The sequence below is a fragment of the Halorubrum tebenquichense DSM 14210 genome, from assembly GCF_000337415.1.
Classification (GTDB): Archaea; Halobacteriota; Halobacteria; order Halobacteriales; family Haloferacaceae; genus Halorubrum; species Halorubrum tebenquichense.
On sequence record NZ_AOJD01000047.1, the window covers coordinates 1 to 104,624 of the forward strand.

Annotated in this window: 98 protein-coding genes, 1 tRNA gene and 4 pseudogenes; 42 read left to right on the forward strand and 61 right to left on the reverse strand. The window is 65.8% G+C overall.

The window, feature by feature from the left end:
• Window positions 1–341: pseudogene (locus tag C472_RS17790) on the reverse strand (transposase); the annotation flags it as partial.
• A gap of 1,630 nt (window positions 342–1,971) precedes the next feature.
• On the opposite strand from C472_RS17790, the gene C472_RS16975 reads away from it, so the two are divergent.
• The 5 genes and pseudogenes from C472_RS16975 to C472_RS16325 all read left to right on the forward strand — a co-directional run.
• Entirely contained in the window at window positions 1,972–2,589 is a 618-nt protein-coding gene (locus C472_RS16975; RefSeq protein ID WP_152420621.1) for a hypothetical protein, read from the forward strand.
• Between the two features lie 123 nt (window positions 2,590–2,712).
• Entirely contained in the window at window positions 2,713–3,045 is a 333-nt protein-coding gene (locus C472_RS16320) for a hypothetical protein (protein ID WP_082238246.1), read from the forward strand.
• Window positions 3,046–3,362: 317 nt separating this feature from the next.
• On the forward strand, window positions 3,363–3,779 hold the full coding sequence (locus C472_RS16980; protein ID WP_152420622.1) for a hypothetical protein: 417 nt from the start codon (window positions 3,363–3,365) through the stop codon (window positions 3,777–3,779).
• Complete coding sequence (locus tag C472_RS16985; RefSeq protein WP_152420623.1) at window positions 3,748–4,365, forward strand: hypothetical protein; 618 nt, start codon at window positions 3,748–3,750, stop codon at window positions 4,363–4,365. Before C472_RS16980 ends, C472_RS16985 begins: the two co-directional genes overlap by 32 nt.
• Window positions 4,366–4,484: 119 nt before the next feature.
• Window positions 4,485–4,692: pseudogene (locus tag C472_RS16325) on the forward strand (IS6 family transposase); the annotation flags it as partial.
• A 224-nt stretch (window positions 4,693–4,916) separates the two neighbouring features.
• On the opposite strand, the pseudogene C472_RS18130 reads toward C472_RS16325, so the two are convergent.
• The 3 genes and pseudogenes from C472_RS18130 to C472_RS08070 all read right to left on the reverse strand — a co-directional run.
• Window positions 4,917–5,033, reverse strand: a pseudogene (locus tag C472_RS18130) (transcriptional regulator TrmB); the annotation flags it as partial.
• Window positions 5,034–5,142: 109 nt separating this feature from the next.
• Entirely contained in the window at window positions 5,143–5,754 is a 612-nt protein-coding gene (locus tag C472_RS16335) for a hypothetical protein (protein WP_082238247.1), read from the reverse strand.
• On the reverse strand, window positions 5,755–6,066 hold the full coding sequence (locus C472_RS08070; protein ID WP_006629326.1) for a hypothetical protein: 312 nt from the start codon (window positions 6,064–6,066) through the stop codon (window positions 5,755–5,757).
• A 384-nt stretch (window positions 6,067–6,450) separates the two neighbouring features.
• Here C472_RS08070 and C472_RS08075 point away from each other — a divergent pair, with 384 nt between their 5' ends.
• The gene (locus C472_RS08075; protein WP_006629327.1) at window positions 6,451–6,870 is read left to right on the forward strand and encodes a PPC domain-containing DNA-binding protein; all 420 of its coding nucleotides are present in this window, start codon (window positions 6,451–6,453) and stop codon (window positions 6,868–6,870) included.
• Window positions 6,871–6,910: 40 nt separating this feature from the next.
• Window positions 6,911–10,468, forward strand: coding sequence for a DNA polymerase II large subunit (locus C472_RS08080; RefSeq protein ID WP_006629328.1), 3,558 nt, complete (start codon window positions 6,911–6,913; stop codon window positions 10,466–10,468).
• Window positions 10,469–10,571: 103 nt separating this feature from the next.
• On the opposite strand, the gene C472_RS08085 is transcribed toward C472_RS08080, so the two are convergent.
• Window positions 10,572–10,877, reverse strand: a complete 306-nt coding sequence (locus C472_RS08085) for a putative quinol monooxygenase (RefSeq protein ID WP_006629329.1) — start codon at window positions 10,875–10,877, stop codon at window positions 10,572–10,574.
• A gap of 45 nt (window positions 10,878–10,922) precedes the next feature.
• A complete protein-coding gene (locus C472_RS08090) occupies window positions 10,923–11,567 on the reverse strand; it encodes a bifunctional 4-hydroxy-2-oxoglutarate aldolase/2-dehydro-3-deoxy-phosphogluconate aldolase (RefSeq protein WP_006629330.1) in 645 nt (214 codons plus the stop codon).
• A 217-nt stretch (window positions 11,568–11,784) separates the two neighbouring features.
• Between C472_RS08090 and C472_RS08095 the strand changes: the two genes are divergently transcribed.
• Window positions 11,785–13,974, forward strand: a complete 2,190-nt coding sequence (locus C472_RS08095) for an elongation factor EF-2 (RefSeq protein ID WP_006629331.1) — start codon at window positions 11,785–11,787, stop codon at window positions 13,972–13,974.
• Window positions 13,975–14,086: 112 nt separating this feature from the next.
• On the opposite strand, the gene C472_RS08100 is transcribed toward C472_RS08095, so the two are convergent.
• Entirely contained in the window at window positions 14,087–14,581 is a 495-nt protein-coding gene (locus tag C472_RS08100; protein WP_006629332.1) for a DUF3592 domain-containing protein, read from the reverse strand.
• A gap of 262 nt (window positions 14,582–14,843) precedes the next feature.
• Here C472_RS08100 and C472_RS17280 point away from each other — a divergent pair, with 262 nt between their 5' ends.
• The 5 genes from C472_RS17280 (at window position 14,844) to rpsJ (ending at window position 18,328) form a co-directional block, all read left to right on the forward strand.
• The gene (locus tag C472_RS17280) at window positions 14,844–14,984 is read left to right on the forward strand and encodes a hypothetical protein (RefSeq protein WP_161612625.1); all 141 of its coding nucleotides are present in this window, start codon (window positions 14,844–14,846) and stop codon (window positions 14,982–14,984) included.
• On the forward strand, window positions 14,981–15,589 hold the full coding sequence (locus tag C472_RS08105) for a hypothetical protein (protein ID WP_006629333.1): 609 nt from the start codon (window positions 14,981–14,983) through the stop codon (window positions 15,587–15,589). Before C472_RS17280 ends, C472_RS08105 begins: the two co-directional genes overlap by 4 nt.
• Entirely contained in the window at window positions 15,586–16,572 is a 987-nt protein-coding gene (locus C472_RS08110) for a homoserine dehydrogenase (RefSeq protein ID WP_006629334.1), read from the forward strand. The genes C472_RS08105 and C472_RS08110 overlap by 4 nt, the downstream gene beginning before the upstream one ends.
• Window positions 16,573–16,750: 178 nt before the next feature.
• Window positions 16,751–18,016, forward strand: a complete 1,266-nt coding sequence (tuf, locus tag C472_RS08115) for a translation elongation factor EF-1 subunit alpha (RefSeq protein ID WP_006629335.1) — start codon at window positions 16,751–16,753, stop codon at window positions 18,014–18,016.
• A gap of 3 nt (window positions 18,017–18,019) precedes the next feature.
• Complete coding sequence (rpsJ, locus tag C472_RS08120) at window positions 18,020–18,328, forward strand: 30S ribosomal protein S10 (RefSeq protein ID WP_004048854.1); 309 nt, start codon at window positions 18,020–18,022, stop codon at window positions 18,326–18,328.
• 83 nt (window positions 18,329–18,411) lie between these two features.
• On the opposite strand, the gene C472_RS08125 is transcribed toward rpsJ, so the two are convergent.
• The gene (locus C472_RS08125; RefSeq protein WP_006629336.1) at window positions 18,412–18,972 is read right to left on the reverse strand and encodes a rhomboid family intramembrane serine protease; all 561 of its coding nucleotides are present in this window, start codon (window positions 18,970–18,972) and stop codon (window positions 18,412–18,414) included.
• A 69-nt stretch (window positions 18,973–19,041) separates the two neighbouring features.
• Window positions 19,042–19,335: a hypothetical protein gene (locus tag C472_RS08130; protein WP_006629337.1), complete on the reverse strand. Its 294-nt coding sequence runs from the start codon at window positions 19,333–19,335 to the stop codon at window positions 19,042–19,044.
• A gap of 118 nt (window positions 19,336–19,453) precedes the next feature.
• Here C472_RS08130 and C472_RS08135 point away from each other — a divergent pair, with 118 nt between their 5' ends.
• Genes C472_RS08135 through C472_RS08150 form a run of 4 tightly spaced genes read left to right on the forward strand, consistent with a single transcriptional unit; the run spans window position 19,454 to window position 25,202 of the window.
• Window positions 19,454–20,587, forward strand: a complete 1,134-nt coding sequence (locus C472_RS08135) for a lysylphosphatidylglycerol synthase transmembrane domain-containing protein (RefSeq protein ID WP_049906462.1) — start codon at window positions 19,454–19,456, stop codon at window positions 20,585–20,587.
• Between the two features lie 30 nt (window positions 20,588–20,617).
• Window positions 20,618–21,799 (forward strand): hypothetical protein, encoded by a 1,182-nt coding sequence (locus C472_RS08140; protein ID WP_006629339.1) that lies wholly within the window; start codon window positions 20,618–20,620, stop codon window positions 21,797–21,799.
• 39 nt (window positions 21,800–21,838) lie between these two features.
• A complete protein-coding gene (locus C472_RS08145; protein WP_006629340.1) occupies window positions 21,839–22,963 on the forward strand; it encodes an extracellular solute-binding protein in 1,125 nt (374 codons plus the stop codon).
• Between the two features lie 13 nt (window positions 22,964–22,976).
• Window positions 22,977–25,202, forward strand: coding sequence for a DUF7846 domain-containing protein (locus C472_RS08150; protein ID WP_006629341.1), 2,226 nt, complete (start codon window positions 22,977–22,979; stop codon window positions 25,200–25,202).
• A 359-nt stretch (window positions 25,203–25,561) separates the two neighbouring features.
• On the opposite strand, the gene C472_RS08155 is transcribed toward C472_RS08150, so the two are convergent.
• The 3 genes from C472_RS08155 to C472_RS08165 form a co-directional block, all read right to left on the reverse strand.
• Window positions 25,562–26,215, reverse strand: a complete 654-nt coding sequence (locus C472_RS08155; RefSeq protein WP_241432960.1) for a dolichyl-phosphate hexose transferase — start codon at window positions 26,213–26,215, stop codon at window positions 25,562–25,564.
• Window positions 26,216–26,412: 197 nt separating this feature from the next.
• Window positions 26,413–28,062, reverse strand: a complete 1,650-nt coding sequence (locus C472_RS08160) for a GMC family oxidoreductase (protein ID WP_006629343.1) — start codon at window positions 28,060–28,062, stop codon at window positions 26,413–26,415.
• Window positions 28,059–28,625 (reverse strand): gluconate 2-dehydrogenase subunit 3 family protein, encoded by a 567-nt coding sequence (locus tag C472_RS08165; protein WP_006629344.1) that lies wholly within the window; start codon window positions 28,623–28,625, stop codon window positions 28,059–28,061. The genes C472_RS08160 and C472_RS08165 overlap by 4 nt, the downstream gene beginning before the upstream one ends.
• Before the next feature lie 100 nt (window positions 28,626–28,725).
• Between C472_RS08165 and C472_RS08170 the strand changes: the two genes are divergently transcribed.
• The 4 genes from C472_RS08170 to prf1 all read left to right on the forward strand — a co-directional run bounded on the left by C472_RS08170 (window position 28,726) and on the right by prf1 (window position 34,998).
• Window positions 28,726–30,336 (forward strand): ABC transporter permease, encoded by a 1,611-nt coding sequence (locus C472_RS08170; protein WP_006629345.1) that lies wholly within the window; start codon window positions 28,726–28,728, stop codon window positions 30,334–30,336.
• A gap of 101 nt (window positions 30,337–30,437) precedes the next feature.
• On the forward strand, window positions 30,438–31,373 hold the full coding sequence (locus C472_RS08175) for an NAD-dependent epimerase/dehydratase family protein (RefSeq protein WP_006629346.1): 936 nt from the start codon (window positions 30,438–30,440) through the stop codon (window positions 31,371–31,373).
• A gap of 454 nt (window positions 31,374–31,827) precedes the next feature.
• Window positions 31,828–33,636 (forward strand): arginine--tRNA ligase, encoded by a 1,809-nt coding sequence (gene argS, locus C472_RS08180; RefSeq protein WP_006629347.1) that lies wholly within the window; start codon window positions 31,828–31,830, stop codon window positions 33,634–33,636.
• Window positions 33,637–33,747: 111 nt separating this feature from the next.
• Window positions 33,748–34,998, forward strand: coding sequence for a peptide chain release factor aRF-1 (prf1, locus tag C472_RS08185; protein ID WP_006629348.1), 1,251 nt, complete (start codon window positions 33,748–33,750; stop codon window positions 34,996–34,998).
• A gap of 25 nt (window positions 34,999–35,023) precedes the next feature.
• On the opposite strand, the gene C472_RS08190 is transcribed toward prf1, so the two are convergent.
• The 6 genes from C472_RS08190 to C472_RS08215 form a co-directional block, all read right to left on the reverse strand.
• On the reverse strand, window positions 35,024–35,467 hold the full coding sequence (locus C472_RS08190) for a metal-dependent transcriptional regulator (RefSeq protein WP_006629349.1): 444 nt from the start codon (window positions 35,465–35,467) through the stop codon (window positions 35,024–35,026).
• A gap of 43 nt (window positions 35,468–35,510) precedes the next feature.
• The gene (locus tag C472_RS08195) at window positions 35,511–35,996 is read right to left on the reverse strand and encodes a hypothetical protein (RefSeq protein ID WP_006629350.1); all 486 of its coding nucleotides are present in this window, start codon (window positions 35,994–35,996) and stop codon (window positions 35,511–35,513) included.
• A gap of 158 nt (window positions 35,997–36,154) precedes the next feature.
• Complete coding sequence (sufD, locus tag C472_RS08200; RefSeq protein ID WP_006629351.1) at window positions 36,155–37,369, reverse strand: Fe-S cluster assembly protein SufD; 1,215 nt, start codon at window positions 37,367–37,369, stop codon at window positions 36,155–36,157.
• A gap of 1 nt (window position 37,370) precedes the next feature.
• Window positions 37,371–38,801, reverse strand: coding sequence for a Fe-S cluster assembly protein SufB (gene sufB / locus C472_RS08205; RefSeq protein WP_006629352.1), 1,431 nt, complete (start codon window positions 38,799–38,801; stop codon window positions 37,371–37,373).
• A 52-nt stretch (window positions 38,802–38,853) separates the two neighbouring features.
• On the reverse strand, window positions 38,854–39,771 hold the full coding sequence (locus tag C472_RS08210; RefSeq protein WP_006629353.1) for an ABC transporter ATP-binding protein: 918 nt from the start codon (window positions 39,769–39,771) through the stop codon (window positions 38,854–38,856).
• A 146-nt stretch (window positions 39,772–39,917) separates the two neighbouring features.
• Complete coding sequence (locus C472_RS08215; protein ID WP_006629354.1) at window positions 39,918–42,728, reverse strand: DNA-directed DNA polymerase; 2,811 nt, start codon at window positions 42,726–42,728, stop codon at window positions 39,918–39,920.
• A gap of 102 nt (window positions 42,729–42,830) precedes the next feature.
• Here C472_RS08215 and C472_RS17515 point away from each other — a divergent pair, with 102 nt between their 5' ends.
• The 4 genes from C472_RS17515 to C472_RS08230 all read left to right on the forward strand — a co-directional run bounded on the left by C472_RS17515 (window position 42,831) and on the right by C472_RS08230 (window position 44,324).
• Window positions 42,831–43,004: a DUF7331 family protein gene (locus C472_RS17515; RefSeq protein WP_006629355.1), complete on the forward strand. Its 174-nt coding sequence runs from the start codon at window positions 42,831–42,833 to the stop codon at window positions 43,002–43,004.
• 136 nt (window positions 43,005–43,140) lie between these two features.
• Window positions 43,141–43,569 carry a DUF7322 domain-containing protein gene (locus C472_RS08220; RefSeq protein WP_006629356.1) on the forward strand — a complete coding sequence of 143 codons (429 nt, stop codon included), beginning with the start codon at window positions 43,141–43,143 and terminating at the stop codon, window positions 43,567–43,569.
• Between the two features lie 26 nt (window positions 43,570–43,595).
• A complete protein-coding gene (locus C472_RS08225; protein ID WP_006629357.1) occupies window positions 43,596–44,045 on the forward strand; it encodes a DUF7346 family protein in 450 nt (149 codons plus the stop codon).
• Window positions 44,046–44,111: 66 nt separating this feature from the next.
• A complete protein-coding gene (locus C472_RS08230; RefSeq protein WP_006629358.1) occupies window positions 44,112–44,324 on the forward strand; it encodes a hypothetical protein in 213 nt (70 codons plus the stop codon).
• 144 nt (window positions 44,325–44,468) lie between these two features.
• On the opposite strand, the gene rad50 is transcribed toward C472_RS08230, so the two are convergent.
• The 4 genes from rad50 to C472_RS08250 form a co-directional block, all read right to left on the reverse strand.
• Window positions 44,469–47,162: a DNA double-strand break repair ATPase Rad50 gene (gene rad50, locus C472_RS08235; protein ID WP_006629359.1), complete on the reverse strand. Its 2,694-nt coding sequence runs from the start codon at window positions 47,160–47,162 to the stop codon at window positions 44,469–44,471.
• Entirely contained in the window at window positions 47,159–48,514 is a 1,356-nt protein-coding gene (mre11, locus tag C472_RS08240) for a DNA double-strand break repair protein Mre11 (protein WP_006629360.1), read from the reverse strand. The genes rad50 and mre11 overlap by 4 nt, the downstream gene beginning before the upstream one ends.
• Entirely contained in the window at window positions 48,511–48,882 is a 372-nt protein-coding gene (locus C472_RS08245; protein WP_006629361.1) for a hypothetical protein, read from the reverse strand. Before C472_RS08245 ends, mre11 begins: the two co-directional genes overlap by 4 nt.
• Window positions 48,883–48,978: 96 nt before the next feature.
• A complete protein-coding gene (locus tag C472_RS08250) occupies window positions 48,979–49,242 on the reverse strand; it encodes a helix-turn-helix domain-containing protein (protein ID WP_006629362.1) in 264 nt (87 codons plus the stop codon).
• A gap of 195 nt (window positions 49,243–49,437) precedes the next feature.
• Here C472_RS08250 and pan1 point away from each other — a divergent pair, with 195 nt between their 5' ends.
• Complete coding sequence (pan1, locus tag C472_RS08255) at window positions 49,438–50,655, forward strand: proteasome-activating nucleotidase Pan1 (RefSeq protein ID WP_006629363.1); 1,218 nt, start codon at window positions 49,438–49,440, stop codon at window positions 50,653–50,655.
• A gap of 66 nt (window positions 50,656–50,721) precedes the next feature.
• On the opposite strand, the gene C472_RS17995 is transcribed toward pan1, so the two are convergent.
• The 12 genes from C472_RS17995 to C472_RS08310 all read right to left on the reverse strand — a co-directional run bounded on the left by C472_RS17995 (window position 50,722) and on the right by C472_RS08310 (window position 63,390).
• A complete protein-coding gene (locus C472_RS17995; RefSeq protein WP_006629364.1) occupies window positions 50,722–50,853 on the reverse strand; it encodes a hypothetical protein in 132 nt (43 codons plus the stop codon).
• 37 nt (window positions 50,854–50,890) lie between these two features.
• Window positions 50,891–52,066 carry a DHH family phosphoesterase gene (locus tag C472_RS08260; protein ID WP_049906447.1) on the reverse strand — a complete coding sequence of 392 codons (1,176 nt, stop codon included), beginning with the start codon at window positions 52,064–52,066 and terminating at the stop codon, window positions 50,891–50,893.
• A gap of 123 nt (window positions 52,067–52,189) precedes the next feature.
• Window positions 52,190–53,092 carry an NAD-dependent epimerase/dehydratase family protein gene (locus tag C472_RS08265; RefSeq protein ID WP_006629366.1) on the reverse strand — a complete coding sequence of 301 codons (903 nt, stop codon included), beginning with the start codon at window positions 53,090–53,092 and terminating at the stop codon, window positions 52,190–52,192.
• Window positions 53,089–53,541, reverse strand: a complete 453-nt coding sequence (locus C472_RS08270; RefSeq protein WP_006629367.1) for a DUF5791 family protein — start codon at window positions 53,539–53,541, stop codon at window positions 53,089–53,091. The genes C472_RS08265 and C472_RS08270 overlap by 4 nt, the downstream gene beginning before the upstream one ends.
• 90 nt (window positions 53,542–53,631) lie before the next feature.
• Window positions 53,632–56,847, reverse strand: a complete 3,216-nt coding sequence (locus tag C472_RS08275; RefSeq protein ID WP_006629368.1) for a DUF7286 family protein — start codon at window positions 56,845–56,847, stop codon at window positions 53,632–53,634.
• Window positions 56,841–57,482: a DUF7284 family protein gene (locus C472_RS08280; protein ID WP_006629369.1), complete on the reverse strand. Its 642-nt coding sequence runs from the start codon at window positions 57,480–57,482 to the stop codon at window positions 56,841–56,843. Before C472_RS08280 ends, C472_RS08275 begins: the two co-directional genes overlap by 7 nt.
• Entirely contained in the window at window positions 57,473–57,934 is a 462-nt protein-coding gene (locus C472_RS08285; RefSeq protein ID WP_006629370.1) for a DUF7285 family protein, read from the reverse strand. The genes C472_RS08280 and C472_RS08285 overlap by 10 nt, the downstream gene beginning before the upstream one ends.
• Window positions 57,935–57,940: 6 nt before the next feature.
• On the reverse strand, window positions 57,941–58,435 hold the full coding sequence (locus C472_RS08290; RefSeq protein WP_006629371.1) for a DUF7283 family protein: 495 nt from the start codon (window positions 58,433–58,435) through the stop codon (window positions 57,941–57,943).
• An 84-nt stretch (window positions 58,436–58,519) separates the two neighbouring features.
• The gene (locus C472_RS08295; RefSeq protein WP_006629372.1) at window positions 58,520–60,313 is read right to left on the reverse strand and encodes a type II secretion system F family protein; all 1,794 of its coding nucleotides are present in this window, start codon (window positions 60,311–60,313) and stop codon (window positions 58,520–58,522) included.
• A complete protein-coding gene (locus C472_RS08300) occupies window positions 60,310–62,289 on the reverse strand; it encodes an ATPase, T2SS/T4P/T4SS family (RefSeq protein ID WP_006629373.1) in 1,980 nt (659 codons plus the stop codon). Before C472_RS08300 ends, C472_RS08295 begins: the two co-directional genes overlap by 4 nt.
• A gap of 74 nt (window positions 62,290–62,363) precedes the next feature.
• Window positions 62,364–62,828, reverse strand: a complete 465-nt coding sequence (locus tag C472_RS08305; protein WP_006629374.1) for a DUF7311 family protein — start codon at window positions 62,826–62,828, stop codon at window positions 62,364–62,366.
• A gap of 7 nt (window positions 62,829–62,835) precedes the next feature.
• A complete protein-coding gene (locus C472_RS08310) occupies window positions 62,836–63,390 on the reverse strand; it encodes a DUF7310 family coiled-coil domain-containing protein (protein WP_006629375.1) in 555 nt (184 codons plus the stop codon).
• A gap of 74 nt (window positions 63,391–63,464) precedes the next feature.
• On the opposite strand from C472_RS08310, the gene C472_RS08315 reads away from it, so the two are divergent.
• Window positions 63,465–64,544 carry a tubulin/FtsZ family protein gene (locus C472_RS08315; RefSeq protein ID WP_006629376.1) on the forward strand — a complete coding sequence of 360 codons (1,080 nt, stop codon included), beginning with the start codon at window positions 63,465–63,467 and terminating at the stop codon, window positions 64,542–64,544.
• A gap of 98 nt (window positions 64,545–64,642) precedes the next feature.
• Window positions 64,643–65,341, forward strand: a complete 699-nt coding sequence (locus tag C472_RS08320) for a phosphoglycerol geranylgeranyltransferase (RefSeq protein ID WP_006629377.1) — start codon at window positions 64,643–64,645, stop codon at window positions 65,339–65,341.
• A 25-nt stretch (window positions 65,342–65,366) separates the two neighbouring features.
• On the opposite strand, the gene C472_RS08325 is transcribed toward C472_RS08320, so the two are convergent.
• Complete coding sequence (locus tag C472_RS08325) at window positions 65,367–65,795, reverse strand: hypothetical protein (protein ID WP_006629378.1); 429 nt, start codon at window positions 65,793–65,795, stop codon at window positions 65,367–65,369.
• A gap of 103 nt (window positions 65,796–65,898) precedes the next feature.
• Complete coding sequence (locus tag C472_RS08330) at window positions 65,899–66,519, reverse strand: riboflavin synthase (RefSeq protein ID WP_006629379.1); 621 nt, start codon at window positions 66,517–66,519, stop codon at window positions 65,899–65,901.
• A gap of 129 nt (window positions 66,520–66,648) precedes the next feature.
• Here C472_RS08330 and C472_RS08335 point away from each other — a divergent pair, with 129 nt between their 5' ends.
• Complete coding sequence (locus C472_RS08335; protein ID WP_006629380.1) at window positions 66,649–66,948, forward strand: DUF7533 family protein; 300 nt, start codon at window positions 66,649–66,651, stop codon at window positions 66,946–66,948.
• 78 nt (window positions 66,949–67,026) lie between these two features.
• On the opposite strand, the gene C472_RS08340 is transcribed toward C472_RS08335, so the two are convergent.
• The 6 genes from C472_RS08340 to C472_RS08360 all read right to left on the reverse strand — a co-directional run bounded on the left by C472_RS08340 (window position 67,027) and on the right by C472_RS08360 (window position 72,503).
• Window positions 67,027–67,926, reverse strand: coding sequence for a BGTF surface domain-containing protein (locus C472_RS08340; RefSeq protein ID WP_006629381.1), 900 nt, complete (start codon window positions 67,924–67,926; stop codon window positions 67,027–67,029).
• Between the two features lie 161 nt (window positions 67,927–68,087).
• On the reverse strand, window positions 68,088–69,461 hold the full coding sequence (locus C472_RS08345; RefSeq protein WP_006629382.1) for a M24 family metallopeptidase: 1,374 nt from the start codon (window positions 69,459–69,461) through the stop codon (window positions 68,088–68,090).
• A complete protein-coding gene (locus tag C472_RS08350; RefSeq protein WP_006629383.1) occupies window positions 69,458–71,302 on the reverse strand; it encodes a UvrD-helicase domain-containing protein in 1,845 nt (614 codons plus the stop codon). Before C472_RS08350 ends, C472_RS08345 begins: the two co-directional genes overlap by 4 nt.
• Window positions 71,303–71,376: 74 nt before the next feature.
• The gene (locus tag C472_RS17520; protein WP_006629384.1) at window positions 71,377–71,535 is read right to left on the reverse strand and encodes a DUF7563 family protein; all 159 of its coding nucleotides are present in this window, start codon (window positions 71,533–71,535) and stop codon (window positions 71,377–71,379) included.
• 82 nt (window positions 71,536–71,617) lie between these two features.
• Window positions 71,618–71,797: an HVO_0416 family zinc finger protein gene (locus tag C472_RS08355; RefSeq protein ID WP_049906449.1), complete on the reverse strand. Its 180-nt coding sequence runs from the start codon at window positions 71,795–71,797 to the stop codon at window positions 71,618–71,620.
• Window positions 71,798–71,960: 163 nt separating this feature from the next.
• On the reverse strand, window positions 71,961–72,503 hold the full coding sequence (locus C472_RS08360; protein WP_006629386.1) for a CDP-2,3-bis-(O-geranylgeranyl)-sn-glycerol synthase: 543 nt from the start codon (window positions 72,501–72,503) through the stop codon (window positions 71,961–71,963).
• A gap of 136 nt (window positions 72,504–72,639) precedes the next feature.
• Here C472_RS08360 and C472_RS08365 point away from each other — a divergent pair, with 136 nt between their 5' ends.
• Together C472_RS08365 and C472_RS08370 are read left to right on the forward strand one after the other, a co-directional pair.
• Window positions 72,640–73,479 (forward strand): proline dehydrogenase family protein, encoded by an 840-nt coding sequence (locus tag C472_RS08365; protein WP_006629387.1) that lies wholly within the window; start codon window positions 72,640–72,642, stop codon window positions 73,477–73,479.
• Between the two features lie 127 nt (window positions 73,480–73,606).
• Complete coding sequence (locus tag C472_RS08370; protein ID WP_006629388.1) at window positions 73,607–74,317, forward strand: DUF502 domain-containing protein; 711 nt, start codon at window positions 73,607–73,609, stop codon at window positions 74,315–74,317.
• Window positions 74,318–74,379: 62 nt separating this feature from the next.
• On the opposite strand, the gene C472_RS08375 is transcribed toward C472_RS08370, so the two are convergent.
• The 3 genes from C472_RS08375 to C472_RS08385 all read right to left on the reverse strand — a co-directional run bounded on the left by C472_RS08375 (window position 74,380) and on the right by C472_RS08385 (window position 77,090).
• Window positions 74,380–75,309, reverse strand: a complete 930-nt coding sequence (locus tag C472_RS08375; RefSeq protein ID WP_006629389.1) for a branched-chain amino acid transaminase — start codon at window positions 75,307–75,309, stop codon at window positions 74,380–74,382.
• Window positions 75,310–75,600: 291 nt separating this feature from the next.
• A complete protein-coding gene (gene ribB / locus C472_RS08380; protein WP_006629390.1) occupies window positions 75,601–76,332 on the reverse strand; it encodes a 3,4-dihydroxy-2-butanone-4-phosphate synthase in 732 nt (243 codons plus the stop codon).
• Complete coding sequence (locus C472_RS08385) at window positions 76,332–77,090, reverse strand: DUF120 domain-containing protein (protein WP_006629391.1); 759 nt, start codon at window positions 77,088–77,090, stop codon at window positions 76,332–76,334. Before C472_RS08385 ends, ribB begins: the two co-directional genes overlap by 1 nt.
• 257 nt (window positions 77,091–77,347) lie before the next feature.
• On the opposite strand from C472_RS08385, the gene C472_RS08390 reads away from it, so the two are divergent.
• Window positions 77,348–77,419: transfer RNA gene (locus C472_RS08390), tRNA-Ala, on the forward strand.
• 521 nt (window positions 77,420–77,940) lie between these two features.
• On the opposite strand, the gene C472_RS08395 is transcribed toward C472_RS08390, so the two are convergent.
• Window positions 77,941–78,909 (reverse strand): hypothetical protein, encoded by a 969-nt coding sequence (locus tag C472_RS08395; RefSeq protein WP_006629392.1) that lies wholly within the window; start codon window positions 78,907–78,909, stop codon window positions 77,941–77,943.
• Window positions 78,910–79,024: 115 nt separating this feature from the next.
• On the opposite strand from C472_RS08395, the gene C472_RS16340 reads away from it, so the two are divergent.
• Window positions 79,025–80,197, forward strand: coding sequence for an AlbA family DNA-binding domain-containing protein (locus C472_RS16340; protein WP_006629393.1), 1,173 nt, complete (start codon window positions 79,025–79,027; stop codon window positions 80,195–80,197).
• A gap of 592 nt (window positions 80,198–80,789) precedes the next feature.
• Window positions 80,790–81,371: a hypothetical protein gene (locus tag C472_RS16345; RefSeq protein WP_082238248.1), complete on the forward strand. Its 582-nt coding sequence runs from the start codon at window positions 80,790–80,792 to the stop codon at window positions 81,369–81,371.
• A gap of 38 nt (window positions 81,372–81,409) precedes the next feature.
• On the opposite strand, the gene C472_RS16350 is transcribed toward C472_RS16345, so the two are convergent.
• The gene (locus C472_RS16350; RefSeq protein ID WP_082238249.1) at window positions 81,410–84,775 is read right to left on the reverse strand and encodes an Eco57I restriction-modification methylase domain-containing protein; all 3,366 of its coding nucleotides are present in this window, start codon (window positions 84,773–84,775) and stop codon (window positions 81,410–81,412) included.
• 108 nt (window positions 84,776–84,883) lie between these two features.
• Between C472_RS16350 and C472_RS08405 the strand changes: the two genes are divergently transcribed.
• Window positions 84,884–85,954, forward strand: a complete 1,071-nt coding sequence (locus tag C472_RS08405) for an endonuclease NucS domain-containing protein (RefSeq protein ID WP_006629395.1) — start codon at window positions 84,884–84,886, stop codon at window positions 85,952–85,954.
• A gap of 885 nt (window positions 85,955–86,839) precedes the next feature.
• On the opposite strand, the gene C472_RS08410 is transcribed toward C472_RS08405, so the two are convergent.
• From C472_RS08410 to C472_RS08420, 3 genes are all read right to left on the reverse strand, one after another.
• Window positions 86,840–88,504 (reverse strand): DNA primase family protein, encoded by a 1,665-nt coding sequence (locus tag C472_RS08410; RefSeq protein ID WP_006629396.1) that lies wholly within the window; start codon window positions 88,502–88,504, stop codon window positions 86,840–86,842.
• 50 nt (window positions 88,505–88,554) lie between these two features.
• Window positions 88,555–88,806: a hypothetical protein gene (locus tag C472_RS16990; protein WP_152420626.1), complete on the reverse strand. Its 252-nt coding sequence runs from the start codon at window positions 88,804–88,806 to the stop codon at window positions 88,555–88,557.
• 401 nt (window positions 88,807–89,207) lie between these two features.
• On the reverse strand, window positions 89,208–89,459 hold the full coding sequence (locus C472_RS08420) for a PhiH1 repressor-like protein (protein WP_006629397.1): 252 nt from the start codon (window positions 89,457–89,459) through the stop codon (window positions 89,208–89,210).
• Between the two features lie 127 nt (window positions 89,460–89,586).
• Here C472_RS08420 and C472_RS08425 point away from each other — a divergent pair, with 127 nt between their 5' ends.
• A complete protein-coding gene (locus C472_RS08425) occupies window positions 89,587–90,717 on the forward strand; it encodes a hypothetical protein (RefSeq protein WP_049906457.1) in 1,131 nt (376 codons plus the stop codon).
• Between the two features lie 506 nt (window positions 90,718–91,223).
• Here C472_RS08425 and C472_RS08430 read toward each other — a convergent pair.
• Window positions 91,224–91,733 (reverse strand): LAGLIDADG family homing endonuclease, encoded by a 510-nt coding sequence (locus C472_RS08430; RefSeq protein ID WP_006629399.1) that lies wholly within the window; start codon window positions 91,731–91,733, stop codon window positions 91,224–91,226.
• A gap of 317 nt (window positions 91,734–92,050) precedes the next feature.
• Between C472_RS08430 and C472_RS08435 the strand changes: the two genes are divergently transcribed.
• The gene (locus tag C472_RS08435) at window positions 92,051–92,695 is read left to right on the forward strand and encodes a 3'-5' exonuclease (RefSeq protein ID WP_152420627.1); all 645 of its coding nucleotides are present in this window, start codon (window positions 92,051–92,053) and stop codon (window positions 92,693–92,695) included.
• Between the two features lie 74 nt (window positions 92,696–92,769).
• Here the strand turns inward: C472_RS08435 and C472_RS08440 are convergent, their stop codons facing one another.
• Window positions 92,770–93,759 carry a tyrosine-type recombinase/integrase gene (locus tag C472_RS08440; protein ID WP_006629401.1) on the reverse strand — a complete coding sequence of 330 codons (990 nt, stop codon included), beginning with the start codon at window positions 93,757–93,759 and terminating at the stop codon, window positions 92,770–92,772.
• 714 nt (window positions 93,760–94,473) lie between these two features.
• Between C472_RS08440 and C472_RS18000 the strand changes: the two genes are divergently transcribed.
• Window positions 94,474–94,602 carry a hypothetical protein gene (locus C472_RS18000; RefSeq protein WP_006629402.1) on the forward strand — a complete coding sequence of 43 codons (129 nt, stop codon included), beginning with the start codon at window positions 94,474–94,476 and terminating at the stop codon, window positions 94,600–94,602.
• 73 nt (window positions 94,603–94,675) lie between these two features.
• Here the strand turns inward: C472_RS18000 and C472_RS08445 are convergent, their stop codons facing one another.
• The 4 genes from C472_RS08445 to C472_RS08460 form a co-directional block, all read right to left on the reverse strand.
• The gene (locus C472_RS08445; RefSeq protein ID WP_152420629.1) at window positions 94,676–95,761 is read right to left on the reverse strand and encodes a sensor histidine kinase; all 1,086 of its coding nucleotides are present in this window, start codon (window positions 95,759–95,761) and stop codon (window positions 94,676–94,678) included.
• Window positions 95,762–95,914: 153 nt separating this feature from the next.
• On the reverse strand, window positions 95,915–97,216 hold the full coding sequence (locus tag C472_RS08450) for a ribonuclease catalytic domain-containing protein (RefSeq protein ID WP_006629404.1): 1,302 nt from the start codon (window positions 97,214–97,216) through the stop codon (window positions 95,915–95,917).
• Between the two features lie 68 nt (window positions 97,217–97,284).
• Window positions 97,285–98,157, reverse strand: a complete 873-nt coding sequence (locus C472_RS08455; RefSeq protein ID WP_006629405.1) for a GIDE domain-containing protein — start codon at window positions 98,155–98,157, stop codon at window positions 97,285–97,287.
• 36 nt (window positions 98,158–98,193) lie between these two features.
• Window positions 98,194–98,550, reverse strand: coding sequence for a DUF7562 family protein (locus C472_RS08460; RefSeq protein WP_049906459.1), 357 nt, complete (start codon window positions 98,548–98,550; stop codon window positions 98,194–98,196).
• A gap of 84 nt (window positions 98,551–98,634) precedes the next feature.
• On the opposite strand from C472_RS08460, the gene C472_RS08465 reads away from it, so the two are divergent.
• Together C472_RS08465 and C472_RS08470 are read left to right on the forward strand one after the other, a co-directional pair.
• A complete protein-coding gene (locus tag C472_RS08465; RefSeq protein WP_006629407.1) occupies window positions 98,635–99,114 on the forward strand; it encodes a cation:proton antiporter regulatory subunit in 480 nt (159 codons plus the stop codon).
• Window positions 99,115–99,175: 61 nt separating this feature from the next.
• Window positions 99,176–100,411, forward strand: a complete 1,236-nt coding sequence (locus tag C472_RS08470) for a cation:proton antiporter (protein ID WP_006629408.1) — start codon at window positions 99,176–99,178, stop codon at window positions 100,409–100,411.
• Between the two features lie 471 nt (window positions 100,412–100,882).
• On the opposite strand, the gene C472_RS08475 is transcribed toward C472_RS08470, so the two are convergent.
• The 3 genes from C472_RS08475 to C472_RS08485 form a co-directional block, all read right to left on the reverse strand.
• Window positions 100,883–101,335, reverse strand: a complete 453-nt coding sequence (locus C472_RS08475) for a DUF302 domain-containing protein (protein ID WP_006629409.1) — start codon at window positions 101,333–101,335, stop codon at window positions 100,883–100,885.
• A 55-nt stretch (window positions 101,336–101,390) separates the two neighbouring features.
• Complete coding sequence (locus C472_RS08480; protein ID WP_006629410.1) at window positions 101,391–101,693, reverse strand: DUF5789 family protein; 303 nt, start codon at window positions 101,691–101,693, stop codon at window positions 101,391–101,393.
• A gap of 264 nt (window positions 101,694–101,957) precedes the next feature.
• Window positions 101,958–103,166, reverse strand: a complete 1,209-nt coding sequence (locus tag C472_RS08485) for an aminopeptidase P family protein (RefSeq protein ID WP_006629411.1) — start codon at window positions 103,164–103,166, stop codon at window positions 101,958–101,960.
• Window positions 103,167–103,259: 93 nt separating this feature from the next.
• On the opposite strand from C472_RS08485, the gene C472_RS17525 reads away from it, so the two are divergent.
• Both C472_RS17525 and C472_RS08490 read left to right on the forward strand, forming a co-directional pair.
• Window positions 103,260–103,436 (forward strand): hypothetical protein, encoded by a 177-nt coding sequence (locus C472_RS17525; RefSeq protein WP_006629412.1) that lies wholly within the window; start codon window positions 103,260–103,262, stop codon window positions 103,434–103,436.
• Between the two features lie 75 nt (window positions 103,437–103,511).
• The gene (locus C472_RS08490; protein ID WP_006629413.1) at window positions 103,512–103,742 is read left to right on the forward strand and encodes a DUF7543 family protein; all 231 of its coding nucleotides are present in this window, start codon (window positions 103,512–103,514) and stop codon (window positions 103,740–103,742) included.
• A 33-nt stretch (window positions 103,743–103,775) separates the two neighbouring features.
• On the opposite strand, the gene C472_RS08495 is transcribed toward C472_RS08490, so the two are convergent.
• Both C472_RS08495 and C472_RS08500 read right to left on the reverse strand, forming a co-directional pair.
• Window positions 103,776–104,129, reverse strand: coding sequence for a hypothetical protein (locus tag C472_RS08495; RefSeq protein WP_006629414.1), 354 nt, complete (start codon window positions 104,127–104,129; stop codon window positions 103,776–103,778).
• 61 nt (window positions 104,130–104,190) lie between these two features.
• Window positions 104,191–104,624: pseudogene (locus tag C472_RS08500) on the reverse strand (tRNA(Ile2) 2-agmatinylcytidine synthetase); the annotation flags it as partial.

The window sequence follows — 104,624 nt, forward strand, 5'->3', positions numbered from 1 at the left end:
AACTCCTTCGAGGTAGTCCACGCTGCTGCGTTCTTGATCGACGAGTATGAGTTCTCGATCGCTCCGCGGTCACTGTACTGTTCGATCTGCTGTTTCGTCCAGCGCCGGTCTAATGCGACCTCGTCACTCGCGTCAAGACTCGTAATGAAGGGCTGTGGCGATCCCTCTTCATGGACATCATCATCTTCTGCGGGGGGTAACACGACGACGTTCGTATGTACTGCGTGGTTTGAGACGCCGTTCTTCACTGTACCGTGCATGACGAAATCCTCCTCGACATACAGCGGGGTGTCGTTCGGTTCGTGATACCCCTGCTTCAGTTGGTCAAACTGGTCACACATCGGTCCAATCCGATGTTGATCTTTCTTGGCAGGGATTACGTAATCCAACCGCTTGTTAATAANATCGGTCCAATCCGATGTTGATCTTTCTTGGCAGGGATTACGTAATCCAACCGCTTGTTAATAAGCGTCTGAAGGACGTCTACAGCGTGAAATTCACGATCGGCATACACCATCCTGATGTCGACATAATCTTCGGCGATCGAGAGAAGTCGCCGTGCAACATCCCCGACGTAGTAGGAACTATCCTTACCCGGATAGGCGTCTGTCGCAGCGTAATCCGTACTCCCGAGCGGACACACCCCAACGACGTAGTGGGTGTTCTCGCCGACGACCACGACCGTCGCAAACTTGTGACACCAACTGTACTCTTTTCCCTCCGGTGCGCCCTGTACCCATTCCATCTCGTCACGATCACCATAGTAGGCAACGTACGTCATATCCAGTGCGACTTTCGCCCGAGTCCCAAACCGTGAGCCGTTCCCGTGTTCGAGCTCCCTAATTCGGGGCTTCGCGCGTGTGTATGTTTTTCGGAGAGCAAAATTCAGCACAGTCGCGATCTCCTCGACAGACATCTGCTTGAGCGCTTCCAATAGCGTCTCACCAGATGGCCCATCCTCGTAGAACGGGTCATCAACAGCGGGATCTGGATTTTTCATGTCGCCCAACTTCTGGCCCGAATTGTGTGCCGCCTGCTGTTTGATCGACGCGATTGCTTCTAAGACGAGTAACTCATCGTCGTCGTAGATCGCGTCATCCGGCCGAGGGAGTGAGATTGAGGGGATGGCTACAGATTTCAACTCATCAAGCACCTCGTGGCCCTTCTTCCGTAACAGGCGTTGGACGGTTCGATTAGACAGCGACTGTTCGTCCTCGCCGTCCGCTGTTTTGAGAAGATCATTCCCGATCGGTGCGCCCCGTTCAGCTGCAAGTGCTCGAATCTCTTTCACTCCCCGTTCAACGGGTNGTTTTGAGAAGATCATTCCCGATCGGTGCGCCCCGTTCAGCTGCAAGTGCTCGAATCTCTTTCACTCCCCGTTCAACGGGTGACTGAAGTTCCTCGAATCGTCCTTCATCTAATCGCGTTGGCTTGAACGTGCTTTCTGAGGGAAGATTGTCGAGGTCAAAACCCATAGCAGTGGCCAACTCTGGATTTGCTTCAAGTTGGTCCGGGATCGTCGTCAAGGAGATATCCTCGGCTTTCGCCCACACGTATGCGAGAAACATCCGTGGAAACGGTGTGGCAGTGTGCCAATCTGGATACCTGTCTCGTCGTTCAAATCGGTCGGTGTCACACTTATCAATGAGATCTATCCATTCTGTCTCTTCGTCGATGATCTCATCTGCTTGCTTTCCAAGGCCTGTGACCGGGGAGGAGGAGGTATCTGAGAGATTCATAACAAAATATTATTTTGTTGAATAGTAGCTCAGAATCTGAGTAAAGTGTATGGGTGTCGTTTCCGGAAACGAATTCATGTATGACGCGAGGTCTGGCTGCCAAATAAGTAGAATTCGCTGAGTAGACTCCATCTCTGATACCCCTCAGCTGGTGAGCCAATTCCAAACCAGATATAACTCAGATTCTGAGTAGACTCAAAATCTTAGTTGATGTCCCTCTACGACCTACCTGATGACCAATCAAATCGCGGAATTTTTTAAGAGAGATGGCGCAATTGGGTTGATTCTCGCAATTGGTCCTGAGAATGCCCGATTCAAAAAAATAGTATCTCAAGTAGCAGTAAGCCATGATACAGTGTCGAACCGGGTCGAAGAGGCTCGCAATCTGGGATTGATCAAGGCAGAAGCTGTTTCAGATATTGGAACGAGCTTCACCAACAAACTCACACCAGTTGGAGAGATCTGTTACTGGGGGATGGTAGAATTAGGATTAGATGACGCATATACAGAATATGTTAACGCGATTGATAACTACAACAATTTATCAGACAGATACGCTCAACAGGTTGGTGACGAAGCTGAGTGGTTAGATTGGGTACTTGAGAGTGACGTTCGCGTGGATAACTTACTGACGAAGTTCGAGGCGCGAGGAGAAGATATGATACTACCTTTTTCAAGCTATCCAGAACCGGTTAAAGAGGCCCTCCGACAGCAGTCAGTTGAGCCACTCGAACAGATCGATCATAAGGACTTCTGGTTATGGCGTATCATACAATATCCCCCAGAACCCGACCAAGACAATAGCCCGATACCACCGTATAACAACGATCACGACCCTGATAGTAAATAGTTAATTCTGTTGAACTCTATCATAGACTGTAGGTTTTAACAGAATTAAAAGTTAGTAATATTTGCTTGAAGCCTAGTAGAATAAGACCAAAATATTTTTGTATATAGACATTATATTCCGGCTATGATTAGCCCGGAATTGCGGATGAACCTCTCAAGACTCGGACTCGTTATTTTTGGTTTTATTGGATCAGTTCTTGTCTTCGTCGGACTCAACGAATATGTATTGGGAACTCTTTTTTCATTAATTGCTGGGGCTGGTGTGTTCTTACTATTAGAAATGAGGAAAATATATTCTATCATTATGATAATAGTCGGAATAATTGCTCTTCTATTCACTATTCTCCACTATCTAGATCATGGTATAGTAGCTCTCACGATTCTCTATACTCTCATCACAATATTGGGTATTGTTCGTGGGAGTCAAGCATATCAGACAATAGGACCAGATAGTTAATCGATCGTTTAATTTTAGCTGAACTTCCTATTAGAACAGTATTCTGTGGAGCGTTTTACTAACTCTCTTTGAATGTGTGAGAATTTATCCACAATCCCAGTACTCTATTCCGGCGATTAGTATAATATGAACTAATATATCGTTTTTGAACGGGATATTTTAAAATACTTTATAAAACTAGATGATTTAGATATAATATTCTCTACTATATTAATACTAATCTATAGTTTAGACATAGATATAGTTCGAATTAGACCTGCGAGTATTATATTATCTTCGTGGCATAGAATTATATGTTAGTAGTATGTATGGTTAGTATGGAAATTAATAAGCGTGATTTCCTCAGGCGTGTCGGTGGTGGAGCAGGTGCTGTGGGCATGACAACACTTATAAGTACCACTGGAGCTGCGGAAGACGATAATGGCGGGACTCAGAAGCGTGCCATAGATTGTTACCCGAACGAATCTGATGAAGTTATAGCGTTTCTCTCAATTGAAGATGACCGACGGTGCCTATTCATCGCATTTGGAATTAGTAATATTGATGAAAAAGCAGATGAAATCAAACAAATAACTGAGCCATCACAGGGATCTGTTTGGGATGTTCAGTGGGATAGTGGCAACTTGGAATTCTGGGTTGATGGGGAAATAAACCAAACAGAATTCTCTATAAATAATAACAAAATAAAGGAAGAAAAAAAAGGTGGAGGAAGAATCTCTGCCTCCCACGCATGATCATAAAGATAATACAGAAGATGACAGCCAAATCTCTCCTGACGCAAATAACGAACCAATAGACGGTGGAGGAGGTGATACACCGGATTGGTGGGATGATCCTGAGTTTGAACAGCCGCCCGAGGAAACGTGTGATTCGATCAGTAATTTGAACGTCGAATGGGCGGAATTCTGTGTTGAAACAAGTGGTCTTTCACCAAAGTTCTATACAAAGTCCTGTACTGGTTCAGGAACTCCACTTGTTGGTGCTACTATTAATGGACTTAACGTAACGACACCACTAGGGTCAACCTTCTTTGGATATGACATCTGGTTTGGGTTCAATCCAGAGAATAACTGTATTTATCTCGGTTCCGAGATCGTTGATGTGTGTGTAAATAACTGTGAACTCCCGCCAAATCCGGTATACTCTGAATTTGAGGATGCCTTGATAGATCCGCTTACTGATATAGTTGATCAAAGAGAAGGCCTCATAGATGATGCCCCTGGGATAAATACCTCTGAAGAAAATACCGTTATAGCTATTGTAGCTGGGGTGATCGCGTTGGTTCTATGGATTCTGTCTGGAGGAGCAATAGGCTCATAGACTATTCTACATATTGACCAGCACCGAGTCAAAACCTATTATATACAACATATTTCAACAATGGGCACTGTCAAGTTAAGCCAGTTTGAGAAGTGAGCAATTCGTTGGTTTTGGTGTCTATGCTCAACCAAGAACTGCTCACTGAGACGCTTGAGACGGCGAATGTTGAATGTTGGGAGCGTGAGCGGACGGCGACGCCCGTCAGGGCGTTCGCCGTCCGACTCCACGCGACCGGTTGTTCTCTCAGAGAAACACAAGAGATTCTTCGTCTCTTCGGCGTAGAGCGCTCTCATCAGGCGATTTTTCAATCGGTTCATCGAGTGCTTGGAGGACTTCGGGCCCACGGTAGTACTGCCCCGTCAGTTCTTGAACTTGGTCCTCGATGGGCGTGGTCACCCCGTACCGCTCCTCGAGTTCGACCAGGGCTTCGTTCGCGAACGTTGCGAACTGATCGTCGCCGAGCCGGTCGATCTGGGCTTCGAGTTCCGCCTCGACGACATCGTAGTCGAGGCCAGCCTACACCAGCATGTTCATGTCTCGATATCGTCGTCGCGGCCGGCGTCCGTCCCGACAAGACCACGGTCGCGGAATCGCTTGAGGACACGGTTGACCGTATTCCGATAGTTATCGCTTCGGTCGGCGATCTCGGCGACGGTTCGCGGCTGGTCAAAGGAGTGAGTGCGGAGTAATCGTAGAGCGGGTCTTTGACCTACTCGAAGCGGTTCAGCAGGATCTCGGTGGGAGTTATAGAGACCGCAGCTCCAATCTCCATTATAATCATGAAGGTGGAAGGAGATCCGAGTCAATGACGTCTGAGCAGTCGACTGGAATCCCCTCCCACGCAGCATCGACGGCGTGATAGCCTGTCCACCCTTCACTTTTGAGAAGTTCAGCACACGTTTCACAAAACGCTGTTCGCGAGATAAGATCGTTATCGTAGAGAATGTAGAAGAGAAAAGTCGGTGGCACTACACGCGCCTCGAGGTCGCGGTTCTGAATCTCTCGACGGATCGAACGGCGGCCGTGAGCGTCCATCAACACTACGTAATCGACCGCCTTTGGATGCTGCACGAGATGCTGTTCCAGCGATTGCTCACCGGCATCAGCCCCATGCGGCCGAGGGACACTCGTGACACGTGTCAATGGTGTCTCTGTATCCTCAAGCGCATCAAGAACACGCGTACTACCGTGGTGAAGGCGATACGAGCGACTTCCTTCTGGAGCGTGAGAGCGGTTCTGCTCGTGATGGCGCTTTAGCTCCTGCTGGCAGACGTTCGTGGTCGTGAGTCCGATGTTCTCAGTAATACGATCCCACAGTGAGCTGTTCCCGACGGCGATCAGGGCGTCAGTATCGACGAGAATCGGATATTGCGGTTCATCAGTCGCCATTCAAACAAGATATTGGCTGGTATCATCCTCGGCTGCCGCGGCGAACTCCTCGATATCTTCCTGGAGGAGGTCGAACTCCTCGCCAAGCAGCAGGCGAGTAGCCTCCTCGGAGATCTCACCTGCCTTGTAGCGTTCATAGAGGGTGATTTTGTCCTCGTCAGTCATGGTCCGACGGAGCATATCTGCAAGCCCCGCTCGGGCGAGTTCGCTGATATTGATCCCACCGAGATGGATCGCATCGAGCTCGCCAGCCGCCTCTTTCAGCGCGCCCGCGCGGAATTTGATGGTATCGTCGTACGAGCCCTGACTCATATCTCTATGTACGGGCTGCTGCCAGTATAAATGTTCCCCCAGTTGGGAACGCGTGGGTACAAACAATTTGCTTGCGAGAGGATGTTTCTGGCCGCCTTAGTTGTTAGATAACTCATATTCTGAACAAGAATAATTATTTGTAGTCGATCCGGTATTGGATAGGCTACGACTTATTTCTCGCAATGGAACCGATATCGAATCGGGTACAAGAGCGGGTTTCTATGTAACCGACTGGAATTTGGCATATCTCCTCACGTTTTGTTAGACATCCGTTGTGAGAAAAAGAAGTCGTGAACGTTTCGTGTCGTTCGCAACTTAACAGGTCTCTGCCCGAAACGAGACCGATTGAAGCCTTTTTGCCCCCGGCACTCGTTGAGACGCCCTATGTACCATCGCGAGGTCGAACCCACGGCGGAGTACGTCGCGCGGTTCGAGACGGGGGCTGACTGGCGCGAGGAGATCGAGTCGCTGGCCCGCGAGGAGGACGTCGAGGCCGGCTGGTTCACGGCGCTCGGCGCGGTTCAGGACGCGGACGTCTGGTTCTACGACCAGGAGGACACCGAGTACCGGTCGGTCACCTTCGACGAGCCGCTGGAGGTGGCGGCCTGCGTGGGCAACGTCTCGCTGCTGGAGGGCGACGTGTTCGCGCACACCCACGCCGTGCTCTCGCGCCCGAGCGGGCAGGCGCTCGCGGGGCACCTCGACTCCGCGACCGTCTGGGCCGGCGAGTGCCACCTGCGCGCGTTCGCCGAGCCGCTGGAGCGCTCGCACGACGAGGCCACGGACCTGGACCTGTGGCTGTGACCCGGAGCGCGCACCGCGCGGCCCCCGCGACCGACGCTCGATGAGACCGGACGACGAGCGCTACTTCGCGCAGATCGAGGAGCGCCTCGACGAGGCGTGGGACGTGGCGGAGGCGGCCAAAGAGCAGGGTCGGGACCCGGAGCCGGAGATCGAGATCCCGGTCGCCCGCGACATGGCCGACCGCGTCGAGAACATCCTCGGGATCGACGGCGTCGCCGAGCGCGTCCGCGACCTCGAGGGCGAGATGTCCCGCGAGGAGGCGGCCCTGGAACTGGTCACCGACTTCGTCGACGGCAACGTCGGCGACTACGACTCCCGCGAGGGGAAGATCGAGGGGGCCGTCCGGACCGCGGTCGCCCTCCTGACCGAGGGGGTCGTCGCCGCGCCGATCGAGGGGATCGACCGCGTGGAGCTGTTGGAGAACGACGACGGCACCGAGTTCGTCAACGTCTACTACGCCGGCCCGATCCGCTCGGCGGGCGGGACCGCGCAGGCGCTCTCCGTGCTCGTCGCCGACTACGCACGGGCGCTGCTCGGCGTCGACGAGTACAAGCCCCGCGACATCGAGGTCGAGCGCTACGCCGAGGAGATCGCCCTCTACGACAAAGACACGGGGCTTCAGTACACGCCGAAGGACAAGGAGTCGAAGTTCATCGCCAAGCACATCCCGGTCATGCTCGACGGGGAGGCGACGAGCGACGAGGAGGTCTCCGGGTTCCGCGATCTGGAACGCGTCGATACCAACTCCGCGCGCGGCGGGATGTGCCTCGTCGCCGCCGAGGGGATCGCGCTGAAGGCTCCGAAGATCCAGCGGTACACCCGCAACCTCGACGAGGTCGACTGGCCGTGGCTCCAGGACCTGATCGACGGCACGATCGGGAAGGACGGGGCGGGCGACGGCGACGGGGCGGCGGACGACGACGCGGACGAAGGCGGCGAGGGCGAGGGCGACGCGGACGACGCCGGAAGTGACGGCGAGGGAGACAGCTCGAGCGCGGACGAGCCGGCCGGGTCGGTCCGGGCCGACCCCTCACAGAAGTTCCTCCGCGACCTCATCGCGGGCCGCCCCGTGTTCACCCATCCGAGCGAGGCGGGCGGGTTCCGGCTCCGGTACGGTCGCGCGCGAAACCACGGGTTCGCGACCGGCGGCGTCCACCCCGCGACGATGCACATCGTCGACGACTTCCTCGCCGCCGGCACGCAGATCAAGACCGAGCGCCCCGGGAAGGCCCACGGCGTCGTTCCGGTCGACTCCATCGAGGGCCCGACGGTCCGGCTCGCGAACGGCGAGGTCCGGCGGATCGACGACCCCGAGGAGGCCAAGGAGATCCGCAACGGGATCGAGAAGGTGCTCGACCTCGGCGAGTACCTCGTCAACTACGGCGAGTTCATCGAGAACAACCACCCGCTCGCGCCCGCGTCGTACGCCCCCGAGTGGTGGGTCCAGGAGTTCGAGGCGGCCGGCGCGGACGTGGCGGCGCTGCGCGACGACCCCCACGTCGACCTCGAACACCCCGGCGTCGACGAGGCGCTCTCGTGGGCGCGCGAACACGACTGCCCGCTCCACCCCGAGTACACCTACCTCTGGCACGACGTGTCGGTCGACGCGTTCGAGGCGCTCGCCGACGCGGTCGCCGCGGGCGACGTCGTCGAGGGCGTCCTCGCCGTCGAGCGCACCGACCCGGTTCAGGACGCGCTGGAGTCGCTGCTCGTCGAACACGCGGCGACCCCGGACGCGCTCCGGATCCCGACGTGGCGGCCGCTCGCGCGTTCGCTCGGGGTCGACGACGGACTGCGGAAGGAGTGGGACGAGGCGGACCTCTCGGACGCCGCCCGCGAGTACGCCGACGGCGAGAACGCGATCCGCGCCGTCAACGAGGTCGCCCCCTTCGAGGTGCGCGAGCGCGCGCCGACCCGGATCGGCAACCGGATGGGCCGCCCGGAGAAGTCGGAGAGCCGCGACCTCTCGCCCGCGGTCCACACCCTGTTCCCGATCAACGAGGCGGGCGGCCCCCAGCGCGACGTCGCCGAGGCCGCGAACGTGATGGACGACACCGGGCACCGCGGGCGACACGACCTGGAGGTTTCCGACCGGGTCTGCCCCAACTGCGGCGAGCACACCTACGCCGCCCTGTGTCCCGACTGCGAGACGCACACGGAGCCGCACTACGAGTGTAACGACTGCGGCACCGTCTGCGAGCCGGACGAGGCCGGCCGCGTCGAGTGCCCGAACTGCGAGTGGGAGGTGACCGCCGCGACCTACCAGGAGGTCGACGTCAACGACGCGTACCGCTCCGCGCTGGAGACCGTCGGCGAGCGCGAGTCGGCCTTCGAGATCCTGAAGGGCGTTCAGGGGCTGACCTCGCGGAACAAGACTCCCGAGCCGATCGAGAAGGGCGTCCTCCGCGCGAAGAACGGCGTCACCTCGTTCAAGGACGGCACGGTCCGGTACGACATGACCGACCTCCCGGTGACGGCGGTCAAGCCCGAGGAGCTCGACGTCACCGCGGACCACTTCCGCGAACTCGGCTACGAGACGGACGTCGACGGCGAGCCGCTGCGCCACGACGACCAAGTGGTCGAACTGCGCGTCCAGGACATCGTCCTCTCGGACGGCGCGGCCGAGCACATGCTGAAGACCGCGGACTTCGTCGACGACCTCTTGGAGCAGTTCTACGGGCTCGACCGCTTCTACGAGGTGAACGAGCGCGACGACCTCGTCGGCGAACTCGTCTTCGGGATGGCACCCCACACGAGCGCGGCGACTGTCGGCAGAGTCGTAGGTTTCACGTCGGCCGCCGTCGGATACGCTCATCCGTACTTTCACGCCGCGAAACGGCGGAACTGCGACGGCGACGAGGACTGCGTAATGCTCCTCATGGACGGACTTCTCAACTTCTCGAAAGAATTTCTCCCCGACCAGCGCGGCGGGCGGATGGACGCGCCGCTCGTGATGTCCTCTCGGATCGACCCCTCCGAGATCGACGACGAGGCGCACAACGTCGACATCGTCCGGGAGTACCCGGTGGAGCTGTACGAGGCCTCGCGGGAGCTGGCCGACCCGGAGGAGGTAGAAGACCTGATCCAGATCGGCGAGGACACGCTCGGGACCGACGACGAGTACCACGGGTTCGACCACACCCACGACACGACGGACATCGCGATGGGACCGGACCTGTCGGCGTACAAGACGCTCGGCGACATGATGGAGAAGATGGACGCGCAGCTGGAGCTGGCCCGGAAGCTCCGCGCGGTTGACGAGACGGACGTGGCCGAGCGGGTGATCGAGTACCACTTCCTGCCGGACATCATCGGGAACCTCCGGGCGTTCTCGCGGCAGGAGACGCGCTGTCTCGACTGCGGCGAGAAGTACCGCCGGATGCCCCTGACGGGCGAGTGCCGGGAGTGCGGCGGGCGGGTGAACCTCACCGTCCACGAGGGGTCGGTGAGCAAGTACGTCGACACCGCCATTGAGGTGGCCGAGCGGTTCGGCTGCCGGCCCTACACGAAACAGCGGCTGAAGGTGTTAGACCAGTCGCTGGAGTCGATCTTCGAGGACGACACGAACAAGCAGTCCGGCATCGCGGACTTCATGTGAGCGCCGGGTCGGTCCGCCGCGGGGGCCGTGCGGGTCCGGCAGCGCGCTCTCCGGCCACGCGCCCTCCACCCGCGACTCGCCCCGAGTTCGGGAGCGTCCCGGCTCAGAGGTCCAACTGCGCGGCCGACTCTACCTCGAACTGCCACACTTCCGGTTCCCCGGCGAGCAGGTCGGGGAGTGCCGCCTCGAACGCCTCGAAGTGGTCGGTCCCCGAGTGCGACTCGAACGCCTCGGCGTCCTCGTACCGCTCGAAGAACCGGAGCGTCGCCCCGTCTTCGACGTCTCTCGCGGCCCTGTAGTCGATAACGCCCTCCTCGCGGTTCGACTCCGCCACCAGGGTCTCGGCGTGGTCGAGCGCTTCGTCGATCCGGTCCGGGTCGATCGGGAACGCGGCGTGTACGACGAGCATTGTCGACGCTACGCCGCGCGCTCTGAAAACTGGACGGGAGCGGTCTCAGTCGCCTCCGCGCGCCTCCTCGACCACCCGCGTGAACTCCCGGGCGGTCTCGGTGATGACCTCGTAGTCGCCGCGCTCGGCGGCGTCGTAGTCGACGAGCGCGCCGCCCGCGCCGACCGCGAACGCGCCCGCGTCGATGTAGTCGGCGGCGTTGTCCGGGCTGACGCCCCCGGTCGGCATCATCGGGATCTGTCCGAGGGGCCCCTTCATCGCGCCGAGGTGGTCCGGGCCGACGGTTTTCGCGGGGAACACCTTCACGAAGTCGGCACCGGCCTCGTAGCCGCGGATCGCCTCGGTCGGCGTCATCACGCCCGGCGCGGTGACGGCACCGTACCGGTTGCACGTCTTGATCACGTCCTCGTGGAGGCTCGGCGAGACGACGAACTCCGCGCCCGCCATCAGCGTGGTCCGGGCCGTCTCGCTGTCGAGGACCGTCCCGGTCCCGACGACGACCTCGTCGTCGAACGAGCCGGCGACCTCGCCGAGCTTCTCCGCCACGTCCGGCGTGTCGGCGGTGATCTCGACGGCGGTGACTCCGCCCTCGCGCAGCGCCTCGGTGATCCCGATGAGCTGGTCGGCCGGGACCCCGCGCAACACCGCGACGACGCCGCTGTCGACGAGCCGTGAGAGCGTCTCGTTCATGCGTCCCCGTTTCCCCAGTCGGAACTTAAAACCGCCCCGATGCTTTCGGGCGGCTCCTCCGATCACCGTCGAGTCGGGGCCGCGGAACGGTCCGGCTCACCGATCGTGCCGTGACACCGACCGACACGAAATCGGCGGCGATCGGGGGTACTCCCCCGCGAAACGGCCGCGACGAAACACTACCCTTTTGACCCTGCTTTCGGTAACACTCGGTATAATGGGCCGACGCAAGAAGATCGTTCAGGAATGTGAGCGGCTGATGGACTCCCCGGAGAACATCCGGAACATCGCCATCGCCGCCCACGTCGACCACGGGAAGACGACGCTCTCCGACAACCTGCTGGCGGGCGCGGGCATGATCTCCGAGGACACCGCGGGCGAGCAGCTCGCGATGGACACGAAGGAGGACGAGCAGGAGCGCGGGATCACCATCGACGCGGCGAACGTCTCGATGACCCACGAGTACGAGGACACCAACCACCTCGTCAACCTCATCGACACCCCGGGCCACGTGGACTTCGGGGGCGACGTCACCCGCGCGATGCGCGCGGTCGACGGCGCGCTGGTGGTCGTCGACGCCGTCGAGGGCGCGATGCCGCAGACGGAGACGGTGCTCCGGCAGGCGCTCCGCGAGGGCGTGAAGCCGACCCTGTTCATCAACAAGGTCGACCGCCTCATCTCGGAGCTCCAGGAGGGGCCCCAGGAGATGCAGGAACGGCTGATGTCGGTCATCGCCGACGTCAACGAGCTCATCCGCGGGATGGCCGAGAACATGGACGACATCCCCGAGGACTGGACCGTCTCCGTCGAGGACGGCACGGTCGGGTTCGGGTCCGCGCTGTACAAGTGGGGCGTCTCGATGCCCTCGATGCAGCGGACCGGGATGGACTTCGGCGACATCATGGAGCTGGAGCAGAACGACAAGCGGCAGGAGCTCCACGAGCGCACGCCGCTGTCGGACGTCGTGCTCGACATGGTCTGCGAGCACTTCCCGAACCCGGTCGACGCCCAGCCCCGCCGCGTTCCGCGCATCTGGCGCGGTGACCCGGACACCGAGCTGGCCGAGGGGATGCAGCTCGTCGACGAGGACGGCGACGTCGTCTTCATGGTCACGGACATCTCGATGGACCCGCACGCGGGCGAGATCGCGACGGGCCGCGTCTTCTCCGGCACGCTGGAGAAGGGTCAGGAGCTGTACGTCTCGGGGACGGCGGGCAAGAACCGCATCCAGAGCGTCGGCCTCTTCATGGGATCCGAACGCGAGGAGGTGGACCGCGTCCCGGCCGGGAACATCGCCTCGGTCACGGGACTGCGTGACGCCATCGCCGGCTCCACCGTCTCGTCCGTCGAGATGACGCCGTTCGAGTCGATCGAGCACATCTCCGAGCCGGTCATCACGAAGTCCGTCGAGGCGCAGAACATGGACGACCTGCCGAAGCTCATCGAGACGCTCCAGCAGGTCGCCAAGGAGGACCCGACGATCCAGATCGAGATCAACGAGGACACCGGCGAGCACCTCATCAGCGGGCAGGGAGAGCTCCACCTCGAAGTGATCACCCAGCGGATCCGCGACAACCAGGGCATCCCGGTCATCACCGGCGAGCCGATCGTCGTGTTCCGCGAGCAGCCCCAGGAGTCCTCGCGCGAGGTCGAGGGGCAGTCGCCGAACCGCCACAACAAGTTCTACATCACCGTCGAGCCGCTTGACCAGGAGATCGTCGACGCCATCCAGCTCGGCGAGGTCTCCATGGACATGCCCGAACTGGAGCGCCGCGAAGCGCTACAGGACGCCGGCATGGACAAGGACACCTCCCAGAACGTCGAGGACATCCACCGGACGAACATCCTCATCGACGACACGAAGGGTATCCAGCACCTCAACGAGACGATGGAGCTGGTCCTGGAGGGGCTTCAGGAGGCGCTCGACGACGGCCCGCTGGCCGCCGAGCCGGTCCAGGGGTCGCTGTTCCGCCTCCACGACGCGAAGCTCCACGAGGACACCATCCACCGCGGTCCGGCGCAGGTCATCCCCGCGGTCCGCGACGCGGTCCACCGCGCGCTGATCGACGGCGAGGTCCGCCTGCTTGAGCCGATCCAAGACGTTCGGATCGACGTGCCCTCCGAGCACATGGGCGCGGCGTCCGGCGAGATCCAGGGCCGCCGCGGCCGCGTCGACGACATGTACCAGGAAGGCGACCTCATGGTCGTCGAGGGTATCGCGCCCGTCGAGGAGATGATCGGGTTCTCCTCCGACATCCGCTCGGCCACCGAGGGCCGCGCCTCGTGGAACACCGAGAACGCGGGCTTCCGCGTCCTCGTCGACAACCTCCAGCGCGAGAAGATCATGGAGATCCGCGAGCGCAAGGGCATGAAGCTCGAACTGCCGCAGTCGATCGACTACTTCTAAGTCGGCGACGCGGTCCGCGGGCTCTGCGGTTTCCTTCTGCGAGCTTCTCTCTCGACGCCTCCGTCCGAAGCGCCCCCGCCGTCAGGACGGGTCCGCCCTCTCGCCGGCCTCGTCAGCCGCGGACGCGCCGGAGCGCCACCCGCGCGCCGACGAACGCGAACAGCAGTCCGGTCACGACCGCGACGAGCGGGGCGTTCGACGTCTCGGACCGCAGGAACGCCCCGTCGGGGTCCGACGGGTCGACGTACGCGGTGGCGGGCTCGCCGACGGCGTAGCCGTCGAGGGCCTCGCGCGCCGCCGACTCGGTGTCGTAGTCGGACGTGATCGTCGACGGGAACAGGTTCGTCCCCGCGTACTCGGTGCCCTCGTACTCGTAGGTGAACCGGACCGTCGGTCGATAGTCAACGTCCCGGCTGCTACCGCTCGACGTCGACTCCACGTCGAGTTCGGTGATCGTCGCGTCGACCTCGACGGCGTCGTCCACGGCGTTTGACTGCTGGGTGTAGTCGTACGCGCCGTACCCGGTCACCGCGAGCCCGATGAGCAGCACGGCGGCCGCGCCCTTGAGCGTCTTCGGGCCGTTGACGGAGAGGCCGCCGTCGCTCATGTGGATCGACGACCCCCGTTCGGCGGACGGCGACCCGACTGACGGTAACTCTGTGCGGCGAATCGCGTCCCGACGCTCGACGGGACTCGTGGAGGGTAGCACACGCCCAGCCGTCGGTCCGGGTCTCGGATAACTGTGTGGGTGAGGGCGTCCCTTCGAGGCGGGCTCACCCGACTCCGTGAGGCACGTTGACAACCACGGCGGCGAGGCAACGCCTGCCCCCGCCGAAGGCTTATACCGGATCGTCCGACTCCGTTCGGGTATGCAGACGGGCACGACTCCCCTCTGGCGCGCCGCGGCGGAGCCACCGAGCGATCGCTCCACGTCGGGGACAGGAACGTGTCCGCGGACGCCGAACCGCGACCGAACCGCCCGCGATGGGGTCGCGGAGGTGGCGGCGTGAGCGACGGTCGCGACGGGGTCCCCGAGACCGCGTCCGACGAGCCGGAGTCGTCGGCCCCGGGCGCGTCTCCGGACGGGGGTCACGCGGCCGCGACGCCCTCGACGCACACGGTCCGGCTGGAGCTCGTCGACGAGCCGGGCCAGCTGCTCGCCGCGCTCCACCCGATCGCGGACAACGGCGGGAACCTCCTGTCGATCTACCACGAGCGCGGGAACAAGACCCCCCGCGGCCGGATCCCGGTCGAGGTCGACTTCGAGGCGACCGCGGAGCGGTTCGAGGGGATCGTCGACGCCCTCCGCAGTGAGGGCGTGAACGTGATGCAGGCGGGGACGGAGCGGTACGCCGAGGAGGTGACGATCCTCCTGTTCGGCCACCTCATCGACACGGACCTCTCGGACACGCTCTCGCGGATCGAGGCCTGCGAGTCGGCCTCGGTCGCCGACGTGTCGCTGGCGGCCCCGCAGGGGACCGAGGAGGTGTCGAGCGCGCGGCTCCGGCTCGAAGCCCGCGCGGGCGAGACGGACGCGGCGATCGCGGCCGTCCGAGACCTCGCGGCCGACAAGGAGCTCCGCGTCGTCGAGCCGCTCACGGGGGTGGACGCGTGAGACTCGCCGTTATCGGGGCGGGCGCGGTCGGGCGCTCCGTCGTCGAACTCGCGGGCGAATACGGCCACGAGGTCGTCGCCGTCGCCGACTCGTCGAGCGCGGTCGTCGCGGACGGAGGCGGGACCGCGAGTACCGGGGTCGACCCCGACGCCGTCGTCGCGCGGAAGGCGGAACGCGGGATCGTCGGCGACGACGACCCGGACGACGCGCTCGCGGCGGACTACGACGTCCTCGTCGAGGCGACGCCGACGACGCTCGACGACGCCGAGCCCGGCTTCTCGCACGTGACCCGCGCGCTGGAGCGCGACCGCCACGCCGTCCTCGCGAACAAGGGGCCGGTCGCGGAGCGGTTCGGCGACCTGCGTGCGGCCGTCGCGGACAGCGACGGCGAGATCCGGTTCGAGGCCACGGTCGGCGGCGCGATTCCGGCGGTGTCGACCGTCGAGGACATCGAGCCGGGCCACGTCACCGCGGTCCGCGGCGTGCTCAACGGGACGGCGAACTTCATCCTCACGCGGATGGCCGCGGAGGGGCTCGACTACGACCACGTGCTCGCGGAGGCGCAGGACCTCGGCGTCGCCGAGGCGGACCCCTCCTTCGACGTGGACGGGACCGACGCGGCGCTGAAGTGCGTCATCCTCGCGAACGTCCTCTCGTTCGGCGCGGCGGACGACCCGGCGGACGCGCGGGAGTTCACGCTCGCGGACGCGGACGTGGAAGGGATCCGCGACGTGCCCGGCTCGGCGCTCCGGCTCGCGGCCGAGGACGGGCGGACGGTGCGGCTCATCGGCGAGGCGACCGGCGACACGGTCCGCGTCGCGCCGCGGCTCGTCCCAGAGAACGGAACGCTCGCGGTCTCCGGGACCCAGAACATCGTCCAGATAGAGACCTCTCACGCCGGTCGGCTCAACATCTCCGGGCGCGGCGCGGGCGGCCCCGAGACCGCGAGCGCGGTCCTCGGTGACGTGGGGCGGCTGGAGTAATCGCGCCCACGATCGACCCCCCTATCGGTCGGTCGGCCTTCGCGTGCGGCGGCGTGGCGTGCCCCGCGTTGTCGAGAATCGCCGGACTGCGGCCCGATACTCTGTGGTACGTATCGAAACCGTTTTAGTGGAATCAACCGAAACTTACTCACAGAGCGCCTTAGCGCGTGATTACCCCATGAGTGACAAACCGCACCAGAATCTGGCCATCATCGGCCACGTCGACCACGGCAAGAGTACGCTCGTGGGTCGCCTCCTCTTCGAGACGGGGAGCGTCCCCGAGCACGTAATCGAGCAGCACCGCGAGGAAGCCGAAGAGAAGGGCAAGGGCGGCTTCGAGTTCGCCTACGTGATGGACAACCTCGCCGAGGAGCGCGAGCGCGGCGTCACGATCGACATCGCCCATCAGGAGTTCGACACCGACGAGTACTACTTCACCATCGTCGACTGTCCGGGCCACCGTGACTTCGTGAAGAACATGATCACGGGTGCCTCGCAGGCCGACAACGCGGTGCTCGTCGTCGCGGCCGACGACGGCGTCGCGCCCCAGACCCGAGAGCACGTGTTCCTGGCCCGCACGCTGGGCATCAACGAGCTCATCATCGGCGTCAACAAGATGGACCTGGTCGACTACCAGGAGTCCTCCTACAAGGAGGTCATCGGCGAGGTCGAGGACCTGCTCAACCAGGTCCGCTTCGCGACCGACGACACCACGTTCGTGCCGATCTCGGCGTTCGAGGGCGACAACGTCGCCGAGGAGTCCGAGAACACCGACTGGTTCGACGGGCCGACTCTGCTGGAGGCGCTGAACGACCTGCCGGAGGCCGAGCCGCCGACGGACGCGCCGCTCCGCCTCCCCATCCAGGACGTCTACACCATCTCCGGTATCGGGACCGTCCCCGTGGGACGCGTCGAGACCGGGATTCTCAACACCGGCGACAACGTCTCCTTCCAGCCGTCCGACGTGGGCGGCGAGGTGAAGACGGTCGAGATGCACCACGAAGAGGTGCCCAAGGCCGAGCCCGGTGACAACGTCGGGTTCAACGTCCGCGGCATCGGCAAGGACGACATCCGCCGCGGTGACGTCTGTGGCCCGGCCGACGACCCGCCGAGCGTCGCCGAGACGTTCCAGGCGCAGGTCGTCGTCATGCAGCACCCGTCGGTCATTACGGCCGGCTACACGCCGGTCTTCCACGCCCACACGGCGCAGGTCGCCTGTACGATCGAGTCCATCGATCAGAAGATCGACCCCTCGTCCGGTGAGGTCGCCGAGGAGAACCCGGACTTCATCAAGTCCGGCGACGCCGCGGTCGTCACCGTGCGCCCGCAGAAGCCGCTCAGCATCGAGCCGTCCGGCGAGATTCCGGAACTCGGCAGCTTCGCCATCCGCGACATGGGTCAGACCATCGCGGCCGGCAAGGTGCTGGAAGTCAACGAGCGATAATCGATGCAGCAGGCACGCGTCCGCCTCGCCGGCACGAGCCCCGAGGACCTCGACGACATCTGCGACGACGTCCGCGAGATCGCGGACTCGACGGGAGTCGCCCTGTCGGGCCCGATCCCGCTGCCGACGAAGACGCTCGAGATCCCGTCGCGAAAGTCCCCGGACGGTGAGGGGACGGCGACGTGGGAGCACTGGGAGATGCGCGTCCACAAGCGTCTGATCGACATCGACGCCGACGAACGCGCGCTCCGCCAGCTCATGCGCGTCCAAGTGCCGAACGACGTCAGCATCGAGATCGTTCTGGAAGACTGAGCGCTAGGGCGTTTCTCTACCCCCTCTTTGTTTTCACCCGCCGAGCGACTGCGCCGGCGACGCCGCGGGGGCGGGACTCGGCTTCACCGCGCGTCGAGGAGTCCGACCCGACCGGCCGCGAGCCCGCAGAACGCGCCGGTCGCGTGCGCTATCAGCGCGACGCCCGGCGCGGCCGTCGTGACGGTGAGGGCGACGGCGACGAGACCGAACAGCAGGAACTGGACGCGCGGCGAGAGCCGCAGGCGGTCGAACAGCGTCGCGCTCACGACGTTGCCCGCGAGCAGGTAGCCGCCGAGCGCGAAGACTGCGCCGCTGAGTCCGAGGACGGCGGCCCGGGGACCGAGCAGGCCGCCGACGGTCACCTGCGCGAGGCCCGCGAGCGCGCCGGTGGTCACGACGAACGCGTGGAAGCGGACGCGGGTCGTCCGCCGCTCGACGAGGGGACCGACGAGCAGCAGCGAGAGGGCGTTCGCCAGCAGGTGACTCACGGAGGCGTGCGCGTACACGCTGGTGACGAGCGTCCACGGGGCGACGGACACCGGAGTCGACAGCGCGAACAGCCCCGCGAGACCGACGACGCCGAGCGCGGCCTGAACAGCGCCGACGAGGAGGGCGATTCCGAGCGTTTCGAGGGTCGCACGCATCGAGCGGCTGTTGGACCCGAGCGGTGAAAAGGGTGTGCGGGGTCGCTCGCGGATCCGCGTCGACCGTCGTCAGATCACGTCGTCGGGGTCGTGCGCGTCCGCCATCCGCGTCGCCTCCGCGGCGTACCGCTTGCGGTCGTCGGGGTCATCGACGGTTCCGACGTTCGACGGCGGCGCGTCGACGGCGGCCGTGGTGTCGCGCACGTCCGCGAAGGAGGTGAGCGCCCGCTCCTTGCGGAAGTAGCGCTCGCCGTCCGGCGTCGCGTACGTGAGGATCACCATGTTCTGCTCGTCGTCGGAGTACGTGCGCTCGACGAGCCACATTCGAACCCCGTCGCCATCGGTCGCTTCGCTCGCGTTCATGACGTGTCGTTCGACACCAACGAGCAAACGCGTTACGCCGGGACGCCGTCGGTCTCGGCCCGAGACTCGCCTCCCCGAACCGCCAGCGTTATGTTCTTTAGGGCGACCTAAACAAATGATGAATCCGCGCGTCGCCGCCGCTCGGCTCCGCGAGCGACTTTCCGGAATCCGCGAGCGCCTCCCGCGGGGCTCTATCGCGGTCGCGGGGACGGTCCTCGTTCTCGCCGTCGGCGGCGCGGTGCTGGCGCGGACGCTGGACGTCGGGGCCGTCGTCGGGGCCGCGGCCGCCGCGGACCCGCGACTCCTCCTCGCGGCGCTCGTCGTCTACCTGCTGTCGTGGCCGGTCCGGGGCCGGCGGTACGGCGATATTCTCGCGCCCATGGGACACCGCTGTCGGACCGGCTTCCTCACGGCGGCCGTGTTCGCCAGCCAGACCGCGAACCTGATCGTCCCCGCGCGGGCGGGCGACGGGGTCCGCGCGTACCTCCTGAAGCGCCGGCGCGAGGTGCCGTACCCGACCGGCGTCGCGTCGCTGGCGGTCGAGCGCGCCTTCGACCTGGTCGCGCTCGGCGCGCTGGGCGGGGCCGCGCTCGCGGCCCTCCTCGCCGGCGGCCGGTCCGTGCCCCCGGACGGGTCGGGGCGGGCGGTCGCGGCCGCCGCCGGGACCGCGTTCGCGGCCGCGGCGTTCTCCGTCGTCGCCGTCGCGGTCGCTCGCACCGACCGTCGGTTCGGTCCGGCCCTCCGCGAGCGCACGGCCGGATCCCGGCTTTCGGGGGTCGTCGACGCCGCCGTCCGGTTCGGTGCCGCCGTCCGGGTCGTCGCCGCCGACGCCGGGGCGGTCGCTCGGGTGTCGCTCGCGAGCGGCGTCGTGTGGGCGGCCGACGCCCTGACCGCGGTGCTCGTGCTCGCCGCGCTCGTCGGCGGATTCGGCGGCGGGGTCGACCCCGCGACGCTCCTCGTCGTCGGCACGCTCGCGGTCTCGGCCGGGAACCTCGCGAAGGTGCTGCCGCTCTCGCAAGGCGGGATCGGACTGTACGAGGCGGCGTTCACCGGAATCGTCGTCGCGACCACCCCGATTCCGGCCGAGACCGCGCTCGCCGCGGCGGCGCTCGACCACGCGCTGAAAAACGCCGTCACGCTCGCTGGCGGGGGCGTCGTCGCGGCCGCGTTCGACCTCTCGGTCACCCGCTCCCCGGACGAACCGGAGCCGGAACCGGACGCGGCCGCGACGCGGTCGGCGTCGGACCGCTAAACTTTTAGGTAAGCCTAAAAACAAGCTCGTATGGATGCGACCGCCTCGGACCGCGACGGTCCGGACACCTGCGTGATCGTCCCGACGATCCGGGAGTACGAGTGCGTCCGCGCGTACGTCGAGAACGCCCGCGACCACGGGTTCGACGTCTCGCGGCTCCACTTCGTCCTGGTAACTGAGGACTTCTGTGAGACCGACGAGATGCGTGCGATGCTCGACGACCTGGGCGTCTCCGGCGAGGTGTTCGACGGGACCCGCCGCGAGGAGTGGTACGAGGCGAACGGCGCGGCGGCGTACGGTCACGTCGTTCCGGCCGCGAGCCACGCCGAGACGAGCTTCGGCCTCCTCTACATGTGGGCCGACGAGTCGTTCGACTACGGCGTGTTCATCGACGACGACACGCTGCCCCACGACGACGTCGACTACTTCGGCCGTCACATGGAGAACCTCGCGTTCGGCGGCGAGATCGAGCGCGTCAGCTCCGACGAGGACTGGGTCAACGTCCTCTATCAGAACGCCGACGAACACGGGCTCTACCCCCGCGGCTACCCCTACGCCGCGATGGACGAGACGGTCGAGACGGACTCGGTCGGAGTCGAGGCCGGCGAGGTCGTCGCCTCGCAGGGGTTGTGGACCAATGTCCCAGACCTCGACGCCGTTCGGATCCTGATGGACGGCGACCTCGAAGGGCAGGCGCAGACCCGCACGAGCGCCGACGACTTCGAGCGCGACTTCGTCGCCGCGCGCGGGAACTACCTCACCGTCTGCTCGATGAACCTCGCGTTCCGCCGGGAGGTGATCCCCGCGTTCTACCAGCTCCCGATGGACGACAACGAGTGGGACGTGGGCCGGTTCGACGACATCTGGTCGGGGCTGTTCCTGAAACGCGCCTGCGACGTGCTGGGCAAGCGGATCTACAACGGCGACCCGCTGTGTAAGCACAACAAGGCCCCGCGCTCGACGTTCGACGACCTCGCGAACGAGGTGGCCGGGCTGGAGCTGAACGAACACGTCTGGGAAGTGGTTGACGAGGCGGGCGACGACGCCGACTCGTACGCCGCCGTCTTCGCCGCGATGGCGGACGCGCTCGCCGAGGGCGAGTTCGACGAGTGGAACAACGGCGCGTTCCTCAACCACTGCGGCGAGTACATGCGCGACTGGCTCGACTGCCTCGACGCGGTCAGCCGGACGCCGGCGGTCGCGGACGACTGAACCGACACGACTAAAACCATTTAGGCAAGCCTAAAACACATGACGAACCACGACCTCACGAACCCGAACCGCAGGCGGTTCCTCGCGAGCGCCGCCGCGGTCGGCGCGGTCGGCCTCGCTGGCTGTAGCGGGACGACAGATGACTCCGACGGCGACGCGCAGTCGAACATCGGACAGATCGGTTCCGGCCGCGAGGGGCGGGGGCTCCCGGGCGGCACGCCGGTCTCGGAGATGCCCGACCTCTCGGGCGAACTGACGGTGTACTCCGGCCGCAACGAGTTCCTCGTCGGGCCGCTCGTCGGGTACATCGACGACCAGTACCCGGACCTCGACCTGACCGTCCGGTACGCCGACTCCACCGACCACGTCAACGCGATCCTCAACGAGGGCGAGGGGTCGCCGGCGGACGTGTTCTACTCCGTCAACGCCGGGTCGCTCGGCGCGCTCGCCGACGAGGGGCGCACGCAGGCGGTCCCGAGCGACGTCGCGGAACTGGTCCGCGAGGAGTTCCGGACCGACCAGTGGATCGGTACCTCCGGGCGCGCTCGGACGGTCCCGTACGACAGCGACGAGTACGACGCCGCCGACGTACCCAGCGACATCATGGCGTTCCCCGAAGAGTTCGACGGCGACCTCGCGTGGGCCCCCTCGTACGGGTCCTGTCAGGCGTTCGTCACCGCGATGCGGATCCTCGAAGGCGACGAGACCACCCGCGAGTGGCTCGAAGCCGTCGTCGAATCGGGCGCGACGGCCTACGACGACGAGTTCCGGGTCTGCGAGGAGATCGCGAACGGGACCGTCGACGCCGGGTTCACGAACCACTACTACATCCAGCGCGTCCTCGACGGCAGCTCGGACGCGGCGATAGACACCGCCTTCACCGAGGGCGACGCCGGCGCGGTGTTCAACGTCGCGGGCGCTGCGATCGTCGACAGCGCTTCGGACGTCGACCTCGCTGGGAACTTCGTCCGGCACCTGCTGTCCGCGGAGGCGCAGGACTACTTTGCGCGCTCGACGTTCGAGTACCCGCTCATCCCCGACGTGGAGCCGATCGGCGATCTCCCGACGATCGACGAACTCGACGTGCCGGACATCGACCTGACGGAGCTGTCCGACCTGGAGGCGACCGTCGACCTCATGCGCGAGGCCGGCGTCGACATCTGACGCGTCCCGCCCCGTGTCGTCCCGTCCCGTCCCGTCCCCTCTCGCGCGGTCCGCGTCTTGGTTCCGCCAGCGGCTCGCTCACGCGGACCGGACGACCGCCGCCGCGGTCTGCGTCTCGCTCGCCGCGGGGCTCCTCACGTTCGCGGTCGCCGCCACCCTGTTCTCGCACCACTCCGCGAACCACGACGAGGGCGTCTACCTCACGCAGGCCGCGCTCCTGCTCGGCGGCCAACTGGAGTTCCACGCCGGGCCGCTCGCCGACGCCGTCCACCCGTGGTTCTTCGTCGAGGACGGCGGACGGCTCTACCCGAAGTACAGCCCCGTCCCGGCGGCGACGTACGCGATCACCACGGCCCTGTTCGACGAGCCGCGGGTGACCCTCGCCGCGGTCGCCGCGGGCAACGCCGCGCTCGTCTACCTGCTCGGCGCGATGACCGCCGGTCGGCGGGCCGGCCTCGCGGCGGCCGTCCTGTTCGCGGCGTCGCCGATGGCGGTCCTCACCGGCGCGACGTTCCTCCCCTACGCGCCGACGACGCTTTTCAACCTCCTGTTCGCGGTCGCGTACCTCCGGAGCGTCCGCGACGGGTTGACCGCGGCCGCCGGGGTCGCCGGGGTCGCGATCGGGGTCGCCTTCTTCGCGCGCCCGTTCACCGCGGTGCTGTTCGCGGCCCCGTTCATCGCCCACGCGCTGTGGCGGGTGGGGTCGGCGGTCGCGGCCGAGGGCCTGAACCTCCCGACGCTCCCCGCCCCGGTCCGCAGGCACGGCCTGACGGCGCTGTTCGGGACGCTGTTCGTCGGCGTCACGCTCGCGTACAACCTGCGGGTGACCGGCTCCGCGCTCACCTTCCCGTACCAGGCGTTCGCGCCCATGGACGGGCCGGGCTTCGGCCAGCGCCGCATCCTCGGCCACTCGGTCGAGTACACGCCCGCGCTGGCGCTCGAATCGAACGGGTACGCGCTGTGGGAGCTCGCGACCCGGTGGGTCGCGGCGGGACCGGTCGGGACGCTGCTCGCGCTCGCCGGCGGCGCGGTCGCGGTCCGGCGGTGGCGCGCCGGTCTCGACCTCGCCCCGGCCGCCGCTCGCGGTGACGGCTCGTCCGGCTCGTCCGGCTCGCCCGGGTCGCGGGCGTTCCGGCGGACGGCGGCCCTGCTCGTCGCCGGCGTCGTCCCAACCGTCGTCGTCGGCAACCTGTTCTTCTGGGGGACGCACAACGCGCTCGCGACGCTGTCGGACCCGACCGACGGGCTGGCGTCGCTGTTCGGCCCGTTCTACCACTTCGACCTGCTCGTGCCGCTGTCGCTGTTCGGCGGGGTCGCCGTCGCCGCCGGAGCGCGGTCGCTGCCGCGGCTCCGCGCGCGGATCGCGGACCGGACCGGCTCCGACGGGGGCGCGCGCGTCGCGGCCGCGCTCGTCGTCGCGGTCGCGCTCGTCGCCGCCGGCGGAGCCGCGGTCGCGACCGCCTCGGAGCCGGTCGAGCGCAACGCGGCGGTCGACGCCAAACACGAGGCCGCCTACGCGCCGTTCGAGGAGGCCGAGTTCGAGGACGCGCTGGTGTTCGTCCCCACGCCGTACGGCGAGTGGCTCAACCACCCGTTCCAGGGGCTTCGGAACGAGCCCGGGCTCGACGGCGACGCGGTGTACGCGCTCGACCGCGACCCGGTCGAGGACTTCGCGGTCCTCGACGCCTACCCGAACCGCACCCACTACCGCTACGGCTACCGCGGGGCGTGGACCGCGGACCCGGACGACCGCGTCACGCCGAAACTGGAGCCGATCGCGGTGCGGTCCGGCTCGCGCGTGGACGCCGAGACGACGGTGGGGGTCCCCGAGCGCGTCGACACCGCCCGGGTCCGGGTCGAGACGCGCCGCGGCGAGGGCCGGGCGGCGTACACGGTGAGCGACCCCGTCGCCGGCGACCCGCTCGCCGTCGAGTGGTCGATCGAAGGGGACGGGATCCGGCTGGCGGGCGCGCCGAACGGCTCGGCGTCGATCGATCCGTCCGGCGACGTGGCTGTCCTCACCGTGACGCTGGTCGCGCCCGACGGCTCGACGTTCACATACCGGCAGGAGGCGACGGTCCGCACGGCCGACTCCGGTCGCGTCGAGGTCGTCTGGCCGCCCGAGCGATCGGTGTGCCGGCTCGTCACGGAGTGCGGGAACGAGGGGACGTACCTCCCCGACAGCCCGGACGAGCACTCGGAGTGGGTGGTCTTCGAGACGGTCGCCGAGACTGACTGAGACCCGGAGGACGGTCGCGCTCGCGGTACCGAATCGAGCAGGGAGGCCGTCGGATTCTCAGCCGCTCACTACGACGTGATTCGTTCCGGTGACACGGCCGCCGAAGCCCCAGCCGCGAGGACTCGCGCGGCTCGCCGCGCGCTTCAGTCGCTCACTCCGTTCGCTCCTTCCAGTGCTTGCTTCGCCGTGCTTCGTCCTCCCGACTGCCCCTTCGAGTCCCACCTGACCGCACAGCACCTCACGCCTCCCCAGCCTCGCGGCTCCCTCCGGTCGCCGCGTCCCTCGCGCGTGCGACTCGCGCCCTGTGGGCGCTCGTCGGCACGCGCCACCGCAGATGGTTTAAAAAGAGTCGTCGCCGCTCAGAACCGTCGGAGCTGCTCTTCGAGGCAGACGGTGACGATCGACTTCGCGATGGCGGCCCCGCCGCCGATCGGGTCGAGTTTCGTCTCGCCGAGGCGCTCGGCGTAGCGGATCGGGCGCTCACGCACGTCGTAGCCGCGCATCAGCGGCCGGATGAGGAGTTCGGCGGAGAGGCCGGTGTTCTCGGTCCAGCCGATGTCCTCGACGACCTCGCGGCGGTACGCGCGCATTCCGGTGGTGGTGTCGTGGACGCGCTCGCCCATCAGGAGGGAGGCGAGCGCCGCGAACGCGTGGTTGCCGAACCGGTTGAACGCGGGCATCGCTTCCGCGCCGTGGTAGAGCCGGTCGCCGCTCACCACGTCCGCGCCGTCGTTGATCTCGGCGAGGAACTCCGGGAGCGCCTCCATCGGATACGTGTCGTCGCAGTCGGTCGTGACGACCACGGGGCGGTCGGGCGTCAAGACCGCCTCCCGAACGGCGACGCCGTACCCCTGCGGCTCCTGCTCGATGACCGTCGCGCCGTGTCCCCGTGCGATTTCCGGCGTCCGGTCCGAGGAGCCGTCGACGCAGACGACCTCCGCCTCCCCGTCGGTGACCTCGTCGATGTCCTCAAGGACCGTCGCGATCGCCTCCTCCTCGTTGTACGTTCCCATCACGACGCTGAGGTCCGCGAAGGTGTACGGTTCGGCGGCCTCGTCGGTCGCCTCGTCCGCGTCGCTCGCCGCGTCGGCGTCGCCGTCGACGGCGGCCGCGGACCCGTTCGTCGCGTGCGCTGAGTCGCTCATTACCCGGAACTCCGCCCGCACGCACTTGACTTTTTAGGTTTACCTAAATTAGTGGCGGCGAGCCGTCACGTCCGGTCGCCGAGCCAGCCGGCCACGTCGTCGCCGACGCGGAGCGCGAGCGCGGCGATGGTGAGCGTGGGGTTCATCGCGCCGCTCGTCGGGAAGACGGAGCTGGAGGCGATCCAGCAGTTTTCGAGGTCGTGAGTCCGGCAGTCGGCGTCGACGACGCCCCGATCGGGGTCGTCGCTCATCCGCGTCGTCCCCATGTGGTGGTAGGCGGGTCCGGTGGCGTCCGGGCCGGCGACCCACTCGACGTCGGCCCCGAGTTCTTCGAGGACCTCCACTTGGATCTCGTTGGCCCGTTCGATCGTGTCGAGCGCGCGGTCGCCGACGGTCCAGTCGATCTCGGGGATGGGGTTGCCGCGGTCGTCGGTCCGGTCGTCGGCGAGCGTGATCCGGCTGTCGGCGTCGGGGAGCTGCTCGACGAGCGCGCCCATCGCGACGTGGTTCCCGTACTCGCCGCGCAGGCGCTCTAAGAGGGGGTCGCCCCAGTCGTCGCCCGTCAGCGCCGACTCCACCGGCGAGGGGCCGGCGTAGTTGAAGAACTCCAGTTTGAACGGAGCCTGCGTCTCGTCGGCCTCGTCGTAGAACTGGTCGCAGGCGCTGGTGTAGAAGCCGACGTGGTTCTGTCGCGTCGGCTCGTCGAGCGTCCCGCCCGCCCCCGCGAACAGGTGGTCCATGAAGAACCGCCCGACCGCCCCGCTGGCGTTCGCCAGCCCGTCGGGGTAGCGGTCGGACGCGGAGAGCAGGAGGAGCCGCGGCGTCTCCACCCCGCCGGCGGCGACGACGAACGCGTCCGCTTCCTGTCTGTGCGTCTCGCCGTCGGGCGTCGCGTAGACGGCCGCGGTCACCCGGTCGTCGCCGTCGTGGTCGAGCCGCTCGACCGGCGCGCGGTCGATCACGGTCGCGCCCGCGTCCTCGGCGCGCTCGACGTGGACCGTCGCGTCGTACTTCGCGCCCGAGGGACACACCGGCTGGCAGGTGCCGTAGCCGACGCAGGCCGACCGCCCGTCGTACGCCTCGGAGTTGCGCGCGTTCGGCACCGAGTGCATGTCGATCCCGACCGCCTCGCAGGCCTCGGCGAACAGCGAGTCGCTGTGGGACGGCTCGAACGCCGGCATCGGGTGCGGCTCCTCCCGGGGCGGCGCGTAGGGGTTGTCGGACGCGCCCGCGACGCCGAGTTCGCGCTCCGCCTCGGCGTAGTAGGGCCGCAGGTCCGCGTAGTCGATCGGCCAGTCGGGACCCGCGCCGCGCTCGGCTCCGGAGTTGAAGTCGTCCTCGTGGAGCCGCATCACCATCCCCTGCCAGTGGAGCGTCGACCCGCCGACGCCCTTCACGCGGGCGTGGTTCAGCGGGTAATCCCACTCCGTCGACCCGGCGTTCTCGTAGGCGTCGCGCGCGCCGCCCACGTCCCACACGTCGGGGCGGCCGTAGGACGGCCGGATCGCCCGCTCCTGTCGCGCGAGCCGGTCCGCGGGATCGAAGCGCGGCCCGGCGTCGAGTATCACCACCTCGCGGTCGCCCGCCAGCCGGTCGGCGACGAGCGCCCCCGCGGGCCCCGCGCCGACGACGCAGACGTCCGCGTCGGCGACGGGCGTCCGGTCCACCGCGGCCGCGTTCCCGGCGCTCCCCGCCGGCCCGTCTCCCGCGCTCATCGCGGCCCCCGCCGGTAGCTCTCTGCGCCGCCCGGATGCCCCTGCGGGTTCTCGATGCCCACCAGTTCGCCGCCGGTCGGGGAGGCGTAGAACGCGAGCAGCAGTTCGTTGACGACGTAGTAGCGGACCCGCTCGGCGGTCGTCCCGTCCGGGTCCTCGTCGGCGATATCAGCGCCGACCTCCCTGAGGTGTCGGTCGCGGACCGCGGGGTCGAGGTCGGCGACCGCGCCGCCGTGCCACGACCGGGCGAGCCGGTTCAGCTCCGCGACCGCCTCGCGGACGCCCGCCGCGTGCGCGGAGCCGTCGAGCCTGCCGTCGAGGAACCCGTCGACGAACTCCTCGACCCCAGTGGCGTCGTCGGGGTAGACGACCGCCGCGACGGCGGTCAGGGTCTCGCGGACCGTCTCGTCGTCGGCGGGCGCGTCGTCTCCGGTCCCGTCGCCTCCCGAGTCGCCGCCGGCGTCGCGGCCGCGGTCCGCGGCGACGCGCGCGCCGAGCGCGACCCCGCCGCTCGCGCCGAGGGCGGCCAGCGCCGCCGCCGCGTCGCGCCGCGTCAGTTCCATAGAGGTTTTAGGCATCCCTAAATTAATATATCCGTCGGAGCGCGATCGGAACCCCTAACGGCGGTTGCGTCCATCCTTCGACCGACAGGCGTCCCCGACCATGAGCCCGATAACCCGGATCCGCGACCGGCTGACCGACGGGGAGGACCGAGTACCGCTGGGGCTGACGCTGCTGTGTGCGGCGATCGCGGCCGTCCTCGTCTTCCCGCTGGCGTGGCTCGTGATCGAGGCGGTCACCGTCGATCCCGCGCGCGCCGTCGAACTCACCCTCAGCGTCCGCACCGCCGAGACCGTCGTCAACAGCCTCCTCCTGATGGTCGGCGTCACGGCGCTGTCGATCGCGATCGGCGTCCCGCTCGCGTACCTCACCGCCCGGACCGACCTCCCGTTCCGGCGGTTCTGGGCGGTGGCGGCCGCCCTCCCGCTCGTCGTGCCCAGCTACGTCGGCGCGTTCTCGTTCGTCTCCGCGTTCGGCCCCCGCGGGGAGTTCCACGAGATTCTCTCGCCGCTCGGGATCGAGCGGGTTCCGGAGATATACGGCCTCCCCGGGTCGATACTCGTCATCACGCTGTACACGTACCCCTACGTCTACCTGACGACGCGGGCCGCGCTGCTGTCGTTCGACACCACGCTGTTGGAGGCGGCGCGGACGCTGAACCACGGTCGCCTCGCGTCGTTCCGCCGGGTGACGCTGCCCGCGATCCGCCCGGCGATCGCCGCCGGGTCGCTGCTCGCGGCGCTGTACGCGGTCTCCGACTTCGGGACGCCGTCGATCATGCGGCTGTCGGTGTTCACCCGGCAGATATACGTCGAGTACAACTCCTTCGGGAGCGACTACGCCGCGCTGCTCTCCTTACAGCTGCTCGTCGTCGTGCTGTTCGTGCTCGCGCTGGAGTGGCTCGTGCGCTCCGACGCGTCCTCGCACGGCGACGACGCGGGCCGCACCGACGATCGGGTGTCGCTCGGCCGCCTCCGGTGGCCGGCGACGCTCCTACCCGCGGGGGTGTCCGCGCTCGCGCTCCTCGTCCCGCTGTGGATCCTCGGCCTGTGGCTGCTCCGGTCGGAGGCGGGCCGCCGCCCGTCGATGGCGTTCGAGCCGGTCTACGTGCTCAACTCGCTGTCGGTGTCGCTGGCGGCGGCGGTCGTCGCCGCGCTGGCGGCAATCCCCATCGCGTACTTCGCCGCGAACCACGACTCGCGGCTCGCCGTCCTCTTCGAGCGCGCGACGTACGTCGGCTTCGCGGTGCCCGGTATCGTCCTCGCGCTGGCGCTCGTCTACTTCGGCTCCGGCTACCTGCCGTGGATCTACCAGACGCTGCCGCTCCTCGTGTTCGCGTACGTCGTGCGTTTCCTCCCGCAGGCGGTCGGGTCGAGCCGCACGTCGATCCTCCAGGTCGACCCCCGGCTCGTGGAGGCGGGCCGGACGCTCGGCGAGTCCTCGATGGGGGCGTTCAAGCGGGTCACGCTCCCGCTCACCCGGTCGGGGATCGTCGCCGGGGCCGCCCTGGTGTTCCTCACCGCGATGAAGGAACTCCCCGTCACGCTGATCCTCCGCCCCTCCGGGTTCGAGACGATCGTCACCCAGATCTGGCGCGCGCAGGCGTCCGCGCTGTACCAGTACGCCGTGGTGCCGACGCTGATCCTGCTCGTCATCTCCGGCCTCTCGATGGTCGTCCTCCTCTCGCAAGAGGGCGGTCAAGAGGGACTGTAACCCCCACCCCGGCCGGTTGGAGGAACGACCGCGCTCGACGTACCCCACCGACCGCGCTCGCGATCCCACACGTACTTACCCGCCACCGCCGACAGACCGGTATGAAACTCGCCGATTCGCGCGTCCTCGTCACCGGCGGAGCCGGGCTGGTCGGAAGCCACCTCGCCGCGAGCCTGCTCGACCGCGGGGCGACCGTCCGCGTCGCCGACGACCTCTCGAAGGGGGCCCGCGACCGCGTGCCGGACGGGGCCGCGTTCGTCGAGGCGGACCTGACCGACCCCGACGAGGTCGCCCGCGCGGTGACCGGCGACCTCGACATCGTCTTCCACTTCGCGGCGTACACGGACACGAACTACGACGACGACCGCGTCCTCTTCGAGGAGAACACCGAGATGACGTACAACGTCTTAGACCGGATGCGCGAGATCGGTATCGACCGCTTCGCGTTCACCTCCTCGTCGACCGTGTACGGCGAAGCGCCGCGGCCGACCCCGGAGGACTACGCCCCCCTCGAACCCATCTCGATCTACGGCTCCTCGAAGCTCGCCGACGAGGGGTTGATCTCGACGCACGCCCACTCGTACGGGATTCAGTCGTGGGTGTTCCGGTTCGCGAACATCGTCGGGCCGCACCAGCGCGGGAACGTGATCCCCGACTTCATCGAGAAGCTGGACGCCGACCCGAGCGACCTCGAGATCCTCGGCGACGGCCGGCAGGAGAAGTCGTACATGCACGTCACCGAGTGTGTCGACGCCATCCGGCACGTCGTCGAGACCGCGGACGACGAGTACAACGTCTACAATCTCGGGACGCGGACGACCACGTCGGTGACACGAATCGCGGACATCGTCAGCGAGGAGCTGGGCGTCGCCCCCGAGTACTCCTACACCGGCGGCGACCGCGGGTGGACGGGCGACGTGCCGAAGATGCGGCTGTCGATCGAGAACCTGTCCGCGTTGGGGTGGGACCCCTCTATCGAGAGCGACGAGGCGGTCCGGCGCGCGGCGCGGCAGTTGATCGACGAAATCGTCGACTGAGACCCGGACGAGCGGCGGTACGTGGCTGTCTTCGTCGAGATTGACTCTATACCCGAGACCACCGAAGCCCCAGTCGCTCGGCTATACGTGACTCTCTCCGAGAACACGACTGCCGAAGCCCCAGTCGCGAGGCGGGCAGACGCTCGTTGCGCTCCTCGCTCGCGTTGCTCGCTGCGGTGCTTCCGTCGCCTCTGCCCGCCTCGCGACTGCCCCTTCGAGTCCCGCCCGCACCGCTCCGCACAGCACCGCACGCCTCCCCAGCCTCGTCGCTCGCTCCGGGCTCCCTTCGGTCGCCCGTCCGCTCGCGACTCCCTCGCGCGTGCCGTCTCGCGGTCGCCGGAGGCGACCGCTCTCGGGCACGCGCCACCGCGGATCGGTTGGTTCCGTAGCGTCCCCTCGTTCGCCGCCGAGCCGCTTCGGAAGGGCCTTTTAACCCGCCCGTCGAACGGACGGTATGTTCAGGCAGTTCCGGTCGGAGGTCGAGGCCGCGGTCGAAGCGGCGCTCGCCGACCTCGACCTCCCGACCGACGACCTCGGCATCGAACGCCCGCCGGAGGAGATGGACGCGACGCTCGCCTCCAGCGTCGCCTTCCGACTCGCCGGCGAGGTCGGCGACGCCCCGCCGAACGTCGCGGCGACGGTCGCCGAGGCCGTCGACGTCTCGGGGACCGACTACGTCGACTCGGTCGACACCGCCGGCCCGTACGTCAACTTCCACGCGAACGCGCGCTACCTCGCCGACACGCTCGACGCGGCGGCCGCCGACGCCGGCTACGGCGCGCTCCCGGACAGGGAGACCTCGGTCGTGGTCGAACACACCAGCGCGAACCCGACGGGGCCGGTCCACGTCGGCCGCGCGCGGAACCCCATCGTCGGCGACGCGGTCGCGAACCTGCTCGAGTACGCCGGCTACGACGTCGACCGCCACTACTACGTCAACGACGCCGGCCGGCAGATGGCGGTGTTCACGTGGGCCTACGAGCGGTTCGACGAGTCCGACCTGGAGAGCGAGCCGGCCCGCGACCGCGCCGAGTACGACCTCGTGCGCTACTACCGGAAGGGGAACGCCTACTTGGAGGAGGCCGACGAGGACGCCGTCGAGGCGGCCGAAGCAGAGATCCAGTCGATCCTCCAGGGGCTCGAGGCCGGCGACGAGGAGACCTACGAGCGCGTCGGCGAGGTCGTCGACGCCGTCCTCGGCGGGATGAAGGACTGTCTCGCCCGGCTGCCCGCCGAGTTCGACGAGTTCGTCAAGGAGACGCGGTTCATGCGCGACGGCTCGACGGACGACATCGCCGAGCGGCTCAAGGAGACCGATCAGGCCGTCTACGAGGAGGACGCCTGGCAGCTCGAACTCGACGAGTGGGGGATCGACAAGAACCTCGTCTTCCTGCGCTCGGACGACACGAGCCTCTACACCACCCGCGACCTGGCCCACCACGAGTGGAAGTTCGCGAACTACGACCGCGCGGTCACCGTCCTCGGCGAGGACCACAAGCTCCAGGCCGACCAGCTGGACGCGACGCTCGAACTGCTCGGCAACGACACCGACCGCCTCGGCAACGTCATCTACTCGTACGTCAACCTCCCCGACGGGAAGATGTCCACCCGTCGGGGGACCGGCGTGATGCTCGACGACCTGCTCGACGAGGCGATCGACCGCGCCCGCGACGCCGTCGAGTCCCGGATGGACGACCGCATCCGCGACGACGACCTCACCGAGGAAGACGTCGAGCGCATCGCCCATCAGGTCGGGATCGGTGCGGTCCGGTACGACATCGTCTCCAAACAGCCCGCGAAGGCGATCACCTTCGAGTGGGAGGACGCGCTCGACTTCGAGGCCCAGTCGGCCCCGTTCGTCCAGTACGTCCACGCGCGCTGCGCCGGCATCCTGAGCGAGGCCGCGGCCGCCGGTATCGACGTGCCGGGCGTGACGGCGGACGCCGACGGCGCGGTCGACGCCGAAGCGCTCGACGTGGACGCGAGCGACCTCGAGACCGACGCGGCCCGCGACCTCCTCCGCGAGGTCGCGCGGTTCCCCGCGGCGATCGAGGCCGCCGCGGAGGACTTGGAGCCCCACACGATCGCGACGTTCACCCGCGAGTTCGCCGACGCCTACAACGCGTTCTACCGCGAGTGCCCGGTCGTGACCGCCGAGACGGACGACCTGCGCGCCGCCCGCCTCGCGGTCGTCGCGGCCGCGAAGCACACGATGGCGAACGCGCTCGACGTGCTGGGCGTCGACGCGCCGGAGTCGATGTAACCCCCTCCGGACCGCCTCGCCCCCGAACTTCCGTCCCCTCCGCCCCGTTTCCCGGGCGACGCGTCTCGCAGGTCAAAGCTTACTTACCGGCACGCCGCCGTAGTTTCGACAATGAGTAGCGACGCACAGGAGGCGAACGAGGACCGCCGGAAGTACGAGTTCCGCAAGGTGATCGAGGAACTCAAAGACTTCGAGGGCTCCGGCACCCAGCTCGTCACCATCTACATCCCCGAGGACAAGCAGATATCCGACGTGGTGGCCCACGTCACCCAAGAGCACAGCGAGGCGTCGAACATCAAGTCCAAGCAGACCCGGACCGCCGTTCAGGACGCGCTCACCTCGATCAAGGACCGACTGCGCTACTACGACACCTTCCCGCCGGAGAACGGGATCGTGATCTTCTCCGGCGCGATCAACGCCGGCGGCGGACAGACCGACATGGTCACCCGCACGCTGGAGTCCCCCCCGCAGCCGGTGACGTCGTTCCGCTACCACTGCGACTCCGAGTTCCTCACCGAGCCGCTCGAACACATGCTCGAAGACACCGGGCTCTTCGGGCTCATCGTCCTCGACCGCCGCGAGGCGAACGTCGGCTGGCTGAAGGGGAAACGCGTCGAGCCGGTCAAGTCCGCCTCCTCGCTCGTCCCCGGCAAACAGCGGAAGGGGGGGCAGTCCGCACAGCGGTTCGCCCGCCTGCGCTTGGAAGCCATCGACAACTTCTATCAGGAGGTCGCGGGGATGGCCGACGACCTGTTCGTCGACAAGCGCCACGAGCTCGACGGCATCCTCGTCGGCGGCCCGTCGCCGACGAAAGACGAGTTCCTCGACGGCGACTACCTCCACCACGAGCTCCAGGACAAGGTCCTCGGCAAGTTCGACGTCGCCTACACCGACGAGTCCGGCCTGACGGACCTCGTCGACAACGCCAGCGAGGTGCTCGCCGATCAGGAGATCGTCGAGGACAAACGCGAGATGGAGACGTTCTTCGAGAACCTCAACACCGGCGAGGAGGCGACGTACGGGTTCGAACAGACCCGCCGGAACCTGATCATGGGGTCGGTCGACCGACTCCTCATCTCCGAGGACCTCCGCTCGGACGTCGTGGTCTACGAGTGTCCCAACGGCCACGAGGAGTACGAGGTGATCGACTCCCGGCACTCGACGCCCGACCACGAGTGTAGCGAGTGCGGCGAGCCGGCCGAGGTCGACGAGCGCGAGGACGTCATCGAGCACCTGATGGCCATCGCCGAACAGCGCGGCACGGACACGAAGTTCATCTCCACGGACTTCGAGAAGGGCGAACAGCTGCTCGACGCGTTCGGCGGCATCGCCGGCATCCTGCGGTACTCGACGGGCGTCTGACCGCTGGAAATCTCCGCGTTCGTCGCTACTGCTTTTCGGGTTCAACCGGCGTCGGCGCGATCTCCAGACACGCGCAGGCGTCCGACTCGGGGTCGAAGCAGTCCGGACACTCCGGCTGCCGGTCGATGATCGTGTCGAGCCGCTCGGCGACCGTGTCGTCGATGACGGCCTCCAGCTCACGGGCCTCGGCTTGGAAGTCCTCGACCGCGAGGACGTTCGCGAGGAACCGCTCGATGATACAGTAGGTCTGGAGGGCGTCTCGCGCCCGCACGATGCCGTCGTCGGTAAGCGTGACGCCCTTGTACTTCTCGTGTTCCGCGAGCCCGCGCTCCTCGAGCTTGCCGATCATCTCGTTGGCGCTGGCCGGGCTGACACCGAGCGCGTCGGCTATCGACCCGGTCGACGCGGGGCCGTCTTCGCTGTCCTGTACGACGTATATCGTCTTGAGGTACTGATCTGCGGTGTTCACGGCTGTCCTCCGTCTGCGCTCGTCGGCGACTCGTCTGCCCGGTTCATCGGCGCTCCATGACCTCCGTGACCTCGCGCACTCCCTCGGCCTCCTCGTCGCGGATCGTCGTCAGGGTCGTGAGCAGCTCCTCGCGGTCGATCGAGAACACCGCGTCCGACCCCTCGATCGCCTCGATGAGGTCGTCGTAGAACTTGTAGGCAGTCTCCTCGTTACACAGCTGGTCGTACAACACGTCGTCGAAGTCCTCCGGTCGCGTCCGGCCGTAGCGGGCGTCGACCAGCGACTCGATCTCGCCGAACGGGACGCTCTCCACGCCTAGCCCCTCGATGAGGGCCTCGAGGCGCTCGCGGTGGTCGGCCGACTCCTCGGCCGCGTCCGCGAGCAGCGTCTCCACCTCCGCGTCGAGTTCGGCGTCCAACTGCTGGTAGTGCCGATGTGTTCGCGCTTCGACGACCTCCTCCAGCACGATTCCGATCTGGAGCAGCCGCGCGAGTTGGTCGTCGGAGGCGACCCGCTGGCTCACGCTCACCGCGACCACCCGAGACGGTACGACACGCGGGTTCGCATACCTCCGTCTCGGGCGTGGGCGGTCTTAAGCGGTTCCCCTCGCGGGTCGGCCGCTCCGCTCTCGGAGCGGAACGCCGCGCCAGTCGAAAAACCGAATCCGGGCCGAGCGGTGCCGGCGGTCTACTGGAGCCGCTCGACGACGAGGTCCTCGACGTCGTCGCGGAACTCGTCGACCGCGATCTCCTCTAAGACGGGCACGAAGAAGCCCTCGACGAGCATGTTCCGCGCCGTCCGGGAGTCGATCGACCGGCTCTCTAGGTAGAACAGGTCCTCGGCGTCGACCTGTCCGACCGTGGCCGAGTGCGAGGCCTCGGTGTCGTGGTTGTGGATGATCAGCTTCGGCGACGCGTCCGCTTCCGCGTCGTCCGACAGCATCAGCGTGTTCTCGCGCTGGTAGCTGGAGGTGTTCCACGCGTCCTCGCCGACGTCCTGAACCCCCTCGTACACCGAGCGGGCCACGTCGTCGAGCACGCCGCGCGTGACGAGGTCGGCGGTCGTCTGCTCCGCCTGGTGCCAGACGCGGGCGTTGATGTCGAAGTGCTGGTCGTCGGTGCCGAAGAACGTCCCGACGATCTGGCTCTCCGAGCCGTCGCCGTCGAGTTCGGTCTCGATGTCCGACCGGGTGAGCTTCGAGCCGAAGTTGCTCTCGATCCAGTCGACCGTCGCGTACGTGTCCGTCACGGCGCGCTTCAGCGAGTAGGTGTACGAGTCGGTGTCGAGGTTCTGGAGCGAGCCGAACTGGACGTTCGCGTTCTCGCCCGCGACGACCTCGACGAGGTTCGAGAAGTACCGGTCGTCGGCGACCTCGCTATCCCCCGTCTCGATCGATTCGAGGATCGTCACCGACGAGGACTCCTCGGCGACGACGAGCGTCTGGCTGAAAAGCGAGCGGGAGTTCATCTCCGCGCGCACCGTCACGTCCTCGACGTCGACGCCCTCGGGGACGTAGACGAACGTACCCGTGGTGAACAGCGCGACCGAAAGCGCCGTGAGGTAGTTGTGTTCGGGGTCGAGGACGGAGCCGAAGTTCGCCTCGATCACGTCGCCGTACTCGGCGAGCGCCTCGGTGAACGGGAGGACGACGACCTCGTCGTCGCCCGCGGTCCGCTCGGTCTCGTCCGCCTGGTTCAGCGGGTCGACGAGCGCCTCGAAGTCCAGCGCCTCCAGATCGGTCCAGCGGCGGCCGGGCGTCTGGATGACGTCCGGTAGCTCCGCCGTCTCCAGCGCGGCGAGCGCGTCGAGACGCGTCTTCAGGAGCCACTCGGGCTCGTCGCGTTCGTCCGCGATGCGTCGTACCGTGTCCTCCGAGAGGCTCTCGATTGCTTGCGTGCTCATGTTATCCGAGCGAACCCTCCATTTCGAGCTCGACGAGCCGGTTGAGCTCGACGGCGTACTCGATCGGTAGCTCCTCCGTGATCGGCTCGATGAACCCCGAGACGATCATCTGTTTGGCGTCGTCGTCGTCCAGCCCGCGCGACTGGAGGTAGAAGATATCCTCGTCGCCGATTTTCCCGACGGTCGCCTCGTGGGCGACGTCGACCTTCGACTCGTTGATCTCCATGTACGGCATCGTGTCCGAGGTCGACTCGTTGTCGAACATCAGCGCGTCGCACTCCACGGCCGTCGAGGAGTTCTCCGCGCCGTCGGCGATGTGGACGAGCCCGCGGTAGTTCGTGCGGCCGCCGTCCTTCGCGATCGACTTCGACTCGACGGTGGACTTCGTCTCCGGCGCGTTGTGGTACACCTTCGCGCCGGTGTCGATGTCCTGCCCCTCGCCCGCGAAGGCGATGGTGATGTGGTTGTCGGACGCGCCGCGGCCCTTCAGGATCGTCGACGGGTACAGCATCGTCGCCTTCGACCCCATCGAGCCGGAGATCCACTCCATGCGCCCGCCCTTCTCGGCGATGGCGCGCTTGGTGTTCAGGTTGTACGTGTTCTTCGACCAGTTCTGGACGGTCGAGTACTGAACGTGCGCGTCCTCGCCGACGAACACTTCGACGCCGCCCGAGTGGAGGTTGAACGCCGAGTACTTCGGCGCGGAACAGCCCTCGATGTAGTGGACTTCCGAGCCCTCCTCGGCGATGATGAGCGTGTGCTCGAACTGGCCCATCCCCTCGGAGTTCATCCGGAAGTACGCCTGGATCGGCATCTCCACGGTGGTGTTCTCCGGGACGTAGACGAACGAGCCGCCAGACCAGATCGCGCCGTGGAGCGCGGCGAACTTGTTGTCGCTCGGCGGGACGCACTTCGTCATGAAGTGCTCGCGGACGATCTCCTCGTGGTCACGGACGGCCTTGTCCATGTCACAGAAGATGACGCCCTTCTCCTCCCACCGCTCTTGCATGTTCTGGTAGACGATCTCGGACTCGTACTGCGCGCCGACGCCCGAGAGCGCGTTCTTCTCGGCCTCCGGGATGCCGAGCTTGTCGAACGTGTCTTGGATCTCTTCCGGGAGGTCCTCCCAGCTCTCCGCGCCGCCGCGGACGTCGATGTCCGGACGGATGTACGGTACGATCTCGTCGATGTCGATCTCCGAGAGGTCCGGCTGGCCGGGCCAGTCGGTCGGCATCGGCATCTCCTGGAACTGCTCGAGCGCGCGCAGGCGGCGCTCCAGCATCCACTCCGGTTCGTCCTTGTCCTCCGAGATGACGCGGACCGTCTCCTCGGTGAGGCCCTTCTCGCTTTTGAAGGCGGACTTCTCCTCCTTCTTGAATTCGAAGCGGGCCTCGGTGTCTGTCTCCTTGAGGTCGTCCTGTTGTGAACTCATAGTGTCTTGTTACGGTTTTGCGTGTTTACGTGTGTCGCGTTACCACATTCGGTTACGCCGCCTCGAAGGCGTCCTCGCGGACCCAGTCGTACCCCTCGTCTTCGAGCTTCTCGGCGAGCTCCGCGCCGCCGCTTTTCACGACCTCGCCGTCGAGCATGACGTGGACGTGGTCCGGTTCGACGTAGTCGAGGATGCGCTGGTAGTGAGTGATCTGGAGGATGCCCGTGCCCTGCTCGTCACGGAGCGCGTTGATCCCCTTCGAGACGTCCTTCAGGCGGTCGATGTCGAGCCCGGAGTCGATCTCGTCGAGCACGGCGACGCTCGGCTCAAGCATTGCGGCCTGGAGGACCTCGTTCTGCTTCTTCTCGCCGCCGGAGAAGCCGGCGTTGAGGTAGCGCTGCATGAACTTCTCGTCCATGTCGAGCAGCTCCATCTTCTCCGAGAGGATCTCCTGGAACTCGGCGACGCCGATCTCGCCGTCGTCCGCGGGGCCCTCCATCGGGGAGGTCTCGTAGCCCTCGTCGTCCTCGTCGGCCTCGGCCTCCTCCTCTTCCTCGCCGAACAGCTCCTCGCGCTCGTCCGCCTTCGCGTTGAGCGCCTGCCGGAGGAAGTTCGTCATGGTGACGCCCTCGATCTCCGCGGGGTACTGGAAGCCGAGGAAGATGCCGAGCGCGGCGCGCTCGTTCGGTTCTAGATCCAGCAGTTCCCAGTGGTAGTCCTCGTCGTCGAGGTCAAGGTCGACGTCGGCGACGTCCTCCTCGCTGAGGTGGAGGAGGATCTCGCCGTCGGTCACCTCGTAGGCGGGATGGCCGGCAATGACCTTCGCGAGCGTCGATTTCCCGGACCCGTTCGGTCCCATCAGCGCGTGGATGTCGCCGGACTCGACGGTCAGGTCGACCCCGAGAAGGATGCGTTCGCCGCCCTCTTCCGCCACTCGTGCGTGGAGATTGTTGATTTCGAGAGTAGCCATATGTATTCTCGTGCCTCGTACGTTAACGGTAGGAGTTGAGGGGGTTAATGGTTACGCATCTCCCCGTCAAAACTCGCAGATTGACCAAGAAATTTTCTACCGATCGAAAACTGCTTTCGATAGGCGTGGTTTTCGCTCGCCAACGGTCACATGAACGAGCCGAGTCCGGTCTGTTCTTGCCCCGTCTTGACCTCCTCCCACGACATCCCGAGCGCCTCGATCACGCGCTCTATCGGCCCTTTCAGCGTCTTGTCGAGCATCTTCTCCCAGTCGACCTCGAACTCCTCGGGCACCTGGTCCGCGTACTCGAAGCAGATCACGTCCGGGTCGCGCTTGAACTCCCCATAGAGGCGGTCGCGCTGCGGGTCGAGATCCTCCTCGTCCTCCATCCGCGCCCAGAAGTCGGGATGGACCTTCTCGATGTACAGCCGCTTCGGCTTTGACCCGCTCCCGAAGTTGGTCCCGAGCATCATGTTGGCGTACTTCGCCCCGCGGACCTGTGCGGTCGGCGTCTCGTAGGCGTCGAGCTTCTTCCCGATCCCGCCCGGGATCCCGATCTCCTCGACGCTTATCTCGCCGTCGAGCACCTCGGCGATCACGTCCACGAGGTACGACTTCACCTCCTGCATGTCCTCGTCGATGTTATCGCCCGTCACGATCGTCTCGATGACGTTCTGCTGGACCTCCTTGGTGATTCCCGCGATGTCCGAGCGCTTGTACTCGAAGCCGGTGATGTCGATGTCGTCGACGTCTTTCCCCTCCTTCCAGACGATGTGGCCCGCGTACCGCTTCTTCTTGCCCGCCTGGAAGAACCGCCGGTAGAGCTTCTCGAACTCGATCTCGAAGCGGTGCGAGTCGGCGTTCAGCTCCTCGCGCGCGAAGTCGTCGTATCGGCTGTTGATGTGGTCCGCTATCTCGAAGGAGGTGTCGATCGCCGCCTCCTTCGACAGGTCCCCGAGCGAGAGCATGACGCTGTCCGTATCTCCATATGTAACTTTCCTGTCGAGTTCGTCGGTCACGTCCGCGGTGAAGGCGATCACCTCACGGTTGGTGGAGGTGACGCCGGCGCTCATCTCGCGGTCGTACAGGCGGAACCGATCCCACCCGAAAACGCCGTACAGCGAGTTCATCAGAACCTTGACAGCTCCCTGCTGGCGGTCGTACTGCTCGTACGCCTCGGTCCCCGGGTCGTGTTCGTTCCGGAGCGCCTTTTTTTCCTCGCGCTCGTCGAGCAGTTCGGTCACCATCTCCCGGATGATCCCGTCCGGCTCCTTCCGGAAGTGGACGCCCGTCGGCGTGCGGTACGTCTCGCCGTCGTACTCCTCGGGGTCGACCTTCGTCTCCGGCGAGGCGTTGATCGTCACCATCGACATGGGGTAGAGGCTCTTCAGGTCGAGCACGCTCACCATCTCGCGGACGCCGGAGATCGGCTCGAACACCGCGCCGCCCTCGAACTCCTCGGCCTCCTGTTGGCCCTTCGACGGGAGCGCGAAGTTCCCGTACGCCATGTGGAGTACGTACATGTCGACCGCGTCGCCGGGCGTCGTCGCGTCCTCCAGCTTACAGCCGACGATCTTCCGGGCGTCGTCCCAGAAGGCGATCACGTCCTGCGCCCGGTCGATCTCGACGCACAGCTCCACGTCGCGGATGCTGTACTCAAGGAGGCGCTCGGGGTCCTGCTCCCAGAGGTCGCCGATGTCGCCCGTGTACCGCTCCTTGCCGACGCCGAGTTCGCGTTCCCCGACCGCGTCGAGCCGGTACGATTCGAGTTCCGTGAACATCGTGCGCTTGTAGGCGTACAGCAGGTCGAAGACGACCCGGCCCTTGATGTCCGGGCCGCCCCAGCCGGAGCGCCACACCTCGCCGATGCGGGAGAGCCGGTCGACGGAGAGGTCGTACTGGCTCCCGTCGTCGAGCACCTCCAGCCGGTCGAGGACGTACGGCGCGTCGAAGTCCTCGAAGTTCCACCCGGTCAGCACGTCCGGGTCCGTCTCGTCGATGTACGCGACGAACGCGTCGAGCATCGCGGCCTCCTCCTCGAAGGTGCGGACCTCGAAGTCGAGCGATCCCCCGCCGTCCCCGTCGTCGACAATCCCCTCGTAGTCGGGGAGGTCCTGCGGGGACGGCACCTCCGCCTCCGGGGCGTCGTACAGCCAGACGACGTACTCGTCGTCGTAGGAGTCGTGGCTGGTGAGACAGATGATCGGTTCCTCGCCGTCCTCGGGGAACCCCCGGCGGTCGTCGACCTCGATGTCGAAGGTGTTCACCCGGAGGTCGGCGTCGACGTCGGCGGGTTCGAGGTGGCCCTGATGGACCTGGATCGTCCCGTCCTCGTCGTCGAGCCGCCGCTCCTCGACGCGGATCCCGCCGTTGATCCCGTTGTCGATCAGGAATCGGTTCGGGAAGAGGATGTCCGCCTCGAACGTCGTCCGGAAGTCGTCGCGGATGTTCCCCACGTCGCGGGGCGTCCGCGTGACGATCCGGGTGAGCGGCTCGCCGCGGATGCTCTCGTACTGCTCGCCGTCGGGGTCCTGCTCGCGGGTCCCGATCACCACGTCGTACTCCTCGACGGGGTCGCGGTCGAGGTCGGCCGTGGGGACGTAGAAGTACGGCTCCACGCCGAGCACCCGGACGTGTTCGACGGTGTCGTGCTCGGCGTCCCCGTCGACGTCTTCGGCCGGCCGCCGCCCGAACACGTGGACGACGGGGTACTCGTCGCTGCCGTACCCCTCGACGGCGTAGTCGATCTGGGTGATCATCAGCTCGACGGTCCCCGTCGACTCCGGGAACTTCGCCTCGTCGACGTCGACCACGTCGCTGACGCGCCCGCGCCCGCCGCCGGCGACGACGGCCGCCTCCTGTGCGGCCAGTTCCTCCCGTTCGGTGTCCGTGTCGCCGTCGGCCCCGCCGCCCGCGTCCCCGGTCGACGAGAAGTCCGACAGCCCCGACTGAGTCATACCCGTGCTTCGGCGTCACCCGGCTAAAAAACTCGGCTTTCGGGTCCGGCGAGGTCTCCCGCCACGGAAAGGCATTTAATGTGTGACGGCTTACCAAGGGGTATGTCTTCGGACCCACGTTCCGAATCTCAGGCGGCTCGCCCGGCCGATCCCGACGCGGTCGACGACGAGGTGGAGGTGTACGAGGACGACGGGAACGTGGTGATTTTCGACGCCACGAACCCCCTCGCGTGGGTCGAGGCGAGCCGAACGGTGCGGCTCGCCGACGCGGTCTGACTGCGAGCGCCGCGCGCCGCCCCTCGACGCTTCCGCGGTCCCGCTCGCCCGCCCGACGTTTCTGCGGCCCCGCCGGTTCCCGTCAGCGCCGCGTCCGGACGGAACCCCTTTGCCCCGGCGCGGCGTAGTCTCGGACGTGTTCAGCCTCGACGAGGACGACGAGGGCGAGATCTCCGTCGGCGAGAGCTCCGACGCCGAGCGCGAGATGACGCCTGACATCCCCGAGGCACCCTCGGTGAAGACGTTCGACGACGGCGGGGACTTCGAGGGCGCGAGCGACGTCGACTCCGGCACGCTCCGCGCCTTCGTCGTCGCGGTGATCTACGCCAACGCCGCCGTCCTCCTCGTCGCGCTCGGCCCGATGGTGTGGTTCTTCGAGGGCTGGTCGCGGATCGGTGCCGGCCTGTTCGTCGGCGGCCTCCTCGCGGGCGTCCGGACCTACCAGACGTACCGGGCGTGGGAGCGGTCCCGGGACGACGCCGACAAGTCGGACTCCGAAGGCGGTCCCGACGGCGGCCACTCGGACGCCGACACGGACGCGGACGCGACTCCCCCGCAACCGTAATGCCCACGCGACCGCTTCCCCCGACCATGCAGACGGTCCGCGACGACGACGGCGAGACGTACCTCCTCGTGAAACGCTCCGCCGAGTCGAGCCGGGTGCGCGACCCAAAAACCGGTGAGGAGCGGTACGTCGACAACGACGACCTCCGCGTCGTCGACGGCGAGTCGCCGCTCGCGACCGCCGCCTCGGGCGTCCCCGAGCCGGTCCGGCGGACGCTCGGTGCGGTCCGCGACGACCGGTCGCTCGGCCTGCTCGCGGTGGTCGTCGACGAGGGGCCGATCGCCGCGATCGACCTCCTCGACGCGGCCGACATGTGCGAGTCCGACCTCCACGGCGCGCTCTCCGAGTTCCGCGCCGCCGGACTGGTCGCGGAGGCCGAGGTCGCGCGCCGGCGCGGCTACGAGGCGACCCCGGTCGCGGTCGAGGCGATAGCGTCGCTCCGGGGCGACCGCGGTGGCGAGCGTGACGACGATTGAATCCGGCGGATCTGCGCGTTCGACGCCGACAGAAAGCACTTACCGCCCTTCCGGCTATCTCCGTTCATGACGCTTCGGCCGGATCGTCGCGTCACCGCCGGACTCCTCGCGGTCTGTTGCGGGCTCCTCTCTCCGCTCGTCTCGGAACGGGTCCTGGCCCATCGACTCGGACTGGCGGGACCGCCCGTGCTGTACGCGTCCGTCGGCCTCGCGGGAGTCGCCGCGGCGGGCGCGTTCCGGTACTCCTCGACCGGTTCGTGGCTGTATCTCTCTTTGTAAGGCGGGCTGGCCGTCGGCGGCGCTCTCGGCGCGTTCGTCTACGCGTTCAGCCTGACGCAGGCGTAGCCGCCGACGCCAACGGACCGACCCCGCCCGTACCCGGCCGGTCCGACCGGGAGTCGTCCCGTCCGCCGCGACGCCCGCTCAGTCGTCGGCGAGTTCCGCGACGCCGAGCTCCGCCGCGTCCTCCCGGCGAACGGTCGAGCGGTTCGAGCGCGGGTCCTTCTCGACGGTGACCAGTTCGTCGGCCGCGCCCACGAGCTCGTCGTCGTGGCTCACGATGACGATCTGGGCCACGCCGAAGCCGCGCATCTCCTCGACGAGCCGGACGAGCCGCGAGACGTGGCCGGAGTCGAGGAAGACGGTCGGCTCGTCGAGGATGAGCGGCGGGGTCGGGGCCGCCCCCTCGATGCCCTCCGAGAGCAGCCGGTAGATCGCACAGCGCAGCGAGAGGTTGAACAGGGCTCGCTCGCCGCCGGAGAGCTGCTCCGGGTCGAGCGGCTCGCCGTCCTTCTGGTAGACCGTGAGGACGTACTCGCCGTCGAGCTCGATGTGCGAGTAGGCGTCGTTGCCGTACACCAGTTCGAACGTCTCGTTCAGGGTGCGCTCCAGCTCGGTGACGTTGCGCTGGCGGAGCTCCGCGCGCAGGTCGCCGTACATCGACTCCAGCTCGCTCGTCTCGTCGTGGAGGGCTTCGAGCGCCCCGACTCGGTCGCCGAGCGCCTCGCGTTCCTCGCGGAGCTCCGACAGCTCGCGGAGCTCGCCTTTCACGCCCCCGATCGCGTTCTGGAGTTCGGTCCGTCGCTCGTCGAGGCGGTCGAGTTCTTCGGCGACCTCTTCGAGGTACCGTTCGGCGTCCTGCTTCCGCTCTCTCGCCGCCTCGACCGCGGACTCGTCGACCGCGTCGGCGAGCTCGTCGCGGCGCTCGCGCTTGTCCGCGAGCCGGTCGCGCCGCTCGTCGTTCACCTCCTTCAGGTTCTCGCGCTTCTCGCGCCGGCGCTCGATCTCGTCTTCCGCGTCGGCGATCGCCGCGCGCCGCTCTTCGACCGCAGTCACCGCCTCGCGGGCGTCGCCAACCGCCGACAGCGACGCCTCAAGCTTCTCGACCCGCTCCGCAGCCGCCTCTGCCTCCTCGCGCTTCTCCGCGGCGACCTCGCGGGTCCCCTCGGCCTCCTCGCGGAGGTCGGCGGCGCGCTCGCGCTTCTCCGCCGCCGCCTCGCGCTTCCGCTCCGCCGCCTCGCGCTTCTCCGCCGCCCGGTCCCCGAGGGTCTCGACCGCCTCGTCGATCTCGTCGAGCCGGTCGGCGGCGCTCGCAAGCTCGTCGAGCTCCGCGATCCGCTCGTCGAGGGCCGCCTCGCGCTCGCGGGCCTCCTCCAGCTCCGCCTCCAGCTCCGCGACGCCCTCGCGGTCCTCGTCGATCCCGCTCGCGTGCGGCGAGTCCTCGACCGGCTGCCCGCACTCGGGGCACTTCCCCGCCGCGAGCAGTTCCTCGGCCTCCGCGACGCGCTCGCGGGCGTTCTTCAGCTCCGTCGACAGCTCCGCGACCCGCTCGCGGACCTCGCCGCGCTCGTCGCGCAGCGCCTCCCGCTTCCCGTCGACACCGTCGCGGTCGACGTCGGCGTCGGCCGCCGCGAACCGCTCGCGCAGCGCCTCCGCCTCGTCGGTCAGTTCCTCGATCGACGACTCCCGGTCGTCGGCCGCCTCCTCGGCCGCCTCGGCCTCGTCGGCGAGGTCGTCGGCCTCGGACTCGATCTCGCCGGCCCGTTCGACGCGGTCGTCGGCCTTCCCGGCGAGGTTCGTCGCCTGATTGCGGAGCGCCTCGGCGTTCACCCGCTCCTCGTCGAGGTCGTCGCGGATCTCGGCCTCCCGGTCGTCGAGATTGGCGCGCCGCTCGGCGATCGCCGCCTCGCTCGCCGCGCCGAGGCCGGCGTCGTCGAGCCGCTCGCCGATCGCGGCCTCGATCTCCTCGATCCGCTCGCGGGTCTCGCGGATCGCGTCGCGGTGGTCGTCGCGCTCGCGCTCGGCGCTCCGGATCGACGCCTCGATCTCGTCGATCTCCGACTCGACCGCCTCCAGCTTCTCGCGCTTCTCGGCGTACGTCGACAGCGTCTCCGCGGCGGCCTCGCGCGTCTCCTTCGCCTGCTCCCGCTGGGTCTCGTAGCGCTCGATCTCCTCGGTCACATCGCCGAGTTCGCTCTCCAGTTCGTTGAGCCGGCCGTGGAGGTCCCGGTCCTCCTTCGCGGCGATCTGCTCGTCGAGCTGGTCGAGCCGCCCGCGCCGGTTCTCCAGCACGTCTTCGACGCCGAGCCGGGCGTCGCCGGCGCGCTCGCGGTACTCCTCTAGCTTCCCAAGTTGGAGCAGGTCGTCGATCGTGTCCTGTCGCTCCCGCGGGGTGGCGTTGATCAGCTTGTTCACCTCCCCCTGCCGGACGTACGCGCAGTTGACGAACGCCTCGGCGTCCATCCGCAACAGCTCCGTGACGAACTCGCGGACCGCCCGCGCGCCGTCGCGTGTCACGTCGCTCCCGTCGGTCGATTCGAGCGTACACTGGTGGTCGATCCGGCCGTCGTAGGACTTGAGCCGTCGCTCGACGCGGTAGGGGACGCCGTCGTGGGTGAACCACAGTTCGACCTCGGTCTCCTCCTCGCCGTTCGTGATGACGTCTTCGAGGGTGCCGTCGAGCGCCTTCGAGCCGTACAGCGCGAAGAAGCAGCCCTCCAACAGCGAGGACTTCCCGCTGCCGTTGAGCCCGTGGATGACGGTGACGCCCTCGGTCAGTCGCAGGTCGGCGTCGCCGTACGGCTTGAAGTTGACGAGCCGGACGCGGTCGAACTTCACAGGTAGTCCTCCATTGAGACCTGTCCGTCGGTCGACGCCGGGTCAGGGGCCGACTCGTCGGTATCTGATTCGCCGGTATGCGGTTCGTCGGCGTTTGCTTCGTCCGAAGCGTCGCTCTCGTCGTTTCCGCCGTCGCCGTCGGGCTCCTGCTCCGCTTCGTCGCCGTTGGCTTCCTCCTCTCTTCCACCGACCTCGTCCGTCTCGGTGTCCGGACCGACGGGGTCGAACGCGTCGAGATCAGCCTCTTCGTCGAGCCGCTCCTCGACCCGGCGTTTCACCGTCTCGCGGACGTTGGCGTCGGGGACGGTGTCCGAGCGGACCGCCGACTCGACGTCGCGCGCGGCGGTCGAAAGCGACATCTCGTCCAGCCGGTCGCGGACGGCGTCCTCGGGGTCCGCGAAGCTCACGTCCACATCGCCGTCGGTCTCGACGTCGCGGCGGTCGACGACGCGCGGGACCAGCGCTCCCCGCTCGGTCGCGAACTCCTCGATCGCCGCCGGCGTCACCGGGTCGCCCTCGCCGGTGATCTCCACGTGGACGACCGCGTCCGTGAGGTCGTACTCGCGAACGCGCTCGCGGACTCGGGACTCGCCTTCCCCCTCGCGGAGTTCGACCTCGACGAAGACGAAGGGGCGCGTGTCGAGCGCGCGACGCCGGACCTCGACGACGTCGTCGCCGCCGGCCGCGTCCCCGTCGAAGACGACGAGGTTGTAGCCGCGCCCCTCGCGCTCGTCCGCGCTCGCGCGCTCGGTCGACCCCGGATACGTGACCCACGTGCCAGCGACCTCGGCGGTGTCCGGCGTGTGGTTGTCGCCGAGCAGCATCGCGTCGAAGTCCACGTCGCTCTCGGTCAGCACGGTCTCGGTGTCCCAGTCGGCGTAGCCGAACGGCTCGAAGAGGCCGTGCGCGACGAGGGCGGCGTACTCGGCGTCGTGGTCGGCGAACGCGTAGTCGAGGTCGTCGCGCCGCGAGACGGGGACGTGGTCGAGCCCGTAGAAGGCGGTGTCGCCCGCGACGACCGGCTCGTCGCCCAGCCGGGTGGCGAGGCCGAGCCGCTCGAAGAGGTCGAGCCACTGCCCGCCCCGGGTCGACTCGTGGTTGCCGACGACCGCGAGGAAGGGGACTCCGGCGTCGTCGAGCCGGCGGAGGACGGAGATGGTCCCCATGAGGTCCCGTAGCTCCGGTCGGCGGTCGTGGAAGAGGTCGCCCGCGTGGACGACGGCGTCGACGCCGTCGTCGACCGCGTCGTCGACCACGGCCTCGAACGCGTCGAGGAAGTCCTGCCGTCTGACCGGCGAGTGGTACTGCGAGTACCCGATGTGGGTGTCGCCGGTGTGGATCACCCGTGTCATCTGTCCGCGTTTTGGCCGGTGTCCGGCTTAGGGATTCCGGGGCCGGGGCGGAAGTGGTCGCCGGCGTCGGTCGCGACCCCTCCGTCGCCGGTTCCCTCCGCTTCCGTGGCGGCCCGCCGGAACTCCCGGTATGCGTCGAGCGCCGCTCGGCCCCGTTCGGCGGCGTCGGCGTCGCCCGCGCCCTCGGCGGTGTCGACCGCGTCCGCGAGCCGGTCGAGACCGCCGGAGTCGACGAACCCCGCCGCGCGCCGCAGGTCGGTTCGCGCGACGTCGGCCTCCTCGATCACGGCGGCGTACGGTCGCCTCGCGGTGTCTGTGCGGGTCGCGAGCGCGGCCAACGCGCGCTTGACGGCGGTAGTCGAGACCACGGGACGACTGGCGCGGTATCGGTGATAAACCGTCGCTCGCCCGGCATCCGACCGGGCGAGGCTCGACAGACCGGACGGCCAGCGCGGCCCGTCGGATCAGACGGAGAGCGAGTACAGCCGCTTGCGCGCGTCGGTGAACGAGAATCGGGAGTCGACGACGCCCTCGTCCTCGAGCCGCGACAGCGCGTACCGAACGGTTCGCGGCGGGAGCAGCGTCTCCTCCGCCAGCTCGCTCTGGGTGAGCGTGTCGTTGTAGTCCAGCACCTTCGCGACTAGCTTCGCGCTCGGCGGCAGGTCGCGAACGGCGGCCCAGCGGTCCGCGGTCCCGTCGTCAGCGGTGACGGCATCGGTCGTGCTCATGCGTGGTTCGATCGTTGGGATGCCGCATGATAATATTTACTATCCGCTGAGATTACTGTAAGACATTAATACGGCGGAGGTGACCGAGGCTATCGGCGGTGCGCTCCCGCGCAGTCCGGCGTCGACGCCGGCGAAACGGGCCGTGTCGTTCCCCCACCCGAAGCCTCTTATCCGCGAGACGCCTTCATAAACACAATGAGCGACACGGTCGATGACGTCGACATGCCCTACGACGAGGGCTCGGCGTCGAAACAGGAGAAGATCGACTCCTTACAGGAGCGGCTCGACGTCTTAGAGTCGCAGAACGAGGAGATGCGCGACAAGCTCCTCGACGCCAACGCGGAGAACAACAAGTACCAGCAGAAGCTCGAACGGCTCACCCACGAGAACAAGAAGCTGAAACAGTCCCCGCTGTTCGTGGCGACGGTCCAGGAGATCACGCCCGACGGCGCGGTGATCAAACAGCACGGGAACAACCAGGAGGCGCTCACCGAGATCACCGACGAGCTGCGCGAGAAGCTCGACCCCGACGACCGCGTCGCGGTCAACAACTCGCTGTCGGTCGTCAAGAAACTGGAGAAGGAGACCGACGTCCGCGCCCGCGTGATGCAGGTCGAGCACTCACCGGACGTCACCTACGCCGACATCGGCGGCCTCGAAGACCAGATGCAGGAGGTCCGCGAGACCGTCGAGATGCCGCTCGAACACCCCGACATGTTCGAGGACGTCGGCATCCAGCCCCCGAGCGGCGTGCTGCTGTACGGCCCGCCCGGGACGGGCAAGACGATGCTCGCGAAGGCGGTCGCCAACGAGACGGACGCGACGTTCATCAAGATGGCCGGCTCGGAGCTGGTCCACAAGTTCATCGGGGAGGGCGCGAAGCTCGTCCGTGACCTCTTCGAGGTCGCGCGCGAGAACCAGCCCGCCGTCCTCTTCATCGACGAGATCGACGCGATCGCCTCGAAGCGGACCGACTCGAAGACCTCGGGCGACGCCGAGGTCCAGCGGACGATGATGCAGCTGCTCTCGGAAATGGACGGCTTCGACGAGCGGGGCGAGGTCCGGATCATCGCCGCGACCAACCGCTTCGACATGCTCGACCCCGCCATCCTCCGGCCGGGCCGCTTCGACCGCCTCATCGAGGTGCCCAAGCCGGAGACCGCGGGCCGCGAGATCATCTTCCAGATCCACACGCGCAACATGAACCTCGCCGACGGAGTCGACTTCGGCGAGCTCGCCGAGCTGACCCCCGAGGCCTCCGGGGCCGACATCAAGGCGATCTGTACGGAGGCCGGGATGTTCGCCATCCGCGACGACCGCACGGAGGTCACGCTCGACGACTTCCTCGAAGCCCACGAGAAGCTCCAACAGGACGAGGAGTCGAACGCCGACGACTCGCTGGCGTTCGCCTGATCGGCCCAGCCGGCCGCTCTCGACGCCGTCTCCAGTTCTCACGCCGTTTTGCCCCGAGAGCTCCCGCTACAGCGCCGCGACCGCCAGGTACGGCGCGACGAAGAACAGGAGGAACACCAGCCCGACCGCGAGCGCGTAGCCGGCCCCCACGCCGACGAGCGCCAGCCAGCCGTCGTCGACCGCGTCAGCAACACTCATAATCCACCCACCGCGGCCCGGGACTTATAATTCGCGCTCACACGTCGCCGGCCATCGCCCGGAACAGGCCGTCGGCGAGCGCGTCGCGGTCGACGGTCGTCGACTCGCCCTCTCCCGTCGGATCGATCTCCGGCTCGATCGTTCCGCCGCCCATCCGAGAGTGTCCGCCCCCGTTCCCGTTGTCGACGTCGTCCAACACCGCCGCTATCGCGTTGCCCATGTGGACCCTGTCGTCGCGCGACCGCCCCGAGAGGTGGACGGTCCCGTCCCGCTCGCCGATCACCACGACCGCGCTGACCCCCTCCAGCTGGATCAGCTCGTCCGCGGCCTGCGGGATCGCGTCGACGTTGTTCACGCCGCCGACGTCGGCGACCCCGAACGACCCCTCAACACGCCGCCCCGCGATGGCGCGGGCCTTCACCTCCAGCACCTCCGCGTCGACCGCGGGGTTCGCGATCCGGTCGAGCCGGTCCTGGTCGACGCCGGGGTAGAGGTACGCGGCCGCCGCGAAGTCCGGCTCGCTGGCCCCCACGGTGAGGTGTTTCGTGTCCGACAGTATCCCGTACAGCAGTCCCGTCGCGGTGTCGGTCGACAGCGTCAGGTCGCTCGCCGTCTCGCTCGCGTGTTTGTCGGGCGGCACGGGGACCGCGTCGTTGTCCTGAAAGTACTCGGCGACGACCGACGCGCTCGCGCCGTAGTCGGTCCGCACGTCGGTGAACGACTCGCCCGCGCCGTCGCCCGGGTGGTGGTCGACGACCGCGATCGGCAACACGCCGTCGGCCCCGGCGAACCCCCGCGGCTCGTTGTGATCGACCAGGACGACCGACTCCGCCGCGAGGTCGCTCACGTGTTCGATCGGCTCCAGTTCGAGGTCGAGGACGGTCCGGAACGCGCGGTTCTCCTGATGACGGATCTGTCCGGGGTACTGGACGGTCGCGTCGACGTCGACCTGGTCGGCGAGGGAGGCCACCCCGACGGCGGCCGACATCGCGTCGGGGTCCGGGTTCGGGTGCATCAGCACCGTGATATCCTCCTCGTCGGCCAACAGCCGTCGGAACCTGACGCCCGGCGTCCGACGGGCGCGGAACACGACGACGGCGACCGCGACGGCGATTAGGGCGACGATCGCCAGCCCGACGGCGATCTCCGGGTTCTCCCGGAGCACGGCTCGCGCCCGCGAGAACCCGTCACCGGCCGCGCTCATCGCTCGCATGGGTTGTAGCCACTCGCCCCCGACACATGAACCTTCGTTGCCGTTCCGACGGACTGGAAGCGACGGAACCGAACGCGATCGGGTGGCCCAGGGGCCGCGTGGCCCCCGACCCGCGGAGTCGCGCTACTCGGTCGCGGCCCGGAACGCGCGCACGGCCTCCCGGTACCCCGACCGGAACGTCGGATGGACGAACTCGTAGCCGAGGTCGCGGAGCAGCGCGTTCGAACACCGCTTGCTCGTTCGGATCCGACGCTCCGCGGGCGCGGAGAGGTCCCCGGCCGCGATCCGCTCGTCCTTCGACAGCTTCTCCGGACGCGCCACGTCGCAGGCGTCCGCGAGCCAGTCGGCGAACGCGTGTTTGTCGACAGGTTCGTCGTCGACGACGAGGACGGCGCGGTCGCGCGCGCGGTCCGCCTCCAACAGGTGCCGGATCGACCCCGCCGCGTCGTCGCGGTGGACCATGTTCAGGTAGCCGGCGGTCACCGGCCCCTCCACGTACCGTTCCAGCCTGTACCGGTCCGGGCCGTACAGCCCCGCGAACCGAACGACGGTCCCGTCGATCCCTGCGTCTCCGGCGCGCTCCGTCGCGATCCGTTCGGCCTCGGCGAGGACGCGCGTCTTCTCCGTGGCGGGCTCGACCGGCGTCTCCTCGTCGACCCACCCGCCGTCGTGGTCGCCGTACACGCCGGTCGAGGAGGTGTACACCAGCCTGTCCGGCGGTGACGCCCGCGAGCCGTACTCGTCGACGACGTTCGCCAGTCCGTCGACGTACACGTCCCGCGCCGCGTCCGCGCCGCGACCGCCGGAACTGGCCGCGAAGACGACCGCGTCCGCGTCCGGCAGGGCGGCCAGCGACTCCGGCTCGGTCGCGTCCGCGCGGACGGCCTCGACGTCGGGGCCGACGGCAGAGACCGCGTCGAGGCCGGCGTCGGACCGCCGGACGCCGGTCACCGCGTGGCCGCGGGAGTCGAGCTGGTCCGAAAGCGCCAGTCCGACGTAGCCGCAGCCGACGACGACGACCTTCATGGCTTCCGGCGTTCGATCACCGCGAGTATCTCCGCGAGCTGTCCGAGCGTCATCGCGGTCCGCCCCTCCAGCGCCTGCTGTACCTCCTGTCCGGTGAGGTCGGCGTCGATCTTCGCGGCGATCGCGTCGACGTCGAGGACGGCGGTCGCCATCCCCATCAGCAGGTGGTCGCGAATTTCCGCGACCATCGCGTTGGCGTCGCGGTCCCCGTCGGCCGTCGCGAGGACGGCCGCGGCGTCCGCGACCGACATCCCATCGACCTCTCCGTCGCGGACGGCGGTCGCGTCCGCCTCGCTCAGCCCGGCCTCGCCGACGAGCCGGTCGACCTCCACGCTCGCCGCCGCCTCCGTCACTATCGACTCGAACGCGTCGAGCAGGTCCGCCGCCGTCGGCTCGTCGGCGTCGACGGAATCGAACCCGGACCCGTTCTCGACGACCTCGTGGAACATGGTTCCACTCCGTCGCGGCGTCTCAAAACGCCTGCGGTCGGACTCGTTCCGGCCGTTCCGCGTCTCGGCCTCCCGGTCACACTCCGCCGCTCACCCCTCCGTACACTCGTCAGCTTCCGACGGCGACGCGGTCAGCGGTCCCGGGCACGGCCAGCCGCCGGACGCCTCATCGCGCGTCCCGTCGACGTCGCCGACGCCCGGCGGGCCCGCCGGGACGGCCACGGCGACGACCGTGCGCGTCTCGAATGCGACGGGTTCTGTGGTGCCGAGCGCGACGGACTCGCCGCCCACGTCGACCCGGACCTCGCCCGCCTCCCTGACGTACTCGAACGGACGCCCGGGCGTGCCGACGTCCGCCCGGAGCGCGAACCGCGGGTACTCGCCTCGTACCTGAACGTTCCACGCGTTGACCGTCGCCACCCAGTACCCCGGAACCGGCGCGACCGGCAGCCCGGCCCCGACGGTCCGAACGGGCTTCGGAACGCGGTCGTCCGGTACCGACGCCACTCCCTCCTTCGCGCGGGCCTCGATCGCCGATTCGACCTCGTCCCGTCGGATCTTCCGGGACGCGGCCGTGGTCGAATCGACGAAGCGAGCGGGGATCCGGACCGCGTCGCGCCCCGCCGCCGTCCGCGTCTCCACGCGGAGGTGCGCCGCGAGTCCGATCCGTTCGGCCCTCGACAGCGATCCGACCCCGGCCGCCTCCCTCGCGACCCGGTCCGGGTACTCGCCCTCACCGACCGCGACCGCCCTGTCGCCGAGCGAGTCGTATTCCGAGGCGGCGCGTTCCAACACTGTGCGGCGCTGTTCGCGCGAGAGGTCGGTCCGGTCCGCGAGCCGCGCCGCCAGCGCGTCGTCGACGCGCCGCAGCGACTCCTCGATCCGCCCGGCGAGCGCGCGCCGGTCCGCGCGCAGGTCGTCGCTGTCGGCCGCGGCGAGCGCCTCGTCCGCGGCGAGGAGCGACCGCCCGGCGACGTCGGGGCGGACCGTGTCGTCGGTGCCGAGGATCCGGTCGGCGATCCCGCCGGACACGTCGCTGTACGGGAGCGTGACGTAGTTCACGTTCCGCGTCGCGAGCGGTCGCGTCGTCGTGCAGTCGACGCCCGCGACGCGCTCGCCGTCGACCGCCGTCCGCGGGAGGTACCCGGGCGACCCCTCCGGGGCGAACGTGACCTCGCCGCCCGGCCCCCCGTCGCCGACCGCGTAGGTCCCGGGGTCGCGGGCGGCCTCGCGGCTGGCGATCACCTCGCCCACCGACGGGCCGCCGAACGCGTCGTTCACCCGGTCGAGCACGCCGTCGGCCGCCTCCTCTCGGTCCTCGGCGGCCGCCTCTAACTCCTCGATCACGGCGTCGAGGTACGCGGTCCGGGCGGCGACCCGACCCCGGTCGACTGCCCCGTCGTACCGCGACGGCGCGTCCCGGAGCGCGTCGCGCCGCTCGCGCACGGTCGCGGCGAGGTCCCGGTACGGGGTCGACTCGCCGACCGCGGCGTCGGTCATCGACGCTTCGGTCTCCAGACCGCGGACGCGCTCCGACAGCGACGAGACATCGGACGCGATCCGGTCGAGGTCCGCGTCGGACCGCACCCCGTACACGACGGCCGTTCGCCGCTCGTCCCCGCCCTCGACGGCGTCGCGCGCGAACCGATCGACGCCGCCGGCCGTCTCGACGTTCAACTCGGCGGCCGCGGCGGCCGGGGCGTCTGCGAGGTCCGGCCCGTCGACACCCCGGCCGCCGCCGAACGTCGCCGTCGGTCTGTCGGGCGCGCCGTCCCGCGGCGCGTACGTCCCGGTCAGCGAGACCCGGACGCGGTACCGGTCCGTCGCCTCGTCGCGCGTCACGGTGCGGTCGACGTTCACGTTCTGGACCGTTCCGTTCGGTCCGCGCTCGACGATCCGCCGCTCCCACGTCGCCGTCGCCGCGCGCTCGACGACGACCTCCCGCGTTGCCTCCCCGAACGGCACCGATTCGCCGGCCGACACCGTTTCCCCGTCGGCCCCCGGTTCGAGACCGCTGCCGTCCGCGACGCGGACCCGCTCCGTCCGCGATCCGTCGACCCGCCGCCAGGGTTCGTCGCGAAGCGAACGCGGGCGCGCCGGCGTCACCGGCCCCCCGTCGCGGATCCGAGTCGTCTCCGTCTCCGCGCTCGCCTCGACGCGGTGGCTCTGCCGCACGATCCCGTCGAGGTCGTCGTGGATCTTGGTCGCGGCGCGGTCGGCCGCGTGGCCGACTTCGACCGACGCGCTCCGCTCCGCCGGCTCCGCCGACGGCTCGAACGCCGCGTCCTCGCTCGGGTTCCGATCCCCGTCCGCCGCCGCATCCGCCCCGTCGCCTCCCCTCGTCGGTGTCGGCGCGCCGAGGACGGCGTCCGTCCAGGAGGCCTCGTGGACGCCGGTCGGCGACAGCAGGTCCGTCACGCCCGTTCGGGCGGTTGCGCGGGCGACGCCGCCGCGCGCGTCGGGGTCGCTGGCACCGAACACGTCGCGCTGGACGCGGACGATACCGGCGTTCGTCGCCAGCTCGACGTGGCGGTTCGCGACGACGTTCTCGACGGGCGCGCCAGCGTACTGCCCGTACCCGCGTGCCCACGCCATCGCGTAGAGGCTCGCCGTGAGCTGTCGACCGAGTCCCGCCCCCTCGACGGGGCCGCGGTCGAGGCGCGTCTCGAACCGCTCCGTCCGCTCGTGAGCGGCCAGCGTCGGCACGGCGACCGTGACGGTCCGCGGTCGGGTCCTGCTCACGACGGTGCGGCCGTCTCGGGTCGCGGTCGTCGCGACGCCCTCGAAGGTCACCCGCACCGCGGTTCCGTTCGCGACCGGTTCGACTCGGACGCGCTCCCGAGCGGCGACGAGGTCGTCGGCCGACTCGACCCCCGGCAGCGAGGCGTCCGCCTCGACCCCGCCGACGTCGCTCTCGACCGCGTTCAGCGCCTCCGTTCCGGCGAGCGCGAGCCGTATCCGGAACGCGTCCTCGAAGGCCGAGCGCTCCCGAACGGCCCGGGACACCGGTCCAGATCTGTCCGGCGCGCGCGTCACGGGCTCCGCCGCCGCGTCGTGGGCCGCCTCCCGAGCCGCGCTCCTGAGCGCGGCGGTGGCGTCGGCGTCGACTCGCTCGACGGCCCGCTCGACGCGGCGGTCCTCGCCGACCAGCCCCTGATCGGCGAGTCCGGCGGCGTACGCCGAACTCGTCACGAGCAGCAGCACGCCGACGAGCGCGAAGGGAACCCGCGCCCGCTCGTCGACGACGAACGTCCGCTGGCGTCGACCGCGCGACCGATCGCCGCGGTGGCTCCCCACGCTCACCACCTCCGAACGACGATCCGAACGACGCCCTCTGACGACCGGACACCGTCTCGATCCCGGCCGACAGCAGTCGGTATCGGCTGTCTGACGACGGCGAGAGTGACGTCCGCGTTCCGCGGCGGCTCGGGGCCGACGGCGACCGCGTCCGAGCGCTCGTTCGACTTCCCCTCCGATACCCGTCCGTCGGCCGCCCATCCCGGAACCGCGGTGTCGGCGATCGGACGCGGGAACGACCCACGCTCCACCCACGCGGGACGGGGCGCGTCGCGCGACGAGAGCGCTGGAGGGCCGCCCGCGTCCCGCTCGCCGCCCCTTTCCACTGTCACGTCGACCCGCGTCCGCGGATCGAGCCCCGCGCGAACGGTCTCGGTGACTCGGCGGTCGAACGCGTCCTCCGCGTCCCGCTCGGCAACCAACGCGAGCAGTTCCGCCCGGGTCGCGTGGACGCGTCGCGTTCCGTTCGGCGCGTCGGAATCAGCGTACGTCACGCTCGCGGTCTCGGTGACCAGCCGGTCCGCCGCGTCGCTCGCGCCCGGGCCGTCGGGGCCGCCGGCGTCGCTCGCTCCGAGCGCGACGACGCTCGCGGAGACACAGAGCAGCAGGACGGTCACATCGAGGACGGTGCTAGTCACCGCCACACCACCGCTCGGAGCGTTCCGCGGACGTTCCTCCCGGGCCCCACTCGGACGGTCACCCGCCGCTCCGCGACCGCGACCGCCCCCGGCGACCGGACTCCGGGCGGTCCCGGTGCGTCGGGGCCCGACGCGGCCAGCCAGCGCTCGCCGTTCGCCTCCAGTTCGACCGCGGTCGCCGTCCCCGGGGCCTCGACCCGTCGCAACCGGTCGGGGTCGACGACGCCGCCGACGGTCACCGCGCGCTCAACGCGGTCGAGCGCCGCGTCCGCGGACTGCCGGGACCGATCGGGCGCGGCGTCGTCGAGCGCCCCGGCGTACAGCCCCAGGGCGAGCCCGACGACGACCACCGCGACGAGCCCGGCGACCGGTTCGACGGCCGCCCGGTCGGCGGCGGAGAAGGGGGCGGTCGGTCTGTCGGTGGCCTCCGACGCGCTCGGGAGAAGGTCTCGAGACACGCGGGATCACCCGACGAGCGTGACGCGGACCTCACCGTAGTGGACCCGTCGCACCGTGACCCGGTCCGGAGCCGGGACCCATCCCGGGTCGGTCGCTCGCGCGCGCTCGGCCGCCGCCGCGAACGCCGCCGGATCGTCGAACGCGGCGTCGGGGGGGACGCCGTCGAGCACCCGACGGAGTCGCGCGTCCGTCGTCGCGTTCGCGGTCGCTCCCGACCGTACCACCGGCGTGATCCGCGGGGCGTCGAGCGTCGCCCGCGCCGTTCCCCGGTCGTCGCCGAGCGAGACGGAACCGTCCGTAAGCCGGAGCCGGTCCGCCGTGATTCCGTGTTCGGCCGTCGCAGGGTACTCCCCGTCGGCCACCGAGTCGACCGTGCGCGCGACGCCGCCGGCGTCGGGCGGCGGCGAGGCCGGGAACGCCGCGGCCACGCCGGCGGTCGCGACGCTCACGACGGCCAAGCCGAGCCACGCGTACGTGGCGTCGAGGTGCGTCTCGAACATGGGGCGGCTGGCCGCGGCTTCGCATATAAATGATCGCCGGACGCGCGTGCGTTCTGCCGCCGCCCCGCTCCCGGTGTCTCCCGCTCAAAACAGGAGTCCGGCACCGGCGAACGCGACGAGGAACGTCGCGGTGGCGGTCGGCAGCGCGATCCCGACCCGGTAGGCCACGAGCGTCCGGTCGAACCCGCGCTCCAACCCGGTCGCCAGCCCGGTGAGCAGCGCGGCGAGCAGCAGCACATACGTTCCCACGATCCGTCCGAGGACCGGGACCGACAGCGCCCCCCCGCCTGTCGCGCCGCCTCCACCCGCCGCCGTCCCGGCTCCCGCCGCCGTCGCTCCGCCGGACGCGCTCAGACCGCCGCCGAGGGCGTCCGCGCCGGCCGCCGCGCCGGCACCGAGGCTGCCGACGTCGGCGGCGTCGATCCCGGTCGCGAGCGCGACGGTCGCCCCGCCCACGAGCGGCGCGAACACCGCCGCCGTGTTCGAGAGCGTCCCGGTCACAGTCGCCAGCTGACGGCGGGCGTCGCGTTCGAGCTCCCGGAGTGACTCAAGCTGGTCCGCGAGCTCCAACAGGACGTCGCCGGCGGGGCGACCCTCCCGCGCGGCGACGGCGAGCAGCGCGATCGCACCGTGGAGCCGGGGCGACGGGACCGCCGCCGCCGGTCCGCCCCGCCCGAGGAACGCCTCGCGGACGCTCACCCGAAGGGTGTCGGTGCGCCGCCCGGCGCGCTCGAACACGTCGCCGGTCGCGCCGTCAAGCCGCTCGCCGGCGTTCGCGACCGCGGTCTCGACGGCGACGCCCTCGGCCACGTCGCCGCCGATCACGGTCATCGCGTCCGGGAGCCCGCGTTCGATCTCGCGGACGTCCGATAGCACCGCCCGGCGGGGCTGTGCGAGGACGAAGAGCGCGGACCCGACCCCGACGCCGACCCCGGCGACCGGCCACGCCCACGGCGCGACCGCGCGCGCGGCGACGACGGCCGCCACAGCGCCGAGGGCGCAGCCGACGAGAAGCGCGCGCCCCCGCCGGTTCGGCACGTCGGGGTGGTCGCGGCCGATCCGCGGCGGCGGGAACGCGACGGGACGGCGCGAGAGCAGCCACGCCGAGGCGGCCACCAGCCCTCCGGGGAGCGCGACGAGGTACAGGCCGGCGACGACTCCGGGTCCGATCGCGACGCCGGCGGCAGCGCCGGCCGGCAGCAGCGCGATGAGCGCCAGCGGCAGCAGCACGCCGAAGGCGTACAGCGCGGAGACCGGTCCCCGAACCGCCCCGACGAACTCCGCGAGCCGGTCCGTTGTCCCCGACAGCGTCGCGTCGAGCGCGCGGTCAAGACACCGCCCGCGGCGTTCCGGCGGCGCGGTCGCCGCGGTTCGCACGAGCGCGGCGGCGCGGTCGATCGCCGGGAACCAGGGCCGCCACTCCCGGGCGAACGCCTGAAGGCCGCTCGTCGGTCCGTCGGCGCTCCCGCGTTCGTGCCGGGACAGCGCCGCGGCCAGCGGCCCGTCGCCGGTCCGGGCGGCGAACCCCACCGCGCGCTCCGTCGAGGGGTCGAGCCGCATCCGCAACACCAGCCGTCCGACGAGCCCCGGGGCAGCGCCGAGCGCGCGCGTCCGCCGGAGCGACGCGAGCCACACCGGCGCTCGGTGGACCGCGTGGACCCCGCCGACGGCGGCGGCCAGCCCCGCCGGTCCGGCCGCGACCGCGCCGGCGACGGCCCCCGCGACGACCGTGACGACGAGGCCGACGGCGACCCCGACTCGGTACCCGATGTCGACGACGCGCTCCGCGGTGACGTCCCACCCGAGGAACGCGATCGCCCGCCGGAGCTCCGCCGACGCGGTCGAGTCGTCCGCGCCCCCCGACCCGCTCTCGATCATTCGCGCCCTCCGTTGCATCCGCCCGTCGCACCTTCGAGCGCATCGTTACCGACGTACCGCTTCGGTGCGGTTCGCCCCGCCCGGACCGCCTCTCGAATCCGGTCCGTCCGGCGGTCGACGGCCTCTAGAACCGCCGCGTACGACTCGTCCGATCCGGCCAGCCCGTCCATCAGGCGGCTCTCACCGCGGTCGACCCGCCCCGTTCCGACGAGTCCCCGGTCGGTCCGCTCGAACAGCGGATCGAAGCTCACGCCGCCGTCGCGGTCGCCGACCTCGACGATCGACTCGACGCGGTGGGAGTCGAGGACGGTGATCAGGTCGGTCGCGGCGAACGACGAGCGAGCGACGCCGAGGTCGGTGACGACGCGCTCCTCGACCGCTTCCGGGTCCTCGCCGTGGATCGTCCCGAGCACCGTCTCCCCGGCGGCACCCACGCGCATCGCCTCGTACAGCGCCTGCGCCTCCTCGCCGCGGACCTCGCCGACGGCGATCGCGCCGCCACCCATGCGGAGCGCCGTCCGGACCGCGTCCGCCGGCGCGAGCTCCGCGCCGTCCCCGACGCGGAGGCGCTGGACGTCCCGCCCCCCGTCGGCGAGCGCCCCGACGGGGAGTTCCGGCGTGTCCTCGATCGCGATCGCCCGCGTCTCCGCGGGGAGCTCCCACAGCAGCGACCCGAGCGCGGTCGTCTTCCCGGCCGCCCGCCCCCCGGCGATCAGGCCCGTCACGCCGCGCTCGACGGCGACCGACAACAGCCCGGCCGCCGCGGGCGTGAGCGTGTCGACGGACACGAGCCGGGCGAGCGTCCACGCCTCCGGGTCGCCGCGCCGAAAGGTGAACGAGAGCCCGTCGCTGGCCGGGTCCGTGGCCGCGGCGACCCTGACCCGCCCGGTCTCCGACTCGATCGTCGCGTCGAGGGTCGGCGTCGCCCGCGAGAAGGCGCGCCCGCTCGCCCGCCGGAGCCGCGACGCCAGCGTGGCGGCCCCCTCCGGCGGGAGTCGCACGTTCGTCCGGCACCGGTCGCCGTCGAGGACCACCCGAAGCGGATTCTCGGCGACCGGCGCGGTCACCGTCGCGTCGCTCACTCGCTCGTCGGCGAAGACGTGTTCGAACGCGCCGTAGCCGTGCGTGTGTCGCCGCAGTATCTCCGTGAGATCCGCGACCGGGGCGTCGCCGTCCGCGGCCGCCCGCACCGCCCGCCCCGGTGCCCTGTCCCCCCCGGCGGGGTCGTCGAGCAGCCGGTCCCGCGCGGCGGCCAGCGTGGCCACGTCGTCGGCGTCTAGGTCGACGGTCGGCGGCGTGAGGTGATAGGTGTCGAGCGCGTCGTCGCCCTCGTAGCGCCGGACCGTCGCCCCGGTCGGGACGGTCCACCTGTCGACCAGCGTCGCGCCCGGCGGCGGCGCGGCCGCGACGCGCGCGGTCGCGGCTGTCGGCCCGACGTGCGCGCGGAGGACGTCTTTTAGGCGGGGGCCCTCACCGGACTCGTCGGCATTTCCCGCGAGCGCCTCGGCCGCCGCCGACAGCCCCGTCTCGGCCGCGATCCGCTTCGCGGCTCCCGCACGCCCCGCCGCCTCCCTCGCCGCGCCGAGCGGGTCCCGGGCCACGCGGTCGGCGAGCCGCTCCTCGTGGAACCCGATCCGCTCCCGGAACTGTCCCGCCGCGACCAAGAGATCCGCCGCAGCGTCCGCATAGGACCGTTCTCGTCCCCGATAACGGGTTCGAACCACGTCGGCGTCGCGGTCGGTCAGCGCCTCGACGACGGCCGCGAGACAGGCCGGACTCGCGGCCAGGTCGCCCCGCCCGGGACAGTCGTCCGCGTCGACGTCGAGGACCACCCGGTCCTTCACGCCCGTCCCGACCGGTTCGCGAAACGTCGGCTCGCAGCGACACTCGTCGGCGTCCTCGTCGACCCACGGAAGCGCCCGCAGCGGCGTCTCTCCGGCAGCGTCGGCGACCCGCGCGGTGAGACCGAAGTTCATGCCGGGCGTGGCCGCGGCATCAGTTATAAACGATCGCTCGCCCTGTCGCCCGGCTCCCGCTTCCGCCCGCCGCCTCACCCGATCCGATCGACCCGGACGGTCGGCCCGTCGTCGTCGACGTAGCGGAGGCGAACGCGGCTCGTTCCGCCCGGCCGGAGTTCGATCGGCGCGTCGACGAGGTGGACGGTCGCCGGGACGGGGCCCGTCCCGATCCGGAACGCGCGCTCCGGTCCGCCGTCGACCCGATACGCGAGCGCGACGCCGTCGGGTCGGTCCGGCGGCTCGACGAGCGCGACCCGGTCGAGGTCCGCCGCGGCAAACCCGCTCGGTGCGCGGACGAGCGCGGTCGTCCGCGCCGCGGTCGCGGGGTCGCTCACTGGCGTCGACCCGGCGACCACGTCGCCGATCGCGCGCTCCAGCCGATCGGCCTCCGTACCGATCCGCTCCGCCGTCGTCGCGGTCCTGGCCGTCTCGACCGCGGGCATCGACGCGGCCAGCAGCGCGACCGCAACGAGGACGGTGAGCACCACGCGGATCACGGCTCGGTCACAGCGACTCCCGGAGTCGGCTCAGCGCGTCCTCCGCCCACGCGCCGCCGTCCCCGTCGTCGCCGTCTCCGCTTCCGCCGCGGCTGTCTCGCCCGTCGCTGCGGCCGGCTCCGCCGTCGCCGTTGCTCCGGCCCCCCGACGAGGGACGGTCGTCCGGGAGCGCGGCGTCCAGCGCGCTCTCCGAGGGCACGGCCCCGTCGGCGTCGTTCCCGCGTTCCGCCGCCGTCGCCCGCGACAGCGCGAGGTCGGCCCGGCGCTCCACCTCGCGGTTGACGGCCCTGACCGCTCCGACGTACCCGCGGACCGCCTGCGTCGCCGCCTCCAGCTCCGCGACGCGCTCCTCAAGATCGTCGAGCCGCGATTCAAGCCGCTCGCGCTCGGCGGTCGCCGTCGCGTCGTCGGCGACATCTGCCGGGCGCGCGTCGTTCCCGGTCACCGCGCGCTCGACGGCGCGGAGCCGGGACTCGATCCGATCGTTCGGGGCGCTCGCTCCCGCCGAAAGCGATTCCGCTCCCGCCGTGGGGGAGTCGGCGTCCCCTGCGTGATCCGCCATGCGGCCGGTTGGCCGCGCTTTCGTTCTTAAACGTCGGGGAAACAGTATTATCGCGGGGAACGGTACGTTGGGACATGAAAGCAGTCCTCCTCGGCGTCGGACAGGCGGGCGGCAAACTCACGACCGCCCTCGCGGAGTTCGACGCCGACGCCGGCTACGGCGCGGTCCTCGACGCGCTCGCCGTCAACACCGCCGCCGCCGACCTCGACCCCCTCCCGCTCGAAACGGTCCTCGTCGGCCAGTCGCGCGTCAACGGCCACGGCGTCGGCGGCGACAACGAACTCGGCGCGGAGGTGATGGACGAGGACGCCGTCGAGATCCTCGACGCGCTCGCGCCGAAGGTCACCGCGGAGGCCGAGGCCGTGTTCGTCGTCGCCGGGCTCGGCGGCGGGACGGGATCGGGCGGCGCGCCGGTCCTCGTCCGGGAGCTGAACCGGGTGTACGACGTCCCCGTCTACGCGATCGGAATCCTCCCGGGCCGCGACGAGGGGACGATGTACCAAGTGAACGCCGGGCGGTCGCTGAAGACGTTGGTCCGCGAGGCGGACGCGACGATTCTGCTCGACAACGACGCGTGGCGGTCCGCGGGCGAGTCCGTCGAGGGCGGCTACGAGGCGATCAACGCCTCGATGGCGAAGCGTATCGGCCTCCTCCTCGCCGCCGGCGAAGCGGTCGAGGGGGTCGCGGAGTCCGTCGTCGACACCAGCGAGGTGATAAACACGCTCCGCGCGGGCGGGATGGCCGCGGTTGGCTTCGCGTCCGCGCCAGCGGCCGAGGACCCGCAGGAGAACGTCACCACCGTGACGAGCGCGGTGCGCAGCGCGGTGATGACCGGACTCTCCCTGCCGAGCGCAACCGACGCCGACGCCGCGCTCGTCGCGGTCGCCGGCGACCCGGACCGGATCTCCCGGAAGGGCGCGGAGAAGGCCCGCAAGTGGCTCCAAGAGGAGACCGGCTCGATGCAGGTCCGGGGCGGCGACTTCCCGCTCGATTCCGACCGGATCGCGGCTCTCGTCCTCCTCACTGGCGTCGAGCGGTCCCAACGCGTCGAGGCGTTCTTAGAGCGCGCCCGGCAGGCGGTCCGCGACGAGCGCGAGGAGAAGCCGGACCCCGCGGCCGCGTTCGAGAACGACGAGATAGACGACCTGCTGTGATCGCGCCGGGGACGACGGGCGAGTCCGCCGGCGAGCGCGCCCCGACCGGCGGGACAGGTTCCGCACCTTTTTGTTCACGCCCGGTGGAGTCTCGCCCGATGACCAACCCGTGGGACGACTGGGACCACGTGCTGAAGGTCGACCCCGACAAGGACCTCCGGCCGGGCGAGACCTTCGAGGACGTCTGCCGGACCGGGACGGACGCGATCGAGATCGGCGGGACCCTCGACGTCACCGCGGAGAAGATGAGCCGCGTCGTCGACGCCGCCGCGGAGTACGACGTGCCGCTGTACCAGGAGCCGTCGAATCCGGGCGTCGTCATCGACTCGCCCGCGCTCGACGGCTACCTGATCCCGACCGTGTTCAACGCGGGCGGTCCCTTCTGGATCACCGGCGCGCACAAGGAGTGGGTCCGCATCGACGATCTCGACTGGAGCCGGACCCACACCGAGGCGTACATCGTGCTGAACCCCGACGCGTCGGTCGCCCAGCTGACCGAGGCCGACTGCGACCTCACCGCCGACGACGTGGGGGCGTACGCGAAGGTGGCCGAGCGCATGTTCGGCCAAGAGATCGTCTACGTCGAGTACTCCGGCACGTTCGGGGACACGGAGAAGGTCGCGGCCGCCGGCGACGCCTTAGACGACGCCACCCTCTTTTACGGCGGCGGTATCCACGACTACGAGTCGGCCAACGAGATGGCCGCCCACAGCGACGTGATCGTCGTCGGTGACCTGCTCCACGAGGAGGGCGTCGACGCCGTCCGCGAGACGGTGAAGGGCGCGAAGGACGCCTGAAGACCGCGGCTCGGCCGTCCGTATATCACTCGCCGTCCCCGGATCTTTCGGAGTCTTCCTCGTCTTCGGAATCCTCACTGTCTTCGGAGCTCTCGCCGTCTCCGACCTCGCCGGTGACGCCCGGTTCGATCGGGACGATCTCCGTGTCGGGAGCGCCGAACGGACTATCGGCTCCCGTGACCCACGCGGAGAGGTAGACCGCGCAGGCCGCGATCACCGCGACGGGCAACTGGAGGGTGAACGCGCCGTAGACGACGCTCACGGCCATCGTCGCACGAACGAGCGTCCCCCGGCCGGCTCCGTCGCGAGCCACGAGCGCCGCGGTGACGAGGGCCGACAGCCCGACCCCTAGGCCCGGGAGGAGTCGCTGCGAAACGACGACCGTGTATAGCGGGACCACGACGCCGATCGCGACCAGTGCCGCCACGAGACCGGTGTGTTCGTCGGAGGGCATCCGTCAGCCGACTCGCCCATCTCGCACTTAAATCACGCCCTCCGGGTCCCGCGACGGACCGGTGACCCGGTCCGACGCGCGGCCGTCCGCCGCCCGGCGGCGCTCAGTCGTCCGCGCCGACCATGTTCTCGACGTACTTCGCGATCACGTCCACTTCGAGGTGGACCGGGTCGCCGACGGACTTCGCCGACAGCGTCGTCAGGTCGTAGGTCGTCGGGATGACCGCGACGTCGAACTCGCCGTCGCGCTTCTGGGCGACGGTCAGCGAAATCCCATCGAGCGTCACGGAGCCCTTGTCGACGAGGTAATCGCCGTGGCCCTCCGGGATCGAGAAGGTGAACCGCCAGTCCTCGCCGACGCGGTCGATCCCCGTCACCTCCGCGACCGTGTCGACGTGGCCCTGAACGACGTGGCCGTCGAACCGGCCGTCGGCGGGCATCGCGCGCTCGACGTTGACCGCGTCGCCCTCGCGCACGTCGCCGAGGTACGTCTTCGCGACGGTCTCGCTCGCGAGGAACACCTCGAACCAGTCGGTCCCGCCGTCGCCCTCGCCGACGCCGAACTCCTCGACGGTCAGGCAGACGCCGCTCACGCTTATCGACTGCCCGTGGCGGAGGTCGTCGAACCCCTCGACGCCGTCGACCCCGATCGTCAGCCGGAGGCCGTCGTCGGTCTCGGTCCGCGACCGGACCGCGCCGGTGCCCTCGACGATGCCGGTGAACATACCGGAACTGGGGGCGGGCGACGGATATCGGTTCTGGGTCCGGCGCGGTCTCAGCCCTCCGAACCCCGCCGACGCGGCGCTGCCGGTCCGCCGCGTCCCTTTTACCCCCCGGCGATCAACGGAAGCCAGATGCGACTCGGACTGCTGGACATGATCGGGTTGGCGGCGTCGCTCGTGTTCGCGCTGCCGCTCGCGAACTACGCCGTCGTCCGGCTGCTCGCCGGCGAACTCGGGGTCGGCGTCGGCCTGCTGGTCGTCGCCGTCGCGATGGTCGTCCTCCCGCAGTACTTCCTCGATCCGGCCCGGATCGCCCGTCGGCTGATCTCTGGACTGCTCCCTCGACAACTCCGCGGCGACAACGCAGCAGCTCCCCAGACGGACGACGATTCCCGGTCCGCGACGGCCGGGGGGGATTCCGACGAGCGGTGACTGCGCGTCGTTCCCCGTCCGACGACCGACCGCGACGAATACTGGGATGTCTCCCCGGGGCTCAGTTCGCGGCTCTCCTCACTTCCGAACTCGGGCAAAGAGCGCGGCACCGAGCAGTGCCAGCGTGGTAACAACGAAACCGAATCCGGGAGCTTCGTCCCCGCTGTCCCCGCCCTCTGACGACTCGACGTCCTCGACCACGAGTACGTCTCGGGTCACCGGCTCGTCGAGTCCCCCGTTATCCCGGACGGTCAGCGTCGCGCGGTCTCCCGGCTCGGTGACGCTCATGTCGAACGTCGTCGTCGCCGTTCCGTTGCTCACCGTCGCTTCTTGACTCTTAATGAAGTTCGTGCTCGAATTGCCGGCCGATCGAAGCCGGATGTCGACGGACGCCCCGTCGTCGAGTTTGACGGGCACCGTGACGGTGGTCGCACGCGGCTCGACGAGGACGTCCGCGTCCTCGACGTTCGCGTCGGTGACGGCCTCGACTGCGTCGCCATCGTCGCTGCTGTCGTTGCCGTCGCCGCCGTTACTGCTGTCGTCGCTGCCGGCCGTCTCGACCATCAGCGTCCCGATGTCGATCGGACCGCTCTCTCCGTCGACGAACAGCCCCAGCTCGTAGGCACCGGGCGCGGGAGATTCGCCGAGATCAGTCTCGCTGTCGAGGTCGACCTCGCCGCCGTCGGCGGTTAACGGGTCACCGCCGTCGCCCGCCGCGCCGTGGTCGTACGTGAGTGTCGTGACGCCGTCACCGTCAGGCGTCACCGTCGCTCGGAGTTCGTACCCGGACTCGTCCTCGCTCCCGATCACGATTTCGAACGACTCCACGCCGTCGGACTCGACGACGACCTCAGTGGTCCCGTCCTCGCTCACGGTGACGATGCTCTCGTCGAAACCCGCGTTTCCGTCGGCGGCGACGACGCCGGTTCCGACGACGCTGACCCCGACGAGCGTGAACACGACCACGAGAAGCGTCATGGCGGCCGGAAGTCCCCTTGTCAGGAGACGCCAACTCGGTTCAGACTCGGCGGAATCTCCGCTTTCGGTGGTAGATTCGGATCGCATGTGTCTCAGCCATCGACGGTCGCGAAAAAGGCCGTGCCGATGGCTCAAAGAACGGCCGTAGTTATCTCCTGTTCTCACCGCCGCTCCGGCACGATACCGAACGGGTACTCGGCGAGCAGCTCGTAGCCGTCGTCGGTGACGAGAATCAGATCCTCCAGCCTGACCCCGCCGACATCGGGGTCGTACACGCCTGGCTCGACGGTCACGACGTGGCCCGGACGCAACTCGCCGGCCCCCGACAGCGACGGCGACTCGTGGAGGCTCACCCCGACCCCGTGGCCGGTGCCGTGCGTGAAGCCCGCCTCGTCCTCGTCCGCGTTCGGGTCGAACCCGTACGCGGTCAGCTCCGCGGCCGCCTCGCCGTGGACGGTCTTGGCCGGGACGCCCGGCTCAACCTCGTCGAGCGCGGCCTCGCGGGCGGCCTCGACCGCGACGTACGCGCGCCGCTCCCACCCGCCGTCGCCGTCGACGACGAACGTCCGCGTGGCGTCGCCGTAGTAGCCGTCCGGGCCCCGCGGCGACACGTCGAGCAACACCGTCTCCCCGGGACGGATCGGGTCGTCGCCGACGTAGTGGAGGTCGGCTGCCGAGGGGCCGGCTCCGATCACCGTGTTGCCGGCGTCGCGGACGCCCCCCGCGGCGAGGACCCGGTTCACCTCGCGGCGGAGCCGCTCCGTGGTCAGCGGTTCCCCCCGCCAGCGGAGCGGCGGTCGACGGTCGCCGCCGGCGGGGGCGGCGTCCGCTCCGCCGTCGACGACCTCGCTCTCCGCGAGCACCGCCTCGGCGCGGCCGAGCCCCTCGACCGTCGCGCGCTGGACGCGCCGGATCCGATCGACCTCGACCGGCGTCTTGCGCGCCCGGGCGGTCGCGACCGCGTCCGTCGACGCGAGGTCGTTGCCCGCGCGTTCGAGGTACACCGCGGCGTCGTGCGCTATCGACGCCGGGGTGAGAACGGCGCGGTCGCCGTCTCCGGTGTCCGTCTCTTCTCCGCTCTCCTCCCCGCCGACGAGGTCGTCGACGACCGCGGCCGCGCGCTCGCCGGCGTGGTCGCCGAGGCCCTCCGTCCTGACCTCGCGGACGACCCCGTCGTGGAACCGTGCGCCGCCCTCCGCCGCCGCGTCCGCGTCCGGATCGCGTGCAGCGTCAACAAACTCGCGGTCCGCCTGCTCGCGGAACAGCGCGGGGGTACAGAGGACCGCCCGCCCGGCGCGGTCGACCGCCTCGTCGTCGCTCGGCACCACGACCAGCGCGTACGGTCGGTCCGGGCCGGCGAAGCGCGTGAGGTAGCGCAGGCCGTCGTCGAAGCGGTCGCCGACGGCGACGAACGCGCTCGCGCCGGCCGTGCGGATCGCCTCGACGACGGGAGCGAGGTCGGTCCGCAGCGGTCGGAACCCTCCGGCGGATTCGGCGGAAGCGCGGCGGTCCGACTCCGGGCGGTCCCCGCTCACGGCTCGGGTTCGGGGACCGCCAACTCCGCTTGGACCTCCTCGACGAGCTCCTGTGCCGGCTCCTCGCGGAGTTCGTCGAACAGCAGGACGCTTATCGGGAGCGTCGGCGCGCCGCTGATCAGGCTCTCCATGATCACGAGCCGCTCGCGGGCGCGGGACATCCCGACGTAGAAGACGCGGCGCTCGTTGTCGGTGAGCAGGGGAACGGGGCTGGTCGACTTGGTGAACTCCTCGACGCCGTCGACGTCCGTCGGGTCGTCGATGGAGGCGGCCATCTGCTCGACCACCTTCTCGGTGAGGTCGGTGCCGACGAACACGTGGTCGGCCTCGCGGCCCTTCGCGGAGTGGATGGTGCCGACGCGGACGCGGGTCGGGTCCATCCCCTGATACTCGCCGTCGAAGTACGCGCCCATCGACTTCCGTTGGAAGCTCGTCACCTTCCGGACCATGTCGTCGGCGCTCGCGGTGTCCGGCATGAAGGGGATGTACTCGTCGAGCGTGTCGGCCGAGACGTCGATCAGGGAGACGTCGTCGGCGTCGGCGGCCTCCTCGCGGTCGTCGAGGTAGTCGTAGAACTCCTCGCGGTCGTGGGTCCCGAACGCCGACTCCTGAAGCATGTCGGCCAGCCGCCGGGCCTCCAGCCCGTTGACGGGGTCGCCCGCCTCGGCCTTCTCGACGGCGCTGACGTAGTCTTGGACTCGGTCGGTCCACATCCGCCCGTCGGTGAGCATCGAGAATGGGATCCCGTGGTCGATGAACTCGTCGATGAAGTCGAACATCTGGTAGCGGGCGCGGAACAGACACATCACGTCGCCCTCGTCGTCCTCCACGGTGTACCGGACGTTGCGGACGAGTTCGATCATCGACGGCGACTCGATCGCCTCGACGGTCCCGCCCTCCTTGCGCGGGTGGAGGTCCTTCTCCTGCCGCTTGTCGATGTGGCGGATCTCCGCGTTGACGACGTTGAGGATCTCCGAGGGAAGCCGGTAGGAGTTCGGGAGCACCACGTCCTCGTCGACGTCGGTGTCGAGGAGGAGGTCGGGGTCGGCCCCCTGCCACGCGTAGACGACCTGGTCGTCGTCGCCGGCGATGAGCACCCGATCCATGTGGGGCCGCCACTCCTCGAAGACGTTGTACTGGAGCGTCGTGATGTCCTGGAACTCGTCGATGATCAGGTAATTGACGTTCGGGACGAGCGAGCGCTGCGCGACCCGTTCGAGCATGTCCGCGAAGCCGACGAGGTCGTTGTCGCCCTTGTACGCGCGCCACGCCCGGATCGTCTCCGGGATGTCGATCCGCTCGTCGTCGGAGGGCCACGTCGGGGTGTACTTGTTGCCCTCCTGGGCGTTCGGGTCCTCCTCGGGCGGGAGCCGGACCTCCTCGACGTTCCACTGGAAGGGCACGTCGTACCAGTCGGCAACGTCCCGCTCGGTGCGCTGGAGCCACTGGGAGGTGGCGATGATCTTGTTCCCGATGGTCGTCGACCGCGCGGTCCGACGGCCCGCGCCGCCGTTCTGGTCCTCGAACTCGATACCGTACTCCTCGCAGAACGCCTCCTTGTCGTCCTCGCCGACCACGTCGCCCCGCGAGAGGTCGAGCAGCTCGTACGCCTTTGCGTGCATCGTGCTCACGTTCCCCTGAAGACTGCGCGGCGAGATGTCGAGCCGCTCGGCGAGCCGCTCTCGGATCTCGGCGGCGGCCGCGCGCGTGTACGAGACGACCAGCACGTCCCGGACGTCGGCGTCCTCGGTCTCCAGTATCTCCTCGACGCGGTCCAAGAGCGCGGTCGTCTTCCCGCTGCCCGGCCCCCCGAACAGCCGCGTCACCGTGGTATCGGTCATTGTTACGTCCAGATTCCGGTTCTCCTTAAACGCCGTGGCTCGACCGCCGCCGCGGCGCGTCTCGGTCCGACCGCTCAGGTGCTCCGCGTCGCGCGCGCTTCGCGGACCTCGGCCCCGTCGCGGACCAGGTCCTCGCAGGCCGGGCAGACGCGCGGCCGATCGACCTCGTTCGGGGTGAACACCCGAACGTAATCTGTCGTGACGAACGAACCGCAGTTCTGACAGGTCGGCATGTTCACCACTATCGAGTAATTCCACATAATACTACCGGGGAGTTTGAACGAAAGAAAACGCCGCCGGCCGCCGTCGTGTCAGTCAGTTCGGTCGCCAGTCGCAGACCGAACACCGCGCCGTTCCCTCCTCGTGAAGCGCACCGCACTCCGGACACTGGAGCTTGTTATACGACCGCTCCCAGCGTACGATCTCCGTTTCGTGGCCGCGGTCGGACAGGAACTCGTCGAACACGTCGTCCGAGTCGGGTGCGCTACTAGACATGCGTGACATGGTATGCCACACCAGTATATATGTCTTTCTCCCGTTCTCATCGCCGCGAATTACGTGGACGAACGATCGACTCTCATCGCTGTTTCGAAAAATAGCCCCGTTTCTGGGTGCGTTATGTCTCGAACCGGATTCCGGGTCGTTCGCTACGGCTCGTTCACCACGGCTCGTCCTTCAGCCCGAGCCGGTAGGCCCCGACGTTCGTGACGACGTGGAGGACCGGGGTCATCACGACGACGACAGCGAGGACGCGGGGTGTGAAGACGGCGACCGCCCAGTCGGTGTCGACGACGAAGGCGAGCGCCAGCGCGCCGACCACGAAGTCGAGCTGGTCCAGGCCGGGGAACGCGGCACCGCGCTCGCGCCCCGACCGCCGCTTGAGGAACGAGGCACCGATGTCGCCGCACATCGCGCCGAACGCGAGCGCGAACGCGGCCGGGAGCGCGAACGTCGGGAGGTTGACGCCGAGCGCGGCGCTCGCGGGGTCGGCGAGCGCGTTGAGCGCGACCGCGAGGCAGACGCCCACCAGCGTGCCGACGGCGGTCCCCCGCCACGTCTTCCCGTCGCCGAGCAGCCGCGCACCGCGCCACTCGCGGCCGCCGTCGATGGGGCGACCGCCGCCGGCCAGCACCGCGGCGTTGTTCGGGACGTACGCCGGGAGCATCGCCCAGAACGCGGTCGCGACGAGCGAACCGATCATATCTCCACGGGCGGCGTCCGGGATGTTATAAACCCCGGATCTGTCGCCGGCTGTCACCCGCCGCCGCGGACGCGATGTCGCGGCCACCCGCGCCGACTCGATAAAGGTAAAGTTCGCGCCGTCCGCAGCTGTGAATATGATCCCCCCGATCGCCCGGCGGTTCGTCGCCGGCGAGAGCGTTCCGGCGGCTCTCGACCACGCCCGCGCCGCGAACGAGGACGACATCGCGGTCATCCTGAACCTGCTCGGCGAACACTACGACGACCGCGCGGACGCTAGGGCGGACACGGACGCGTACCTCCGACTGCTCGACGACATCGCCGACAGCGGCCTCGACGCCTGCGTCTCGGTGAAGCCGTCGCAGATCGGGATGGACGTCTCGGCGGACCTGTTCGAGGAGCACTACCGCGAGATCGTTGCCCGCGCCGACGAGCGCGGCGCGTTCGTCTGGTGTGACATGGAGGACGCGGACACCACCGACGCCACGCTCGACGCCTTCGAGTCCATCGCCGCGGACTACCCGTGGAGCGTCGGCCAGTGTATCCAGTCGAACCTGAAACGCACCGCCGACGACCTCGACCGCCTCCTCGACGTGCCCGGCAAGATCCGGCTGGTGAAGGGCGCGTACGACGAGGGCTCGTCGATCGCGTACACGGACAAGGCCGACGTCGACGAGGCGTACCGCGACGATCTCCGACGGCTCTTCGAGGGGCGGGACCGCGGCGTCGCGGTCGGCAGCCACGACCCCGAGATGATATCGCTCGCGGACCGCCTCGCGCGCGAACACGGGACCGACTACGAGGTCCAGATGCTGATGGGCGTCCGCGAGGACGCGCAGCGCGACCTCGCCGCGCAGGGCGTCGACGTCCACCAGTACGCGCCGTACGGCGACAAGTGGCTCTCGTACTTCTACCGGCGCGTCCGCGAGCGCAAGGAGAACCTGACGTTCGCGGCGCGGGCGGTGCTGGGACGGTAGCCGACGGTCCGGTTCTCCGTCGGCGGTCGCCCGTCGTCGCCGACGGTCCCGCTCCTCGTCTCCTTTCGGGGCGTTGCCGGCGCGTGAAAGCTCTCTTAAGGATTGCCGACGCATACCAACGCGATAGATGTCCACGTGGAAACGCGACTTCGCCAGCGGCCTCATCGTGCTGGCCCCGCTCCTCGTCTTACTCCTCGTCCTCCGCTGGATCTACCAGTACATCGCGTCGATCCCGCTCATCGCTGACCTCCAGCCCAACGTCATTCCGGGCTTCTTAGAGCCCGCGTCCCGGGTCGTCATCGCGTTCGCGGTGTTCGCCACCGTCGTGCTCGCGGTCGGGTACTTCATGCGGACGACGCTCGGCCGGCTGGCGGAGTCGGCCGTGGACGACACCATAAACCGGATCCCCGCGCTCCGGGTGGTGTACAACGCCTCGAAGCTCGCCATCGAGACGGCCATCTCCGGCACCGACGAGCTTCAGAGCCCGGTGTACATCGAGACGTGGCCCGGGATCCGGATGACCGCCTTCCGGACGGGCAAGAAGACCCGCGACGGGAAGATCGTCCTGTTCATGCCGACCGCCCCGAACATCACCACCGGCTTCGTCATCGAGGTCGAGCCGGAGCGCATCGAGGAGACCGGCGAGACCGTCGAGGAGGGGATGACGCGGGTCCTCTCCGCCGGCTTCGCGGAGTCGGCCCATCAGGTCCCCGTCCACGAGGAGGACCCGGCCGAGGGCGACGGCACTCCCGACGGCTACGGACACGTCCGGACCGACGGGACGCCCGGAGGGGGCGGCGAGTCCACGACCGAGGGGAGCGGGTCGACCGAGAACTGAGAAGCCGTTTCCGCGGCCGACGCGGCCCGACGGCGACCGTGTTCGCGGTCAGCAGTCCGCGTTCAGAGGTACGTGAACCACTCGTCGTGGTCGTCCGTCCGCCGTTCCACGAGATCGAAGAAGGCCTGCTGGAGCTCCTCGGTCACCGGACCACGGGTCCCGGAACCGATCTCGGTGTCGTCGACCGAGCGGATCGGGGTCACCTCGGCGGCGGAGCCGGTGAAGAACAGCTCGTCGGCGGTGTACAGCTGGCCGCGCGAGATGACGGCCTCGTCGTGGACCTCGTAGCCGCGCTCCTCCGCGAGGGTGATCACGGTGTCGCGGGTGATCCCTTCGAGGATGGACTGCGCGGGGCCGGTGGTGTAGATCTCGCCGTCGTTGACCATGAAGACGTTCTCGCCCGGTCCCTCCGCGACGTTGCCCTCCTTGTTCAGGACGATGGCCTCGACGTAGCCGTTCCGGCGCGCCTCCTCGCCCGCGAGCATGGAGTTGACGTACAGGCCGGTCGTCTTCACGTTCGTCGGGACCTGCGAGGAGGCGTGCTTCCGCCACGAGGAGACCATCACGTCGACGCCCTCCTCGAGCGCCTCCTCGCCGAGGTACGCGCCCCACGGCCACGCCGCGAGGACGAGGTCGGTCGGACAGCCCTCCGGAGAGACGCCCAGCGAGTCGTAGCCGTAGTAGGCGATCGGCCGGATGTAACAGGACTCCAGGTCCTGCCGGTCGAGCAGTTCGAGGGTGGCCTCGGTGATCTCCTCGCGGGAGTGCTCGATGTCCATGTCGTACATTTTCGCGGAGTCGAACAGCCGGTCGAGGTGTTCGTCCCAGCGGAAGACGGCGGGGCCCCGCTCGGTGTCGTAACACCGGACGCCCTCGAACACGCCGCTCCCGTAGTGGAGCGCGTGGGTGAGAACGTGAGTCGTCGCGTCCTCCCAGTCGAGGAACTCCCCGTTCTTCCAGATCGTGTCGACGTCCATCTCGTCGAATCCCATATCATAGCGGTCGTGACCTCCCGGCTTAAATCTGTGAGGTACGGGTCGTCGGTTTCCGGTTCGAACAGCTACGGGAGCGGGGTGGTCGAAGACTGGACCGAGACCGCCTCGTGACCGCCCCTTCGAGTCCCGCACCGCACGCACCTCACGCCTCCCCAGCCTCGTCGGNNCCGACTCCCTCGCGCGACGCTCCTCGTGGCCTGACGGCCACTCGGAGGCGCGCGCCAGACCGGCTGGTCAGGGATCGTTTCGTGACGGAAAATCGATCGGTCGCGTGGCGTCTCCCTCGCGTCAGCGCAGCGCCTCGACGAGGGCCGCGCCCTCGACGTAGGGGATGTCGCGCCGGGCCGCGTAGGCGGCGGCGTCCGCGGGCGAGAGCGCGTCGCCGGTCTCGTCGTCGAGCATCTCGCAGACGACGGCGGCGGGCGCGGCCCCCACGGCCTCGGCCATCGCGAGGCCGAGTTCGGTGTGGCCGGTCCGCCCGTCGAGGCCGTCGCGGTCGCCCCGCAGGACGTGGACGTGGCCGGGCGCGCGGAACTCCGCCGCGAAGTCCTCCGGGCCGTAGGCGGTCGGGTCCTCGCTCACGCGGGCGGCCGCGTTCGCAACCTCGACGATGGTCAGCGCGCGGTCCGCGTCCGTGATCCCGGTGAACGTGTCGCGGTGGTTCACCGGCAGCGAGAACGAGGAGCGGTCGTCGTAGTCCGGGTCGTCGTCGACCGCGGGGTGGTCGAGCGCGTCCGCGAGGAACGGCAGGTCGAACGCGTCGCCGACGGCGTCGCTCACGGCCACGCAGATCAGTCCACCGGCGTCGTTGCGCATGTGCGCGACCGCGGCCTCGTCGACCGCGGCGGCCGGGTAGACGATGTCCGTCTCGCCCTCGCGGTCCGCGAAGTCGTGGACGCAGACCGGGTCGCCGGCGCGGAAGGCGTCGAGCGCGCGCTCGACCGGATCGGTCGCGTCCGCGGCCTCGCTCGCGGCGTCGGCCGCCCCGGCGTCCGGGTCGGCGTCGACGTCGGCCCGCATCAGGCGACCTCCGTCTCGACCGCGCTCGGCTCCGGCTCGTCCGCCCGGCTCGTCGGCTCGACGCGGACCTCAACGGCGTCGCCGTCCGCGAGGTCGAGCGCGTCGCGGAGGCGGTCCGGCGCGATCAGTTCGAGCTGGTCGTCGTCGTGGTGGGTGCGGTCGGGGACGATGGCGTGGACCGCCTCGTAGCGCTCGTCGCCCGCGACGAGGGTGACCCCGTAGCAGGTGGCGGCCCCGTAGGTGCGGTCCTCGCCCTCCCACGCGTCGATGGGGACGGCGTCGATGCCGGACATCTCGCCGCGGCGGCGGACGCTCTCCTCGGTGAGGTTCACGTTGAGCGTGCCCGGGAACGGGTCGTAGCCGAGCCGCTCGCGGAACTGCTCGGCGTACCCCGGCAGCGTGATGTAGTGGCGTCCCTCGCCCATCCCGCCGGTGATCGCGCCGCGGAGGGCGAGTTCGACGTCCGACTCGAACAGCCGGCGGTAGTCGGCGTACTCCGCCCGGAGCGCGGCCTCGCCCGCGTCCGTCACCCGGACCCACTGCCCGTCGCTGACCACGTCGCGATCGACGTAGCCCGCGGATTCGAGCGTCTGGAGGCGTCGGGAGGCGGTCTGCGTGGAGGCGTCGAGCCGGTCGCCGAGCGCCGCGCACGACACCTTCGTCTCGGAGAGGCCGCCGACGAGCCCGACGTGTTTCAGGGCCGCGAGCGCGGCCGGGTCCACGTCGGTGTCCGCGTCGGTCGCCGTCGCGTCTGACATACCTCACGGTCGGTCGTCCGCGGGCAAAAGAGTAACGAATGTGGGATGCTTCTCAGAAACGTTAATAGAGATCTGGGCCGGCCAGAAATCGCCTGACTAATAAGTAATCTCGCCGCACACGTAATCCCGTCGGTGCCGGCCGACCTCGCGGCGTCTCGGCCGGTCTCCCGAACCCGTTCGGTCACGGGTGAGAGCCACTCTCGCACGGGTCGTCGAAAGGTAAGGTACAAATACGAACGGGGATTGAATCATGATGAGGGCTCGTAGATCAGTGGCAGATCGCTTCCTTCGCAAGGAAGAGGCCCGGGGTTCAAATCCCCGCGAGTCCATCCCGAGACATCCCGAGCGGAAATGAACAGACGGCGTCGGGCCCTTTTACCATCATACGTCTCTGACCGGTAGACTTGAAGAGGTCTACCCGCGCGGTTTACCGGGTCAGAAGGAAGACGTGTCATCATTGTCGGTTCCCCGTATAGCGATTGCGTGTAGTCTATCGTTTCGCCGGGATCAAAAGTCTATAAGTTGGCTACGGTCCTTGCCGGTGGTTCTCACTAATCACCTCACTGTTGAGAAGGAGCAATAGCTACGCCAGTAATGCTCTCGGAGAATAGCTGGATTCGCTCTTGGCGATCCTATTATCACTTATAAACGATCTCGAAAAACGGGTGACGACGGCCGCACGTACATATTGGCGCGTAAGTACGTACGTACAGGGTTTTGGAAGGGTAATTCGACTACAGACTGTCGCTACTTGACCAGTCGTTTGTGAGTGGCACCCCTCTCGACTTCTCGAAAATACTACTCTGAGTCCCATACCCGCCATCGCCCCCAAAGAAGTGGACCCGGAATCTCACTCGTGAACTTCTGTTCCTGTCCGAAAGCTCGTGAGCTCGTCGATGCGTCCCTCGAGGTCCTCGATCTCTTTACGTAGTTCATCGGCCTCTTGCCCCTCCGTCGCCGCGAGCTGTTCCTTGAGGCCTTGGAGTCGGGTCTCCTTGACCTCCTCGTCGACGTCGGCCTTCCGGACGTACTCTGACTCGTCGATATCGTACACATCCGTCTCGGACAGCCCTGTGACCTCTAAGGCGTCATCAACCTTGCTCCGGTCGATACCTATCACCCATTCGCGGTCGATCCCAGCATCCTCGAGTTTCGCCAGTACCTCGTCTTCATCTTTCAGCGATCGATTGCGACGAGTTGTGCGTTGGACCGAACCGAAGGGGCCACTCACCGGACGGTCATGATGAAGGCGGTCCAGCAGTACGTCAGCCACGTCCTGACGGAGGTCGTTGGCGTTCCGTTGTACGTCCGAGAGTAGGGTGTAGAGGTTCACCAGCGCGTCCGTCTCCATCTCCGACAGTGTGGTCACGTCGTGGCGTTCGAGCGCGTCAACGAGCAACAGCGCGTCCGCATACACGTCCAGGTCCGGCTCTGATCGCTCGTCGGTATCGTCGGCGGGCTCGCCGTCGAGAAGCTGACTGGTGGTCGGGCCATCCTGCTCGGTGATCACGCCCGCATTCTCGTCTATCTCGAACCGTGGATGAAGGCTTAGGACCGCCGGGTACGGGTCGGCGTCAGCTGGGAGCCGGTCAAGCTCGAAGCCGTTCGGTTCGTCACCGATACGCCGGTACAACGTCTCGAACTGGTCGCGCTGAAGCGGTCGTTTCTCGTCACTGTCCTCGAAGTCAATGATGACACGTTGCTCCTGTACGTTGGTAACCCGGAACCTGTTGTGGGATAGCGGAGTAATCAGCGTCGCTCCTTCGGGAAGATCGTCGAGTTCGTCAAGGAGCGCGTGCCACGAGACGCTGAACGTCATATCCCGAGGAGGTGTCCTAAGGCTAAAACCGTGAGGGACACGCGGATTTGGGCCACCGCTACTGTTGATATAGGCGCGTTAGACTAATATCGCGAGGGTAGAAAACCGTTGTAAGATGCCTATTTTCAACAAACCGGTCGATGAGATTGGATTTGATGATGTCGAACAACTGGTCTCCGAAGGGATACAGGAGGGAAAACAGATCGAGTACAAAGAGTACCTTGATCTCGATAACGACTCAGTAGAGCACAAAACGAAACTACTGGCGGAGGCAACATCTTTCGCAAACAGCAATGGTGGTCATCTAATCGTGGGTATCCCTGATGACGAGGGCCGTCCTGAACACGCAGCAGGCTTTCCAGTCGACGACGTCGATCATACTATCGAACAATGGGCTAATGTACTCCGACGAAGTACTGATCCACCACTCCCGACCAGCAGTTTTGATATTAGTGCTATCCCAACGGAAAATGACCGGTATCTTATAATAGTTGGTGTGGACCGAAGTTGGCGCTCACCTCATCGCATCGCGACGAATGATCGATTTTACGCACGGAGTCCAAGTGGTCGATTCCCATTAGATGTCGATGAGATCAGGCGGCGTATCCTACAAACGGAGCAGCAGGGTGAAGAGATCAACGAGTTCAGAAGCGACCGGATTGCTACGATAACTGGAGATGCGGAGCAACTTGAGATTACATCATCACCGAAATTCGTGCTACACCTCTTTTCTGGAGACTCATTCGCCCCGGGAAAGCAGGTTGACCTATCCACCGCTGAACTTCGAACTGATTCGCGACCCCCATTCTTTGAGTCGAGATCGGGTGCAGGAGGACTCGACGAACTGTACTCTGTTGATAGCGTTACTGTTCTTCGGGGCTCAACTGATCAGGAGGTAAATAAGTACGTTCGTACGTTTCGTGGGGGAGTGATCGAAGCGTTGACAAAGTACGTGTTTAGTTCAAGTCCGGAGCACGGCTCACCCTATCTGACGAGCGACAAGCTAAGACAAGCATTAGAAAACACTCTCCCCGATTATATCCAATATTTACAGGAACAAGACCTACGCCCCCCATTATATGTTCTCGCAAGCATCATCGATGCTCCCGAGTTCCTGATCAAACGTAACTCACGCGAGGACGAGTTTGACCGTGTCCCATTCGGCAATTCCGTAGTCACTTTGCCGGAAGTCGTGATTGAATCATACTCTGCTAACCCAGATTCTACTATTGATGAACTTATGGATCTAATTTGGAATGCTGGTGGAAAATCGGGAGAGCCACGTTAGCTGACTTCTACTGACCTTCGACCAGAGACTTCGTTCCGTCACCACGAGAAATATTGGTATGGAATTGGGCCTTCCAGCTGTATAAAGAACAAATGCGAGCAAGTCTCAGCACCAGCCGACCTGTTTATATTATCGACATTCTTTCAGAATACACTTGGGTACGTTGAGGCTAACCCTGTCGGAGAGTCGTCTGATTCTACGTTGATGAATTGATTGGCTGGCACCATAGAGGACACTTTTTACGTTTGATCCTATACCGTCTGGCTAAGCGCAGCCGAGGCCGACATCAGTAGTGGCATAGATTCGGTCTTCCGGTAAATCGGTCCTAATCAGGAATACCAGACTATCACCGGTGTCTATCCGGCATTTTCTTTCTGGTGGGATACGCATCACTCTCACATCGGATCTTGACGCTTTGCCCCAACGGACAGCTGGTGCCAGGTCGGCTCGAAAACCCGGCGAACCAACCTGATGACGCCCCGGTTCGAATGCCCTGACCAATACGCGTGATCTTACTCGCGTATGTCCCCGAAGCGGTTCTTCACGCCGATGCGCAAGAGTCAGGTTGCTACTCTCAGAATGATATGCTACTATGACGAGTGTCGAGAGTGAGGCCAACACCCACGTGACCGATGACGGTGTCGAGTACACACCTCACTCGATGATGCACAAGGCAATCGTCCGTATGGACCCGATGAAGCTGGAGATGCTTGATGGGTTCGAGCGCACAGACTCCGGGCACAAGTTCACTCCAGAAGACTCGAACGTACGTGTGATTGTGACTGGTCGTGACTGGTCTGAAGAGCGGATTCTCACTTATGGATGTACATCATCTGAAGAAGCTCGGAAACATATTGAAACGATTATTGAGCGTGTGACTGCGGTTGGCCACAAAGCGAAACTGATCGAAGAGCCTGAAATCACCAACATCGCAGTAAATGGTGACCTCGGTAGGCCACTCCAACTGGAGACTATTTTTGTGGACCTCAATAATCAGGGAGCTGATGTTGAATACGAACCCGAACAATTTCCTGCAGTAATTGTTAAACTTAGTCAGCCTACGGCTACATTTTTACTCTTCTCTACAGGCAAGTTCGCAATTCAAGGTCTTCGTAAATTTAGTCAGATTGAGGATTCTATTGATAGGATCAATTCTATTTTATCTAACATATAATTACTTGATGATCAAAACGCAATAATATAGATCGAATTTTAAATTCTTGTGACTTCAAGATAATATCTCAAACTCTCCAATTCCTCATCCGTTATATCAAACACATCTGAGGCAACTCTATCTATTTTCATTTCGATATTCGAAACTCCTATTTCTTCTACTGGTTTATCTAAAATATCGGGGACAAAACTATCTATTTCGTGTGATTTAGCCAATTGATGGGCCCCTTCAGATAGCTTAGCAAGAGTCAAGTGGGGGTCCTCAGTTTCATCAAATGTTGGGATATTAACTTCTTCGATTGCACGTGGATTTAGATTTAATACACTATGGGCCCTCATCATTGCTCTGATGCAAGCGGAGTTCAGGATACCAGATAAATAATACGCTTCTTCTTTTGAATCGGCATCAATATAATTAATTGAATGATCAAACATTACGGGCTTTTCCTCACCAAGAACTTCTTCCGGACCCAGAGTAACAGCCTCAAAATCGACATATGTTCCACCAGTTATATTTTGATATATGGTCTTATATTCTGAGAAATTTCTCTCCGTTACCCGTTGTAGAATGTGATTGGGATGATTAGTGTCCTTTAGACGAGTCCCGTACCATTTCCGATCACCGACATCCTGATCCCTTCCATTATGATAGAGGAAGTCCCAAGTGTCCGTTGTTCGCAATTCGTCTTCACTATACGGTTCGCCCGTTTGTTTATGTGGAATAAGTAGTGTTCGTGGTGTTGAATATTCCCACTTATTTATACTACTTCCCTTGGCTGCTGGGAATACGTGACTTGGGTCTACTCTTGCCCTGACTTTGTCCCACTGCTTACGACCAATATTGGTGTTCTCAATTAAATTAGATCTGTCATCAATAACGTCGATGAAGAATAATCCATGACCACCTTCAGTGCCTGCTCCTTCATGAGCTTCGTAATCTGATTCACCGTAGATCTTTTCGAAGGCACTAATTGCATTTGAAGGCGCTGAATACCACTTCCCAGTCGGATCACTTCCGAGGTGGGTAGCAACGAAATCATACCGATCTACATCAACTTCATCGAGTCTTTTATCGAATGGTGGGCGACTTCCAGTCCAGGTATCACAAGGAACCGGGAAGTCTGTCCCAGCACCATTTTTGACACTTATAATAAGGGGTCGATTTTTGGTCACATCAAATGGATTTAGATCTGCGATATCAGTTAATCCAAGAATATCTGTGTTTTCGGATAGATATTTTCGAAACTTGCCAGCCGCGCCTCCTCTCTGAGCAGTTAGTGGAAGTAAAAATGAGAGCGTTCCGGAACCTTGATTCTGATTAGGCTTCTTAAGATATTTATCAATACTAACGCACGTGAACAACAGTCCGTGTTCTACCTTCTTTTGTGCCTGTGAACCATCCGGTAGTATATCATACTCTCTCCATTCAGATTTTATTTTATCACGATATTCATCAGCTAAGTTATCTAATGTAATATATGGAGGATTCCCAAGAACATAGTCAAATGTTCCACAAAAGTGGGGACGAAATCGGTTTTTTACAATTCCCCACCAAACTCCATTAGCATCCCGGTCATGTAGATCAGATACGTCTTCATAACTATACTGCATTGCTGATTCTGTTCGGGGTTCCTCAATACCATATTCCTCTCTAAAACTCTGGACAAATTGATCAGATGAGACACCTCGAAGAGTATACTTTTTTGCCATATCGAAGTAATCGTTTACTAACTCTCTCTCAATAATCTCTTCTGGAATTTTGATATTTAGATAATCATCACTATTTTCAATTTCGCCTCCACTTTCTGTCGGAATCTCTTCAACGGTATAGAATGAACCGGTAATTTGACTACTTAGCTCAGGTGGGCGCACTGAGTCTGCTAAATAAACAGGCACATCGCCAGTATGGTAACTGAGTAACCCACCCATCTCTATCAATAGGTTCGTACGAGCTGCTAAAACAGCAAGAGGATTCAGATCAAAGCCTTCAATCTCATTCAATATTTTCTTTGCAATTTCAGATTTTTGTTCATCAGACAATTCGTCACCATGCTGCTCCTGGTACTTCTCCTTCTTTTTACGGGCTGCGAACACCAAAAACGTGCCAGATCCACAAGTCGGATCAAGAATACTACCCTCACCATCGTATCCAGACTTCTCAATTGTTAATTCCGCCAGCCAGTCTGGTGTGAACACTTCTCCAAGCTGATTACGAAGCCCTTCAGGCACAAGATGCTGATACAGTTTCTTGAATAAGTCTCGTGCCTCCTGAGGTTCTTCTCTGATCTTTCCTGGATCATATTTTCTCATCCGGTGGGCTATGTCGACGATAGCCTTGGAGAGTTCGTCATCCCAAACAGCAGATTCAGTATACCACGAAAATAGGCTAACCTCTAAGAAATTGTCTATTCCAGCGTCTTTGAATACCCATCCCTCTTCAAACTGCTCCATTTGATTACGAAGTTCATCATCGGAACGGCCGATGAGTTTCTTCATAAAGGAGAGGAAACGTGAATCTTGGTGATAATGAACAAATTCAGCAGCGAGCAATTTAGCAATAAGTGAATAGTATGTGTAGAGAGCAAATAGGGCCTTCCTATACTCCTCGTCATTCTGAATATTAAGACCGTATTGCTCTTCTAACATTTCAGCTCCTTCGTCGAAGTCAAATCCACAAACTTGTTCGAAAAGTAACTTCCATTCCTCAAAGAATTTCTCTGATCTATTTCCCGGGTCCTCAAGCGCATTATAAAATGCATTTACAGCATTAATAGATATACTCGTTCTATCGCCAAAGTCACTAAGCATCCGATCAACGGTTAGGACAGCCCAATGGCCTACCAGAAGGTGAATATATTCTTCTGTTGATCCCTCGTTCACGTGTCGTTGCTCGGCCTGTGAAAGGTCATCTCCGTGTAAAAATAAGAATCTCTCCCCATCAGTAACAACACCAGCCGTATCTGAGACACTAACATTCTGTACTTCTGCGACAGTAATCATATAACCAGCTAATTGTCCTAACGAACTTTTTCGTCCACTGCGAGTGCTAAGTGTCCCAGGGTCCTTGTAATCGGTAACGGAGGCTCCTGCTACAGCGTCTGGTTGTTGTCCTCCTTCGTGTATATCATCAGGATCAAATGGAACGCCATCAAAGGAGAGATCCTGTTCGTCAAGTACAGCCTCCACATCCCCGATAGAAAGTTGAGATCCAATCTGTGTATTAACATAATCAAACCCAATTCCAAATTCATCCATTACCCCATCTAAGTTTGCCCGAATTTGCTCGCTAAAATCAATCTCAGAGTCAGCATCTTCAGCAGCCTCACGGATAGCAGCCGTCAAATCTGATGTATACTGATTGACGTCTGTCTGGTGGTCCGTCAACCCACTCTGAAACTCAGCCATATAGTGTACTTCTATAGTACATTTATAACGATTGGGGTGCTAATTTTGAGTCCGTCAACATATATTCCTTGGAGAAGTATTTAGTCACACTTCAAATATTATCCCAATATGTTATTTAGCGTTGAGGCGGAAAATGGAAATCTGGAGGGGCTCAGGAAGCAAGATCTCTCAGATTTGGGTTTCCTCGAACGCCAAAATCTTCAGGAGTGGGCGATCGAACAACCGCAAATACTCGGTGAGGATCTGCTCATCATTACCTCCGAGTACGCAAACTTCGAGGACACCCGCGACCGATTGGACATCCTTGCGCTCGACCAAGCTGGCAAGCTCGTTGTCGTAGAACTCAAACGCGATCGTGCGGATCGTACGACGGACCTCCAAGCGATCAAGTACGCGAGCTACTGTGCAACGCTGACTGCGGAGGATGTCCAGAAAGACTACCGCGAATTTTGGTCCTCACGAGAGGACACGGAGCTGACGCCGGAGAGTGTCGGTGAGACGTTCATCGACTTCATCGGGGAGCCCGACAGCCTGACGACGTCGAGTGATGGCTGGGCTGAGTTCGAGCTCGATCAAAAGCCACGGATAGTCCTCGCAGCAGGGAGCTTTGGAACAGAAATCACCGCCCCGGTGATGTGGCTTATAGAGGAGTACGGGGTGGACATCACTTGCCGCCGTATCGAGGCATACGAACATCAGGGCCGTGTGCTACTCAATAGCCAGCAGGTCATTCCGGTTGCAGAGGCGGAAGAGTACATGACCAAGCGTCGTGAGAAACAGGAGAAGCAGCAGCAGCGATCTCGACGGCCTGCGGCGATTAATGCCCTTCTCGAACGCAAAGTCCTGCGTCCGGGAGAGCGAGTAAGATTTGACCCGGAGCGTGTACCTGGCAACGCAAACCAGGACTGGAACGAGGACGATGATTTCTGGTGGGCAACGGTGACCGGCGATACCGGACAAAGCGACAACGTCCGATGGGATCATGACGACGAACTCTACTCATTCACCGGCCTAACGAAGGAGGTACTCCACGAACTCGTCGGCCGTGATCGAGATGAGGCTCTCAACGGATACAAATACTGGTGCCACCCGGACTTCGATAATCGGACGCTCAGTGATCTTCGAAATAGCGAGACAACTGGAGCCGATCGTGGCGACGAACCGACGAGCAACAAGTGACGGTCAGGACCCAATATAGTAGGACGTGTGGGACTCTTTCATTACTTCGCTATCTTATCCAACGGTTCTAATGGCTTGAGAAGAGCTAAGAACGATTTTGGTGGCATTCAGGTGATTGAGTGTATCGGGGGATCACAAGGCCAAGAGAGGACCTCGTGGGGCTCGAGAGAATAGTGTAAACCGGACCACCAGATACGGAATCTGTGCGCCTTGGAATAATCCGGTAGCACTCTATCGGTACACAGACTGTTCATCACAATTCTAACCCCNGTGTAAACCGGACCACCAGATACGGAATCTGTGCGCCTTGGAATAATCCGGTAGCACTCTATCGGTACACAGACTGTTCATCACAATTCTAACCCCACCCTCCGATATCACTCGTCTCAGGCCCTGTATCCTCATTTATACACTTCCCAAAAGAACTGTATACGGCCACATAGGCTCTCTACCACCTGGGAACGTACGAATTGGGGTTTACACACATCTTCAAAAAACCGACTTCTTACTCTACTATTTCCACACACTCTCTTCTTTATATACCCCCCTCCTTTCCGAACAGTGTGTTCATTTGTCTATATTACTTTCTGGGATTGCGTATAATCTGTGTAAGGGGTGGAAGTGCCGATATCGGAGGGGACAGACTCTGTACAGCCATATACAGTTCTTTTGGGAAGTGTATAAATCGGGTATCAGGCTCTCTACCTCCGGTTTACGGCACCCACCCCCTCAATATCGACGATCTACAAAAAAGATCTGTATAAATTGGACTCGGCCCAGAGCAGCCGCTTGTGGTGGCGTGTCTACTTAGTCGTCTAAATCCGGGAAGAATGGGGTTGGTCAGCTACAATCGGTGGGGGTGGTGTCAGAACCTCTACACGAGGCCTACATCGCTTCTTGATATAGCTCGCTGATCTCGTCTCGGGCATCCTTCGGCACGTAGACACCATCCCAGACCCGCTCGCTTTTCCAACCACCATCACCGTCAGGGATATTTGCGGGCTCGGTCTCCGCGTCACCGTAGCGGAAGTCGGCTGTGATGTAGTTATTGAGCATTCTCTTGGACTTCTCACCAGTCGGGGTCGACCTGATGAACTTCTTGTAGAGCTCATAGACTTGACTAACAGGCATCTTGTGCTTCGCCCCTTCGTCAACGACGGGGTTACCGTGTGTGACGTAGTTCCGGACGAACGTATCGGTCGTGTCTTGATAGTTATTCCATTCTGCGTTATTGAACTCGGCCGTATGTACTCCGGTGAAGGAGCCTTGTTCGCTGAGTCGCTGGTAGCCTTCGACGGCCCACGCGAGGATTCCGGAGAGTTCGTTCTCCTTGATCCGAGTTTCCAGACCGAGGTCGGCGTCCATGTACTGGTCGTCGGGGTCCTTCGTGAACCGGTTGGGGAACTGGACGAGTAGCCACCGGGCGTAGAACGCTCTCTGGGCATTCTCTACCGAGGGTATTTCGTTCGCGGCGAAGATCATCTTGGCCGGGTTCTTCATTTGGCTGGCCGTCTGGTGCTTCTGCTCTACCCGAACACGGTCGTTACCTGTTAGCTTCTTGAACATCGACGTCTCCTCGATCTTCCCAGAGTGAATGTCCGAGTTGATGTTGGCGGCCATCGTCCGAAGACGCTGGAGACCGAACGTGTTCCCCATATCGGCCAAGTCGTCGTTGGTGACGTTGTCGCAACCGAGCAGCGCAGTGACGCACCCCTCGAAGACACCCTTGCCGTTGTCCCCACCGCCGAGGAGCATCAGGGCCTTCTTGTACGGGTAGTGGTCTGTGTCCAGGCACAGGCCCACGTACTCTTGAAGCACGGGACGGCCGTTCGATTCGACACTGGTTGTGAGGTAGTCATCCCATTCACTATATTCGGCATCGGGACCTTTCCACTCGACGGGGAGTCTGATGATCGCTCGGTCGTCGGGCTCAAGCTCTCGGACGATCTCTCCCTTTTCCAGATCGAGGAGACCGTTCTCAACTGCGGTCAGGCCGGGGGCCAGTCCCATATCCTCCCACTTGACCCGGTATGGTTTTCGAACCTCGACGTAGCCGTTGATGTACTCTTTCTTGACGTTGTCTCCGTAGTGACCGCCCAGCAGGTCCTGGAGGATGCGGGCTACTCGGGGCTCGTCGGCGGCCCAGACGCCATCATCGTACAGCAGGACAGTGTCGTTGCTGAAGATGATGTTCTCGTTCTCGACGACCCACTCGTGGCACAGCTTCGCCATCTTGCGGTCTTGTATCGTGTCCCAATCAAACTCGTCTTGGAACTCGGCGGCCGTCATTTCCGGGATTTCTTTCCGACCACCATCTGTATCGACAGCGTCTCCGGCATCTTCGCTCTGACCAGTAGCGTCGTCAATGTGGCCAACGAAGTCCTCCTTCGACATCGAGACGCTGCGCCAGTTGATTTCTTCGAGGATCTCATTCCACGCAAAGTCGTTCTCGATTCCGTTTTGTTTCCACTCGGCCAGGTCGAATCGCGCCTGTGTGTGCTTAAGGAGAACGTGGGGCTTGCCGTCGTGATCGTTGAGGATATCCAGCATATCGTTGAGACTCAGGTCAGTCTGTACCTGTGTTTCAATTTCGGACGACACTATCTATCCTCCTGAAGACGCCGCTCGACTTCGATACGCTCCTCAATTATCTGGTGGACGAGGACAGAGAATGTAAAATTATGAGAAGCAATAAAATCATCGTGTTCGTCTGTGATGCTCACGGAGGTTCGGGTGAGTTTATGACCCTCTGTTGGTCGGTTCGCGTCAGATGGGGGCTCTCGATCACCCTCGATAATTTCATCAATAGCGTTTTGTACTAATCCGCTGAGAGCGTAGGCCTCGTCTTTCACGAATTGGTGATGGTCCTCACGTAACCGGACTTGTCTCGTCGCCATAGTGTACATAAATGTATGTACTACTTGTACATAAGACTATGTACTAATCGGGCTGAGAATCGGAGAGGATTAATTTCGTCAGATACCAACTATTCTTTCGTCAATTGACGTGATCTGTAGATTCTCGGAGCAGTCATACGACGAAACCCGGGGGCGACGTCGAGGCGGATCTGTCAGTAATTCTGGTCCGACTATGTGACACTTCAGCCGGAGGGCTACCAGAGCGTGCTACAGTATAACAACACGATCTGACCCAAACGATCACAGCTCCGAACTCTCCTTACCGGCAAGGTGAGACGACCTAAAAAAATCCATGCCACCACAAACAGAATTAAAGGTCCGATATTCGCCCCGATCTAACGATCTCCCTCGTGCTTCGCTGGTAGATCATCGACACCGAGCTCACCCTGAAGATACTGACGTCCACGCTCCGTGATCTGATACAGCGGCTCGTCATCCTTCTCTACGAGTTCGTTCTGCGCGAGGACCCGAATCCGCTCATTTACGTACTGACGACTGTAGTCGATGTTCGCAGCGACCACTTGGGGAGTCGCAACAATCTCTTTCTCATCAAGGAACTCGAGGATACGGTTGTCGGCGCTGGTCATCCACGGTACTCGAGGCCGCATTGCGCGGCGATTCCAGCGATCATATGAATAGCCCTCCTAAGTGAAATCAATAGCATATCTATCGTAAGTCTATAGCCTATTGTACGTATGTTTATAGCATGACTCTGTGACGGTTCTGTCGGTAAAGACATTGGAGCTCTATAATCTCGAAGACTCTGACCGGAAAGGTACAACACAATACGAGCGAATAGCGATCGATCAAGAAGAGACGCTGGAGAATTGGCTCCATCGCAACCCCGAACTACTACTGGACGAGCAGGTGCTCCTCATCGGCCGACAGGTTCGACTCAACACAGGTGTCGCCGACCTGGTCGGGCTCGACCGCTGGGGTAACGTTCTCGTGGTCGAAATCAAGAAAGGCCTAAGCGGTTCTGGGAGCGCCAGCGAGGGGAGCATTATCTCCCAGCCGTTAGAATATTCTGAGCCACTCAGTTCGTTCAACTACGATGATCTCGACGATCTCTATCAGGAGTATCAGGAACGAATTGAGCGCAGTGAATGGGATGTTGGCGAGATCCCCGGTAGTGGTGGCAATCTTCTAACAGATTTTAAATCGGTATTCGGTGATGGAATCGAAGAGCATCAGTTCAACAGTACACAGCGGATGGTCGTGGTCGCCGAGGCGGTCACCCGTCGAACAGAACAAAACGTACGGTACCTCCTTGAGCAGGGACTGAACTTCCAGTGCTTGGAGATCCAAGTGTTTCGCTCACCGGACACCGAGACCGAAAGTACCACGCTCGCGACTCAAACCGTTGTTGACTATCCCTTGGGACGAGTTCGACCGAAAGATCAGCCGAGTCCGACGTACCCTGCGCTGGTTAACGAAATCGTTGAAAGAGCCTATCCGAATTTCCAATCTGTAACGAACGCTGCGTCAATAAGCGAGCTATTTCCAGAGGGGATTGATCACCGAGAGCCACGGCTCGTCAGTCAGAACGATGATCACCCAACGTCGATCAAATACCGCCTTGCTCCGAAGCCAGACGACAGAACGGTCGTGATCGCCATCGACGCACAAGGCAATAGTGTGGCTGGCGTCTCTGAACTCCAAAGTATGCAGGCTGAGTTTGCCGTGGAGGGACTCGATGTAACCGGAAATCAAACGTACCGAGTTGTGACGCAGAAGTGGGAGTTAGAGGACGCTGAAACCCTCGGTGAGGAACTTCTCGATGAGATTGCGGAACAGTACGCGGCTCTGATTCAACTGGGTCACGAGGCGTTTATCACCGCCTGATCCTCTGATGAGCAGTATGCCCGCAACAGTAGGTCGTGATGAACCTCCACTCAAAATAGCACCCATTTGGGGCTGTCGACTGGAGGGGGTCAAAAGGCGTCTGTACGTACCCGCTTGGCACTACATACCCGCGCACGGATTCGGTGGATTACCGGGTTTCTGTACCGGGGCCGACAATCATCGTGAGGCATATCAGGTCATGTCTACAGGGATACACATTCTACGAGATCAGACCCGGCGCAATACCGGTACTCGGAGCTCAACTAAATCCACAGTCTCGGATTAGCCTTGATAGTCCTGCTATACACTGAGAATAGTACATTAAGACGGATTTCCCGACCGGGTCTGACTGGCCCGGTCTCTGGACCGTCTCTCCAAAGGGACGGAGCTATTGCTACCCATTTGGATGCCTAAACCCTCCCCAGGATTTGGCTGAGGCTCTCCAAGTTGAGCCTCATTTAGATAGAGTCACTTATCAGGGTTATTCCTTCTGGTTATCAAACTATCTATGCGCTTTCAGCCGCTCTAACTATTTCTTTGATCTCCTCTGTGGGTATGGTGTTTTCAGCCTCGAGATAATTGATCTCCTCCCGGAGTTCGGCCAACTTGACCACCTCATCGGCGTTGAGCTGTCGACCGGGTCGAAGCATTTCCAGTGCTGATCGCCAGTTCTCGTACGCATCGTGCTTTGCTGCGGTCAGGAACTCCGTGGAGGGATTTTTCTCGAGATACTGGTCGATGAGTTCGATCAGCTCTCTACATTCCTCACGGCTGGAGATGACCCATGAAAAGCCCTTGACGGTGGGATTCACAGTTCCGAGTCCGTAGAGCCGGCACTGGTTCCGAAGCATTTCTTCCTCTTTCTGTCCCATGCTGATCGAAAACTTCGGACAAAAGTAAACATCGTGTGCGTACCTGTGATCGCGGCTGAACGTGATGAAGAAGCTCGATTCGCCAGCTATGAGGCCCATTGTGTAGGCCAGATCTATCTCTCTGTAGTTGGTTGGTGATTGCATTTGTTATCTGTTTCCGCTGTTCGTATGCCGGTGCCGTCGCTCGTCGATTGGGAGATTGTTCCTATATGATAGTAGACATTAGGCGATATTGTAACCGCTGATAGCGGCTTCGTCTGAGGGTCTTTTCCATAGATCATATCTTCACGCAGAAAGTTGAAGTGCCACCACCGGCGTTACTGCGGCTCCCATAGCTAATTTGGCCTATGGAGAGATACCACTAACGTGATTCTACGGTGCGCCTACGATTACGTACTAACACCACATATTTATTGTAAGACTATCGATAGTTTGAACATGTGGACCGGCGTTTCTATGTTATGAACGAATCCGTTTTTGAGCAGTCCCTTGCTCCAGAGGAGATCGCCACCCGATACGCCAGCATCGATATTGAGGTCGACTCTATTGATCCGGCGGCCGGCCAGATCGTCGCAATCGGGATCGGTCTGAAGGACACTATCGCTGGGGAACAGACGATCGACGTGCTGACCCTCGGAGGTGCACTCGGCGATGAGGGGACCATGATTCGTCGGGCGTTTGAACGCATCAACGAGTTCGACCCCAACGCACTCGTGACATACAACGGCGAGGCCTTCGATTTAGACTACCTATCAAAACGTATTCAGGCGCTCCAATTCCGTCAGCAGCCCGAGCTCAATTGTGCGAAGAACCATGTTGACCTGTTTGTACCTCGGAAACGGTCAGCCGACGAGGCCGGTGTCAAGTGGCCGTCGCTGGAGGAAGTACTGGAAACACATGGTCTCACGGTTCAGCCGACAATATGGTGCGGCGAAAAGCTAACAAACTCGCTGTTCGGCGAGCAGCTTGCTCCGGAGTATATCGATGCGATAGCTGAGGATCGGACTATGGCTGTCGACGAGCTTGAGGGGATCATCCATCAATACGTCTGTGGCGATATCGAGTCAAACATTGCTCTGTACGAAACAGATGCCGGCCGCCGGTAGTAACCACTACCTTCACAGGGCTGGCGTCGAGGTCTGGATAATCTCTTGAATTTTATCGTCGCCGTTTCCGCTATTCAGATGTTGTCGAGGTACTCCCGTCGCTGCTGCATCTTTTCTCGCTCCGTCCGCTTGTCGTAGTGCTTGTCGAGGACATCGCCGCTCACGTCCATTCGCTCTGAAGCGACCTCCTTCGGCACGTTCTGTTTCCGGTGGACAGTGATTGAGCCCTTCCGCAAGGCGTGAGGAGAGACGCTTGTCGGGCACTTGCTTGCCGTATTGTATGTTGTCGCCTCACACTCCTGCATGTCTCTGTCGTGCGGACACTCGTTCGTGTAGTGGCACGGGCGCGTGAGCGTGTAGATATTCCGCTGGAGTGTTGTCTGCTCCATCCGCCCGTTGCTGGTCCCCAGTAGCGGCACACGGCCGTGTTCGTCTTCGACGTATGGATGGTGCATCTCGAGGTAATCGTCCAACACGGCGGTCACAGCGGTCTTGATCGACACGTCACGTTCGGTGCGTTCTTTATTTTTGAGCGGGGTCGCGGTTTCGGGTCGGTGCCTGATTGAGAGGATTCCGTTGTGGCTATCGTAGTCTTCGACGTCGAGTCCACGGAGCCCGCCTGAGCGCATTCCGGTGTGCCAGAGGATGTAGAAGGCGGTGTGTCGTAGTGTCGCGTATTCGTATTTGTCGCAGTAGTCGAGGATCGCTTCGGCTTCGTTTGGAAGCAGGTGGGTGTCGTTGACATCGTCGCCGAGCTGCATGGTTGGGAGTCGGATTTTTCGTCCGACACCGTTGGGGGCGACATCGATGTCTTCGCAGAACTCGATGAATTGACGGAGGGTGCTGAGGTGGTTTTTGATGGTTACTTTGGCGACGTCACCGGATTTCCATTGCTTGAAGTCTTGGAGTTTGCTTCCGGTGATGTCGTTCATGTTGCTGAGGCCTTCCTCGTCGGCCCATTGGATGAATTGGTCGAGCCGATATCGGTGGTTGGCGTGTGTGGTCGCGGCCAGTTCGTTTTTGATTTCGGCGAGGTACTCGTTGACGGCTTCTCGTGGCGTCATTGGTTCTAACATTGGTTGCTCTGCAATCGCGTGTACGAGTACCGTGCTGTGTTTGTGCTGGTGTCGAGACTCGGCTTCGAGCATCAACAGCGACACGTCTCTGGGTGGTGCTGTGGCTGTGCTGGTGTCGAGACAACCGCGGGGTTGTCGAGGGATGGACGAGTGGGAGCGCCTTGGCGCGTGATTTGTGCCCCGGCTGTGCTCTCTTTTTGCGGGCGCGGTGCGGAATGTTGTGAGGCCGAAGGCCGAACGCTTCCGAGCAAGGCAAAGAGGCCCGGGGTTCAAATCCCCGCGAGTCCACTCCTTCGCTCACTTCGTTCGCTTAGTCGTTACCTCGCGTGGTCCCACTCGCTCCCTCCGGTCGCTCGCGGGACCCCCGCGAGTCCATGTTTTTGCGCCGCGAGCAACGTCGCGAGCGGCGCACAGCTGTAACGAGCGGTGATTTGAACCCTGCCAGTCGCGCGCAGCGAACGGAGTGAGCGAGCACGTCTGGCTCCGGTTCACAATCCCCGCGAGTCCACTCCTTCGCTCACTTCGTTCGCTTAGTCGTTACCTCGCGTGGTCCAGTAAGCGTTACCGAACGGGACCGTACGAATCCGTCCGACCGCCCCGTCTCTCCGCGCTAAACGACCGCTGAACCGTCCGTACGCCGCGGTTTCTGAACGTCTCGGCAGACCCGCGCCGCTTATATATCACGAGTCAGTTGAGCCGAATATGAGTATCTCCGAGTTGCTTGAGGGGCAGAACCTCACGCACCGCCAGATGGGGGCCATCATGGTCGGGTGGATCCTGCTCGTCTCGATCGTCGCCGTCGGCATGCTGCTGTACACCTCCTCGATCTGATCGGGCGAGGAACCGTCGGCCGCGAACTCTCGAGCCAGCCGGCGGGTTTCGTGAGACGTTCGAACGTTCGGACTCAGTCGTCGGCGAACTGAACGCCCGTGACCTCGAACCGTGCGCCCCCGTCGGCACCGTCGGTCACCCGGACCCGCCATCCGTGGGCCTCGGCGACCCGTTTGACGATGCTCAGGCCGAGGCCCGTCCCGTCGTGTGACGACGAGTGTCCCATCTCGAACACCCGCTCCCGGTCCTCGGCGGGAATTCCTGGACCGTCGTCCTCGAAGTAGAAGCCGTCGTCCAGCCGACCGACGGTCACGCTCACGCTCTCGCCGCCGTGTTCCGCGCTGTTCCGGATGAGGTTCTCGAACAGCTGCCGGAGACGGCTTCGATCGGCTCGGACCGTTCGGTCGGTCTCGATCGCCATCGTCGCGTCCCCGGTCGCGACGTGTTCCCAACACCCCTCGACGACGTTCGACACCCGGACCTGCTCCGTCTCTTGGATGTCTCTCCCGCTCCTCGCGAGCGCGAGCAGTCCGTCGATCAGGGTTTCCATCCGGTCGTGCGCGTCCGCCACCGCCTCCACGTGATCGCTCTCGCAGTCCTCCCGCACCAGTTCGAGGCGTCCGGAGGCGACGTTCAGCGGATTCCTGAGGTCGTGACTGACGGTGTCTGCGAACTCGTCGAGGCGCTCGTTGCGCTTCTCGACCCGCTTCCGTCTCTGTTCCTGTCGCTCGGCGGCGAGCGCCCGCTCTATCGCTCGCGCCTCGAACAGGCCGACCGTGACGCCGCCCGCGCCGCCGACGACGGCGGCGAACAGTCCCCACATGAGGTTGTTGTACAGGGCGTCGGCGGGCCACACGGAGATCATGAGTGCGTTCAGGCCCAGGAACCCCGCGAGTCCGCCGACGAACCACTCTCCGACGCGCGGGTACCGCTCCGCCGGGAGTCGACTCCCGTCGAGCCAGCGGCCGGCATACGCGATGCCGAAGATGAACGGACAGGTGGTGACGACGCCGAACACGAAGTTATCGGAATACAGCTCTCTGACTTCGAACCCGTGGAAGAAAAAGAAAAAGAAAAAGAATATGACAAAAAATAACACGCCGGCTCCTTGGAGGAAAACGGGTAATTGACGCCACTGTAGGCCTCCTTCGGAATCCATACGTATCGGTCTCGCGATAGGACGTATATACGTTATTGAAAATATCGATATCTACTATTTTGAACGAATCGACACCTCGCCTCCGTCTGGCGAGCCTCGACGCGCCCGCAGCGTGGCTCACTCCCCGAGGGAATCGTTACCGGCGTCTCCCGATCAGGCCGTGTGCTTCGCCTCCTCGGGGTCCTCGACGACCGCCACGCCGCGGTTGTTGACGGCGTAGGGGTCGAGCCCCTGCTCTTCGAGGAACTGCTTGTAGAGCCGCTCCGCGGTCTCGCCGTCCTTCTGTTTGTCGCTGGCGCGGTCGCAGAGCTCGACGAGGGTCTCGGGCACGTCGTTCTCGTGGACGATCCAGTGGTTGATCGTGTCGGAGAGCCGGCGGATGGGGGAGGTGAAGTGGCCGTAGATGTCGAAGTTGAGCGCGTGGTGGCCGCCGAACGGGTCGTTCATGTACTTTGCGCGGGGCATCACCTTCAGCACGGCCCGCTGGATCTTGTTAAGCTGGCGCTCGGGCGACTCCTCTAAGGCCGCGTTGACCGCCTTCCGCGGGTCGTCGCCCCAGGCGTCGCCCGGGATGGAGACGCCGTTCAACTCCTGTATCTCCTTTAACGCCTCGTTCCACTGATCGGGGGTCGGCTGCGGGTGGACGCGGTACATCGCCTCGACGCCGCGGTCCCACATCAGGGTGTGCGTCACCGCCTTGTTCGCCTTCAGCATCGACTCCTCGATGATGGTGTGCGCGCGGTCGCGCCGTGGGTTCAAGACGAGCGAGCCGTCCGCCTTGCGCTGTTCGTGCATCCGGTCGGCCAGCTCGAAGGCGAGCTGGTTCTCCTCGCTGAGGGGGAGATCGGGGTCTTCGAGGCGGTTCTCGCACTCCTTGTAGGTGAGCCGCTCGTCGGAGTTGATGACGGACTTGTAGATGTCGATGTCCTCGAACGAGAGCGTCTCCGAATCGATCTCCATCTCGACGGTGTGCGCGAGGCGGTCCTCGTTCGGGACGAGCGAGCAGACGGTCTCCGCCAGCACCGGCGGGAGCATGTGGATCGTGTAGTCCGGCAGGTAGACGGTGTTGGCGCGCTCGACCGCCTCCTCCCACATCGCCGTGTCGGGCGTGACGTAGTGGGTCACGTCGGCGATGTGGACCCACAGCCGGTAGGCGTCCTCCTCGCGTTCGATGGAGATGGCGTCGTCGAAGTCCTGCGCGTCGACCGGGTCGGTGGTCCACGTCGTCAGATCGCGGAGGTCCTCGCGCTCGTCGATCTCCGCCTCGATCTCCTCGTAGACGCCTTCGGTCCGCGCCTCGGCCTCCCGGAGCACCTCGCTCGGGAACTCGTCGCGGATCTCGAACTCCTCGAACAGCTCCTCGCGCTTCTCGGCGAGTCGGTCCGCGAGCTCCGGCGTGATCGTCACCGGCCCTTGGTCCTCGGCGGACCCTTGCTTCGGCTCGTCGTCTGACATACCTCCACCAACGCGGGTCCGTTAGAAAGGCCTGTCGGGCGGGGGAGACGGGCGTCCTCGCGGCCCGCTCACGCGAGCGCGGCGACCGCGGGCGACAGCGCCACCCCGGCCACCGCGAGCGCGACCGCGCCGAAGACGACCGGCACCGCCGACCGGCCCACCTGTCGCAGCGCGGTCCGGCGCGCGCTCGCGTCGGAGACCACGAACGGCGAGCCGTCCGCGATCCGCGATTTCACCTCGCCGACGGGCGCGTCCGGGAACGCCGCCGTGTCGCCGACGACGGTCACCTCGTCGCCCGGCCGGAGCACGCGCTGGAGGTACCTGCGACGCGGGTCGTCGCCGATCGTGAGCGGCCCGACCTCGTAGCCGGTCTCCGTGCTCTCGACCTCGTCGACCGTGTCGACGAACTCCCGGACGCGCTCCGGCGGCTCGTCGGCGGCGTCGACCTTGATCTTCTCGTCGACCTCGAAGGAGAACGTCGCCGCCGCGGGGTCGACCCGGACGCCGGTCCCGCCGTCGTCGACGCGGAATGGGACGCCCGCTTCGCCCTCGTCGATCGTGACCCACGACTGCCCCTTCCCCTGACTGCGGAACTCGGAGACGTCGTAGCCGACGCAGAGGCACGGGTCGCCGCCGAACGGCGACGGGAGCGTCTCGCCGTCGACCGCGGCCGCCCGACCGGTAACCCGGACCCGACGCTCCGCGCCGTCGAGCCCCCGCGGGTCGGTCGCGGTCGCCCGGAGGATCCGGACGGCGTCGCGGCCGCCGGCCGCCCCGTACGCGAGGGACGCGAGTCCGACGACCAGTGCGACGGCACCGACGGCGGTCGGGACGGGATCGATCGCGTCGAGCGCGAGCGGTACGGGGCCGGGCGTGCCGAGCGTACCGAGCGCGACCGACGCGGGATCGGAAGCAACGGCTACGAGGTGGAGGGCGGTCATCCGTACGACCGCCGTACAGGGCCGCGACGGGTAGAATTATCGGTCGCGGTCGGAGCGGTCGCGGTTCGAGCGATCGCGGCTCGAACGGCTCCGCTCGTCGCTCGCTTCGGCCGGATCGTCGTCGCCCGTCACGGCGTCGACGTAGCGGCCGAGGAACTCCTCGGTGGTGAGCCCGTCCGCCTCGATGGAACAGATCAGCGATTCGAGCCCGTCGCGCGGCTGGTGGGAGAGGTCGCCGTCGCAGTCGGCACAGAGGTACTCGAACTCCTTGTCGCGGCGGTTCCACCGGTCGCCCTCCTTGTCGTACTCGCGGGCGTCCTCCCGCAACACCGAGTCCCCGCACGCGATACAGACCACCGTTCGTCGGTCCCGACCCCCGCGGGATCCCCACATACGCGTCCCCTCGAACCGACCGCACTTAGCGTTTGGTACGCGACGAACGCACACGACTATTAGGGTCGGGTCGCACCCTCGGGTATGACGATCAGCGAATCCGACCTCCCGGGCGTCGGGAAAAAGTTCACCATCGACCTCGGCGACGAGGAGATGGTCGTGGTGATTCACAACACGGGCAAACGCGAGGTGTTTCGCCGCCGCGACCCGGACGCGGACTCCGAGAAGGTGTTCGCGTTCGACGACGACCTCGCGCGGAAGATCGGGTCGATCATCGAAGGGGCGTACTTCCAGCCGGTCGAGCCGGACACGCAGGAGACCACGCTGCCGGGCGGCATCCTCTTGGAGTGGTACGAGCTCCCGCCGGGCTCCCCGCTCGTCGGCGAGACGTTAGAGAGCGCCGACATCGGGAACCGGACCGGGCTCACGATCGTCGCCATCCAGCGCGGCGGGGAGGTGATCGACAGTCCCGGTGCCGAGACGACCCTCCACGAGAGCGACACGCTGATCGGGGTCGGGACGCCCGAGAACTGCGCCGCGTTCGAGGACATCCTCACCGGATGAGCGGCGACCTCGTCCCCGTCAGACCTCCCCCGTCGAGTGACCTCCGTGGAGGGGACCGGTAGTGGCGCTGCTCGACGTCGGGGCGATGTTCGCCGCGGTCGCGGTCGCCGGCGCGCTCGCGAACCGGCTCGGTCAGTCGGTGATCCCCGCGTACATCCTCGTCGGGATGCTGCTCGGGGAGTTCGTCCTCGGCCGGCTCTCGCTGCCCGGCCTCGGAACCGTTTACGTCCCCGAGACCGAGTTTATCTCGCTCGGGGCCGAGCTGGGGATCGTCTTCCTCCTCTTCTTTCTGGGGCTGGAGTTCAACCTCGACCGGCTGCTCGCTCGGCGGCGTCCGATCGGGACCGCGGGGACGATCGACCTCGCGAACTTCGGCGCGGGGCTCGTCTTGGGCTGGCTCGTCTTCGGCGCGTTCCTCCCGGCGTTTCTGATCGCGGGGATCGTCTACATCTCCTCGTCGGCGGTGATCACGAAGTCGCTCATCGACCTCGGGTGGATCGCCAACGACGAGGCCGAGCCGATGCTGGGCACGCTCGTCTACGAGGACCTGTTCATCGCCGTCTACCTCACGGTCGCGTCCGCCCTCGTGCTCGGCGGCGGCGACGTCGCGGCGGCCGCGACCGACATCGGGATCGCGATCGCGTTCATCCTCGCGCTGTTGGCGCTGGTCCGGTTCGGAACCCCGGCGTTCGAGCGGCTGGTCGCGACGGACGACAAGGAGTTTGTCGCGCTTCGGTCGATCGCCGCGGTCGTGTTGGTCGCCGGCGTCTCGCTCGCGCTCGGCGTCAGCGAGGCGGTCGCGGCCTTCTTCGTCGGGATGGCGTTCTCGTCGACCGGGCGCGTCCACGAGATCGAGACGCTGTTGGAGCCGGTCCGCGACACCTTCGCGGCGGTGTTCTTCTTCTGGATCGGTCTCGTCACCGACCCCGCGCTGTTCGGGGACGTGGCGGCGCTCGTCGCGCTCGCGGTGGTCGTGACGACGCCGACGAAGCTGGTAACCGGATACCTCGCCGGGCGCGCGTTCGACCTCGACGCCCGCCGGTCGACCCGGGTCGCGCTCGGGATGACCACCCGCGGGGAGTTCTCGCTGATCATCGCCACGGTCGCGGTCACCGGCGCGAACGCGGGGACGTTCGACCCCGCGCTGGCGGGGACGATCAACGCCTTCGCGGTCGGCTACGTCCTCGTGATGGCGGTGCTGGGGACGACGCTGATGGGGTACTCAGCGCCGTTCGAGTCGCTCGCGGTGTCGTGGTTGGGGGAGTCGGGAACCGGTGACGGTGCCACGTCCGGGTAATCCGAGAGCGCGTCGAACGGCGTCGACGCCGCGGTCGCTCGCTACGACGCAGTCGCCCCCATGCGACGACCGAGACCGCCGAAGCGCCAGTCGCTCGGCGGTACGTAGCTGTTTATAAATCGTTGATCGACGCGAACGCCCCCGAAGCCCCAGTCGCGAAGACGAAGCGCGGCTTGCTGCGGTCCTCGGCGCTCGTTTCACTCGCTCCTGCGGTCCTTACTGCGCCGCGCTTCGTCTTCGCGACTGCCCCTTCGAGTCCCGCCCGGCACAGCAACCGCACCTCGCGCCTCCCCAACCTCGCCGCTCGCGCCTTATCAGGCGCTCGCGGCATCCCTCGCACGGCGCTGTCGCCGGCGCTGCGCGCCGGCTTCCAGAGGGACCTTCGGTCCCCCGCGGCTCGGCCGCAGAGGCGGCCTCGCAGGCACGCGCCACCTTTTAAATGGGAGAACCGGTGTCGCCGCTGATCGGAATCTACGCGCCGTCGTCCAGTTCCGCGAACACGGCGTCGACCATCTCGCCGGTGTCGTCGATGATCGCGTCCATCTCGTCGTCGTCGACGGGGAGCCCGAGCAGGCGCGCGATCTTCATGATCGAGACGTGGTACACCTCCTGCGTACCGGGCTCGACCTCGCGGACGATCATGTTACAGGGGAACAGTCCGCCGATCCGGCCGTCGGTGGCGTCGAGCGCGCGGTCCGCCATCCGGGGGTTACACGCGCCGAGGACGTAGTACGGGTCGCGGTCGGCGTCCACCTTCTCGTTGAGCAGTTCGGAGGGGGAGAACTCGACCGGGACCCCGAACCCGGCGTCGGTACACACCTCGCGGACGCGCTCGATCGCCGACTCGTGGTCGGTCTCGAGCGTCGTCCTGGTCTCGCCGTACTCCTCGGGGTCCAGCTCGTGCGGGTCGAACGGAATCGCCATGCTTTGACTCCGCGTCGCCCGTGTAAAAAGTCCGTGGCGGGGCGACGCGCTCGGCCTACTCGGTCGCGACGGGGCCGCGACCGACGATGTCCTCCACCGCTCGGACGAACTCGCTCCGGCTCTCGAACAGCGGGACCTCGCTCTCCGCGAGCACGCCGTCGAGCCCGCGGGGACCGTCGGGCGTCCGGATCTCGGCGTCGCCCTCCTGCTCCCGGACGTCGCTGCGCGTCGCGGGCCAGGTGAGCCGCGACGCGACGCGGGCGACCGGCTCGCCGGCCACGTCCGGTCCCTCGCCGAGTTCGACGGCCGGTTCCGCTTCGGCCTCCTCGTCACCCTCGTCCGCATCGGTGTCGCTCATGCGTCGCGGTTCCGCTCGGGCGACACTAATGGTTTCGATGCCGCTCGCGGCTCCGTGAGCGCCCGCGACTCCGATGCGACCTCGAGAACCCACCCGAAATAATACGGTAATACTGTTATATTATCCGGCCGTAATTTTCGCTTGGGGGCGCAGGCACACGACTCCCGTATCCGCGTGTCGACGCTCGGCACGCCGGTCTCCGCCTTTCGCGTCGCGTTCTGGCGTCTCGTCCTCCCGTTGCGGCCTCCGTCGCGGCCTCGCTCGTCACCGCGCCGACGAGCCGGCGGTCTCGCCGCCCGTCCCCCAGCCGCGGTCGGTCCGGTTCAGCCGCTCGCAGCCGTCCTCGGTCACGACGACGAGGTCCTCGATCCGGCAGCCGAACCGCCCGTCGAGGTAGATCCCCGGCTCGACGGAGCACACCATCCCCGGCTCCAGCCGGCGGTCGTTGCCGGCGACGAGGTACGGCTCCTCGTGGACCTCCAGCCCCACGCCGTGGCCGGTCCGGTGGACGAACGCCTCGCCGTACCCCGCCGCTTCGATCACCTCGCGCGCGGCGCGGTCGACGGCGGACGCGGGAACGCCGGGTTCGACGGCCGCGACCCCGGCGGCCTGCGCCTCGCGCACGACCTCGTGGACCTCCCGGTACTCCTCGGGCGGCTCCCCGCCGAAGACGAGCGTTCGGGTCTGGTCGGAGGGATAGCCGTCGACGCGCGTCCCGAAGTCGAGGACGACCGGTTCGCCCGCCCGGACCTCGCGGTCGCCGTGGCCGTGGTGCGGCTTCGCGCCGTTCTCGCCGGCCGCGACGACCGTCTCGAAGCTGACCCCGCGCCCCCCGCGTGCGGCCAGCCGGTCCGCGATCCGGTCGGCGAGTTCGGCCTCGGTGGTGCCGACCGCGTCCGCGCCCAGTTCGCGGAGGTCATCGACGACGGCGTCCGCGACCGCGGCCGCCTCGCGTAACGCCGCCAGTTCGGCCTCGTCCTTCCTGACCCGGAGGTCCGCGAGCGCCTCGCTCGCCAGCCCCCACGTCGCGTCGGGGGCCGCCGCGCGGAGGTCCTGCGAGAACCGCGCCCACATCGTGTCGTCGACGAGGAGCCGCCCGCCGTCGAGCCCCCGGTCGGCGAGCAGGTCGCGGGTCGCAGCGACCGGGTCGTCGCCGTCGCTCCACGTCCGGACCTCGGCGACGCCCGTCGCCTCCCGGACCTGCGTCTCGTACAGCGCCGGCACGAGCAGCGCCGGGCTCGGGTCCGCGGCGCTCGCGGCCGGAACCACGAGGAAGAAGTGCCGCTCGCCCGGCTCCTCGGCGAAGCCGGTGAGGTATTCGAGGTTCCGACTCGGGAACGCCACCAGCCCAGCGGCGTCGACCGCGTCGAGCCGCCGCGCGGCCCGCTCGCGCCGCCGCCCGTGCGGTCCGGTCGTCCCTTCTGCCGTCGGCTCTCCCGCGTCCGCCCCGCCCGCGTGTGCGTCGTCGGTCACGCGACGGGATTCGGACTCGGTATATAAGTAGGGTGGCGTTGACGGGGCAGCAAGCGGCGCATAACTAGGGATGATCACCCACTATGTGGTCGCATGTCGACCGAGAACGCCGCGACGTTCGACTGCCCCGAGTGCGACGTGACCGCTCCCTCGACGTCGGTCCCGTACGACTCGCTCGGCTACGTCGTCTGCCCGGTGTGCGGGTACGCCGCCACGCCGGAGGCGGCGGAGACGCCGGGTGCGGACCGCTCGCCGAGCGCGGGCGACTGACTCAACCGCGAAACCCCATCCCCCGTCCGACCGCGGAACCCCACCGCTTTAGCCGCGGGGCGCGTCCGCCCGGGTATGAGCTGGTCGCTGGAGCGCGATGACGGCACGGTCACCGAGTGGGAGCGGTCGGACGGCTACGCGACGGTCAGGCTGCGCGAGCGCGCGGACGGCGGCTTCGTCGTCCGCCTCGACGTGATGGAGCAGGCGGTCGACGAGTCGGCCTACGAGCGGGAGCGGTTCGACGACGGCGAGGCGGCCGCGGAGCGGGCGGCCGCGTGGCGCGACGCCCACGACCTCGACGAGTGAGCGGCCGCTATCTTCCGTCCCGCTGACCGCCGCCTACTCGATGTCGACGTCGTCGTCGAGGAACGCCTGACACTCGACGGTCCGGCCCTCCGGGTCCTCGGCGAAACACTGGTAGATGTCGTACGTCTCGTTCGCCCGCGGCTCCTCCACGACCGCGTCGCCGAGCCGGTCCCGTGCGGCGTCCACCCCGTCTCGGTCCGGGTAGACGAACGTGAGGATGCCGCAGTCGTCGGCCTCGGCGCGCTCGCAGAACCCGAACAGGAAGCCGTCGAACTCCAGTATCGTGCAGTCCGGCTGTTCGAGCCGCACCGTCGCCGCCAGCCGGTCGCGGTAGAACCCGACGACCGCGTCGCGTCGCTCCGTCGCGTGGAAGACGATTCCGGTCACGTCCGCCCGCTCTCGCGCGGATCACTTCATCGCACCGGGTGGGCCGAGATCGACGGCCCCGTCACCGCTCCGGGTGCGTCGGCGCGTCGAACCCGCCGCGGACGAGCGGCTTCGCGACGTGGCGGCGCGCGCTCGGCGGCACCTCGTACCAGCCCGGGTCGAGGTCGCGGTCGACCGGCCGATCGACTTTCCCCGCCGCGCTCGTGCCGCAGTCCCGACACCGGTACCCCTGATCCCGCCCCGTCGAGGACATCGAGCGCCCGCACTCGGGACAGGTCGGCACGGCGGGTTCGGTCCGCACGAGGTCGCGGACGGCGAACTTCTCCAGTTTCAGGGTGCTCGCCGGGCCGTCGGCGTCCGCCCGCACCTCGTGTTCGCCGCAGAGGGTGACGCGGTCGCCGGGGCGCAGCGCCCGGATCCGGTCGCGGAACCGGCCGGTGGGCGCGAACGCGACGGCGCGGAGGGCGGCGGCGGTCCCGTCGCCGTCCCCTTCTC

Bases quoted from the DNA above. Each gene is read 5' to 3' on its own strand.
- C472_RS08440 (WP_006629401.1), bottom strand. From the start codon at position 93,759: ATGACGCCACGAGAAGCCGTCAACGAGTACCTCGCCGAAATCAAAAAC.
- C472_RS08435 (WP_152420627.1), top strand. From the start codon at position 92,051: ATGAACGAATCCGTTTTTGAGCAGTCCCTTGCTCCAGAGGAGATCGCC.
- C472_RS08265 (WP_006629366.1), bottom strand. From the start codon at position 53,092: ATGAAGGTCGTCGTCGTCGGCTGCGGCTACGTCGGACTGGCGCTTTCG.
- ribB (WP_006629390.1), bottom strand. From the start codon at position 76,332: ATGCGGGCCGACGTCGACGCCGACCCGGACGCCGGGGCGGCCGACGCC.
- C472_RS08125 (WP_006629336.1), bottom strand. From the start codon at position 18,972: ATGCGTGCGACCCTCGAAACGCTCGGAATCGCCCTCCTCGTCGGCGCT.
- C472_RS08365 (WP_006629387.1), top strand. From the start codon at position 72,640: ATGATCCCCCCGATCGCCCGGCGGTTCGTCGCCGGCGAGAGCGTTCCG.
- C472_RS08300 (WP_006629373.1), bottom strand. From the start codon at position 62,289: ATGAACTTCGGTCTCACCGCGCGGGTCGCCGACGCTGCCGGAGAGACG.
- C472_RS17515 (WP_006629355.1), top strand. From the start codon at position 42,831: ATGTCTTCGGACCCACGTTCCGAATCTCAGGCGGCTCGCCCGGCCGAT.
- C472_RS08210 (WP_006629353.1), bottom strand. From the start codon at position 39,771: ATGGCTACTCTCGAAATCAACAATCTCCACGCACGAGTGGCGGAAGAG.
- C472_RS08140 (WP_006629339.1), top strand. From the start codon at position 20,618: ATGGATGCGACCGCCTCGGACCGCGACGGTCCGGACACCTGCGTGATC.
- C472_RS08215 (WP_006629354.1), bottom strand. From the start codon at position 42,728: ATGACTCAGTCGGGGCTGTCGGACTTCTCGTCGACCGGGGACGCGGGC.
- C472_RS08225 (WP_006629357.1), top strand. From the start codon at position 43,596: ATGCAGACGGTCCGCGACGACGACGGCGAGACGTACCTCCTCGTGAAA.
- C472_RS08430 (WP_006629399.1), bottom strand. From the start codon at position 91,733: ATGCAATCACCAACCAACTACAGAGAGATAGATCTGGCCTACACAATG.
- C472_RS08260 (WP_049906447.1), bottom strand. From the start codon at position 52,066: ATGCGAGCGATGAGCGCGGCCGGTGACGGGTTCTCGCGGGCGCGAGCC.
- C472_RS17525 (WP_006629412.1), top strand. From the start codon at position 103,260: ATGTCGACCGAGAACGCCGCGACGTTCGACTGCCCCGAGTGCGACGTG.
- C472_RS08250 (WP_006629362.1), bottom strand. From the start codon at position 49,242: ATGAGCACGACCGATGCCGTCACCGCTGACGACGGGACCGCGGACCGC.
- C472_RS08445 (WP_152420629.1), bottom strand. From the start codon at position 95,761: ATGGATTCCGAAGGAGGCCTACAGTGGCGTCAATTACCCGTTTTCCTC.
- C472_RS08130 (WP_006629337.1), bottom strand. From the start codon at position 19,335: ATGAACGCGAGCGAAGCGACCGATGGCGACGGGGTTCGAATGTGGCTC.
- C472_RS08315 (WP_006629376.1), top strand. From the start codon at position 63,465: ATGAAAGCAGTCCTCCTCGGCGTCGGACAGGCGGGCGGCAAACTCACG.
- C472_RS16975 (WP_152420621.1), top strand. From the start codon at position 1,972: ATGACCAATCAAATCGCGGAATTTTTTAAGAGAGATGGCGCAATTGGG.
- C472_RS17995 (WP_006629364.1), bottom strand. From the start codon at position 50,853: ATGAGTGTTGCTGACGCGGTCGACGACGGCTGGCTGGCGCTCGTCGGC.
- C472_RS08455 (WP_006629405.1), bottom strand. From the start codon at position 98,157: ATGACCGCCCTCCACCTCGTAGCCGTTGCTTCCGATCCCGCGTCGGTC.
- prf1 (WP_006629348.1), top strand. From the start codon at position 33,748: ATGAGTAGCGACGCACAGGAGGCGAACGAGGACCGCCGGAAGTACGAG.
- C472_RS08290 (WP_006629371.1), bottom strand. From the start codon at position 58,435: ATGTTCGAGACGCACCTCGACGCCACGTACGCGTGGCTCGGCTTGGCC.
- C472_RS08410 (WP_006629396.1), bottom strand. From the start codon at position 88,504: ATGCTGGATATCCTCAACGATCACGACGGCAAGCCCCACGTTCTCCTT.
- C472_RS08460 (WP_049906459.1), bottom strand. From the start codon at position 98,550: ATGTGGGGATCCCGCGGGGGTCGGGACCGACGAACGGTGGTCTGTATC.
- C472_RS17520 (WP_006629384.1), bottom strand. From the start codon at position 71,535: ATGCCGACCTGTCAGAACTGCGGTTCGTTCGTCACGACAGATTACGTT.
- C472_RS08085 (WP_006629329.1), bottom strand. From the start codon at position 10,877: ATGCTCGTCGTACACGCCGCGTTCCCGATCGACCCGGACCGGATCGAC.
- C472_RS16340 (WP_006629393.1), top strand. From the start codon at position 79,025: ATGCCTATTTTCAACAAACCGGTCGATGAGATTGGATTTGATGATGTC.
- C472_RS08080 (WP_006629328.1), top strand. From the start codon at position 6,911: ATGAGACCGGACGACGAGCGCTACTTCGCGCAGATCGAGGAGCGCCTC.
- C472_RS08370 (WP_006629388.1), top strand. From the start codon at position 73,607: ATGTCCACGTGGAAACGCGACTTCGCCAGCGGCCTCATCGTGCTGGCC.
- tuf (WP_006629335.1), top strand. From the start codon at position 16,751: ATGAGTGACAAACCGCACCAGAATCTGGCCATCATCGGCCACGTCGAC.
- rpsJ (WP_004048854.1), top strand. From the start codon at position 18,020: ATGCAGCAGGCACGCGTCCGCCTCGCCGGCACGAGCCCCGAGGACCTC.
- C472_RS08340 (WP_006629381.1), bottom strand. From the start codon at position 67,926: ATGACGCTTCTCGTGGTCGTGTTCACGCTCGTCGGGGTCAGCGTCGTC.
- C472_RS08090 (WP_006629330.1), bottom strand. From the start codon at position 11,567: ATGAACGAGACGCTCTCACGGCTCGTCGACAGCGGCGTCGTCGCGGTG.
- pan1 (WP_006629363.1), top strand. From the start codon at position 49,438: ATGAGCGACACGGTCGATGACGTCGACATGCCCTACGACGAGGGCTCG.
- C472_RS16350 (WP_082238249.1), bottom strand. From the start codon at position 84,775: ATGGCTGAGTTTCAGAGTGGGTTGACGGACCACCAGACAGACGTCAAT.
- C472_RS08335 (WP_006629380.1), top strand. From the start codon at position 66,649: ATGCGACTCGGACTGCTGGACATGATCGGGTTGGCGGCGTCGCTCGTG.
- C472_RS08395 (WP_006629392.1), bottom strand. From the start codon at position 78,909: ATGACGTTCAGCGTCTCGTGGCACGCGCTCCTTGACGAACTCGACGAT.
- C472_RS16320 (WP_082238246.1), top strand. From the start codon at position 2,713: ATGATTAGCCCGGAATTGCGGATGAACCTCTCAAGACTCGGACTCGTT.
- C472_RS08465 (WP_006629407.1), top strand. From the start codon at position 98,635: ATGACGATCAGCGAATCCGACCTCCCGGGCGTCGGGAAAAAGTTCACC.
- C472_RS08310 (WP_006629375.1), bottom strand. From the start codon at position 63,390: ATGGCGGATCACGCAGGGGACGCCGACTCCCCCACGGCGGGAGCGGAA.
- C472_RS08145 (WP_006629340.1), top strand. From the start codon at position 21,839: ATGACGAACCACGACCTCACGAACCCGAACCGCAGGCGGTTCCTCGCG.
- C472_RS08490 (WP_006629413.1), top strand. From the start codon at position 103,512: ATGAGCTGGTCGCTGGAGCGCGATGACGGCACGGTCACCGAGTGGGAG.
- C472_RS08295 (WP_006629372.1), bottom strand. From the start codon at position 60,313: ATGATCGAGAGCGGGTCGGGGGGCGCGGACGACTCGACCGCGTCGGCG.
- sufD (WP_006629351.1), bottom strand. From the start codon at position 37,369: ATGAGCACGCAAGCAATCGAGAGCCTCTCGGAGGACACGGTACGACGC.
- C472_RS08070 (WP_006629326.1), bottom strand. From the start codon at position 6,066: ATGAGTCAGGGCTCGTACGACGATACCATCAAATTCCGCGCGGGCGCG.
- C472_RS08325 (WP_006629378.1), bottom strand. From the start codon at position 65,795: ATGCCCTCCGACGAACACACCGGTCTCGTGGCGGCACTGGTCGCGATC.
- C472_RS08165 (WP_006629344.1), bottom strand. From the start codon at position 28,625: ATGGAACTGACGCGGCGCGACGCGGCGGCGGCGCTGGCCGCCCTCGGC.
- C472_RS16980 (WP_152420622.1), top strand. From the start codon at position 3,363: ATGGAAATTAATAAGCGTGATTTCCTCAGGCGTGTCGGTGGTGGAGCA.
- C472_RS08420 (WP_006629397.1), bottom strand. From the start codon at position 89,459: ATGACCAGCGCCGACAACCGTATCCTCGAGTTCCTTGATGAGAAAGAG.
- C472_RS08330 (WP_006629379.1), bottom strand. From the start codon at position 66,519: ATGTTCACCGGCATCGTCGAGGGCACCGGCGCGGTCCGGTCGCGGACC.
- C472_RS08475 (WP_006629409.1), bottom strand. From the start codon at position 101,335: ATGGCGATTCCGTTCGACCCGCACGAGCTGGACCCCGAGGAGTACGGC.
- C472_RS08095 (WP_006629331.1), top strand. From the start codon at position 11,785: ATGGGCCGACGCAAGAAGATCGTTCAGGAATGTGAGCGGCTGATGGAC.
- C472_RS08230 (WP_006629358.1), top strand. From the start codon at position 44,112: ATGACGCTTCGGCCGGATCGTCGCGTCACCGCCGGACTCCTCGCGGTC.
- C472_RS08170 (WP_006629345.1), top strand. From the start codon at position 28,726: ATGAGCCCGATAACCCGGATCCGCGACCGGCTGACCGACGGGGAGGAC.
- C472_RS08175 (WP_006629346.1), top strand. From the start codon at position 30,438: ATGAAACTCGCCGATTCGCGCGTCCTCGTCACCGGCGGAGCCGGGCTG.
- C472_RS08385 (WP_006629391.1), bottom strand. From the start codon at position 77,090: ATGTCAGACGCGACGGCGACCGACGCGGACACCGACGTGGACCCGGCC.
- C472_RS16345 (WP_082238248.1), top strand. From the start codon at position 80,790: ATGACGAGTGTCGAGAGTGAGGCCAACACCCACGTGACCGATGACGGT.
- C472_RS08075 (WP_006629327.1), top strand. From the start codon at position 6,451: ATGTACCATCGCGAGGTCGAACCCACGGCGGAGTACGTCGCGCGGTTC.
- C472_RS17280 (WP_161612625.1), top strand. From the start codon at position 14,844: ATGCAGACGGGCACGACTCCCCTCTGGCGCGCCGCGGCGGAGCCACCG.
- C472_RS08375 (WP_006629389.1), bottom strand. From the start codon at position 75,309: ATGGGATTCGACGAGATGGACGTCGACACGATCTGGAAGAACGGGGAG.
- C472_RS08100 (WP_006629332.1), bottom strand. From the start codon at position 14,581: ATGAGCGACGGCGGCCTCTCCGTCAACGGCCCGAAGACGCTCAAGGGC.
- C472_RS08160 (WP_006629343.1), bottom strand. From the start codon at position 28,062: ATGAGCGCGGGAGACGGGCCGGCGGGGAGCGCCGGGAACGCGGCCGCG.
- C472_RS08405 (WP_006629395.1), top strand. From the start codon at position 84,884: ATGTTATTTAGCGTTGAGGCGGAAAATGGAAATCTGGAGGGGCTCAGG.
- C472_RS08360 (WP_006629386.1), bottom strand. From the start codon at position 72,503: ATGATCGGTTCGCTCGTCGCGACCGCGTTCTGGGCGATGCTCCCGGCG.
- C472_RS16335 (WP_082238247.1), bottom strand. From the start codon at position 5,754: ATGGCGACTGATGAACCGCAATATCCGATTCTCGTCGATACTGACGCC.
- sufB (WP_006629352.1), bottom strand. From the start codon at position 38,801: ATGAGTTCACAACAGGACGACCTCAAGGAGACAGACACCGAGGCCCGC.
- C472_RS08480 (WP_006629410.1), bottom strand. From the start codon at position 101,693: ATGAGCGACACCGATGCGGACGAGGGTGACGAGGAGGCCGAAGCGGAA.
- argS (WP_006629347.1), top strand. From the start codon at position 31,828: ATGTTCAGGCAGTTCCGGTCGGAGGTCGAGGCCGCGGTCGAAGCGGCG.
- C472_RS08320 (WP_006629377.1), top strand. From the start codon at position 64,643: ATGACCAACCCGTGGGACGACTGGGACCACGTGCTGAAGGTCGACCCC.
- C472_RS08355 (WP_049906449.1), bottom strand. From the start codon at position 71,797: ATGTCTAGTAGCGCACCCGACTCGGACGACGTGTTCGACGAGTTCCTG.
- C472_RS18000 (WP_006629402.1), top strand. From the start codon at position 94,474: ATGAGTATCTCCGAGTTGCTTGAGGGGCAGAACCTCACGCACCGCCAG.
- C472_RS08350 (WP_006629383.1), bottom strand. From the start codon at position 71,302: ATGACCGATACCACGGTGACGCGGCTGTTCGGGGGGCCGGGCAGCGGG.
- mre11 (WP_006629360.1), bottom strand. From the start codon at position 48,514: ATGACACGGGTGATCCACACCGGCGACACCCACATCGGGTACTCGCAG.
- C472_RS08155 (WP_241432960.1), bottom strand. From the start codon at position 26,215: ATGGGAACGTACAACGAGGAGGAGGCGATCGCGACGGTCCTTGAGGAC.
- C472_RS08450 (WP_006629404.1), bottom strand. From the start codon at position 97,216: ATGTCAGACGACGAGCCGAAGCAAGGGTCCGCCGAGGACCAAGGGCCG.
- C472_RS08135 (WP_049906462.1), top strand. From the start codon at position 19,454: ATGAATCCGCGCGTCGCCGCCGCTCGGCTCCGCGAGCGACTTTCCGGA.
- C472_RS08270 (WP_006629367.1), bottom strand. From the start codon at position 53,541: ATGTTCCACGAGGTCGTCGAGAACGGGTCCGGGTTCGATTCCGTCGAC.